The sequence below is a fragment of the Chryseobacterium cucumeris genome (genome assembly GCF_001593385.1).
Taxonomy (GTDB): Bacteria; Bacteroidota; Bacteroidia; order Flavobacteriales; family Weeksellaceae; genus Chryseobacterium; species Chryseobacterium cucumeris.
In genome coordinates this window covers 115343-208419 of sequence record NZ_LUVZ01000047.1, presented here as the reverse complement: position 1 = coordinate 208419, position 93077 = coordinate 115343, and the positions used below count along the sequence as shown (strand labels likewise).

The following is a 93077-nucleotide window of genomic DNA, read 5'->3' as shown; positions in this document are numbered from 1 at the left end:
CGAACACAGAAGTTAAGCCCACCAGCGCCGATGGTACTGCTAACGCGGGAGAGTAGGCCGCCGCCAGTTTTTATTTTATTTTTAAAAAACCTTTATCTTTACGATAAAGGTTTTTTTGTTATATACCCAAGTTAAGCTTATAAGTAATGAGCAATGAATAATTGATAAACGATACATCAATCAACTATCACTTATCATTTATTACTTATGCTGGACAGCATACACTCCAATTGTCACTCCGTAGGAGTCTCAACAAAGTATTAGCACATAACTCAAATATTACTTTTACCTTTTTAATCCTTTAAAGACTATAATAAAGGAGGCTGGATTCCTGCGGAATGACACAGTAGGAAAGAAGTAGGCCAAATAAAAAGAAAGACACGATTGCAACCAATAACTCCATTGGAAAAGATAACCACAGAATCCGTATCCCGAACTTCGTTACATCATTTTATAATTTATCATTGATGATTCATTCACCATCCTAGCCCCGATAGGAATGGTTACCCCGCAGCAGGCATGGAGACGTGCGGCTTTACTCAGGTCGGGAGCGCAGGCTCGAGGAGTATGAATGGATAGCGGGAAACAGCTCCTGATATCTCAAATGGTGTTAAGTAAACTATTTCCTTCTATAACCCATTTTCCTCGAATAAATTCAATAAGTTTGTACTAGTTTTCCAAAAATAATTACAATGTCAGGAAATATTCTGATCATCGATGATGAGATCAAACTCCTTAAATTACTAGGAATGATCCTTTCCCAAGAAAATTTTAATGTAAAAGAAGCTTCTACGGCGCGTTCGGCAATGACGATGCTGGAGCAATATGAATTTGATGTTGTTCTGAGCGATGTTCGTCTGCCTGATGCTTTTGGGGTAGAGCTGGTAAAGGCTATCAAAACCAAATATCCACAGCTTGAAATTATCCTGATGACGGCATTCGGTAATATTACGGATGCTGTACAGGCTATGAAGAATGGTGCTTATGATTATCTGGTGAAAGGAGATGATAATGAGAAAATAATCCCATTGGTGTATAAGGCTCTTGATAAGGTAAAAGACAATAAATCGAGGGTTGTTCAGCAGGCTGTGACGAAAGGATTTAATCAGATAATAGGTAAATCACCACTTATTTTGCAGGCTAAGAAACTGGCTGAAAAAGTAGCTTTAACGGATGCTGCTGTTCTTCTTACAGGGGAAACCGGAACGGGTAAGGAAGTTTTTGCGAGTGCCATTCACGAAGGAAGTGAAAGGAAGAAAAACAGTTTTGTAGCGATTAATTGTTCAGCATTCAGTAAAGAAATTCTGGAAAGCGAGCTTTTTGGTCATAAACAGGGTGCTTTTACTGGAGCTTTGAAAGATAAGAAAGGATTGATTGAAGAAGCTAACGGAGGAACTCTGTTTTTGGATGAAATCGGTGAGATGCCAATAGAACTTCAGGCAAAACTGCTCAGAGTTTTAGAAACCAGGGAATTTATCAAAATGGGTGAAACCAAAGTTTCTAAATCTGACTTCAGGTTAATTGCTGCTACCAACAGAGACCTGATAGATGAAATAAAGCAGGGAAATTTCAGAGAAGACCTTTATTTCAGGCTGAATGTCTTTGAGATCACGCTTCCGCCATTAAGAGAACGAAAAGAAGACCTGAAAGCTATTGCCAAGCATTTTATAGATATTTTTTCTCATAAACTTCATCTGACAGGGGTTCAGGTAAATCCTGATTACTATAAAGTACTGGAACGAAACGACTGGAAAGGAAATATCCGTGAACTGAGAAATGCCGTGGAACGCAGCTTGATTTTGATGGATAACAATATCCTTGACGCAGAAAGTCTTCCCCATTATTCGGAAAAAGCTGTTCCTGAAAGTGATTCTTTAAGTATCAGATCACTGGAAAAAATACACATACAGAAGGTTCTACAGTATACAAAAGGTAACAAGGCAGAAGCTGCCCGTTTACTGGAAATCGGTATTGCCACATTGTACCGTAAACTTGAAGAATACGGATTAAAATAAACCTTTTATCATTTTAATAAAGAGCCTATCATTTTGATAGGCTTTTCTGTTTTTATATAGTTTAGCATTTAGTTTTAATATATTGTTATTCAATTGTTTGGGTGCTTGTTTTTCAGAATGGACTTTCTTTTGGCATATAGTCTTCGAATAAAATATTTAAAAATGACAATTTCAAGAAAAACGTTTAAAAAACGGGAGCACTCGACTTTTAGTCTGCTGATTGTATCGTACGTATTGTTGACCCTTTTAACCCTAATGATTAAAATATGATGCTCATAAGTTTAATTCTGCTTTTTGCAGTATTGTTTTGGCTTTTGTATAAATCAGTTGAATTTTTTGATAGAATATAAATTATGTGGAGTTTATTTTTCCTCTCAATACTTGCCTTTGTGTATATCTGTTATGTTTTAATGAAACCTGAAAAATTTTAATTAGTCATGAATACAGAGATTTTAGGCATTATAGCAATGTTTGCTATCACATTAGTTATCGGAATATTTTTAGGGAAATATATAGCTAATGTCTACGGATACAAAAAGACTTTTCTGGATCCGGTTTTTGAACCCATTGAAAAGTTAATTTATAAAGTTTCGGGAATTAATCCTGCCCGCCATATGAACTGGAAACAGAATATGTATGCCATGCTGGCGATCAATCTGGTTTGGTTCATCATAGGTTTCCTTCTTTTGCTGAATCAGGCATGGCTTCCTTTGAACCCTGATGGGAATCCAAATATGTCACCCGATCTGGCTTTTAATACAACCATTTCATTCTTAGTGAACTGTAATTTACAGCATTATTCAGGAGAAACAGGAGTAAGTTATCTGAGCCAGCTTTATCTGATGTTTTTACAGTTTGTTACGGCTGCAACGGGAATGGCAGCAATGGCTGTCCTTTTCAAGGCTTTTAAAGAAAAAACAAGTACCGAACTTGGGAACTTCTACGATTTTTTCACCAAATCAATGGTCAGAATCCTGGTTCCGGTAAGTGTAATTGTTGCTTTAGTACTTTCTATTAACGGAAGTCCGATGACTTTCGAAGGAAAAGATCACATTATAACACTGGAAGGTCAGAAAGCTGATGTTTCCAGAGGGCCTGTATCTGCATTTGTTGCGATCAAACATTTGGGAACTAACGGAGGTGGATTTTTCGGAGCCAACTCTGCGCACCCGCTTGAAAATCCCAATTATATGACCAATATGACAGAGATGATCGCTCAGATGATCATTCCGTTTGCGTTGGTATTTGCACTGGGTTTTTATCTGAATAAAAGAAAACTTTCATGGGTGATTTTTACGGTAATGACGGTCGGTTTTCTGGCACTTACCATTCCGAATATCGTGAATGAAACAGGAGGAAATCCTTTGATCACAAAAATGGGAACAGATAACAGCCTGGGAGCTATGGAAGGTAAAGAAATCCGTTTCGGAAGTGCAGCGTCCGGCTACTGGAGTATTGCAACCACAGTTATATCAACAGGATCTGTGAACTCAATGCATGACAGTACAATGCCGCTTTCGGGAATGAATGAACTTCTTGCGATGATGATCAACTGCTTCTACGGAGGCTGTGGAGTCGGAATTCTGAACTATTTTATCTTTATCATTCTTGCTGTATTTATCAGTGGGCTGATGGTAGGACGAACCCCAGAATTTATGGGTAAAAAGATTGAAGCCAAAGAAATGAAAATCGCAATGATTGTGGCTTTATTCCATCCTTTCCTGATTCTTGCAGGAACCGCTTTAACGGCTTATCTACCAGAATTTGGAGCAAAGACATTGAATAATCCCGGCTTCCATGGTTTCAGTGAAATGCTGTATGAGTTTACTTCTTCCGCAGCGAATAACGGATCCGGATTTGAAGGGTTGGGAGACAATACACCCTGGTGGAATATCTCAACGGGAATTGTACTGTTACTCTCAAGATTTATCCCGATCATAGGACCGGTAGCCATTGCAGGTCTGTTGGCACAGAAGAAATATATCCCTGAAAGTTCAGGAACACTGAAAACAGATACGGCTACTTTCGGATTCATGACTCTGGCAGTGATTTTACTGATTGCAGCGTTGTCTTTCTTCCCTGCATTGACTTTAGGTCCTATTGCAGAGCAGATTCAATATTTCTCAAAATAAATTTGAACATTAAAAATTAAAATCAATATTCAACCATTAAGGAAGCTGAAAAGTGTAAGGAAACTAGTCTGACACTTACGAAACGTTCACTTAATATTATCCATATCTATCCTTATTATCCGGCAGACCTTGATGGTTACTATTGATTTACAATGATATAAATTCTTTCAAAAAAATGAAAAATCAGTCACAAACATTGTTTCAAAGAGATTTGGTCAACGAAGCGATAAAACAGTCCTTCGTAAAGCTGAATCCGAAAATTATGTTTAAAAATCCGGTAATGTTCCTGGTGGAAATCGGAACCATAGTCATGTTTATCGTAAGCATGTTCAGCCTTACCGGTGATAAAACCCAGGGAAGCTTTTCCTATAACTTTTTAGTATTTATAATTTTATTTTTCACCGTTTTGTTTGCCAATTTTGCAGAAGCTATTGCAGAGGCAAGGGGAAAAGCGCAGGCTGATACCCTTAGAAAAACAAGGGAAGAAACTCCGGCCAAACTGGTACTTGATAACAAGCCGGGATTTCAGGTAGAAACAAGGCTGAAGATGTCTGCTGAAATGACCTTAGGTGATATTTTCCTTTGTGAAGCCGGAGATCAGATTCCGATGGATGGTGAGATTATTGAAGGTCTTGCTACCATTGATGAGTCTGCTATTACCGGAGAAAGTGCACCTGTCATCCGTGAAGCGGGTGGAGACAAAAGTTCTGTAACGGGAGGAACGAAAGTATTGTCAGACAGAATTAAAGTAAGAGTAACCACAAAACCCGGAGAATCCTTCTTAGATAAAATGATTGCTCTTGTAGAAGGAGCGTCAAGACAGAAAACACCCAACGAAATCGCATTAACCATACTTTTAGCAGGATTCACGCTTACATTTATTATTGTTACCCTCACTTTAAAACCTTTTGCAGACTATGCGCAGACTCCGATTACCATAGCGGCATTTATATCTCTTTTCGTTTGTCTTATTCCGACAACCATCGGAGGTCTGCTTTCTGCAATCGGGATAGCGGGGATGGACAGAGCGCTGAGAGCGAATGTGATTACTAAAAGTGGAAAAGCAGTGGAAACAGCAGGAGATATTGATGTATTGCTTTTGGATAAAACCGGAACAATTACCATCGGAAACAGAAAAGCAACTCAATTTCACCCCGCCAATGGAATTCAGCTTGAAGAATTTATTAAAGCATCAGCATTAAGTTCTGTAGCGGATGAAACACCGGAAGGGAAATCTATTATTGAACTAAGTGCTTTAAAACCTGAAGATTTATTAGTTGCTAATCCCACTTATATTGATTTTACCGCAGAAACAAGAACTTCCGGAATTGATTTTGAAGAAACAAGAATCCGTAAAGGAGCTTACGATACAATAAAAAAACTGACTGAAAAAGCCGGGAATATCTTCCCGCAGGAAACCCAGGATGCGGTAACCAAAATTTCTGAAAACGGAGGAACTCCTTTAGTAGTAGCTGTTAATGAAAAAGTTTGGGGCGTTATTGAACTTCAGGATATTATTAAAACCGGAATTCAGGAACGTTTCCAGAGACTGAGAAAAATGGGAGTGAAAACGGTAATGGTAACAGGAGATAATCCTCTGACTGCAAAATTCATTGCTGAAAAAGCAGGGGTAGACGACTTTATTGCCGAAGCTAAACCTGAAGACAAAATGAATTACATCAAAAAGGAACAGCAGGAAGGTAAGCTGGTAGCGATGATGGGAGACGGAACCAATGATGCTCCGGCACTAGCCCAGGCAGATGTAGGTGTTGCGATGAACAGCGGAACGCAGGCTGCTAAAGAAGCCGGCAACATGGTAGACCTGGATAATGACCCTACAAAGCTGATCGAAATTGTAGAAATCGGTAAACAGCTATTGATGACCAGAGGAACGTTGACCACTTTCAGTATTGCAAACGACGTAGCAAAGTATTTTGCCATTATTCCGGCGCTCTTTATCACTTTTATTCCTTCTCTTCAGAAGCTGAACATTATGAACCTTCACAGTCCTGAAACAGCCATATTATCAGCGGTTATTTTCAATGCGGTGATTATTCCGTTCTTGATTCCGCTGGCGTTGAAAGGAGTTGCTTATAAGCCCATCGGTGCAAGTGCATTATTAAGAAGAAACCTTTTGATCTATGGGTTAGGCGGAGTAATCGTTCCGTTCATCGGAATCAAAATCATTGATCTGGTAATCAGTTTATTCTATTAAAATTAAAAAAATGAAAAATCATATTGTTTCAGCATTCAGATTAACTCTTGTCATGTTGCTAGTTACTGGTATTTATCTGGCAGTGGTTTATGGAGGTTCTAAAATACTTCCTAACAAAGGAAACGGAGAAATTGTTTACAATAAAGGGCAGAAGTTTTATGCCAATATCGGTCAGGAATTTAAGTCTGAAAAATATTTCCACGGCCGTCCTTCTTCAGTCAATTATAACGCAGCAGGAAGTGGAGGAAGCAATAAAGGTCCAAGCAATAAAGAATATCTGGAAATTGTACAGAAAAGAATTGATACTTTAAAAATGGATAACCCTGAAATGGGTAATGCTAAAGTTCCTGTAGAGCTTGTTACTGCAAGTGGAAGCGGACTGGATCCGGATATTTCTGAAGAAGGAGCTTTATATCAGGCAAAAAGAATTGCAAAAGTGAGAAATATTTCAGAAGAGCAAGTTAAAAGCTTAATTAATAATCAAACTGAAAAGCCGTTGTTAGGACTTTTCGGACCCACAAAAATAAATGTTCTGAAGCTTAACATTGCTTTGGATCAATTAAAATAATACATTTAATAACCGATAATCATGTCGAGGTTGAAAACCTTGACATGATTAACATACCTTAATAAAAGTGAAAAAATATTTAGTTATAGGAGCCGTATTGGGAATGTTTTTCTCAAAAGCCCAGTCATCAGATTCATTAAAAACAAGTAATAAAGTGACATTTTCCGCTTATGCAGAACTTTTTTATACCTATGATTTTAATGAGCCTGGAAATCATATTCGTCAAAACTTTTTGTATTCCTATAACAGGCACAATGAAATGAACCTTAACCTGGGATTGGTTAAAGCCAATTACCAGAGTGAAAATATCCGTGCCAATGTAGCGTTAATGGCCGGAACCTATGCCCAGGATAATATGGCAGCAGAACAAAATGCACTACGTTATGTAAACGAAGCCAATGTTGGAATCAGATTATCAAAAAATAAAAACTTATGGATTGATGCAGGGATCATGCCTTCCCATATTGGATGGGAAAGTGCCATAGGAAAAGACAATGTTAATCTGACAAGAAGTCTGGCCGCTGAAAACTCACCTTATTTCGAAACTGGAGCCAAAATTTCTTATACCTCAGATAATGGGAAATGGTTTGTAAGCGGACTGGTATTGAACGGATGGCAGAGAATTGCCAAACCTGAAGGAAACCAGAGTATTTCTTTCGGGCATCAGATAACGTATAAACCTAATGATAAGATTACTTTGAACAGCAGTTCATTCATAGGGAATGATAAAGCAAAAGAGGACAAAAGAATGCGTTACTTCCATGATTTGTACGGAAGCTTTCAGATAACAGATCAGTTTTCGGCTGTATTGGGATTTGATATTGGCGCTGAGCAGAAATCAAAAGGAAGCGAGCAGTATAATATCTGGTACAGTCCGAATGTTCAGATGAAATATCAATTGGACAACAAATGGGCATTAGCGGGAAGACTGGAATATTATAATGATAAAAACGGCGTGATTATCAGTACAGAAACTCCCACTGGATTTCAGACCTTCGGATATTCTCTCAATGTAGACTATGCCATATTCAAAAATGTAGTTTTCCGTACAGAAGCGAGAGGTTTTACTTCAAAAGATGCCATTTTTGCTAAAAATGATGAATTTAAAAAAGGAAATTTCTTTATAACATCGAGTTTAGCGGTCTGGTTTTAATATCGGTTTAGTCACAGAGAATAGTGCTTAAAGTAAAATTAAAAAGAATAAAATCAATGTCATCAGCAAAAGATTTTTTAGAACTGATTCAGAAGTCTCGTAAAGGAAAATTCAAAATTTATATAGGGATGAGTGCAGGTGTAGGAAAGACCTTCCGTATGCTCCAGGAAGCGCATTCCCTTTTGCGAAATGGCATTGATGTAAAGATTGGCTATATTGAAACGCATGGCCGTGAAGAAACTGAAGATCTTGTAGAAGGAATTCCTCAAATTGAAAGGAAATCAGTTTTTTATAAAGGAAAGAATCTTGAGGAGATGGATCTTCAGGCTATCATCAACGAACATCCTGAAGTGGTTCTGGTAGATGAACTTGCCCATACCAACGTAGAAGGTTCTAAAAATAAAAAAAGATGGCAGGATGTGCTGGAAATTCTTGATAACGGGATCAATGTCATCAGTGCCATGAATATCCAGCATATTGAAAGCCTGAATGAAGAGGTTAAGAAAATTACCGGAGTCGAAGTAACAGAGCGGGTTCCGGATAAAATACTAGCGCTAGCAGATGAAGTAGTCAATATTGACCTTACCGCAGATGAATTGCTGACCCGATTAAAAGAAGGAAAAATCTATAAAAAGGAAAAAATTCAGACCGCTCTGAGCAATTTCTTTCAAAGCGGACATATTCTTCAGCTTCGTGAACTGGCTTTAAAAGAAGTAGCCACCCACGTGGAGAGAAAGGTGGAAACAGAGATCAAAACCGAAAATTTTAAGCCCATAAAATTCCTGGCCTGTATCAGCAGTAATGAGAAGATTGCTAAAACAATTATCCGTAAAACCGCCAGATTAGCCAGCTACTATAACAGTCCATGGACTGTTTTGTACGTTCAGAAGCCTTCTGAAAATCCGGAAAAAATTGCATTGGACAAACAACGGTATTTAATTAATAATTTTAATTTAGCACAGGAATTAGGGGCCAAAGTAGTCCGCATCAAAGAAAGCAGTGTCCACAACGGGATTCTGGAATATGTGATTGCTCATAACATCACGACGGTCTGTATTGGAAAACCTCACGCCAGTTTCTGGCAGCGAATGTTGGGATACAGCTGGATCTATACCCTTATGAACAGGCTGAATGAAAGACAGATAGATATTATTATTTTATCTTAAAAGTAATGAAACTTAAAACGAAACTTACCTTAGGCGTGGGCCTTTTATTTTTACTGATCGTTCTGCTTTCAGTGATAGGTTCTGTATACATCAATAAATTAAAATCCGATACTGAAAAGATCCTTACGGCCAATTACAACAGCCTGGAATTTTCCAAAAATATGCTTTTGGCGTTGGATAATATCAGTACAGACAGTACCGTTGCCATAGCAGATTTTCGAAAAAATAATAAGCTTCAGGAAAAGAACCTTACAGAATTTGGAGAAAAAGAAGCCACTCAGAATCTGAATCTGCATTTCAACAGCTACCTTAAAGCTCCCGATATCAATAAAGAAAAGCTTATCCGTGAAGATCTTTCGAAGATCATGTCCTTGAATATGAAGGGGATAGAACGAAAAAGTGACATTGCGATTATAACAGCAGAAAATGCTACTTTTTGGATCGTAAGTTTAGGTACTGTATGCTTTCTGATTGCTTTTATCCTGCTTTTCAATTTGCCGCAAACCATTGCAGAGCCTATCAATCAATTGACCTTCAGTATCAAACAGATTGCCGATAAAAACTATAGCGAGAGGGTTCATTTTAAAGGAAGTGAAGAATTCAACAGTCTGGCAGATTCCTTCAATACCATGGCGGAGAAACTTCAGGAGTACGAAAGTAGTACGCTTTCCAAGCAGCTTATGGATAAAAAACGTATCGAAACATTGGTTAACAATATGCATGATGCGGTAATTGGTTTGGATGAGAATCATTTTATCTACATGATCAATGATGAAGCTTTAAAGATCACGAATCTCCATAAGGAAGATATTATTGGAAAAACGGCTCATGAAGTAGCCATCAATAATGATCTGATGCGTGAACTGCTGAAAAATATCGATCATCCGGTAAAAGATCCGATTAAAATTGTCCGCGATAATAAGGAAAACTATTTTGAACAGGATATTATTCCCATCAATATTGTAAAAACAGGAGAAAAGGAGAAAAAAAATATAGGAAAGGTAATATTGTTGAGAAACATTACGCCTTTTAAAGAGCTTGATTTTGCCAAAACCAACTTCATTGCAACCATTTCCCATGAACTGAAAACTCCGATTTCAGCTATCAAAATGGGTGTTCAGCTTCTTGGAAACCAAAAGTTCGGAGAACTGAATGAGCAGCAGCAGGAATTGTTGAAAAGTATCAATGAAGACGGACAGCGTTTATTGGATATCACTGGAGAATTGCTGAATCTTTCTCAGGTAGAATCCGGAAATATCAGACTGACCGTAGAAAAATGTTCTCCGAAAGAAATTGTGCGGACTGCTGTAAAAAATGTAGAGAAACTGGCCGAACAGAAAAATATCTCCATCAGCACAGAATATCTTCTGGAAGACAATGATGCGGTGACCGCAGATTTTGATAAAACCGTCTGGGTAATGAATAACTTTCTTACCAATGCGGTAAAGCACTCTTTTCAGGATGAAAATATTAAGATTGTGGTAGAAAAACAGAACTTATTCATTCAGTTCAGTATTATTGATACCGGAAGCGGAATAGATGAAAAATACCACCGCCAGATCTTTGACCGCTATTTCCAGGTTCCCGGCGAACACCAAAATGGAACAGGTTTGGGCTTGGCTATTTCAAAAAATTTCATTGAAAAGCAACATGGAGAAATAGGAGTGAAGAGTTCTCTGAATAACGGAAGTACGTTTTATTTCAGACTACCGGCTTCATAAGGATTATTGTTATACCTTTGACTCAGAAAATATCTGATTTTCTTAAAAATTTGTAATTCTATTCCTTTATATTCATGGACCCTTTTTTCTATTTGCCATTGGCAGGTATAGCAGTTTTTATCATCTCAAGAATTTTCTTTTATGTGCAGAAAAATAAAATTATTGAAAAATATCAGCAGCCGGATGCGGTAGTTTTTAAAAATATCCATGGCACTATTGTTTCAGTAACTAAAGGAGGTCTTAGCTATAGTAAAAAATTTCGATGGTGTAGTTTTGAAATTTTCATGAATCAGAATTCTATATTTTTGTTTCCTAAAGATTTTTACATTGTTCCTGGTAAGTGTATTAATCTGAGATTTGGATCAGATAGAAGAAATACAAAAAATCCGGAAGTTCTGAGAGAATTTCATGTACATGACAATTATGTTGAACTGATTCTCTATCCTGACTGGATGCCCAATACAAAACGCACAATTTCTTTGGAAGGACTAAATAAGGACGAAATTTTACTTTTCAGGAAAGTTTTGATTAAGGAATAGTAGTTTAAGCAGTTATTTCAGATGGCTGCCTTCATAAGGATTAAATTGCGTATTTAAACACCTTATAGGTTTTATAAACCTATAAAAGGTGTATTCATCTATTAGAATAAGAAAATATCAAATCCTTACAATTAAAAAATGTAATCCTATTCTTTATATTTGCTATAAAAATAACAATGAGAAAAAGTTTAGGACTCCTATTATTCTCAGTTGTACTGAGTATTCAGGTCTCTGCACAAACATTCACAGTAGAACAGCTTAACAGTTTCAACAAACTTACGATGGATGAGTTTAAAAAAGAAATGAAACAGCTTCAGTTCAAGTTTTATGACAGAACAGAAGGCGTAAGTTTCCTTTTAACCGAATACGAAGCTCCAGACTATGGCTCGAAAATCGGAAAGTTTGAATACAAAGAAGAAAAATATGAAGATCGGATTGAGTTTGAGTTTAATGACAAAAAAGACTATGAGCAGTATCTTAAACTGATATTGGCTGCCGGGTATAAAGAAACCGAGAAAGGAAAGATTATCACCAAAGAGCTTTATATAGATTACTACAGGAATAAAGAACATATCAGGATGATATTACCTAAATCTGGACAAAATACTCCATATACTATTATTGTTTTCAAGTAATATTTAATAAGAACTCAATGCGTACTAAAGAGGTTCACTTTTACTCGAATAAGATAAAAAGGCTTATAGTATTGATTATTTCATTCATTTTTATTTTAGCTTTTTTAAATAAAAAATTAGGAAATGCAGGTCTGGGTCTTATAGTCATGTTTTATCTTGGATTTTTACTTTGTTCATTAGGAGTTGTCTATTCAATTTTGTTATTATTTCGAACAAAACCTTTATTAACAGTTACTGATAAGCAGATCATCATTTATAACCTATTGAGAAAACCAACAACAATTAATTTTGAAGATATTTCTTCATTTTATATTTCAAATACAACATTCCGGGGAATAAAAACAAGTGAGTCTCTTTATATTAATATAAAGAGTAATCCAGATCCTTTTGGCAGAAAAGGGAGTGTTATAAACACAGACCTGTTGAATGTGAAAGCAAGTGCTTTAATGGAGATATTAAATAGTAGAAAAACTATTATTTGTAAGAATTAAGATTTGTCTATTAATTAATGTAATACTTAAATTTTCTAAGTTTGATCTTAAATCACATAAGATGAATACATCAGATTTAAAAATTGATTCAATTAACAGGATTACCCAATTAAAAGAAGCCAGAATTATTGAAGAAATTCAAAAGATTCTGGATTTTGAATTGGATCAGAATGAATATATTCTTACTGCTGAACAAAAGGAAAGAACTGCTGAAGCGAGAGAAGAATATAAGAACAAAGCATACCTTACGGAAGATCAATCAGGCCAATCAGGATATTGAAGAATGGCTAAAAGAAAAAAGACTGTGATAAATTCACAGTCTTTTTGTTTTAAAATGATTACTCTTACTGTTTCTCAATCAGATCCAGAAACTGCTGCTCATCCAGAATCGTAATTGTTCCGATATCCTGAGCTTTTTTCAGCTTACTTCCTGCTTTTTCACCTACTACAAGAAAATTGAGGTTTTTTGAAACTGCAGAAATATTTTTTCCGCCATGCTTTTCTACCATTTCCTCAGCAGATTCTCTGGTAAATAATGACAATTTTCCGGTGAACAGGAAAGTTTTTCCTTCCAGAACATTGGATAGAACCTCATTGGTACTTTCTCCTTTTTCAAGCTGTACTCCGTAAGATTTCAATCGTTCGATCATCAATACGTTTTCAGAATTCTGGAAGAAATCGACAATGCTTACTGCAATTTTAGCTCCGATGTCTTCTACCTGGCAGAGCTCTTCTACGGTTGCATTTTTCAATTCTTCAATCGTTGGGAAGTTTTTAACCAGTTTCTTGGCAACTGTTTCCCCCACGTGTTTGATCCCGATTCCGTATAAAACTTTTTCAAAAGGAATTTCTTTGGATTTTTCAATTCCTGTGATGATATTCTGAGCCGATTTCTCAGCCATTCTTTCGAGTGGAAGAAGTTGTTCTTTTGTTAAAACATAGAAGTCGGCAGGATTTTCAATCAGTCTTTCTCTGTACAGCTGTTCAATCGTTTCACTTCCAAGATTATCAATATTCAAAGCTTTTCTGGAAACATAGTGGATCATTCTTCCTACAACCTGTGGCGGGCAGTGAAGCTCGTTCGGACAGAAATGGATGGCCTGATCCTCAATTTTTACCAGCTCGGTACCACATTCAGGACAATGTTTGATATATTCAATTTCTTTGCTTTCTTCAGTTCTTTTATCTGTGTTTACGCCTACGATTTTCGGAATAATTTCACCTCCTTTTTCTACATACACGAAATCATGTTCATGAAGATCCAGCTTTTTGATGATATCTTCATTGTGCAGAGAAGCTCTTTTCACAATGGTTCCGGCCAGTAAAACAGGTTTAAGATTAGCAACAGGAGTAATAGCTCCGGTTCTTCCCACCTGATAAGAAACGCTTTGAAGTTCTGTTTCTACTTTTTCCGCTTTAAATTTATAAGCCATAGCCCAACGCGGAGATTTGGCCGTATAGCCAAGTTGTCTCTGCTGCTGTAGTGAATTCACTTTTAAAACAATACCATCAATTTCAAAAGGAAGATTATGACGTTCTGTGTCCCAGAAAGTAATAAATTCCTGTACCTCAGCCATTGTTTTACATAATTTGGCCTGCTGGGAGGTTTTGAAGCCCCAGCTCTGAGCTTTCTGAAGCAGTTCCCAATGGGTTTCCGCAGGAACTTCATCAGAAATAAACTGGTATAATACGGAAGAAAGTCCACGCTTTCTTACCTCAGCGCTGTCCTGCATTTTCAAACTTCCGCTGGCAGTATTTCTTGGATTCATGAAAGGATCAAGCCCTTCTTCCTCACGAAGTTTATTGATTTTGTCAAAGTTTTTTCTGGTCAGATAAATTTCACCACGCATAAAAAAATGAGCAGGGAAATCACCTTTTAAAGTCAGAGGAATATCTGAAATGGTACGTACATTCGGGGTAATCTCATCACCCTGGAAACCGTCACCACGGGTCACAGCCTGTGAAAGCTTACCGTTTTCATAAAGAATAGAAATGGAAGCACCGTCGTATTTCAGCTCAGCAACGAATTCTACCGGATCGTCAATCGTTTTGATGATTCTCTTTTCCCAGTCTTCAAGATCGTCAAAATCATAGGAATTGTCCAGAGAATACATCCTGAACTTATGCTGAATCGTAGGGAAAACTTTGGTAACACCGCCACCTACACGAACGGTAGGAGAATTTTCATCATAGAATTCGGGATACCTGGCTTCCAGATCCTGTAGCTCCTCCAGAAGCATATCAAATTCATAATCTGTAATGGTGGGAGTATCCAGTTGGTAGTAATTTTCGTTATGCTGGTGAAGTTCCTTACGAAGCTGTTCTATCTTTTGTTGAATGTTTTCAGACATTGCTTTTCTATCTTTTGAGCAAAAATAACTAAAGTAATTGCATTTAAAAAATAACAGAATAAAATAGTATAGGAAAATTAAAAATGCTTAATATGTCTTAACCTACTGGTTTTACAGAAAATAAAACACGTGTTTAAAGTAATTTAACATAAAGTTCTGATTTAATTAAAAGAATGTTAAAACTTTCTTAAACACCCCGCTCTTAAAGTCAAAATACCTTTGCACATCTGATTGAAAGAAACCTCATAATGATCTATCATCGTGAAAATCAAAGAGGTTTCCGGGCTAACATGAAAAAATTAATAATATAGATCTTCGGAAGAAATGAAAAAAGTAAAGATTGTACTGGGATTATTGTTTTTAGGGCTTGGGACAATGGCTTATGCACAGACCACGCAGGCTTCTATTGTAGGGAAAGTTACCGGACCGGGAAGTACGGCTCAGGAAAAAGTGAAAGTAACGATCGTGAATGAGTCTACAGGATTCAGAACGGAAACGGAAACCAACTCAAAAGGGGAATATATTTTTAAAGAAATTCCTCTTGGAGGGCCTTATACGGTCATTGTCAATGATGATAAAAAAGAAGGCTATAATGTCAACTTCGGAGATCAGGTGACCGTGAATATGGATCTGGGGAACGAAAAGGCTATTGAGGAAGTAAAAATTACAGGAAACCTTAAAAACAAGATCGGAAACCTGGGAGCAGCTACCGCAATTTCTGCGAAAAACATCAGCATGCTTCCGGTGAACGGACGAAACTTCACCAATCTTACGGAACTATCTCCGTTAAGCGGAAAAGGAGGAAACCTTTCCGGTCAGCTTGGATCTTCCACCAACTTTACGATTGACGGGATGACAGCAAAAAATCCTACTTCTGCAGGATCAACAACGAGCCGAAGCGGTGCACCATTCTCCATCTCCATTGAAGCGGTTCGTGAATTCAAAATCACTACCAACCAATATGATGTTACATTGGGAAGAAGTGGAGGAGGAACAGTAAGTGCTGTTACCAAATCAGGAACCAATAAATTTTCCGGAAGTGCCTGGGAATATTTAAGAACAAACTGGCTTTCCAGCCCTTATGATATCAGAGGAAACAAAAGAAATAATGACTTCTCTACTTCGCAGTTCGGATTTTCATTGGGAGGTCCGATCATTAAAAATAAATTACACTTCTTCGTAGCATGGGATCATCAGCTGGATTCAAGACCTTTAGTGATTGCTGATATCAAATCTCCGGATGATGAGAAGAGATTCAACACAACTACGCAGACGCTTAATCAGTTCCTGGATATTGCAAGAGCAAAATATGGAGTAGGAAGCAGCCCCCAGTTCGGAACTTTTGATAAAGTGAGAAACTCTGATGCCGGTTTCTTACGTCTAGACTGGCAGATCAATGAAAAGCATTTATTAACGCTTAGAAATAACTTCACTTACGATCTTAACAAAAACGGATTAGGTGATAATACCAATATCAACTTTTTTGAGTCGTACGGAAATGATAAGAACCTTGATAACAGTTTATTGTTAACTTTAAGATCAAATCTGAGACCTAACTTAACCAACGAATTAAAGGCGCAGTATCTCTATACTTTCCAGGACAGTTACCAGAACAATCAATTAGGAAAACCCGTACCGAGAGCTATTGTTGAAGGAGTTTCTTCCAGTGCGGGATCTACGAATATTCAGATCGGAGGACACCGCTTTGCTCAGGAAAGCTTCAGAAATAATGTGTTCCAGATTGTAGATAATTTATATTACAATACAGATAAGGTAAAATATACGTTTGGGGCAGACCTTATGTATACAACAGCAAAATCGGTATACGGAAGTGAGGTGAACGGAAGGTTCCATTTCCAGGGAATGAGCAATTTTGAGACCATGACACCTTACAGATTCTATAGAGAAGTTCCTTTGGTGGCCGATCCGTCTGTCAGATCAAATATCTGGAACATCGGTCTTTATGGGCAATTCCAGACCAAAGTAGCTAAAGGACTTGATTTAATGGCTGGTTTGAGATTAGATTACGGTGGTTACCCGAAAGCAGAATTCAACCAGAAACTGTTTGATGAAATGGGAATCAGAACGGATAACCAGATCAAATCATTTGTCATCCAGCCAAGATTCCAGTTTGACTGGAACATCAATGAAGGAAATAAAGACTTCCTGAAGTTCGGTGCCGGAATTTTCTCTTCCGATATCAACAATTATATGATCATCAACAACCTTGTATTTGATGGAAAACATCTGGCTACTGTGGATGTAACGGGTAAAGATGTTCCGTTCCCGGATTTCAACAGCTATAGAGATGATTATAATACGGTTCCGTCACTTTCCCAGAAGCAGATTCCGACGATCAACTATACCGGTAAGGATGCAAAGATCCCGATCGTTTATAAAGCCAATATCTCTTATACCCATTTCTTCAATGAAAGGTTCAGAGCAGGAATTGCAGGATATATGGCTTTAGGTAGAAACAATTACTATTATTACGACAGAAACATGGTGGCCAATCCTTTCTTTACACTGGCTAACGAAGGTGGAAGGGGAGTATTTATTCCTACAGGAGCTATTACCAATAATGCCAATAACAGTGTAAGTTTCGACTGGAAACAGGGAAGAATCAATAATAATTTCGGAAGAGTACTGGAATTGGTGAGCGATGGTAAAGTAAACCAGTTCTCATTCGTAATCGATACAAGTTACCGCTACTGGAAAGATGGAGAAATCACCGCAAGTTATACATGGTCTGATATCAAAGACAATACTTCATACAACGGAAACGTAGCCAACTCTGCAACATTGTCTACCATGATTCAGAGTGATCCTAGAGATTTGAGAATGACCTATTCTGACAACCAGTTCAGAAACAAAGTCGTGATCTATGGAAACTCTCCTACCATTGCAGGATTTACATTGGGGATCAGGTATTCAGGAATCGGAGGAACGCGTTTCTCAGCAACCACAGGAGGAAACATCAACGGAGACTTCGTAGATTCCAACGATCTTGCTTTTATCTTCCCGAATCTTACCAAATCCATACTGGATGATCCGCAGGTAGGGCAGGCCCTGAAAGATTATATCAATGAATATAACGGAAGAATCGCAGAGCGTAACGGAGGTAAAAACGGTTTCTACGGTGTTTGGGACGTACGTGTTGCCAAGAAAATTAAATTCGATAAAGTGGGAGCTTTTGAACTTTCTGTTGATATTTTCAACGTAGCCAACCTTCTTAACAAAGAATGGGGGGTAAACAAATCATACTCAAATACTTCTTTGTATAAGGTAACCAAGTTCAATAAAGATACGATGCAGTACGAATACACCAAAAACGTAAGTGGAGGCGGTTTGGTTCCTCTGACAGGAAATCCTTACCAGATCCAGATCGGTGCGAAATACAGTTTCTAACTTTTACCTTTTTTAACCACTGAAGACATAAAAGAAATTGAGCAGGCTATGGTAAATCTCACCTAGCTTTAATCAGTAAATCTTTTATGTCTTTTGGTTTTTATTTTGTAATAACTACCTTTATCAGGAAGTTTCACGACTTTATTTTAATAATTTAAAATTATATTATGAAAAATTTTATCTTAGGGTTAGCAGTTTTAAGTACAGTTATGATGAAAGCACAAACCCAGATTATTGCCCATAGAGGATATTTCCAGGCTCAGCCTCCAACAACAGAGAATTCAATTCAATCATTGGAAAATGCCCAGAAATTAAAAATATATGGGGCGGAATTTGATGTAAGAATGACAAAAGATGGTGTATTGGTGATCAATCATGATGAACACCATGGTAAAATGGAAATCTCAGAAACTCTTTTCAAAGAACTGGAAGCATTGAAATTATCCAACGGAGAAAAATTCCCGACCTTAAAAGATTATTTAAAACAGGGGAAAAAAGACAAATCTCTGAAGCTGATCGTTGAGATCAAGCCAGCGAAAACTCCGGAAATAGAAAATGAGATCACGCAAAAAACGATCAAAATGATTAAAGATATGAAGCTGGAATCTCAAAGTGAGTTTATTTCTTTCAGCCTTAATATCTGTAAAGAGATCAAAAAACTGGCTCCTGCCTTTAAAGTACAATATCTGAATGGCGAGTTGTCTCCTGAGCAGATCAAACAAGAAGGACTAGACGGAATGGATTACCATTACAGTGTTTTCCAGAAAAACCCTACCTGGATTGCGGATGCAAAAGCATTAGGATTAATTACCAATGCCTGGACAGTAAATGATGCTGCTGTATATGATGAACTGAAGAAGCAGGGAATCGGATTTGTAACAACCAATATTCCGGATCAGTTAAAGAATAAATAACGATTGAATATCCTTCACCAATAGTACAACCGAAGGACGAAATATTCCCCTTCTCCGGAGGGGTGGCGAAAATTCAAAGAATTTTTGGCGGGGTGGTCAAACGAAATTTTTTAACCATCTCAACAAATAACCAATAATTTATACAGTCTGCCTCTTATATGGAAGCAGGCTGCTTTTTTTAGAAGCTAAGCCCTTCTTTTTAAGAGTTAATGAAAGAATCAAGTGCTTAGATTTTGTTTTAATATATTGTTATTCAGTGTGTTGATTGTTTCGTGTGGTATTATCTCAAAGAAAGACAATAAAGATACATAAATACAGCCTTACCACAGTATTAAAAACACTTAATTGCCTAAGTGTTTATTATTGAGGTGTTTACTCAATGTTATTAAGGCTTGATTAATATTTGGTTTAATAAATTTTTAAGAAACGTTAAAATTGTGTTAAGACGTTCCTTGTAATGTCGTTCTAATTTTGCGCAAACAAAAAGGAAATGCGTAAAGAGACACAAAAACTGTTGGTTTTGTCGCTGTTAGGATTGGTCAGCGTTAATCTGGCAGCTCAGCAGAAAGCTAAAAAAGATACCATTAAAGGACTTGATGAAGTAGTAGTGACTGCTTTGGGAATCAAGAGGCATGACAGAGCCTTAGGGTATGTTGCTGAGAAAGTAGATGCCAAAACATTTGAAGAAACCCAGAATAATAACTGGGCACAGTCGATGGAAGGAAAAGTCGCTGGTCTTAAAATCCAGACGGCCGGAGCAGGGCCGTTGGGAACTTCCAGAATTACTTTGAGAGGGGAAAAATCCATTATGATGGATCACAACTACGCTCTGATTGTAGTGGATGGAGTGCCATTGGGGAATTCTACCACAGGTTCCGGTACGGCTGCGTATGGAGCAGGTTCCGGAGGTGATGTTCCCATCGATCTTGGAAATGGATTGAACAGCATCAACCCGGATGATATTGAATCCGTAACGGTATTGAAAGGAGCTTCTGCAGCCGCATTATACGGATCACGCGCTGCCAACGGAGCTTTAATGATCACCACAAAATCCGGAAAAACTAAAAACGGAAAACTGAGGGTTACTTTTAACTCTTCCTCAAGCTTTGATTCTGTATTGAAATGGCCGGACTGGCAATACGAATACGGGCAGGGAACACTGGCAACCAATACAGCAGGAAACTTCTACTATTCTTATGGCCTTTCTCCGGATGGACCAAATACCGGAGGAACCAGTAGTGCTTTTGGTCCTAAATTCGCCGGACAGTATTATTTCCAATACGATCCTAACGTAATGGGGCAGAGCAAGGAAAGACAATTGTGGAGACCTTATGAAAATAACATTAAAGGTTTCTGGAGAACAGGTTCTACCTACTCGAACAGTATTTCCGTAGAAAGCTCCAACGAGAAAACCAGCTTCAGATCTTCACTTACTTACCTTAATAATGAGTGGATGATGCCAAATACAGGCTTCGACAGGTTCAATTTTGCTTTGTCATTTGCCCATCAGCTTACCCAAAAATTAAAAATATCAACAAAATTTGCCTATAACACTACTACCAGTGATAATCTTCCTGCAACAGGATACAACAACCAGTCGATTTCCTATTTCATGATCTTCCAGAATCCCAATGTAGATCTGGAGTGGTATAAGCCTATCTGGAAGCCGGGGCAGGAGCAGGTTGACCAAATCCATCCGTTCAGCTCCTATATTGACAATCCATATATGATTGCTTATGAAATGCTGAATGGAGTTAGAAAGAAGACTATTACAGGAAATATCACAGCGGATTATCAGTTTAATAAGAATTTCAGTGTAATGCTGAGGTCAGGAATTGAAATCCTGAACGAAAAAAGAACGACCAAAAGACCCTGGAGCTCTGCCAATTACCTGAAAGGTCTCTACAGAGAACAGTTTATCAAAAACCAGGAATATAATAACGACCTTTTATTTTCTTATAAAGCAGACTGGAATAAATTCAGCATTTCAGCGTCAGCAGGGGGAAGCATTCGTTATAATGAATACCTGCTTAATGATTATCAGGCCATCGGACTGAAAACAGCAGGAGAATACAGCCTTACCAACGCACTTTCTATTCCGGTTAAATATCCGGCACCCAGAGATAAACATGTAGACAGTGTGTACGGATTGCTTACTCTGGGATATGACAATAAAATATTTGTGGATATTACCGGAAGAAACGACTGGAGCTCTACGCTTCCGAAGCAAAACAGATCATTCTTTTATCCTTCGGTGAGTACCAGTTTCATTTTATCAGATATTTTTAATCTGAAAAGCAATAATCTGAACCTATGGAAACTGAGAGCTTCATGGGCAAAAGTAGGGATAGACAGTGATCCTTATCTTTTGGATAACTATTATACAGCAAGTAATATTACAGGGAGTGTAGTGGCGCCTACCACTTTTAATAATCCATCTCTTAAACCTGAAAAAAATACCAATATTGAAGCCGGTATGGATTTTAGCCTTTTCAAAAACAGATTGAACCTTAATCTTACTGCCTATCAAAATTTCAGTGAAAACCAGATTATTCCGGTATCGATGCCTACAGAAAGCGGATATTCCAAAAGGATCATCAATGCCGGAAAAATCCGAAACAGAGGCCTTGAACTTTCAGCGGATATCTTAGCCATAAAAGGTAAAGACTTCTCATGGAAAGTTGGTGGAAACTGGTCTACCAACGAAAACAGAGTGATGACCTTACCGGAAGGATTCGATGGTATTGTTTCCAACGTAGGAGATGTAGTATTCTATAAAATGGAAGTAGGAGGTTCATTGGGCGATATGTATGGCTTTAAACTACTAAGGACTCCGGATGGAAAAGTAATTTATGGCGATAACGGACTTCCTGCAAGACCAGCAGATATTGAAAAAGTAGGAAATGCGTTCCCAAAATGGAGAGCCGGTCTTCAGAATGATTTCCGAATCAAGAACTTTACGATCAGTTTCTCATTTGACGGTCAGTACGGTGGTATTGCTTATTCTCAGTCACATCATAAAATGTCTGAACAGGGTAAGCTGAAATCTACCCTTCCGGGAAGAGATAATCCTGGCGGAATGATTGTAGGAGACGGTGTTGTCCAAAATCCTGACGGATCGTTCAGTACGAATACAAAAGGAGTACTGGTATCTTCTTATTACGGAGATTATTATAGAAGGGCCAATGTGGAAACCAACAGCTTCAGCACAGACTTTATTAAGCTGAGAGACGCAAGAATTGCCTATTCATTCCCGAAAGAAACCATACAATCAATAGGTCTGGATGATCTTACCATTGCCATTTTCGGAAAGAACCTGTGGATGTGGACCAAATTTCCAATGTTTGACCCCGAAGTGGCTACGTTGGATAATGCAACCATTACTCCCGGAGTGGAAATGGGACAACTCCCGGCAGCAAGAACAGTTGGTTTTCAGTTAAATCTTAAATTCTAAATTTTAAAAATGAAAAAAATAATTATAAATCTGACATTGGCAGTTTCGGTTTTCATGCTTCAATCCTGTGACAGAACTTTCGAGGAGTTCAATACAGATACCAGCAGGATTAAAGACCCTTCCGTTGGAAGCCTTCTTGCTCCCATTCAGTATGAAATGGCGAGTTACGGCTATAACAGAGCAGATGATTTCACTTTTGATATGATGCAGATTGCTTTAGACTTTCCCAATGAAGGAAATTCCTACAGCAGATATTATATGGATGAAAAAAGTGGTAACGGATACTGGAATACTTCTTACAGATGGCTTAAGCAGGTAAATGATCTCAGAAAATATGCAGACAAAGAACAGAATAATAATTACCTTGCTATTTCAATGGTCCTGAATGCATGGATTGCCTCCAACCTTACTGATGCTTTCGGAGATATACCTTTTTCTGAAGCGCTTAAAGTTGAAGAAAATATTTTAAGACCAAAATATGATAAGCAGAAAGATATCTACATTCAGCTGTTAAATGATCTGAAAACAGCCAACTCGTTATTCAATACCAATCAGGTATTAACGGAAACCGATCTGTTTTATAATGCCAATACCAACAGCCAGACCGGAATTTTAGGATGGAAAAAATTCTGTAATTCTCTTTCATTAAGATTATTAACCAGAATTCTAAGCCGAAACGGAGAAGTAAATGTCTATGAAAGAATTCAGGAAATTATCAATAATCCGGCTCAATATCCCATTTTTCAGAATAATACAGACAGTGCAGTGCTGCCGCTTTCCGGAATATCTCCCTACCTGCCGCCAATAGCCCGCCCACAGGATTTTACCGCTTCCAGGGCTGCAGGTGAATTCTTTGTGAATGCCATGAAAGATAATAATGACCCAAGACTGAGCCTATTTTTCACAAAAGCGAAAGCAGGAACAGGAGAAGATCTTGGTTATAAAGGAGCTCCTTCAGGATACGCTTTGGGAACATCTTTCAACTATCAGCCTTCCAACCTTAATCAGAATCTGGCGAAAGCACCTTTAAAGATTTTAATCATGACTTATTCTGAAGTTCAGTTTATCCTTGCAGAATTAGTCAATAAAGGAATCATCGCGGGAAACCAGCAAACCTATTACGAAACCGGGGTGAAATCTATTATTGAACAGTGGGGAGCAACAGTTCCTGCCAATTACTTTAGTAATCCTAAAGTGGCGTATGACGGCTCTCTGGAAAAAATTATGCTTCAGAAATACATATCCCTGTTTTTTATTGACCATCAGCAATGGTATGAATACAGACGTACAAAACTTCCTGTACTCCCTAATAACGGAGGGCTTCAGAACGGAGGGCAAATGCCTGTGAGATTCATGTATCCTACGGCTACAAAAGTGATGAATACAGATAATTATAACGCAGCTGTACAATCGATGGGAGGAGACAATATCAACGTGAAAATGTGGTGGAATAAATAAAAAGTGTCAATTGAAAGATTAAAAAATAATTTAAAGATTTAAAAAATTATGACTATCAATATAAAATATATCATGCCTTGTATGCTGGTTTCAGCAATGGCACTCGCACAGACTTCTGTCTCAGGATATGTATTCGAAGACCTCAACAAAAATCAAAAGAAAGAAAACCGTGAAAAAGGAATTGAAGGCGTAGCTGTCTCTAATGGAGTGCAGGTAGTTCTTACGGATAAAAACGGTAGATACAGTCTTCCGGTTCACGAAGATCAAACTATTTTTGTGATCAAGCCTTCAGGGTATCATACTGCTTTAAATGCAAACAATCTTCCACAGTTCTATTATCATCATAAACCTAATGGATCTCCTACAGATTTTAAATACAAAGGAGTAGCTCCCACAGGTGATCTTCCAAAAGAAATGAATTTCCCGCTTTATCAACAAAACGAAAATAAAAATTTTGATATCCTTGTTTTTGGTGATCCACAGCCTTACACAGAAAAAGAACTGGATTACTTCAAAAGAGGAATCGTAAACGAAGTAAAGAATACAAAGAAAAATGCAGTATTGGGTATCAGTCTGGGAGATCTGGTAGGAGACAACCTAAGTCTTCAGAAACCTTACGCAGATGTGATGAAAGAAGTCGGACTACCCTGGTATAATGTGATGGGAAATCATGACATGAACTATGATGCAAAGGAAGACAGGCTTTCCGATGAAACATTTGAATCTAATTTTGGTCCTGCCAATTACTCGTTCAACTACGGTAATGTACACTTCATCATTTTAGATGATATTCTTTATCCGGACCCGAGAGACGGCAAAGGGTATTGGGGCGGATTCCGTGATGACCAGCTTCAGTTTATCGAAAATGATCTGAAACTGGTTGATAAAAATAAACTGATCGTCATTTCTTTCCATATTCCATTGGAACATAATAACGAAGACAACTTCAGAAATGCGGACCGTCAGAAATTATTTGATTTTCTGAATCCTTTCCAGAATGTATTGCTTTTGTCAGCACATACCCATATCCAGCAACAGATTTTCTATGGCAAAAAAGCAGGCTGGAACGGAATCAAAGAATTACACGAATATAACGTAGGAACTACTTGTGGCGACTGGTATTCAGGAACACCGGATGAAGCCGGACTTCCTACCTCAACCATGAGAGACGGGACTGCAAAAGGTTACTCTTTCATCAGTTTTACAGACAATCAGTATAAAGTTAAGTACAGAACAGCCGGAAAACCGGAAGACTATCAGATCAAATTATATGTTCCGAAAGTGATTTCTTCGTCAAGAACCTCTGCCAAAGTACTGGCTAACTTCTTCATGGGAAGCAAAAAAGACAAGGTAGAATACAGAATAGACGGTGGAAAATGGGAAGAAATGAAGTACGATGAAACCATCGACCCGAATTTTGCTCTTTCTGTTTTCAAATGGGATTCTACAGAGAAAATTCTTCCGGGCAGAAGACCTTCTAATCCTGAAATGTCAAAGCATATCTGGGAAGCGGATTTTCCTAAGAAATTAGCATTAGGAAAACACAAAGTTGAGGTGAAAGCTGTAGACATGTATGGAAATGAATTCTCAGCTTCAGAAGAATTTGAAGTTCAGAACGCCATCCAGATTCCTTAAGCTTTTTATTTTTTTACTATACCTTTTTTAGATTTTGAAACCGGTTCTTATGAGCCGGTTTTAATTGTTATCGAGGTTTAGATAAACGACAAAAGTCACAAAAGTTTTTAAGCTATACTTTGGATATAAGAAGCGCACTTAAGTTTTATAAAAATCTAAGTTTTCATCTTATGTTAACTTTTATACGGGATGATTGTAACTTTTAAATATTATCTGTAGTAATCATCTTTTGTGATTTTTGTGGTTGTATAAAATATAAGTTAAATCTGTGTTTTCGCGGCCTCATAAAAATGTTCTTTCGTAACTTTGTATCAAGAAAAGTATCATTACTATGAATATAAACGGAAAAAATGCCATTGTAACAGGTGGTGGAAGAGGACTAGGAAAAGCTGTAGCGTTAGCTTTAGCCAATGAAGGAGTAAACGTTGCCATTACAGGAAGAAACGAAGAGAACCTTAAAATGACGGTTGAAGAAATCAAAAAATTAGGAGTACACTCAGCCTACGCAGTATTTTCTGTAGACAATGAAATTCAGGTAAAAGCTGGAATAGAATCTTTAGCAGAACAATTGGGAGGAATTGATATTCTGATCAATAATGCAGGAATCGGAGACTTTGGTTCTATCGAAGAAATGCCTTCTGAAACTTGGGAGCAGGTTATTAAAACCAATCTTTTCGGAGTATACTATGCAGCCAAAGCAGCTTATCCCTTCATGAAAGCAAAAGGAGAAGGTGATATCGTCAACGTAGCCTCTACTGCAGGTCTGAAAGGAGGTCCTAATATGTCTGCATACGCCGCTTCAAAAGCAGCCGTAGTATCTCTTTCTCAATCTATGATGGCAGAATGGAGAAAACAAAATATCCGTGTCATTACGCTGACTCCAAGTACTATTGCTTCTGATATGAGCATCCAGGGCGGTCTTACAGATGGAAATCCTGATAAAGTATTACAGCCGGAAGATTTTGCAGAATGGGTAAGAGATATCCTGAAAATGAACAGAAGAGCGCTGATTGCAAACGGTTCTATATTCTCTACAAATCCTTAATAAGGTTTTAAAATTTAAAGTTCAAGGTTGAGAGTTTAATGTTTAAAGCTTTCGGCAAAGGACATTTTAATCTAACTTGAACAATAAAATTCAATAGGAGCGGGCTTTAGTCCGCTTTTCTTTTAATCAGTATTATATGACTTTAGTGAAAATTTGTAATCTTTCGCTTTTCAAAAAAATCTACATTGTCTTTAGGATAGAAAAAATAAGTTTTGGCTGAAGCCAATGGAAATTTGTCATGATTTGAAGACGGGCTAAAACCTGCCTCTATTGAAAATACGATGCAATCATCTATGTCATCCGTATAATTTGTGGGAGAAAAAATTAACAAATAAACTTTTTTACCACATCCACAATTTAAAAAAACATAAAACTCCACGGTTTCAGCCAAAAATGACTCCATCATTTTTTTTACCGTAATAACATTAGTATTTTTGCAGAAATTATTCACATGCAAAATTATTTAGAATTCAATTTCAAAATTTCTCCATTACAACCCTGGAATGAGATATTAATGGCAGAGCTTATAGAAATAGGTTTTGACAGCTTTACAGAAGAAATTGACGGAATTTTAGGATATATTCAGACAGATTTGTTTCACGAAGATCAGTTGAAAGGACTTCCGATCTTTGAAAACGAAAACGTAAAAATCGAATATTCTTTCGAAGAAATGCCGAACATCAACTGGAATGAAGAATGGGAAAAGAATTTTTCTCCAATTAATATCGATGATAAAGTACTGATCAGAGCAGAGTTCCATGAATCTGTACCGGGAATGCATGAAATTATCATTCAACCTAAAATGTCTTTCGGAACAGGTCATCACCCTACAACCCATTTAATGATCCAGCAAATGATGGATATTGATTTCAAGGGTAAAAAAGTATTGGATATGGGATGCGGAACTTCTGTATTAGCTATTTATGCAAAACAGCAGGGCGCAGGAGATACCAAAGCTATCGATATTGATGAATGGTCAGTAGAAAATTCAAAAGAAAATGCAGTAAGAAATAATGTAGAACTGGATATTGAACAGGGAACTGCAGAAAACTTAGGGAAAGAGAATTACGATATCATTTTAGCCAATATCAACAGAAATATCCTGATTTCAGATATCCCAACCTATGTTTCAGTACTGAATGACGGTGGAAAATTATTACTTTCAGGCCTTTGCTTCTTTGATGTAGATGATATTCTGGAAGTATGCAAAGAAAGTGGTCTGGAGCTTAAAAAGAAATTACAGCGTGAAGAGTGGGTAAGCCTTCTGCTTGAATAATAACACACCAAAAACAAAATACGAATATGAAAACTTTATGGACAGCTTTATTTTTACTGATGCTGCAGTTTTTTACAGCACAGGAAAATGAAGTGTATGCAGATGGTATCTTTAGCTTTGAAGAAAATAAAACTCAAAAAATCTTTACAGATTGGACGCGTGTGAGATTAGATCCCGGAGTGAATGCTCAGATTGTAGATTCATTGCAGGTGAACCAACAGGTAATGATTCTTAAAAAAGAAAATGCAGTCCTGAAACTGGGAGAAAGAAATGCTAACTGGTATAAAATCTCTTATCAGAAAGGAGAGAATACATTGGAAGGATATATCTGGGGTGGCAATCTTTGTGTAGGCTACCGTAATAAGAATGGGTATGACTTCCTCTTTGGGCTTTCCAAAACAATTGACCGGAAGAATAAAGAAATCAATGAGATTGAAAAGCAGAATATTGCAGGAATAAAAGTACTGGAAGGAAATACACTTATTGATGAGGTGTATTTTGATACCGGAAGAGCAGAGGAGTTGAGTTCAGCAGCATTCAATATAGAAAGCAATCATAAACTGCAAAATGTTGAATTCACCTTAAAAGCAATGGTTTCGGGAGAAGCTTGTGGAATAGCAAGTTATGATCAGTATGTTCTTTTTAAAGGTAAAAAGTTAATTGCCCTTCCGCAATTGACAAACGTAGGGGATGCCGGTGTTTTTTATCATAGCGAAGAATTTATTTTTCCCAATGATAAAGGAGGAATTCCCAATGCATTTATCTTAAAAGTGGAAGATATGGAAGTAGATGAAAGAGATAGAGAGAAGAAAAAACATTCTTTCAGAACTTACCTTTGGAATGGAAATACCTACAAACTGAAATAAAATCAGTATTGACGAAAATTAAAAATCCCTCACTTAAGAATGAGGGATTTTATATATAGTGTCAGGGGTAAACTCTTATTACTTTTGAGGAAAATAACCATCATATTCATTATGTTTTATGCTCGTGAAGATTATTTAACCTCAGATATTGATCTTATAAATTGATAGAGATCAGTCTGTGCTTCAAGGTGTAGTTTTTTGCGTAATCGGTATTTCTTCGTTTGTACAGATCTGTGCTCCATAGAAGAATACTGTGCCATTTCTTTTGAAGAGAACCCCAGCCATATCATAGCACAGAAAGATAAGTCAGAGGGGGAAAGATTAGCGTTGATTTTTAAAAGTTGCTGGCAGACCTCAGGATATGTTTCCTGAAATAATGCTAAAAAGCCAACATCGTTTTTTTTTGCCAGTTGAATGATCTGCTCATGATTTTCATTGAGCTTTCTTTTTAGAATTTTTGCTTCTTCTTCCTGCCGAAGAATAATTGTTTTACTTTCAATAAGCCTTTTTTTCTTTCTTTTAAACTGTAGATAAAAATAAAGAGATAGTAAAAAAATAAGTACAAACAGAACCCCTCCATACCAGAAAAATGACAGGAATTTGTTTTTTTGTTTTTCTTCTTCTTTCTTTGAAATTTTATTAAAAGCTAATGTGATAGCTTTGCTTTGGTCATTGTCTAAGCTGTCTTTCAGTGAGGTGGCCTTGCTTAAATATTCAGATTCTTTCTCAGATTCTTTAAGGTCTTTATAAACTGTGGCCAGCCATCTGTAATTATCTAAGACCAGATAAGGTCTGTTTACTTCCTTTGCCAGTTCAAGGGATTGTTGATAGATATCAATAGCCTCATCATTTTTTTTCTGAACATACAGAAAAAAGCCATAATTATATAAAATAACCGCTCTCTGGTATTTATTATGTTTAAACCTTTTGGTTTCTATCAGGTTAAGGCTTTTTTTAAAATAATAATTGGCTGAATCTAAATTTCGATCATACTTTGTATAATGATATGCTATAAGTGCTATATCTAAAGGATTCAGATCTATTTTCATTGCTTTATGAAGGTAGACGAGTGATGAATCAGACTGTTCAACTCCGTCGAAATACGATGCCCGGGTTGAATAAACATACCGTAAAAAAAATCGGCAGTCCTGATTATCTTTTTTCAATCTTAAAGCAAATTTCATGGCCTTTGAATTATAACCTAAAGCCATTTTAGGGAGATTCATCCTGTTGTAGACCTGTGAATATTCCTGATTGATTTTACCGGCAAGAAAATCATCATTGATATCTTTTGATTTTTCCTCAGCATCATTCAGATATTCTATGGCCTTTTTAAATTCTCCTGTAAGCCATAGACGATTCGCAATATTGGCATATCCCCAAGCTTCTCCTTTAGGGTAATTATTTTGCTGCGCTTCTTTTATAATTTTTTGATTCCAAATGATCAGATCCTTGTTAGATATTTGGGTTCTGAGTTCTTCATTTGTTTTTATGAGTAAAGTATCTATTTGCTGTATACTATAGTGTTGTGGAAATAGTTTTGAACAACCGCATGTAAAAACAAGACAATAGATTATTCTATTAAAATTTTTCAAAGATTTCATCATCATAGAATAAATACTATATTGAGAATAATACAAAAATTAAATATAATGCAAGATAAAAGTGAATTCATTATAATATAAACTACTGTTTATTAACTCTTGTAATTATGACTAATATCCACAAAAAACAGGTGGGATTATTAACCCCACCCGTTAGGCATCATAAAGGTTTTTTGATCAATTTTGTGTTTTAGAATCGATAATTTGCTGCAATTTCAAGAAAAGAAAGGAAATAAGAAAATTATAGAATACATCATAGGTACATCATGTTGTTTTACTTTATCTGTAAGGGTTGTTATTAGGTTGTATGTATGGTGTAGGTTCATTGCGTGCATACATTGTATAGTGGTTTTGTAATGGATGTTGTGTTTATGCTTACTTTGCATGAAGTTTAAAAAAAGAAAAGAAAAAATAATTTTAATGTTCGGTATGTCTTTTTCTTTACCAATGTTTTTCCAATCTATTAGATGTAAATCGGCATACGAATGAAAATAAAAGCTTCAGTATCTTATCGTATTTTATACTGTTAAATGGGAGTTTCTTAATTATGATGTAGAAATATCTAAGTAGCAGATACGGGTTTTCCTAGTGATATTTAATACTAAGAATAATAACTTCTTCAGCAGGATGCCAGAATGAGTGACTACGAGTATGAGTTTCAAAGATTCTGAATATAACAAAAAAGACTCACTGTTTCCAGTAAGTCTTTAAGTGAGCGCGAAAGGATTCGAACCTTTGACCGTCTGCTTAGAAGGCAGATGCTCTATCCAGCTGAGCTACGCACCCTAAATTTATAAGTCGGGGCGGCAGGATTCGAACCTGCGACCTCCTGGTCCCAAACCAGGCGCGATGACCGGACTACGCTACGCCCCGAGGTGTCATCAGTAACGATTTTTACTTTGTTTTTGCGGTTGCAAAGGTACAATACTTTTTGGAATAAAAAAATAAAATTAGAGATAATTTTTAATTATTTTTTCGTGAACGCTCTTTGATTCGTTGTACCTGTTTAATAATCATATTCTTATATTATTTTTATTATTCCTCACTAAAATGGAGAACTTTTATCAGGATCTGAGCAAAAACAAAAAAGACTCACTGTTTCCAGTAAGTCTTTAAGTGAGCGCGAAAGGATTCGAACCTTTGACCGTCTGCTTAGAAGGCAGATGCTCTATCCAGCTGAGCTACGCACCCTAAATTTATAAGTCGGGGCGGCAGGATTCGAACCTGCGACCTCCTGGTCCCAAACCAGGCGCGATGACCGGACTACGCTACGCCCCGAAGGATCATCGATAACGAATTTTACATCGTTTTTAGGGCTGCAAAGTTGCAATTCTTTTTGGAATAAAAAAAGAAAATGAGGTATAATTTTTAATTAATTTTTTATGAACTCTTTTTTATTACCTTTACCCTATTAATAACCATTGATTTAGCCCTCTTAAAAATGATGAAAGAATTTTCTTTTTTTTTGTTCACATTAAACATTCTTACCCCAAAATATAGAAAAATAACCTTGAAAACAGAAGTTCGTTTTCTTCTGTTCTGTTTTTTGATGATGCTGTATTCTTGCTGTAAGGATCATGAATTTGTTAATTACACTATTGCTAATGCATCACTGAGTTTACCCAAATCAATGAGCATTAAAAAAGAAAGGGCCGAAGATTCTCAGATATACAGCATTAATGCTGGAAATAGGCATGTTGGCTATATTTACTATGGTGATTATAAACCTTTTGAGGAAAATTCTTTTTTCATTACAGATGATAAAGAATTATATGGAAAATATAAAAACAGAGAGTTAAAAGCTTATTTTTCTGATAATTCTGATAGAGATTACAGAAACGGAATTTATAATGTTAATTATTATTACTATGATACAATCAATAAGCACAGAACTCAGATTATGATGCCGAAAAAAACGGATAAAGGACTTATTGGGATTTATTTTGACAGTGTAGATATTCATCAAAATAAAATGGCAATAATTATCAATGATTTAAGTGAAGAGAATAAAGAATTATTTTTAAAAGTTTTTAAAACTATTAAATTCAATCCGTAAATACCCAATATGCAAAGTTTACTATCGTGATGAATTTTTTTATCAATTATATTACCCACCAGAGATAGTACATGAAGGTTGGATTTGATAAAATCATGAAAATTGATCAGCCCGGTTTACCATTAATTTTGACGAAAAATAAATAAAATAGAAGTGACCATTATTCAATTACATATACTTGACTGGTATGATGATATTATAACATCATGGGTTTCACTGGAAAATGATTCCTATATTTTTACTTGTGTTCAGAAGGATTTTACAGATGGAGAGAAAACATATTATGGTGTAAAAACAGATGAAAAATCATCTAAAGAGATGCAGAATATCATAGGGAAAAAGACTTTTACTAAAAGGGATTGGAGTACCATAAATCGTATTTTTGAAGGGAATAACAAAAGTGATAATGTATTTTTATTGAGAACATTATCATTATCCGTGGGTTTGGATATTACTTTTAGTAAAGTGAGAAATTCAGATATCAGAACGATTATGCTTCCTGTTGATATTTCAACACTATATACATGTCAGGATAGAGATTTGTAGAAAGCAGGCAGTTACTGACTAAAACAAGAATTAATGAAAGATATATTTGAATTTAAAATTGTAATTCATGAAGATATGCCGGAGAATCTGGTAGACCGTTTCATTGCTTTTATTGAAGGTTGTTTAGTATATTGGGGTGGTGGCTGTTCTGATAATCAGATCAATGGAGGATTATATACTGATGAGAATATAATAATTAATATCAATGATTTTGTGAAAGAATTTGTTGAATTTTTTTTACACCTGGAAATTACGATCCAGAAAATTGAGATTGATATAGAAGATTTTTATTTTTATCGTTTTGATCATGATTTTTTTATTGAAAATTATTCTTCTCTACCTGTCAATATTGGCTGTTGGAATTTATAATTATTCCGGCGAAAACTGAAATATCTCCAAAAAAGCATTAGTGTTTTATGAAGAAATATAGAGATACCCATCATTATTACCTTTCCAATTTTTTTAAACACAGTGAATTGAACTATGATAGCTTGTGGTTGTTTTATAACTATGAAGACGGAATCCAAATGGAAACTTTTTTTCCTGATCAGAAGGTTTATTCTTTTTTGTGGGAGTATGCGGATACAGATATTTTAATAAAAATTGATGAGTGGAAAAGAGCTTTCAGAAGAAATGCTATTGAGATAGTGCAAGAAGCTAAGTTGCATATCCGAAACTATTTGTCACAAGAGCGAAAAGTATATCTGGATTGCCTGGAAACCAGTCTTGTAACGGCAGATGGAAAATTTAAAGACCTGACTGCATATGATATCGGACAACGCTTTGTTCAGATTGTAGCCGATGAAAATATCTCCTTTACTGATATTGATTTAAGTTTTCTGGAAGTAACAGATACAGCAGATAAATTTCGAGCGTTGATCAGGATTCTGGATACTGATGGTATTCAGGCGCTCATCTTAAATGGTTACCATCATCGGGGAGAATTACTTAAAGTTTGCATTGTGAAGAAGGGAGAAACCGGCTTAAAAACAAAGGAAGTTTTGTCCTTACCTATTTTTGAAAACACCTATGTGGCGATGCCATTTAATTGGTAAAACTACAATTCTGCTGATGATGGTATTTTTGATATTGCTTTTAACCTTATGATTGGTTTTTTGAATATTAATTGTTTTTTTAATTAGGAAAAATGAATAGAAATAAGAGCTTTGTAATCCTGTTGGTTATTATTGCTATAGTATTCCTATACAAACTGATATTTTCTTCAAAAAATGAAGGCAGTTTTATTGATGAAATTAGAGAAAAGGATATAAAATCAATAGTTAGAAAAAAGTATATGAATCATGATAATCACAATATACCATTTCTGGTGTATGGCCATCAAGATAGTATTGTAGTTTACAGAGATTGGTGGGATAAAGTTGTGGTTGGAGACTCGATAATAAAACCAAAAGGATCTTTAGAAGTGATTATAAAAAATTCTGATAAAATTGAAAAACTGGATTATGAAAATCAATTTGGTTTAGAGGGGCAATAACTTAATATATTTGGTTTTTCCCTAATATCAACAAACTTATACAAACTTACAGACTTTGCCGGATAAGATCATAGAAGTAAAGTCCGTTTATGAATAGAATAATTTAGTAAATAAAAATGGAGATATTCTTAAATAATATTAAAATAGATTATCTAGATCTTACTAGAGATGAGAAAATTGTTAATGATAAATTATTACTGAAAGTTAAGCCTGAAGCTAAATCCATTATTTTAGATGAATTAGAAAAGCCTGAAATCAAACTAACTGTAAAAATTTACAATAAAGCAGGTAAAAAAGGAATATTATATAAAACCCGATTTATCATAGACTATGTTTTAACTGAAGAAGACTATAATGAGCCAGATGGAATTGTTCTTTATGGAACTATGATTAATAAAATGAGTATTACGGGAAGTGGATATGATCAATATCTCATGAAATTTTTTTACGATTGGTTCAATCATTCAGAATTTAACTGGCGGAAAACTGAGAACAGTGAACTTAAAAACTCTTATCTCCAGGCTTGTTTTATTTGGAATAACGGTCTTTATACAATGAGTAAAGAGAATAATATCATGAAAATGGAGGGAGATCTTGTTAAAGACAACAAAGATTTTTTCTGTTATTTAGGTGAATTGTTCTTTGGAAAAAAAGGTTTTATGGGAAGTGGGTTGGATTCACTTCATGATCATACTATAGACGTAAGTAAGAATAATAATATGAAAGATTTTCATCTATATATCAATTCTGCACAAGCAATAGAAGATGCCTTAGGAGTTAATTATTTTGCAACATCTCTGGAGCTCTTAAAAAGAACAGGTCTTAATATTTACATAGATCATTTAGTCTTTCAGGATTAATTGCTTCACTTATGGTAGTTTTCCCTCTTTGAGAAAAACAATAAGGGAAACAACCATGTGTATCTAAAGTATGCTCAAGCAGTTTACTTGTACGTTGCAGATAAAAATAATAAACAAAGTAAGTGATGAAAAAAATATTCATTGTTATAGTTTTTTTGCTATTTAATGTGATCATTTGGGGACAAACTCCTGTCGGAAATACCAAATACGAAAAGTTAAAGATATTTTTAAAAAAAGATAGTTTGGCATTTCAACAGTTTTTAATGGCTAAAAAATGTTTTTGCAGAGAGAATTTTTTGACTCTTAATGAGCGTAGGGCTGTAAAAAAAACTAATCATTCTACTAAAGACTTAAATGAATTATTTCAAGTTTTAAAAAATGGAGGATATTTATTCTTCGTAGCAATTGATGCTCAAAAAATAGCCTCTTTTTTTAGTAATAAACTGATTGATGAATATGTTTCAAGTAGTGGACGTATCAGCGATGATGGTAATAGAATTGATAATAAAGATATACTATGCGAAACCATTTCTTCACAAACTAAATATAATTACAGTCAATACATTAGTTTCATTAACAATTTAGACAATTATATATTACCGCTAAATAAAGGGACTACCTTTCTTAAAGAAGATACATACTTGGATGAATTGTACTACTATTATCCCGGTAAAAAAGAACGCTGGTATAATTTTAACGATGTTCATAAAGTATTGGATGTTGAATAGTTTGCTCCGCAAAGTCTCCCGACTTTGAGGCTAAAAAAATGAAATAACTTAATTCAATATAAAAAACCTCGCAAAACGCGAGGTTTTTGTAATTAAACAAGTCTTTCTAATCCCTATATTTGCTCCATGAAACGACTAATGCTGCTGTATGTACTTTTCCCTTTATTTCTATTCTCACAGACTACCGGAAAAGTGATCAAAATTTCAGACGGAGATACCATTACTTTACTCTTAAAAGGAAATCAGCAAAAGAAAATTAGACTTGCCGAAGTTGATTGTCCGGAAAGCGGGCAGGCATTTGGTAAAAATGCGAAACAGTTTACTTCTGCTCAGGTATTCGGGAAAACGGTAAACTTTTTTGAAACAACTACAGATCGTTATGGAAGATCCATTGCGAAAGTATATTATGATGACGGGAAATATCTTTCCAAAGAGCTTATCAAAGCAGGATTAGGATGGTGGTATTTTTCCTACTCAAAAGATGCGTCTCTGGGCAAAATTCAGGAAACTGCAAAGCTTAAAAAAATGGGACTTTGGCAGGATAGTAATGCTCTTGCTCCCTGGGACTACCGTAAAATGAAACGCGAGCTTAGAAATAATAAGAAAATCGAAGCGGCAAAGAACGGTACAAAAATAAAAGGAGCTGCATAATATTCTGACGGAAGCTTGAAGATAGGAGAGGGTGTTAATAATTAAACGCCAGTATATATCTAAGGATAGAAGAAAAACAGAAACTGTCTCATTTTTTTGAGACAGTTTCTTTAAACAAAAAGTATTACAATCCTGATTAGGCTTTGTATTTGAATTAATTCCTATTTTTGACCATGATCCATCCGGTATAGGAAATGAGCTTTTGGGTATCCGGATCTGTCCACTTTATTTCATACCAATAAGTACCACTGCTCACTGGAGTACCACCGATGGTGCCATCCCATTTTAAGTTATTATTTTTATCGGATGAATGAATAAGCTGTCCGTATCGGTTGAAAATACCAAACTTCAGATCTTTCAAAAATCCAAGCTCTGAATAATCCAGACTATCATTGATGCCGTCACTGTTTGGTGTAATTGCATTGATGAGATTTGGAACCAGGATCTGAGTCTCCACAGGACGGCAATTATTGGAATCTTTTACGTAGAAAATATTTTTACCTCTCGGAAGACCTGTAAATATATTAGAATCCTGCCATATCATTCCATCCCTTGAATATTGATAAGGCGGTGTACCGCCTTCCACAGTAAGGGTAACTGTATTTCCTCTAGTTTCTATCTTTTTAATTTTTGGAACAGGAACAGATAGTACTTTTACAAACTGTTTCGTTTCACATCCATTGGAAGTCAGGATTACCCAATAATTACCTATGGTAGCGGTGATAGATGGAGTAGTTGCTCCTGTGTTCCATAAATAAGAGGTATAGCCCGGCCCGGCATCCAATGTAACGCGTGCATCCGGACATATGTACTGATCCACCAGAAGAGCAGAAGGCTTGGGAGGAATCACAGTTAAAGTAATTTGGGCAAAATCAAAACAACCATTGCCAGTAATTACCTTTACATATACTGTTGTATTTGAAGAAATATAAGCGGTAGGAGTAGTTATTTCATTCGTCCCGTTTGTGGCATCCGTTAAAGTAGGATAATACTTTTTTGTCACAGGAGCAGTGCTTGTAACAAGGGCTGTGGTTAAATCGAAAGTTCCAGTATTAGGATTGTCTGGAACAAAGCATCCGTTGAGGGTTGCATTCTGCACATTAGGAGCAGGATAAAACTGAAGGGTAATTTTAGCATTGGCCGTACAGCCTTCCACTGTAGTTACTTTTACGAATACTGTCGCAGGAGCAACTGATGAATATGCATTGGCAGGAATAATTTCATTGGTTCCTGCATTTAAGTCAGCCATGGTAGGATAATATTTTCGGATGGCATTGGTTGGTCCTCCTACAGCAGCTGTAGTAAGATTGAAAATACCTGTTCCGTTGGTCTCGCAGGTTTTTACAGTCGTATCCGTTAAAATCAGAGGCTGTACTGTTATATTGACTTTTACCTGTTCACAATCTATAAAATCCGGGTCGTTTCCACAGAATTTATAAATGAAAGTATCGGTGCTTGTTCCAGTATTGGCTGTATAAGTAAGAATTCCTGTTGCAGGATTTACTGTTAAAGTCCCGTTCACCGGAGCAGCAATGATCTGTACTGTTCCCGGGACCGGAGTCTGTGTAGAGTTGGAGAATGCAGGAGTGATGGCGGTAGGAGTACCGGCGCTGCAGACATTCATTGATTTTACAGTATTGACAAGGCAGGTGTATACTTTGTAGGGATATGTTGTGAGAGGATTACAGGTGCTTTTAGTAATTGATACGGTATAATTTCCTGCCTGGGTAGGAGTATAGGTATTATTGTTCGCACCCTGAATAGGAGTGCCGTTAAGATTCCATTGATAATGGTCAAAACCGCTTTCCACTTCTAACACAATTCCCGGAATACATTCTCCGGCGGATTTGCTGATTACCGGAATGGAATTGAAACCTGCAAAATATCCTCCGTAGCCAAGATTTCCACTACCTCCGATAATCCCGGCTGTAACGGCTTTGGTAGAAGTTACTGTTATATTTCCAGTGATATTGGGAATTGAGTATGAAACCCAGTTTGGAGTTCCGGTGACAGGAAATGGCCCTTCTGCTGCGGTGGGAGCTACGCCGTTTACTGCGACTCCGGCCCCGGTTTGGGTAAGAATATTAAGCTTTACAGAAAGAGGCGGATTGAACGTGGTATAATAAGGAAGTTCTCCTATTTTTCCTATTTCATCAATAACAGTAGGCAGAAAACAGTTAAGAGGCGGTATATAATTGAAACCTTCCGTAGCATCATTGTCTGCAATACCTGATAATAATTGATAGACATAAACATTCTTTGATGCTTTGATATACATATTATGATGAGAAGGCCCATTGAGTACATAATTCATTGCACTTACTCTGTAATATTGCCCTTCATTGAGTGTTATTACAGGTGCAGGGTTGTTGTTAAGCCTGATTTCTGTATTGTTCTCTGTCGCAACAATAATGGCTCCTTCAATTTCAGGAAGGAGATTTCCCATTCCTTTAATGAGAACAAACTCTTGTCCTAAACGTTCAACGGGAACAGACTGATCCATGATAATATCCTCCCCGTTATAAGGAGGTGTCATTCCAAACTGACCATGATAATTTCCATTGGTAACAGATACAGGTTTTGTAGATTCTATTTTAGCTCCGATAAAACCATCTTTATTTCCGGGCTTATTGGCGTAGCCTGCAAAAATATAAGACTGTCCTTTATTCAGAGTGATTGTAATACTGGGATGGGTAAGTCCGTTAAAATTATTGTAGAACCACGTTGTCATACCATATCCTGAAACTTTGACCTGGGTATTGTCTTCAGTTGCCAGGATACCACAGGAAAAATTTTGTGAAGACTGGTTATTCATCAATGGAGCATATACTGCATAGAATTTATTACCAATACCGGCTTTTCCCTTGGACGTCAGAATTTCTCCATGATTAACTTCCGAAAACCTGTAGGTGGCAAAAAAAGGAAGGTCTCCATGAAGATAAAGCCCTCTTGTTTTTACACTCATTGCATCGGTTGTATTTTGTCCTATCATCAGATTCATCGGGACATCAAATGTCTGCGGATTTCCTTTGCTGATAGTCACTGTTCCTATTACAGTGTTATTATTATAAATACTGACAGGAAACGGTGTTGTATTGTCTGTAGAAAGATACAATGCCTGTTTGGGTGAACCATTCGAAGAACTCGCCACCATAGGAGCAAACCAATGCTCTGTATCCCTTTGTGCAAAAACAGATGATGATACAAATAGTAATATAAAGATAAATAAGATCCTTTTCATAAGCTTTAAGGAAGATTAGATTAAATGAGGCAGACAGCTTTTCATGAAAGCCAGCTTTGTTACAGTTGATTGGTTGTTTTTAGATTAATCTTTAATTTTTCAGTAAGATCCATCCTGTGTATTTGATGATGGTGTCTTTCAGGGTGGGTTCTTTCCAGGTGATTACATACCAGTAAGTTCCGGTGAACAGTTTTTTATTATTGAACATGCCATCCCAAGTATAATTGTTAAAACGTGTACCTGTAAAAACATTGTTTCCATATCTGTCATGTACCGTAAAGGATAACTCTTTCTTGTAAGCAAATTCTGCGTAAGAAATGCTATCATTAACATTATCCCCATTAGGTGTAATGGCATTGATGATGTTCATCACTGTCAGTTCTACCTGTATGGGCTCGCAGTTGTAAGAATCCTTTACATAAAACTTATTCTGACCATTAGGCAGGCCTGTAAACACATTTGAATTTTGCCATTTAATCCCATCAATGGAATATAAGTAGGGTGGATTTCCTCCTATTACAGTAAGTGTTGCTTTATTATTGTCGAAATCAATTTGCCTGATAACAGCGTCAGGTGCTTTTTTTACAGAAACATGCTGCTTTGTAAAGCAGTTGTCATGTCCTAAAATCACCCAGTAATTTCCTACTCCTACATTAGAAATAGAAGATGTTGTATCTCCTGTGCTCCATTCATAAGACTCATAGCCGGATCCTGCATCCAGTGTTGTTGTAGCATTAAAACATATGAATTGATCTTTAAGCAATGGAGAAGGATGAGGCAGTGTGACGGTAAGAGTTACTGTCGCAATAGTGTAACATCCTGTAGCATTGATGATTTTAATGTATACCGTTCCGCCGGAGGAAATGTAAACACTGGGATTCAGGATAGCATTGATACCTGCTCCAGCATCCTGTAGTGTTTTATAATATTCTTTTGTAATACCTGTTTCGCTGGTAACAGATGCCTGGGTGAGATCAAAGCTTCCTTTATCCGGAGCGGAAGCAATATAACATGACGTTAAAGATGTATTCCGAACCTGCGGGGAAGGATTAAACAGGAGACTGATCTTTGCCTGGGCAGAACACCCTTCAAGGGTTGTTACTTTTACATAAATGTCTTTAGGAACAGATGATACATAAGCATTGGCTGGAATAATTTCATTAGTACCGGCAGCTAGATCTGCGGCGGTGGGATAATATTTCTTACTACTTCCCGATGGTCCTCCCACATTGGCAGAAGTGAGATCAAAAAGTCCGCTTCCGTTATTGCTGCATGCTTTAATGGAGGTATTCGTTACTGTGACTGTTTGGACAGTGATATTGACTTTTACTTCTTCGCAATCTGTAAATTCAGGAACATTGCCGCAGAATTTGTAGGTGAAAGTATCTGCAGCTCCGGTAGTGGCTGTATAAGTAAGTATTCCTGTTGTAGGGTTTACTGTGAGTGTACCATTGGCAGGCGGACTGATGATTTGTACCGTTCCCGGAACCGGAGTTTGGGATGAATTCGTAAATGAAGGCGTTATGTTTACCGGGGTTCCTGTTGAACACACCGTTAATGCTTTTGTGGTATGAGCTAGACATGAAAATGCCTTATAAACCGGTGTTGTGACAGAGGGACAGCTTCCACCCACAGATACGGTAACGGTGTAATTTCCCGGTTGAGTAGGAGTATATGTGTTGGTATTCGCTCCCGGAATAGCATTTCCGTTAAAATTCCATTGATAAGTTGTATAGCTATCATCTACTTCCAGTGACATTCCCGGAATACAGGTTCCGTTTTTCTTGGCAATAACAGGGATAGAAGAAAATCCGGCAAAATAACCACCGTAGCCTACATTTCCTTCACCGGCAGCAATACCAGCCGTCACAGCTTTAGTAGATTCTACGGTAATATTACCTGTAACATTCGGTACAGAATAAGTAACCCAATTAGTATTTCCGGTTACGGGGAACGGTCCTTGTGCAGGAGGTAAAGGTATTCCGTTAACAGTTACTGTAGCTCCTGTCTCAGTGATGATATTGAGTTTTACTGCAGGAGTGATAGCAGTATAATAAGGTAATACATTGATCATACCTATTTCATCAATCTTCTTAGGAAGAAAACAGTTGAGAGGAGGAATATAATTAGCCCCGATGGTAATTTCAACAAATGATGTTGCTGTTCCAGCCATCAATTGATAAACATAGGCTTTTTTGGTAGTCCGGATGTGCATGTTATAATGTCCGGTACTATTTTGATTCATATAAGAAGAAGAGCCGATCCGATAGAACTGCCCTTCATTAAGAGTGGCAATCGGGTTCACATCATCATTGAGATATACCTGTGTATTATTCTCTGTAGCGGTTACTACAGCACCCTCTACATTTGATGCGATCGGAGCCATGCCTTTGACAAGGACAAAATCATCCCCTAAACGTTCTACCGGTATCGACTGGTCCATTAAAATATCACCGCCATTATTGGAGTTAACAATCTGACCGTTGAAATTTCCGTTAGTAACAGTTACAGGTTTATTAGACTCAATTTTAGCTCCAATAAAACCGCTTTGGTTTCCTGTCTGGTTTCCTGTACCTTCTATAATATACGACTGCCCTTTTTGTAAGGTAAAAGTCATTGAAGGCGTATTGGTACCAGTAGTCCCATTGGAGAATTGAACGGAAGCTCCATAATTAGATACTGTTACCATTGTATTATCTTCAGTAGCAAGTACTCCACAGGTGAAATTGTTATTGGAAGAAGCTGTAGCAATAGGCCCATAAGCAACATAAAATTTGTTTCCAATACCAGCTTTTCCTTTGGATGTAAGGATTTCTCCATGATTTTTTGTAGAGAATCTGAAAGTACAGAAAAAAGGTTTTTCTCCTTTAACATAAATGCCTCGTCCGGTTACCTTAAAAACTTCTGATTGTGACCCCGTAATCATTTTATCCATAGGAATGTCAAAAGATTGGGGATTGCCTTTGCTGATTGTTACATTTCCAATGGCTGTATTATTGTTATAGATCGTGACGGGAAATGGAGTTGTAGAATCTGTCGATAAAAATAAAGCCTGTTTATTGGAATCATTAAGTCTGGACATCATCGGGGCAAACCAATGTTCCGTATCTCTCTGGGAAAAAAGCATATTGCTTCCAAATGATAAAATGAACACTGCAAAAAGAAGCTTTCTGAGCAATAAAAGCCAGTGCTTTCCTGTTTCGGAAGCAGGCTTATAAACGAAGTAAAAATCTTTCATTGAATAAGTTTAAGGAGGATAAAACTGTCATAAAAGCGATGAACAAGTTTCCACCGCTTTTGATGACAGAGACAACATTTATTTCTTTATGGCTTTTACGGTGTGAGAAGTACCGTCTTTCATGATCATTTTTATTAAATATATTCCTGATGCCAGATCTTTTAATGAAATTGTATGGTCAGGATTCCTGATCTCAGTGACGGATTTACCCGAAGTATCATATATCATAACGGATTGCATGTTTTTATGGTCAGTCATCATAATTACATCAGTGAAAGGATTAGGGGAAATGCTTGCTTTTGATTTCACTGCGTTGTCCTGTACATTCATTGTTTGTGTGGGAGCCCATGAAACATTATCCCAGTAATACAATGCATTCCCTGAGGTTGCATATGTATCCCGGATAGCCAGTCTTGCCCCTGCCGGAACGGTATTAGGAATGACAATAGTGTACTCACTTCCTGTAGCTGGAGTATACGAGGTATTGGTAATATTCAATTGCTGGATCAATGTGAAAGTAGAAGCATCAGTAGGATTGGTCATATATCCCACCTCTAATTTTCCTGTATTCACACTGCAATAAGCATTCAGCTTCAGAGAATGAGTTCCTGCATTGATGTTGGTAAACTCAGGTAATACAGCAATGGATATATCTCCTGCAGAAATACTGCGTTGTAAAATATGTTTCGTTCCGGATAGAGCACCATTTCCATTAATATTTAAGCTTGCTATTCCTGTCACAATTCTTCCCCAGCATGGAGCATTGGTTAATAATCCCGTAGCATAAGAATCAAAATTTTCTAAAAGTGTTGCAACTGGTGCACAAAGAGTCTGTACCGATGCAATATTGCTCCATAGACTCTGATCTGAAGCACTACATCTTGATCTTATCCATATATAATAGGTTGTTGCAGAGTTTAATCCCTGGATAGTATAAGGATTAGCTGTTACCCCTGTTATATTAGGTACGGTAGATGAGGTTGGCGCGGTGTTGTTGGTACTGTAATAAATGTCGTACCCCATTGCTGGTGCTGGTGAAGGAGCTGTCCATGCTATATTCGCTGTTGCGCTGGTTACATTGGATAAAACGATATTTGTTGGAGTAAAGCACGTTGGTTTAGGCTCCCAATATACATTATCCCAGTAAATATTTACAGAAGGAACACCTCCATGTCTTATGGCCAGCCTTGCATTGGCAGGAATGGTATTGGGAATTACAACACTATATTCAAATCCATCGAAAACAGTATTACTGATATTCACAGATTGGATATTCACAAAAGAAGAAGCATCCGTATCATTGGTTACGTAACCAATATCTAATACACCGGCAGTACTGCTTACTTTTGCTTTAAATCTTAACCAGTGGGTTCCCGCATTTACATTACTGAACATCGGAAGTACAGCAATTACTGTGTTAGCTGCACCATTGGCACTCTGATACATCGCTTTGCTACTGTTCACACCACTACCGGAACCAATTGTCTGGTATCCTGATCCTAAAATAATTCTATCCCAGCAGTCAGCATTATTAGGCCCGTTTACTGCACTTTCGAAGTCTTCAAACATTGAAGTTTTAGCATCGCACTTGGTTTTAAATATCCCCCTTAAAGACCATGCACTTTTATTAGATGTACCGCAAACTGATCTTACATAATAATAGTAAGTTGTAAAAGGTGAAAGTCCGCTGATGGGTGCTGAGATTGTATTACTTGTCCCTGATATTGGCGTAGAGGTATCCGGAATAGTGGTGGAAGAAGTATAATAATATTCATAGCTTCCCGGTGCTGTTGCAGGAGCAGTCCAGGAAATCATTGCAGAATTGTTGGTTATATTGGAAGAAGTAAGTGTTGAAGGAACAAAACAGGTTGGTGAAGCATCGATCTTCAAACTGAAATCTACAAAATTTCCATAATTGTTAGGCCCGCATGGGGTTACAGGGTTCGGGAATGAAGTGCCGCTCTGTACCCTGATTCTATATATTCCAGCGGCCTGAGAAGGTGGAATAAAAAACAGATCATCCACAACTGAATAGCTTGAAGGTCCTAGTGGATTTTCATAAAAATCATCAAAATCTCCATCATTATTCCAGTCGATCCAGACATAAGACTTTACTCCCGATCCTGCAAAATCCAGATGAACGTTCACTGTCCCTCCAGGATATGAAGATACTGTTTGGCTGGAAGAATTGTCAACATAAGCCTGATATGAAGATGCTGTATAGTATAAAGCTCCCTGATCAGAAAATATGGCATTCTTTAAATAGTTAGACTGGCTGGAAGTGCCGGCTGTAGGAACACAGTAGGTCTGTGCATTCAGTTGAAGAACTGAAAATAGGAAAATCATCCATAATAAGTAGTGTTTTCTCATTTTATTTCTATTTTTAAGGGTTAGATGTACCGGCTTTATCATCAGATTTTGGGCGGTAGACTTAATTGCGCAGTGTATTTTTTTTTACTTCTTTTTTCTACATCAGTAAATATTGATTCATTGAATTATATCTTAAAAATCATATCTTAGATGATTAGAAGATTATCTTTAATTTTTTATAATGATAATGCTTAATAAGTATGATGGCTTCATTGAAATTTGAGAATAAGTCTAATATTTTGAATCAACTTAAAGGTTTGAACAATATTAGCGTTATATTTGCCCTTCGTCAAGGAATACGCTTGCATAATTCGTTGAATTTACAAGAATTTGAAAAATAAAATACTGTAAATCAGTAATTTGTATTTGAGTGTTTTAAAAGGAGTAATGATAGAAATATCAGATAAAAACAGTGGGGAAATGATCCTTATGTTCAAAAAAATACTGAAAAGTAATATAGCAATATTGTTTTTCATTCTGTGGTGCCCGGTTTTTATAAAGGGGCAGGCGATTCCGGATTTCAGTATTTTAACCGACAAAGCTTTTCAGAAATTATATCAGAATCCCGAAGAGTGTATCAGCTACTCACAGAGCCTTCTGATCAGTGATAAAAATGTGGAGCATAAAGTCATTCTGCGGAACATTATTTCCCAGGCTTATGCCCTTCAGGGAAACTATGTGCAGTCTGTGAGTATTTCCAATCAGAAAGAGGATGATGATAAAAAAGGAAGTCTTTCCCATTTTATTCAGTTGTTTGATGATTATAATCTGGCTGATCAGTATCAGAATTTAGGGTTGTACGGACAGTCGAAGAAAATCATTGCAGATATTTTAAAGGATTCAGAATTGTTAAAAACCAATAATCCCAAAGAACGGATGGTGCTTGCAAAACTATTCCAGCTTCAGGCTATAAATGCAGGGATTGTGAGGAACTATAATTCTGCTTTACAGAATATAGATAAAAGTAACTCCTACCTGAACAGTCATAACGCAGAAAACATGATTATCAAATGGGAAAATATCATTTTCCGGTCTACATTTCTGATGCGGCAGAACAGGCTGGGAGAATCAAAGAAATTACTTGATGATGTTATTCAGGACGTTGAAAAATATGAAAATAATGCCTTTATCTCTGCATTTGCCTATGAAAGTATGTCACGATATTACTTTTTAAAAGGAGATTACAACGAAGCTGTAAAACAATTGGAAAAAGGATTTGCTCAAATTGAAAATCTTCCTTATAATGATCTGAAAATCATATTTTATGAATTGTTTGCACGGAGCTATCTGGCCCTTAATAATGATGAGAAATACTATTATTACAATAATTTATACACCGGTTTAAAAGCAAAACTGGATTCCAATAAAAAGGAAGGAATACAATATGTTGTGAAATTGCTTGAAACCTACCATCACAAAAACCTTGAATTCCAGGAACAGAAGAAAGAAAAGCAGCTTAAAACTGCCGGTATTGCTATCTTGATTCTTATTGCGGGAATGGTTGCTTATCTCCTGAGCGAATCATCAAGAAGTAGACACCTCAAAAAACAGCTTGATTTCTTTGAAAAACTGAAAATAAAAGAAGAGCCTTCAGCTGTAGAGGTTGGCGGGCCGAGAGAAGATCCTGTAAAAGAAAATAAAAATCAGGAAAAGGATCCTTCTAAAATCTCAAAAGAAAAAGAAGATGAAATTTTACAGAAGCTTAAAGACTGGGAAAAATCTGACGGCTATCTGAATAAAAACATGTCACTGGCTATTCTTTCCGCACAGACGGGGATAAATACTAAATATCTATCTGAAGTCATCAATAACAATAAAGGAAAGAACTTTAACGGCTACATTAATGAGCTGAGAATTGATCATATTGCGCGTCTTTTGAAAACAGATCCTGCTTATCTTAATTATAAAGTAAGCTATCTGGCAGAATATGCAGGATTTTCATCTCATGGTGCATTTACGAACGTATTCAAATCTATTACAGGAATGTCTCCCAATACCTACATCCAGGAAATTATAAAAAATAAAAACTGATGAAATTCTTGATCCATATTGTTTTGATGAGTCTTCTGCTTTTTCAGACAACTCTTGCCGGACAGAAAATTTCTGATGATTCTCTGATGAAGATTGCCAATCTGGAAATTTATAATAATCCGGACAATGCTATAAACATTGGAAAGAAACTGCTCCGAAAAGAAAGAGACCTCAATAAATCCATTAAAATATATCTGATTCTATCTACTGCAGGAATTGCCAAGAGAAACTTTGACGAATCTCTGCAATATATTCTGAAAGCAAGAGAAATGGTTCAGAAAACCAATGATCCCAAGATCCAAACCAGTTTTTTAATTGCAGCAGCTGTGCAGTACCAACAGATGGAACTTTTCAGCAAAAGCCTTGAAACATTGGACGAAGCTGACGAATATTTGGTAAAACTGCCTGAAGATTCCTATCTGAAAAATTTTGAAACAGCCAGAAGCTTTGCCCTGCGCGGAATGATCTATAAAAGTCAGTCGAATCCGGAAATCGCTCTTCAGGAGTTTTTAATCGCGATCAGAAACTTTGAAAGAATAAAAGAGAAAAAAGAGAAAACCTATTTCAACCAGAGTATCATTTATTACAATATTGGTCATTGTTATCTCAATCTTAACCAGCCGGACAATGCCGGAACGGCTTTTATGAAATCTATGAATCTTGCAGGTATGATCAAGGCAAAAAGTCTTGAAGCGTTTGCTTTAAAAGGCCTTGCAGAGATGAACAAGCAAAAACATCAGAATCAGGAAGCTCTGAAACTGTTAATAAAAGCTGAAAACTTAGGTAAGGAAGCAGGTGATCTGTCCCTCGATGAAGGGATTTATAAAGAAATGGCGGAAAATTATCTGGCGATGGGAAATCCTAATCTTTATCAGGTCTACAGCAGAAAATACTTTGAAACAAAATTTAAGAGAGAGCAGAGCGAACTAAGCTCCATCAATCACGCTATTGATGTCCACAATATGGAAACTCAAAAGAAAAGTAAAAAGCTAGCCACCCGATATAATTATTTTATGGCTGGCATGATAATTCTTGGACTTTTTGTACTGAGTATCTTTTTCTATTTTGTTATGAAAATCAGAAAGCAGAATAAGAAATATCATGACGAAATTAAACAGCTTATCAGGGATTAAATAGAAGTTTTTCAGTTTTAAATTAAGAGTACGATTTCTCTGTGATATTGTTTGATTATAAAATAAGATCTGTAGCCTTCTAAAAACAAAAGACCTCACAATAAAAATTGTGAGGTCTTTGTGAGCGCGAAAGGATTCGAACCTTTGACCGTCTGCTTAGAAGGCAGATGCTCTATCCAGCTGAGCTACGCACCCTTAGAAGTTGATTCTCGCTTAGTAAATAAGCACATTAAAAAGTCGGGGCGGCAGGATTCGAACCTGCGACCTCCTGGTCCCAAACCAGGCGCGATGACCGGACTACGCTACGCCCCGAATATATAAGAAGAGCGGAGGGTAAGGGATTCGAACCCTTGCGACACTTTCGCGTCGACAGTTTAGCAAACTGCTCCGTTAACCACTCCGGCAACCCTCCTTTTTGTTTATTTTTTAATGATCGTTGTTCCGTTATTGCGAGTGCAAATATAGAACAGATTTCTTTATTTACCAAATAAAATTCAAGAAATTTTTGTGTATTTTTGAGGTAATAAATCATTCAAAAACCAAACTGATGCGTAAAACATTATATATCATCGGATTAAGCACTTTTGTTTTTTCATGTACTTCCCAACAAAATGTGAAAAAAAATACTTACAAACCGAAAACCCCAATAACACAGGCGAAACCGACGGTTCAAACAACTCCTCCGGTGGCTTCAAAACCAAAAGTTGTATCTGATCATGGAGTAGACTTTTTTACTACTAATATAGCAGACCCAACAAAAAATGATAATACGGCAAGTTATGGTTCTATTGTATCTGCGAAACCAGCCGGATATAAAGTGGTGAAAACTTATTTCCCTGCGGTAGCCCAGAATTTCAGACAACGTTATCTTATATTACATTATACAGCCCTTCCAGACGATAAATCTCTTACCGTCCTTACCCAACAGGCGGTGAGTGCCCATTATCTGGTAAATAATACAGGAGATAACGAGATCTATCAATTGGTGGATGAAAATAAGCGAGCCTATCATGCAGGAGTAAGCGCGTGGAGAAATGACAAAAATCTCAACGATAATTCTATCGGTATTGAAATTGTAAATACAGGGTATACCACGGATGCTACCGGGAAAAGAACCTTTGCTCCTTTTAGCGATGACCAGGTGAAAAAAGTAGCGGCTTTGGTTAAAGATATTGTGACGAGATATCAGATCCAGCCTACGAATGTATTGGCACATGCCGATATTGCACCTACAAGAAAACAGGATCCCGGGCCAATGTTTCCATGGAAAAAGCTTTATGATGAGTACCAGATTGGAATGTGGTATGATGAAGCGGCTAAACAGACTTATCTTGAGGCAGCACAGGCTGATATTACAGCAAGATATAATGATTCCAGCTTTATTTTCCTTATTCAGACGTCATTGCAGAAATTCGGATATGCACTTGATCTTAGCGGAAAATGGGATGATGCTACGAAGAAAACAATTGAAGCATTCCAATATCATTTCCGTCCACAGAATTATGACGGAATTATGGATGGAGAAACATGGGCAATACTCCAGGCTTTAAATCAAAAATATCCAGTAAAATAATTCAAATTAAAACGCATCGGTTAGATGCGTTTTTGCTATCTTTAAACGATCAAAAACAGTAAAATATCTGTAATGGAAAATTTCAGAAAAGAAAGTGATTTATTAGGCGAACTGAATGTGCCTTTAGATGCTTATTATGGGGTTCAGACACAAAGAGCTATTAACAATTTCAAAATTTCAGGGCAGCTTTTGTCTTCATATCCGGACTTCATAAAAGGATTGGCTTTTGTAAAAAAAGCAGCAGCTAAAACCAATTATGAACTTGGACTTCTAGACGAAAACCTGTATTTTAAAATAGCAGAAGCATGTGATGAAATTGTAGAAGGGAAATATCATGAGCAGTTTCCGGTAGATATGATTCAGGGAGGTGCAGGAACTTCCATCAACATGAATGCGAATGAGGTGATCGCCAATATCGTGTTGGAAAAATTAGGAAAAAATAAAGGAGAATACGAATTCTGTTCACCCAATGACCATATCAACCTTTCTCAGTCTACTAACGATGCTTATCCTACAGCAATCAAAATGGGATTGCTTCAGATGAACATTGGGCTGGTAGAAAAACTGGAAAGAATTATCACGGCTTTCCGTGCAAAAGGACAGGAGTTCCATGATGTTATTAAAATGGGACGTACACAACTTCAGGATGCTGTTCCAATGACTTTGGGACAGGAATTTGAAGCATATGCTGCCACTTTAGAAGAGGATATTTCCAAACTGAATAACAACGCCAACCTATTTGTAGAAGTAAATATGGGAGCTACAGCTATCGGAACAGGCTTGAATGCTCCGGTAGGATATGCCACGCTTTGTGCTAAAAACTTAGCTCAGATTACAGGATTCCCTATTGTTTCAGCACCGGATTTAGTAGAAGCTACTCCTGACACGGGATCGTATGTAATTTATTCTTCAGCTACAAAGCGTCTTGCGGTGAAGTTATCCAAAATCTGTAACGACTTAAGATTACTTTCATCAGGTCCAAGAGCTGGTCTTTTTGAAATCAATCTTCCGCCAATGCAGCCAGGATCTTCTATAATGCCAGGGAAAGTAAATCCTGTAATTCCGGAAGTAGTCAACCAGGTTTGTTTCAAAGTATTTGGAAATGATCTTACCGTAACTTTTGCCGCAGAAGCAGGACAATTACAGCTGAATGTAATGGAACCGGTACTTTCACATGCCATCATGGAAAACATCAACTTCCTTTGCAATGCTTTGGATACGCTTCGTGACAAATGTGTGGTTGGAATTACTGCCAATAAAGAAGTTTGTCTGAATATGGTGAAACACAGCATCGGTATTGTTACAGCATTGAACCCTTACATCGGATACAAACAATCAACACAGATTGCAAAAGAAGCATTGGAAACAGGAAAGAGCGTATACAACCTTGTTTTGGAGAAGGGAATTCTTTCTCAGGAAAAACTGGATGAAATTCTTGATCCGAAAAACATGCTGAAACCGCATAACAAATAAAATTATCAACGATAAATGATCAATGATAATTGATGCCCTCAAAAGCTTCTCATCATTGATCATTTATTCATCATCATTTATACTATAATTTGTGAGGTTTTTAATCATAATTCCTGCCCATAACGAAGAAGACAACCTCCCATTTACTCTTAACTCTCTGCAACAGCAAAGCAGCAAAGATTTTAAAGTAGTGGTAGTGAATGACGGTTCTACAGACAGCACAGCTGAGGTCATCAGAAACTATACAGAAACTGATTTCCGTTTTGAAACAACCAACCTACAGAAATCTGAACATCAGCCAGGATCTAAAGTCGTTCACGCTTTTAAAAACGGACTTCAGACTCAAGCTATGGATGAATTTGATATCATCTGTAAATTTGATGCCGATATTATTCTTCCGGAAAATTATCTGGCGGAAGTAGCAACAGCTTTTATCAATCATCCTGAATATGGGCTTGTGGGAGGACTTTTGTATATCGAAAAGGATGGGAACTGGGTGTATGAAGGAAATTCCAATAAACATCACGTGAGGGGGCCTATGAAGGCTTATCGTAAAGAATGCTTTGTAGAGATTGGTGGTTTAAGGGAAACATTGGGCTGGGATAATATTGATTCCATACTGTTGGAAAATCATGGATGGAAAGAAGTTGTACTTCCGGAGCTCCATGTAAAGCTGATTAAAGTAAAAGGAGCCGATTACACGATACGCCCTGCTGATTATTACGGAAGATATTTTTATTTCTTGGGACTGAACAGGTTTCTGGCTTATATTGCCTCTTCAAAAGAAGCTATGAAAAGTAAATCTGTTTCATTTTTCTTTGATATTATTACATCTTATGAAAACTGCAGATCAAATAAATTAGAACTGAAAATTACCAAAGAAGAACAGAAGGCCGTTAATGATCAACGTTGGAGAATGTTGAAAAAGAAATGGCTGAAAATGTAGAAGGTGATTTTTATACGTTGTAAATGTCCATCAATAGAAATGGGTTTTAACCGTTTAATCAAAAAAGTAAAGATTCCATTGGCTTTAGCCAAAATTTAAGATATAACTCCCGTTAACCTGTGAAAAAAATAGCTTACATAGAAATAGATACCCACGCAGAAATCGCCCAGGCTTTCATGGATATTATGGAAGGTTCTCAGGATTTTACGGTAGACTATTATTTTTCAAAAAGAATCAAAGATCAGGTAAGCCACCGCCATGAAGCTGTGTTTTTATCAGATAGTTCTATGATTCTGGATCAGTTAAAGGGAAAAGGATATGATCTTGTGATCATAGGTACTGTACACCGTTATTTTAATACATTTTTAGCAGTCACAAAAAGGTACAATACGGCAGTTATTTCCCATAATCTTAATTTCATAAAAGCATCCAAGTTGGATCTGATGAAAAGTGTTTTCAAGGGAGACGTTATCTTCAGACTAAAATTGTGGTTGAAAGAAGGTTTGTTCTACAAAACCAAAGTGTATAATACTTCAAGAACTCTTTTCGTGCTGGATGAAGCTCTGATATCAGGGAGATATCATTATTTGCCACTATTTTACACAAGAGATTTTGATAAAGTAAAAAATGAAGAGCTTATGGTGGTGATTCCCGGTGGTGTTTCACAGAAAAGAAGAGATTATCATTCTATTTTCGAAACCATTCGGAAACTTAATCCGGATAAATCTTGCCAATTTGTTTTCCTTGGAAAAGCAACCGGACACGAGTTAAAACAACTTGAAAATCTGTCTGGAAAATTACCTGAAAATATTAAAATCACCTATTTTTCTGAAAGAGTTTCTTCAGAAGAATTTGAACAATGGATGCAAAAAGCAGATGTTCTATGGTGTCCGATTCAACAGGATACAGAATTTTTTGGTATGAAAGAAACGTATGGACTTACTAAAATGACAGGAAACATTGGCGATGCCATAGCTTATGGAAAACTGGCTGTTTTTCCGGGAAAGTATCCTTCAAAACTGAATTTTATTATTCCTGAAAAAGAAAATATTCTCGAACAGTTAAAAACCGTTTCTGAAAATCCATTTGATTTTTATACAACATACAGCAGGAAAAAAGTTCAGAAAAAACTGGAGCAATTTCTCAAAGGCTTGCTATAAAAAGCTTTAGATTATTCTATTTTCTGTCTTAAAAGCAATTATTTTATCTTAAATACACTCTTAATAAATCTCATATTCAGGTAATCCTCAACAGGGAAAATCCTGGTGAAGTAATTTCCGACATAGATCAGTATTAAGACCACTGCAGGTTTGTATATCAGATTGAGCAGATTGCTGTTGAAGTTGGGAAGAACAATGGCTACTGTAATGGCTAAAGTACAGATAATAGAGACGAAAATCATTTCAATACTCAACGGCGAAACCTTAAATACAATATAATTGAAAACAATTTTCACAACATTGTAAATAGTAAGTGAAATAGCCGTAGATAAAGCAATTCCGATCAGCTTCAGATCCGTGTTTTTAATGAAATAATAATTCAGTCCGATAGTCAGTCCGGCCAGCAAAAGCATCACCAGAATATTGAATCTGTAATATTTTGAGAGTGAAATAATATTCCCGTTGAATCCGGTAGCAAGATCTATTAATACTGCAGAACCCCAGATCCAGACTACGGGTTCATATTCTCTGAGCATGGTTCCGTTTTTTGGCATAAATTGCGTCAGATAAGGAAATCCTACCATAATACAGGAGAATAAAACGGCTCCAAGGAAATATAAGGTTAAGGATGTCTTCTTATGGAACCTGTCCAGTTCCACCATATCTCCGTCTGCCAGAGTTTTGTTGATGATAGGTGCTGAAATATTAAATAATCCAAGCTGGGGAATAGAAATTAACGAGATCAGAGCATACAGAACAGAATAAATTCCAACCTCTTCCATTCCCATAAATTCTCCGATCATAAAGCTGTTGATCGCCAGATAATTTCCAAAAGTTCCCAGGAATCCAAAGAAACTGTAATTGAAAAACTCTTTCCAGAAATTATTCTTTTTGAAATAATCGGTATTAAAATCCAGCTGAATTTTTTCCAGTTTGTTGGTGTAATAAATATATCCCAAAAGCATTAAAAAGAAAATTCCAAAAAAGAAAGCATATGCAATGATCTGTGACGTAGAAGCTGTAACATTCTGTGATAAAGCAAAGAAAAAAAGACAGAATGCTCCCAGGTTCGCTATTTTCGGAAACAGATTGTCGAAGATATTGGAAACTACAATTCTTTTGTAATTGGATGTGTATTTATTGAAAATAGCACAGAATGAAAGGATTAAAATCAATGGCAGAATCATTTCCTTGATCTTCCATGCTTCTGAATGTCTGAATTTCGGATAAAAATAGGGAAGTATAAAAAATACAGCCGTGAAAATAATAAAGTTGATAAAAACCGTCAGTAGTGACAGTGACAGCATATTCTGTTTTTTACCATCTTTTTCTACTTTGTGAAAAAATTTCACATTCGAATAAGAAATACCCAAAACAACAAAAGGAACCAGCATTTCAGCTGTGGGAAGAATGTAGCGTAGCTTTCCGTAAAATTCAAAATCATTCGGAAATATAAATATTGCGGAAACGGTGCCCAGCAAAAAACCAATATAACCGATAATGGAATATTTGAAGCCTTGTCTCGCTACTACACTCATAAGTTGTTTTAAATGTTTTTAGGTATAAAAATAATATTGTTGATGTACTGAGTTTTATTTTTTTCGTCGTTTGTATTTTGTGTTATAATATCTTCTGTAAGATTTTCCAGCGTAAAGCTGTTTCTGTTTAGATATCTGGCATCATATCCCCAGCTCATCACTTCGGATATTTCATTCCATATAGGAGTTTCATGGTGTCTTTGCTCCATTTCAACCATTAAGGTCGGCTTAAATTGTCTAATGGTTTCTCTCGCTCCGGAAAGAGTTTTTATTTCGTTTCCTTCAACATCTATTTTGATAAAATCAAGTCTGTTGAAATGTTCCAGTGCTGCCCATTCGTCAAGTTTAATAACTTTTACTTGTTCCGTATAGCTTTTCTCTTCTCCTTTTTCTTTGTAAGAAGTGTTTAAAGTACCACGGGAAGCAATAGTTTTACCATTAATGATGGGTACTTTGAATTCTGCAATCCTGTTTTCATCCGAAAGAGCAAGAGGGAGAATATGCATGTCAGAAAACAGTCTTTTCAGTCTTCTGTAAAGCTTTTTATTAGGTTCAAAACCATAAATATGCTCATGCTTCAATGTATTTTCCAGCTGATAAAGGAAAGTTCCCACATTGGCACCAATATCCAGTATCACAGCATTTTTAGGAAGGTATTCTTTGATCCATACCAATTCCGGTTCTACATTACGTTCCGAAAAGTTATTTTTATTAAGATTATTTAGAGCTTTAAAATATCTTTTTTTGTAGAAATTCGGGCTTATGTATTGTAGTTTCTCTGCAATTTTTTGGTATAAAGACATCTTTGGCTTTTTGGCGAACAGCAAAGATACGTAAAAATGTAAAACTTTTCTTAAAAAATGTTAATTATAATGGCTTGATTTTCAGGATGGATTTCTGAAATTTGTTTTTGTAACCTGGGGAGTTTTACTATAATTTTGATTTGTCACAGAGACACCTGTATCCCCCTGAACATCTGATTATGACATTCTGTAGAAATAGAACTTCAACCAGAATGCACCCAATGATCTGTGAAAAACGAGTGATCGGTAGTTGAAAAAGTAAAACTATCTAGAGAAAAGGTGTATTTAGAAAATCATTGAAAGGTTTCATCAGTTTGAAAACTTTGGTCATGTTTTTTACAGCATTTTTGTCCAGCACTTCCTCATCTTTCAGAGAATATACTACAATAAAATTTTTAAGTTTGAGATATTCTCCCATAGGATCTTCTTTTTCAAAACCCTGAGGTATTTTCTTTAGTTTATCGTCCTGGTCAAGCTCCGGAAAATGTTTTTTGAAATCTTTATTATTGAGAATTTTTAGAAAATCGTCTCCATACAAAGAAATCTCTTTGCGGACTTCTTTCAGGACAGAAGATTCCGGCATGTAGATTCCTCCTGCTAAAAAGGACTTTCCAGGTTCCATGTGAAGATAATAACCTCCTTTCTGATTTCCTTTTCCCATCCCCAGAGAAGCTCCGAAATTGGTTTTATAAGGCGATTTGTCCTTTGAAAAGCGGGTATCTCTGTAAATTCTGAATAAGGCCTTTTTACTGTCTATTTTAGCAAGTTCTTCATCAAAACCAGACATCTCCTTAATCAGTTCATCAAGAAATGACACAACATTTTGCTGAGATTCTGTGTACAGGTTTTTATTTTCAGTAAACCATTCGCGGTTATTGTTTTTATTTAATTTGTTTAAAAAATCAAATGTTTTAGAAGAAATGCTTGCAGACATATTATGTGAGGTATTTTTAGTGTTGTTGCTAAGTCAGATTTGGGTAGGCTATTCAATCCCGAAATTTAGAATTGGAAATTCATACCACAATTCAAATGTACAAAATCTATTTAGGTTTTAAACTTTCAGTAGGGATAATAGACGGATATTAGATGATAAAGGAATTTGCAGTGGCAGATTGGGAATCAAAACAGGTTGATAAGTAAGGTGCTGCCAGGTACCGGATGCCTGAAGCTCTCATTATTCTTTTGAAGAAATTTTTATGTTATTTTAAGTGGTCTTTTGTGATAGATTTAATGTTTTGCATAATAATATAAAAAGAGAAAAATATATGTTCTATGGTTTTATTTTTGAAAATTCATTAATATCACAGAAAAAATCAATCCAATTTAATAAAAAAAAATAATGTTTAACAAGTCCTTAGTTTAAGGCTGTTTTTTTTACATTTAATTTTCAAAAAATCAAAGAAATATTAAAAGATTCTGAATTTAAGATTGTATATTTAAAACTTTATTCAAAAACAAATCAAATATTTATTGTATCTTTGCAAAAATTTTAAAATAGTTAATGAATTTATTTACGGAAACCAATTTAAGTCCTGATATCCTTAAGGCAATTGGCGAACTGGGTTACGAAAGCCCAACAGAAATCCAAAAACAGACTATCCCTTTTATTCTTTCAGATATTCGCGACTTGATCGCACTTGCGCAGACAGGGACAGGCAAAACAGCAGCGTTTTCGCTTCCGATTTTGGATATGATTGACGATACGAGTCGCAAAATCCAATTATTGGTGCTTTGTCCGACACGGGAATTATGTCTTCAGATTTCGAAGGACATAAAGAATTACTCTAAGTATATGAAAGACATCAAGACAACTGCGGTTTATGGTGGAAGTAGTATTGTAGAGCAGATGAGATCTTTGAAGGACAAACCACAGATTATTGTGGGAACTCCGGGAAGAGTAATTGATCTTATCAACAGAAAAGCATTAGACTTTTCTGCGATTCATTGGTTAGTATTAGACGAAGCTGATGAAATGCTTTCTATGGGCTTCAAAGACGAATTGGAAACCATTCTAAGCGAAACTCCGGAAACTAAACAAACTTTCTTATTCTCTGCAACGATGAATAAAGAGGTGGAAAGAATTTCCAAAAATTATCTTACAAAGCCGCATCGTATTTCAGTAGGTTCTATCAACGAAGTGAAGAAGAACATTACTCACGAATACTATGTTGTAGGATACCGTCAGAAAAAAGAAGCATTAAAAAGATTAATTGATGCTAACCCTAACCAGTACTCCATTATCTTCTGTAGAACGAGAATGGAAACTCAGGAGGTTGCTGATTTCTTAATGCAGAACGGATATGCAGCTGATGCTCTTCATGGTGATCTTTCTCAGGCACAGAGAGATACGGTAATGAAGAAATTCAGATTGAAAAATATTGATATTCTTGTAGCGACAGACGTTGCAGCAAGAGGATTGGATGTAAACTCTTTAACTCACGTTATTCACTTCTCTTTACCAGATGATCCTGAAGTATTCGTTCACAGAAGCGGTAGAACAGGTAGAGCTGGAAAAGATGGTATTTCTATGGCTTTAATAAAGCCTGAAGAAAGCAGAAAACTGAAACAGATCAAATCTGCAACGAAAATTGAAATTAACGAAAAATTCATTCCTACAGGTGAAGATATTATCAAAGCTCAGGTAGGTGGTGTATTCGAGAAATTATTAACGGAACACGAAGATCTTTTTGAATTTGATGATAGCTTAATCCCGGATCTGAGCAACTTTACAAAAGAAGAACTGGTACACCAGCTTCTACAGTTTCAGTTGAAAGATCTTGCTTTATACTACAAAGACAAGCATGACCTTGTTGAGCAGAAATTAAGCAGCAGAGACGATGACTATTCTAGAAGAGATCGCGGACGTGACAGAGACAGAGATAGAGGTCGCGACAGAGATCGTGGAGACCGTGGAAGAGACAGAGATCGTGGTGGAAAGCCAAGAAGAAGAGATGAAAACATGGTAAGATTTTTCTTCAACCTTGGTAAAAAAGACCATTTGAAGAAACTTGATGTTTTAGATATTATCAACAAAGCTACTGCTGGCGGAAAAACCAAAAAAAGAGCTGAAATCGGTGATATTGAAATCTTAGAGAAATTCTCTTTCTTCGAAGTTGAAAAATCGTTCAAAGACAATGTATTGAGCAATATTCAATCGATGAAGTTCAAAGGAAAAGATATGAGAGCTGAAGTAGCAAACTAATCTCTTCTTATACCATACAAAACCGGCATTGATGCCGGTTTTTTTGTTTGATAATCAGTAGTTAAGCGAATGTTAACAAAACTTAATGTTATATAGTTTCACGTACAATCCTTTTTTAAGAAATTTGCACACGAATTATAAATACTAAAAAATGGGAATTGGTAATATTTTCCACGCTTTTCAACCAAAAGATAAAATCTTCTTTGTACTTTTCGAAAAAGTAACTGAAAATCTAGTTGCAATGTCAGAAGAATTCAACACAGGAATCAAGGATTTCGATCTTAATGACGATTCAATGTTGAAGAAAATGAGCGACTTTGAACACAAGAATGATGAACTTACTCACGAAATTTTCGTAGAATTAGGGAAGAACTTCATTACACCTTTTGACCGTGAAGACATTCACACACTGGCAACAGGACTTGATGATATCGCTGATTATATCTACGCATCCACAAAATATATTTTCCTTTACAAATCACCGGAGATGAAGGCTTATTCAGACTTCTCTTTATTAATCCACAAAGCATGTCTTGAAATTCAGAATGCAATGAAAAACCTTAAAGGGTTCAAAAATATGGAACAGGTGAAAGAAGCTTGTATTAAGGTGAACTCTATTGAGAATATTGCTGACGATTTGCTTTCCAACTCAATGGTAGAATTATTTGAAACTAATGATGCCATCAACATTATTAAAGTTTCATCTGTATTAAACTACCTTGAAATTGTAACAGACAAAGCAGAAGATGTTGCCAATACGATTGAGAACATCATGATTAAATACGCCTAATACATAGCAAAAAATGGAATTTCCGATTTTACTTGTAGTTATTATTGCGCTGGCCCTGATCTTCGATTATATCAATGGTTTCCATGATGCAGCCAACTCAATTGCAACTATAGTTTCTACAAAAGTTTTAACTCCATTCCAGGCTGTACTTTGGGCGGCACTTTGGAACTTTGCAGCGTTCTTTATTGCTGCTTATATTATTGGAGAATTCAAAATTGGTAATACAATTGCCAAAACAGTTAATGAGAATTTTATCACTCTTGAGGTTATATTTTCCGGCCTTATCGCCGCAATTGCCTGGAACCTTTTGACATGGTGGTTCGGGATCCCTTCATCATCTTCACACACGCTGATCGGAGGTTTCTTAGGAGCGGCTCTTATGCATGCCTTCATGATGGATTATCATGATGTAGCTGCAGCACAACCCGGGCTTGGGATGTGGGATACCATTAAAGAAGCTTTCAGCCAGGTAACACAACAGGGTGTCGTAAAGTTTGATAAAGTAATTCCTATCTTCCTGTTCATTTTCATGGCACCAATCATAGGGATGATTATCTCGATCATTATAACTCTGATTATTGTACATCTTTATAAAAGATCAAACCCCCACAAAGCAGACCAGTCTTTCAAAAGATTACAGCTGGCTTCTTCAGCTTTATTCAGCTTGGGACACGGTTTGAATGATGCTCAGAAAGTAATGGGGATCATTGGTGCAGCAGTAATCTATTATCACGTAAATATGCTTCAGGATGCGCAGTATTTGAATATTCCTTCTGCAGAACGTTTTGATTATTTTGCACAGCATTATATCTGGGTTCCTTTGGTTTCCTTCCTTGCTATTGGTTTAGGTACAATGAGTGGTGGTTGGAAGATCATCAAAACAATGGGAACAAAGATTACGAAGGTAACTTCATTAGAAGGAGTAAGTGCAGAAACGGCAGGTGCTATTACCTTATTCATCACAGACCACTTCGGTATTCCTGTATCTACTACACACACGATTACAGGTTCTATCATCGGGGTAGGATTAACGAAAAGAATTTCAGCGGTAAGATGGGGAATCACTGTAAGCTTACTTTGGGCTTGGGTTCTTACCATTCCAATCTCTGCAATAGTAGCAGCAATTACTTATCTTGCAGTAACCTTCCTTTTCTAAAAAAACAAATCATACAATTATATAAACTTTGTCCATTTGGGCAAAGTTTTTTTATTGTGCAATGTTGAAATTTAAATTATTAATCAACGAACAGATATTTATTGTTGTGATCCATGTTTTTGTGTTTTGTTTAAAATAAGTTTCTTATTTTGTTGATTTCTATTGTTTTATAGTTTATTTGTTTTATACATTAGATAAACACTTTGCAATACTTTTGAACAAAAAAGTTTATTAATACAAATTACAATGAAAAAACTATTACTTCTTTCAGCATTTATGTTGGCAGCACTTATTAAAGCCAATAATTTTAATTTTAAGAATGAAAAAACAGCCCAAGCCGTTTTATTTACACGTTATTTAATAACACTAAAGACTGTTTGTGGAACTACTTATCAAACTGTTCTAGATACTGATTTCGATACGTATAATTGTGTAAATAATGAATGGGAAATGTATAATCAACAGGATTGTGGCCATGCCAGCTATGAGAATCCGCCTGTTTAATGTTGTCTGAAGCTGTTTGACCTACCTTGTATTTATTTTTTTATGAAAAAAAAATTAGGTATATTTTTTTATTTTCTTTTAATCTTTATTAAAAGTCAATCTCCTAAATTAGAAAGAGATATTTCTATACTGGAAGTCAGATACAACTTTTCATATATAACGGATACTTTGAATATAGAAAGCGTTGTTTCAGAACCAATGATACTCCTGGCTAATAGTAACAAATCTGTTTATTATAGTGAGAATTATAAAGCATTTTCTGATGGTTTTAAGAAACAGCTGGAAACTGCAATAAAGACTGGCAGTATTGTAGAACCAGGTAAATTACTACAATCGAAAGTAAGACATTGTGTTTATAAGGATAATGATTCTATCTACATATCAAATCACTTAGGTAATGACTTTTATACCTTTCGTACAGAAAACATTCATTGGAAGATTGATAACTTGATAACTAAAGTTATTCAAGGATATAAATGTACAAAAGCTGTTGCTAAAGTTGGAAAGAGAATATATATAGCATGGTTTACTCATGAAATACCTGTTAATGATGGTCCTTATAAGTTTAAAGGTCTTCCCGGATTGATTTTAGAGGTCAGCGATGAAAAAAATATTTTAATTTTGAGTTTCTTTCTATAACTAAAACGAATTTACCTATAGAATATAAAAAAGGATTGTTGATTACTCAAGCTCAATACATAGAAAAGCGTAAAGAATACATTAATGACCCTTCCCAGGGTAAAATTAATACTCCAGAGTACAGAAAAAGAATTGAAGAAAATAAGAAGAAATTTAATAATTTTTTAGAATAGCGAATAATCATAAAAATCCTCATCAAAACGATGTTTTTTTGTTTTATAAAGCCTTGAAAAATCGTATTTTTGTTCAAATTATAAGATTTTATGGAATTTTTAGACAGATACCAGCAGATTGTTGCAGATGCCATCACTAAATATACTTTTAAAGATAAACCTTCGGAGCTCTATGATCCGATGAACTATATTATTTCCCATGGTGGAAAACGCCTTCGTCCTATTATGGTGTTAATGGCATGTGATATGTTCGGTGGAGATCTTAAGCAGGCAATCAAGCCGGCATTGGCTATCGAGTTTTTCCATAACTTCACCCTGATCCATGATGATATTATGGATGAGGCTCCTTTAAGAAGGAACAAGCCTACTATTCATACTTTACACGGGCTTAATGTAGGAATTCTTTCCGGAGACGGACTGATGTTGAAAGCGTATAAGTTTTTTGAGGATCTGGAACCTGAAATATTCAAGGCATGTATCAGAATATTTACCCATACAGGACTTCTGTTATGCGAAGGTCAACAGTACGATATTAATTTTGAAACTCAGGAAAATGTTACTTTTGATGACTATATCAGAATGATTACTTATAAAACCGGGGTATTAAGTGCTTCTTCATTTGAAATCGGAGCTTTGATTGCAAGAGCAGATTTTAAAGATGCCAAAGCTATTTTCAATTTCGGAAAACATATCGGAATTGCCTTCCAGATTATGGATGATTATCTTGATGTATTTGGAGATCAGGCGCAGTTTGGTAAAAAACATGCCGGAGACATCTACGAAAACAAGAAAACTGTTCTGTATCTGCTAGCAAGAGAACACGCTACAGACGAAGAAAGAAAAGAATTGGACTACTGGTATTCTAAGAAGACTGAAAATGTTGATAAAGTATATGGAGTAGAAAAGATCTTCAGAAGAACAAAAGTAGATGAAAAAGCATTACGTCTGATTGAAAAACATAATGAGATTGGACAAAGTTATCTTCAGAAAATTGATGTGCCGGAAGAAAAGAAAAAACCTTTTATTGAACTGGCCAATTATTTGTTGAGAAGAGAAAGTTAATATAGGCAGCAGATGATAGGTAGCAGGTAACAGTAATTTGCCCGCTACTTATTTCCTGCAGCCTAACCCTTATACAATGAAATTCAGAACAGAAGTTGATATTCCCGCATCAGAAAAGAAGATTGAAATTGAAGATAGAATATTTTCAATAGGCTCATGTTTTGCCTCTGAAATGACGGATTTACTCCAGGACGGACAACTTCAGACCCTTAATAATCCTTTTGGGACTATTTTTAACCCTTTTTCTATCAATAATGCAGTCAACAGATTACATGACTCTGCATTTTACGCAGAAGAGGAACTAATCACTTACAATGAAGAATATATCTCTCTGGATCATCATACCAGTTTTGATACCCGTTATATTCATCAGACCCTAGATAAAATTAATGGAGCTATTGAAGCAGGAAATGCCTTTCTTCAGGAAGCCGACTGGATTATTATTACCTACGGGTCCTCATTTATTTATGAATTCCTTCCCAAGAAAAAGCTGGTAGCCAACTGTCATAAAATTCCGCAAAAGTTTTTTGAGAAAAGACTGCTATCTCATCAGGAACTCACCACTTCAATTTACCAGACGATTCTGGATCTTAAAGATATTTGTAAAGAAGGAGTACAAATCTTATTTACTGTTTCACCTGTAAGGCATACCAAAGATGGAATGGTAGAAAATCAGTTAAGTAAGTCCAAATTAATCACTGCTATCCACGAGTCTATTTCTCTCTTTGAAGACTGTCATTATCTGCCTGTCTATGAGATTTTGATGGATGACCTCCGGGACTATCGTTTCTATAAAGAAGATATGATTCATCCTAGTACACAGGCGGTAAATTATATTTTTGAGAAGTTTGGAAAATCTTATTTTTCAGAAGAAACTCAGAATTTTATCAAAGAAAACTTTAAGATTATGAGAGCCTTGGAACATAAAACCAGTGATAAGAAAGATCCTAAGTTTATCGAGTTCAGAGAAAAACTGGATCAGAGAATTGAAGTACAGCGTAAAAAAGTAAAACATAAAATATTTTAAATGCTTGATTTCACCAGAATTGACTATCTGAAAGATGGAAATGAAAGACAGAAAAAAGCTTACGAAATTCTTACAAAACATCGTGTTTTTGATAAATTGAAGGACTATTCTCCTATTTTAGCAGGAACTGTTCCTATAGAGATTGATATCAAAGGAAGTGATCTGGATCTTATTTTCGAGGTGGATTTAAAATATGAACAGGATTTTCTGGATGATTTACTATTTTGTCAGCTTATTCCTCACGATGTAGAAGTGGAATATCCTATTGTAAACGGGGAAAAATGCATGACTTTAAATTTTATGCTGGAAGGGTTTCCCATTGAGATCTTTGGACAGAATAAGCCTACAAAACAGCAGAACGCTTATCTTCATATGATGGCCGAATACAAAATATTAAAAGAAAAAGGAGAAGAATTTAAACAAAGAATAATAGAACTTAAAAAACAGGGAATAAAAACGGAGCCCGCTTTCGGAATATTGCTGGGACTTGAAAATCCTTACGAAGATCTATTGAAATTTTAAATAAAATGATTGATACACATACACACTTATACGCAGAAGAATTTGATGAAGACAGAAAAGAAGCTATTCAAAGAGCAGTAGATAAAGGAATTACAGAATTTTATCTTCCTGCTATTGATTCTGAATCACATGAAAAAATGCTGAAGCTGGAAACAGAATATCCGGGACAGATTTTTTCAATGATGGGATTACATCCTTGCTATGTAAAACCGGAATCCTGGGAAAAAGAACTTGAAATTGTAAAAAAATATCTTGATCAAAGACATTTTCCAGCAATTGGAGAGATCGGAATTGACTTGTACTGGGATAAGACCACATTGGATATTCAGGTAAAAGCTTTTGAACAGCAGATTGACTGGGCAATAGAAAGAGACCTTCCGATTGTGATCCACACCAGAGAAAGCTTTGATGAGACCTTTGAAGTTTTAGAACGAAAAAAGCATCCGAAACTAAGAGGAATTTTCCATTGTTTTTCAGGGAATCTCGAACAGGCGCAGCATGCTATTGACCTTAACTTCATTTTAGGAATCGGTGGAGTAGTGACCTTTAAAAACGGAAAAATAGACCAGTTTCTGAATGAAGTTCCGTTGGATAAAATTGTTTTAGAAACAGATTCTCCATACCTGGCACCGGTTCCCCACAGAGGAAAAAGGAATGAAAGCTCTTATCTGGACCTGGTTGCCGGAAAGCTGGTGAATATCTATGGAAAAGATTTTTCTGAGATAGACCGCATCACGACAGAAAATGCTAAAAACATTTTTCAAATACCATAATTAATGAGTGCCCTGTTAAATTTTATTAGGAGCAACAAATTGAATGGCATATTGCTGTTTGCCATTTATTTCATAGTTAATCTTTTATTTCTGACGAAATATGGAATCAGACAGTCTTTTGTTCCTCTTACGATTTTAATTATTTTTTTTTCAGGGGGAAATTTATTGTTATTTTCTTTAGGAAAGTGGTCCTGGTTGGAAAAAGTATGGACCAGGAAATCCGTATATCTTCTTATCGTTTTTATCACGATTGCTTACATTGCGATGTGCCATGTGATGAAAGATCCTTATAAAATGAATATTGACAGATGGGCAACGTTAGAATTTTCTGTGCAACATTGGGCAAAAGGAGAATACATCTATGATACTCCAAATTTCATGGGAAATTTATCATCATATCTTCCTGGGCAATTACTTTTGTCAAGTGTTTTTTATTTTTTAGGGAATGTTGGCTACCTACAGGTTGTTGCCTTTTTACTATTTTCCTATGTTGTTTTTTTAGAATTTAAGAGCAATTTTCATAGATTTCTTGCAATAGGAATGTTAGGTATTTCCCTGGCTTATATTTATGAAGTGGTCTGTAAGAGTGATTTTATCTCTTCCTTTATTGCAGTGGCAGCCTTTATTGTCTTTTGGAACAGAATGTTTAAAGATGATTATTTTAAAAGATCCTTTCTGTTAGGAATATGCATAGGAATTCTATGTCTTACAAGAAGCGTAGTGATCATTCCTTTGATCATCTTTTTATTAAATCCCTTTTTAAAAACCAGCTGGAATAATAAAATAAAATTTGGATTAAGCTTTTTATTAACGGTAGCAATCTTATTGGCATCCGTTCTGCTGCCTGCCAAAAGTATTGAGCATGTGCTGCAATATAATCCTCTTAATCTTCAGGGACAAAGCAATAAATTTGTTATGCTGTTCTTTATGATACTGTCGGTTATCCTTTCCTTCTATGTTAAAAAAATAGAAACAGTATTTTACTTTTCAGCCTATATTCTTTTTTTTGTGATGTTGAGTTTTGTAAGTGAGCAGTATGTAACTTTAGGATTTTCTTACCAGAATAATTTCTTTTCTACTACCTATCTGGCAGCCTGTTTACCATTTTGTATTATAGGTTACTGCTATACAAAGCAAAGAATGGAATAATAAACGATCAATAAAAAAAGTCCTTTTCTTTGAAAAGGACTTTTTTTTATTTTTTTCTGGTGAAATTCTTATTCTTAGGTTTTTTAAACCCTACTGAAGCTCCCGCTGCAGGCTTTTTACGGTTATTATTTGGCCTTGAATTATTACCATTACCTGTTTTAGGTTTTCCGCCCCCTGCAGCTACAGGTTTGTTATTAGAATCCCTTTTCTGTGCTACCAGGTCATCAGTATGGAACGGATGATCCTTGATTACAGGAATTTTCTTTCCAATTAGTTTTTCAGTATTCTTTAAGTTCAAAAGATCAAGTCCGTCTACAAAAGATATAGAATTACCTTCGGCTCCTGCTCTTCCTGTTCTTCCGATTCTGTGTACATAGGTTTCAGAAACATCAGAAAGCTCAAAATTGATCACGAATTTCAGCTCATCAATATCAATCCCTCTGGCAGCAATATCAGTCGCTACAAGAACTCTTGTTTTTCCGGATTTAAAATTATTCAACGCATTTTGTCTCGCATTCTGAGATTTATTACCATGAATCGCTTCTGCGGAGATATTGTCCTTCTGAAGCTTTCTGGAAATCTTATCTGCACCGTGTTTTGTTCTTGCAAAAACCAATACAGAGTCTGAAATATCATTTTGAAGAATATGAGAAAGCAAATTCAGTTTGTTGTCTTTTTCTACGAAATACACAGATTGTTTGATAGTATCTGCAGTAGAAGAAACCGGAGTTACCTCTACCTTTACCGGATTATTCAGGATCGAATTAGCCAGTTTCTGAATTTCAGTCGGCATTGTTGCTGAAAAGAATAAAGTCTGTCTTCTCTGAGGTAAAAGTTTAATGATTCTTTTTACATCATGTACAAAACCCATATCCAGCATTCTGTCTGCCTCATCAAGAACAAAAATCTCAAGATTTTTCAGGCTGATGATTCCTTGTGCAATAAAATCCAGAAGTCTTCCCGGAGTTGCTACCAGAATATCAACACCCTTTCTCAAAGCTGCTTCCTGATTTCCTTGTTTTACTCCTCCGAAAATAACAAGTTGCTTTAAGGGAAGATATTTACCGTAAGCATTAATATTTTCCTCAATCTGAATCGCCAGTTCTCTGGTGGGAGTAAGGATTAACGCTTTTATATGTTTATTGGGAATTTTATTTTTAGATAAATTCTGTAAAATAGGGATAGAAAAAGCTGCTGTCTTTCCTGTTCCTGTTTGCGCACAACCTAAAAAGTCTCTGCCTTCCAGGATATCAGGAATAGATCTTTCCTGGATAGGAGTAGGAGTCGTGTATCCCTGTTCCTGAATTGCTTTTGCAATAGGTTCTATTAAGTTTAAGTCTGTAAAATTCAAATGAATTATTTTAAAATTTAAATAAAAATTCCTTCAGTCTGAAAGAATTACATTCTGCAAAGGTAGTCTAAATATTTTTAAGTATCTTATTCCACTTTTTTTAGACTTATTGCTTATTGAAAAATAGAAATGGCAACCCGAATGTGAGCCGCCATTTTTTTCTGTTACATATCCGCAGTTTATTTAAATCTATATCCTACACCAGCCTGAAGAAATCCAATTTTAGTAGGAACAGCATTGCTTCTATTCATTTCTATAAAATTGAAATTGTATCTGGCGTCAACAAAAAACTTTTGATTAATCTTATATTCTGCACCCAGAAAAGGAAATAAGTTCAAGGTTTTTAAAGATTCGTAATTGTGGGTTTCAGCCTCATCAAAAACAGTATTCATTTTTACTTTGGATGATATATTAAATCCTAAGTTCATCCCTACAGAAGCAGAAAGCTCTGGAACAATATAATATTTTACTGAAATGGGAACCTGTATCTGGTTGAACTTGTAATCAAAGTGCATATCACCCACGTCTACTACTTCATTGCCTACCAACTCATACCAGGGATAAGCGTCTTTACCACCCAATTGAGTATATAGTAATTCAGCCTGTAAGCCAAATTTAGAAGATAAAGGCTGCTCTGCTGCAATACCTAAATAAAAATAGGATTTTGAATCCAGCCCGGTTCCAAAAAACTTCATATTGGATAATGAATATCCTCCCTTGACGCCAAAGCTCATAGATGCCTGATCTTTTGTGTTTTCTTGTGCATTAAATATTGCTGAGAAAGCAAATACTGTGATAAAGAAAATGTTCTTCTTCATATTTATTTTTAAATGATTAAAAGTTTTTATAAAAAAATAATTCCTCCAAAGGAAGGAATTACTTTTACAAATATAATTTAAATATTTTAGTGAAGCTATTTCACTTTATCCCATTGTTGATTCTTTCTTAAGTTTTCAAAAAACTGATACACTTCCGAAAGCTTTTCACTTCCACGTTTTCCATAATCTTCCACATTTTTTGAAGTTCCGTCAGCAAATTTGATTCTTAAATAAGACGTTGGAAGATCGGTAATATTGTGTTCACCGTATTTATCATTCAAACTTTTTACATGTAAGTCATCAAGTAAACTGATTAATTTATTGTAATCTTCTTCTTTAATGGTTCCTTTAAAAGTACCTTCACGGGGCTTTGAAAACTCATCTTTTGAAGGCTTATCATTAAAATTAAAATGTTCCGCTTCAAAAACTGCAGTTCTGTCCGGATTGATTGTCATTGTAAAAACAGGGCAGAATCCAAAACATGGAGTAGCCTCATATTCAATTTTAGTATATTTTGAATTTACTTTTTGAGACGTTATACACGATGTCAACAACACAAATGCACAAATGGCTAACAAATATTTCATAGTTTTTTCAATTTGAAAAGGTCTCCCAATAATTGTTCCAAAAGTATTCATCTTACTATGTTTTTATGTTAAATATAGAAAAGGAAAGTTGTTTAAGCCTTTGCTTTTTTGAACCATTAAGATTGTATTAAGGTGTTAAGAATATAAAGATAAGCTTTGCCGTATGCTTAAGAAATCAGGATGATTCATCTTAACTTTACTTCATTTCTTATATCCATTCTTAATGGTTTAAAATATTGAATGGAAGAAATTGTATAAATGAAAACAGCCTCAGGTTTTCCTAAGGCTGTTGTTTTATGATGCAGTTCTATTTTCAAAATAAAACTGATAAATCAATGTATTTCTATCCGTGCAATTGTTTCCAGATAGCATCTTTCAGCTCCATAAGACCTTCTCCGGTAACACCTGAGAAGAACAGAGGCTGTTTGTTTTCCGGGAACTCTGCTGCAATTTCCTTCTTCAGTTCTTCATCCAAAAGATCAGATTTTGAAACAGAAACAATGAAATCTTTATCCAGTAATTCTGGGTTATATTCTTTCAATTCATTTTCAAGAATTTTAAACTCCTGGAAATGATTTTCAGAGTCAGCCGGAATTAAGAATAAAAGGATAGAGTTTCTTTCAATATGTCTGAGGAATCTGTGTCCTAAGCCTTTTCCTTCTGCTGCTCCTTCAATAATCCCGGGAATATCAGCCATTACAAATGATTTGTAATTTCTGTAATCTACAATCCCAAGGTTAGGAGTTAAAGTGGTAAAAGCATAATTGGCAATTTTTGGTTTTGCCGCAGAAACAGATGCTAAAAGTGTAGATTTTCCAGCGTTTGGAAATCCAACAAGTCCTACATCGGCCAAAATTTTAAGTTCGAAAACCACATAGCCTTCTTCACCATCCATTCCGGGTTGAGCATATCTTGGAGTTTGGTTGGTAGAGGATTTGAAATGTTCGTTTCCTTTTCCTCCTTTTCCTCCCTGCATCAAAATGATTTCCTGCTTATCTTCAAGGATTTCTCCGATAATTTCACCTTCTTCATTTTTAGCGATAGTCCCAATTGGAACATCAATATAAATATCAGAACCGTCAGCTCCTGTCAGCTGGTTTTTCGCTCCGTTTTCACCTCGTTCAGCTTTTATGTGACGAGTGTATCGGAGTGGAAGCAAAGTCCATTCATTAGCATTTCCTCTCATGATGACGTGTCCGCCACGACCTCCGTCGCCACCGTCAGGACCACCTTTAGGAATATACTTTTCACGGCGAAGGTGGGCAGAACCAGCACCTCCGTGTCCGCTTTTACAATGGATCTTTACGTAATCTACAAAGTTAGACATATAGTTTGTGTTGCGGGTTGAAGGGATGAAACTTCTTATCCCTTGCCATATCCCGATTATTTAATTTTCTCTACCTCAGCGAAAAGTTTTTGGGAAATCTCATCAATTTCTCCAACACCGTTTACCTCTACATATTTACCCTGCTGCTTATAAAGCTCGGCAACTTCTGCTGTTTTGGTATAATATTCTTTAATTCTGTTTTCGATGATCTCTACATTGCTGTCGTCTGATCTTCCGCTGGTTTCACCTCTTTTCAGAAGTCTTTCAACCAAAATTTTGTCCTCTACTACCAATGAAAGACAGATGTCAATCTCATCATTCAGTACTTCTTTAACGATGGTTTCCAAAGCTTCTGTCTGAGCAGTTGTTCTTGGATATCCGTCAAAAATAAAACCGTTGGTATCAGTAGGTTTTTTGATCTCGTCGATCAGCATATCTGTTGTTACCTGATCCGGAACCAATTCTCCCTTATCGATGTATGACTTAGCCAGTTTTCCAAGTTCAGTGTCATTTTTCATATTGTATCTGAAAAGATCACCTGTTGAAACCTGTTTTAAATTGAATTTCTCGATTAGATTCTGAGCTTGTGTTCCTTTTCCACTTCCTGGAGGGCCGAACAGAACAATGTTTATCATAATGTTGATACGCTTCCAGCAATGGGCATTTTGCTTCGGGCTTGTGGCTTTTGGCGGCTTGCTTTTTTGCTTTCAGCTTTTTTAAGTTATTATTAAATTTATTTCTTTATATAATTTTAAGCTAAAAGCTATCAGCTAATAGCCAACAGCATTTAATGGTTGATTTGTCCGTCTTCCAACTGATATAGATTCGGAAGGTTTCTTCCTAATTCATCATAATCCAGCCCGTATCCAAGTACAAATTTGTTCGGGATTTCTTTTCCGATATAATCCAGTTTGAAATCTTTCTTGTAAATCTCAGGTTTCAATAAGAAACTAGCCAGTTTTACAGATTTTGGACGTTGTGTTTCTTTGAAATATTTGAAAAGACTTTCAACGGTATTTCCTGTATCTACAATGTCTTCCACAAGAATAATATGACGGTCTCTTACGTCTTTAGTAAGCTCCATTTTCTGATAAACGATCCCTGTAGATTCTGTTCCTACATAAGAACTCATTTGAATGAAGGCAATTTCGCATTCTCCCGGGTAATATTTTAAAAGATCAGAGAAGAACATCACCACTCCATTTAACACCCCTATGAAAACAGGAACTTCATCCTTGTAATCTTCATAAATTCTTAACGCTGTCTCTTTTACAATTTCCTGAATTTCGGCATCCTTTAAATAAGGAACGAAAGTTTTGTCGTGAACTTTAATGCTTTCCATAAAATTTTTAGTAGTTGGCAAAGTTACGGATTTTTGATTAAAATACTTTCCTGTTTTTATCAGTTTGAAAGTTTGATGTTTTCCGGATCACAAAATTCAATATCCTGATGAAGTCTGTTTAAACATTCATAACAACAAGCTTTTTAATGAGATAGAATGGTATAGCCTCAAAAAATAGATTTAAAAATACTTTTGAAAAGCAGGTGTTTGAAATAAGGAAGAAAAGGATAATGATAAATGTCCTGATTATTGATGAAAACAAATATTCAGAAAAATGAGTATCTTTGTTCTTTCAAAACCCAAAAAAACAGACATGTAGGATATCATTTCTTTCAGACTCAATAAAACGGTAACAAGAATGTTGCTGGTGTTCAACCTTTATTAAGAAAGAAATCATGATTTTACTGCAAAATATATCCTTTGGGTTTCCGGGAGGAAATCTTCTATTTAATCATATCAATTTAACAATACAGTCTCATACCAAATCTGCTCTGGTAGGGAGTAATGGAGTGGGAAAATCAACCCTGCTGAAAATAATCGCGGGAGAAATACAGCCTCTAAACGGCAATACTAATATCCGGGGTAATATCTTTTATGTACCGCAGATGTTTGGAAATTTAAATGATCTTACCATTGCAGAATGCCTGAGGATAGATCAGAAACTCCATGCTCTTCAAAAAATTACCAATGGAGAGGTGGACGAAATATATTTTGAAACGCTCAATGACGACTGGGATATTGAAGAAAGATGCCAGAATGCTTTGGAGCATTGGAGGCTCGAAAATTTTGAATTAACTCAAAAACTGGAAGACCTGAGCGGAGGACAGAAGACTAAAGTTTTTCTCGCTGGAATTCAGATCAACCAACCTGATATTATCGTATTGGATGAACCGACCAATCACCTGGACAGGGAAGGAAGAAAACTCTTGTATGATCTTATTGACAAAACAGATGCAACAGTGGTTATCGTAAGCCACGACCGTATTTTGCTCAATCTTGTGGATACCATATTCGAATTAAGCAATCAGGGAATTGCAACTTATGGTGGAAACTATGACTTTTATGCCAAACAGAAAGAAGTGGAGGAGGAAGCATTGCAAAATGATATCCATTCCAAAGAACGTGCTCTGAAAAAAGCAAAAGAAAAGGAGCGGGAAACTCTGGAACGAAAGCAAAAACTGGATGCAAGAGGTAAAGGGAAGCAGGAAAAATCCGGAGTAGCCAGAATTATGATGAATACGCTTCGGAATAATGCTGAAAAAAACAGTTCAAAACTTAAAAGTGTACACGCAGAGAAAATTAGTGGGATTTCCGGTGACTTAAGAGATCTGCGTTCCTCCTTAAAGAATTCTGATCAGATGAAAGTTAATTTTAATGATTCCAATCTACATTCAGGAAAGATCCTTGTTACCGTTGAAGATATTAATTTCACTTACGGAAAAGAAAAACTCTGGAAAGAAAACATCAGTATGGAGGTGCGAAGCGGAGACCGAATATCAGTGAAAGGCTCAAACGGTTCCGGAAAAACTACCCTGATAAAGCTTCTGTTGGAAAATATTAAACCTTCGGAAGGAAAAATAAATAAGACAGAATTCAACAGTATCTATATTGACCAGGAATATTCCCTTATTGATAATGATTCAACGCTTTACGATTTTGTACAGACTTTCAATGACTGTGCCATGCAGGAATCAGAAGTCAAAACATTACTGTCCAGATTTTTGTTTGGAAAAGATACCTGGGATAAAAAATGCGGTATGCTGAGTGGAGGAGAGCGTTTACGGTTACTTCTCTGCGGGCTTTCCATCAGAAATAAAGCACCCGATATGATTATCCTTGATGAACCTACGAATAATTTAGATCTCCAGAATGTGGAAATTCTCACCAATTCTATAAAAGATTATCATGGAACTCTACTGGTGATTTCCCATGATGAAGTTTTTCTTCAGGAGATTGGAATTGACAGAGAATTGATGCTGGGGTAATTATTATATTTCTTACAAATCAGACAAAATCCTTTAGATATTCAATAGGGGTGGGCTTTAGCCCGCCTTCAACATCAAAACAACTCCATCGGCTTTAGCCGAAACTTATACAGAAATTCCAGATCAATGCTATCTGGAATTTTTATTTTGTTCTTATTATTTTAAGATCCAGTTATGGATTTCCTTCAGAACCTGTTCTCTTATGGATTCGTTTAAAATCTCATGACGCATATCAGGATAGATTTTTAAGTCCACATTTTGAAAACCATCAATTTTTAAGTTGTTGACGGTTTGCATGACACCTTTTCCAAAATCACCGATCGGATCCTTCTGCCCGCTTACGAATAAAAAAGGAAATGATTTAGAAATAGGTGCAGCCCAGTTTCTCGCTGTCGCTTTTTTATAAATGGTAAATAAAGTATAAAAAGCATTATGGGTAAACGGAATTCCACAAAGTTCATCCTTTTCAAAAGCTTGTCGGTTTTTAGGATTTACACTGAGCCAGCTGGTATCACTGAAATCTTGATCCTTTTTAAAATGTTTGTTATTGACGCTCGTAAAAACAGAATTCAAAAAAGTACGGTGACGAGGAGCGATAGCTGTGGCTAATGACAAATAACCTCTCAATATATCGATTCCCGGTAAAGGTCCGCCGGTTCCTGTAATGATAGCTCCGGAAAATTTACTGCTTTCTTTTTGAAGAAGACATCGTGTAATAAAAGATCCCATAGAATGTCCCAGAATAAAATGAGGAACATCCGGATATTGTTCTGCAAGATAATCTGCCATCATTTCTGCGTCTGCTACAAGCCTTTCATCCGGTTTTTCAAGCTGAAAGAAACCAATGTCTTTTTTGTCCTTTACCGATTTTCCATGTCCCAGGTGATCATAGGTCAATACAGCAATTCCATGAGACGTAAAATATTCTGCAATCTCTGCATATCTTCCGCTGTGTTCCTGCATACCATGAACAATGAGAAGGGTGGCTTTTGCTGTTTTCGGAGAAAACAAGGTATAGAAAAGTTGTGAGCTGCTGTTTATTTTTGATGGTAAAAAGGTAGACTTTTGTGATGGGTTCATAGTAATTGGAATATTATTTTATTTCAATATCTGGAAGTTTATAATTTCCAACCGTTTCAATTAATTTTGAAGAATTGGTTTTTAAATTATTAAAAAAAGAATCAATATTTTCCGGATACCCTCTTTCACTCAGTGCAAAAAGAAGAACGCCTTTATTCTTTCCATTACTAATGATTTTGTAGCGATAAATATTTCTTTCTGCAATAAGTATTTCCTTGCCGTCCTTTGAATTTTCACTGATAAGAAAATCTAAAATATATTCTTCCTTATTTTCAAAAATCTGGTAATTGACGACTGGGTTGGTCTTTTTCATTTCCTGCAGTTCAGCTACTTTTTGATCCACAACATCCTTGATATTAAAATCACCTTTTATAAAATCGACCAATACCATACTGTTGTATTTATGGATGTTATCATGTGAGCTTACATATTCCTGTTTAAAATAATTTTCATTAGGATGCGAACTCCATACGAGATTATATTCCTTTTGATTTAGCTTAATGGGACCACGTATATTTAGATAATCATTTACTTTATTTTGAGCGTTCACATAAATAAGAGGGATTATTAAAAGTAGAATCAGAATTTTAATTTTCATTTGTATAAATTTATAGTAAATATAATCCATTTTATATAGGTGTGAAAGTAAAAAGGTAGAAATGAAGTAATATTCAACCTCATGATTTTCACCCCAACTCAAAATAAATATCCTCTATAATTTGGTCGTCATTTTTTTTCAGAGTAATTTTGCACGAATCTAAAAACAAAAGTAAAATATGTCAACTTATGTAGTTGTAGGTCTTCAGTACGGAGATGAAGGCAAAGGAAAAATCACGGATGTTTTATCAGCAAAATCGGACTATGTAGTACGTTTCCAGGGTGGAGACAACGCTGGTCACACGGTTTATGTGGGTGATGAGAAATTCGTTCTACACCTTCTTCCTTCAGGAGTTCTTCAATGCAAAGGGAAATGTATCATTGCGAACGGAGTAGTGGTAAACCCTAAGTCTTTCATTAAAGAAGTTGGTCAGATCGAGAGCAAAGGCTTGAGAACAGATCACATCTTTATCAGCAGAAGAGCGCATGTCATCATGCCTTACCACATCCTTTTGGATACTTATCGTGAAGAGGAACACGGAGGAACTCAGATCGGAACTACCAAAAAAGGAATCGGACCTTGTTATGAAGATAAAATTGCAAGAGTCGGGATCAGAATGGTAGACCTTTTAAATCCTGAGATTTTAAGAGATAAAATTGAGAAAAACTTAAAGGTTAAGAACTCTCTTTTTGAAAAATATTACGGAAAACCAACGTTAGACGTTGAAGAAATCTACAACGAATATTTAGCAATCGGAAAACAGCTTCAGGACAGAATTGTTGATACTGAACTGGAACTGAACGAAGCAATCAGAGACGGTAAAAACGTTTTATTCGAAGGAGCACAGGCATTAATGCTTGATATTGACTTCGGTACTTATCCATACGTAACTTCATCTTCTCCATCTACAGGAGGTGTTTGTTCAGGAGCAGGTGTTCCGCCAACTTCACTTCAGAACCTTATCGGGGTAGCAAAAGCTTACTGTACAAGAGTAGGAAACGGACCTTTCCCTTCTGAACTGGATAACGAACTGGGTGAAAAAATCAGACAGATCGGGGGTGAATTCGGAGCAACTACAGGTAGACCAAGAAGAACAGGTTGGTTAGACCTTGTTTCCTTAAAGCATGCTTGTATGATCAACGGAATCAACAACCTTGTGATCACTAAGCTTGACGTTCTTACAGGAATTGAGAACCTGAAAGTTGTAACCCATTACAAAACTGAAGACGGAAAAATCATCGATTATTTCACTTCGTCAACAGAAAAGCTATACAACTACGAGCCAATTTACCAGGATTTACCAGGCTGGAGCGAAGATATTACCAAAGCAAGAAGCTATGATGAACTTCCTGATACTGCGCAAAAATACATCGAGTTTATTGAGAAATACTTAGGAATCAACGTATACTTAGTTTCTGTAGGTCCTGAAAGAAGTCAGAACATCATCAGAAAAGAATTATTCTAATATTTCTTAGAACATACAATAAAAAGAGATCATCATTGATGGTCTCTTTTTTTGTTTTTATGAGCCTTGTCAAGTTTTTAAACCTTGATGTGGGTAAGAGGTCATTAAGTTTATTCCTCATTTACTTGAGAAGAAATAACTCCTTTTTCTTCTATAAACTTTTTACTTGTAAATGTTAAAATTTAAACTTTATCATAAAATTTTCTAATATTATGTTGTTTTGATAAAATTTTGGCAGATGTTTTGATATTGAAACACTACTTATCGATAAGAATAATAAAACTAATAATCAAAATTTTTAACAGTTTAAATAGTAGTAGTGATGAAACAACATAACCAAAACCAGGAATTTCGGTTCAACGAGGTCCTGTTCGAGCACCGCAATAAAGACTATGGTGCCTATGTATTAAGAAACGAATCAGATAGAATATTAACCAAAGCGCTTTTTATCGGAGCAAGTTTAATGGCTGCAGTATCCATTACACCGTTTGTGATTTCTGCAATGAAACCTGTGGACGAGCCTGTAGGAACGGTATATGAACTTCCGAGAGTTGTTGAAATTCAGGAGATAGAAAAACCGAAAGATCCGCCGGTACAAATTGTAAAACCAACGCCGCCAGCTCCCGCAGTAAAAACATACGATGAAAGATTGCCAGAGCCTAAAGCAATTGTTACCAATGAAAAACAAGTTGTAGATAAAACGAATGCAGTAGCAAGCACAGAAACATCGGAAGGCAAAGAAGTACCAAATACAACCTATATTCCAATTGTTCCACGTGTTATCGGAGGAGATGGGCCACCCGCTGTAAAGGCTGATCCGGTAGTGGAAAAGACAGATCCTACAATTATTGATAAGGATCCTAGTGTAGAAGCTAGTTTTGCAGGAGGAATAGACTCCTTCAGAAATAAAGTAATGAACAGCTTCGATGGTTCAGGATTTGAATCAGAAGATGTTGTAAAGACGACAGTTACCTTTATTGTAGAAATGGACGGAACGATCTCAGGGGTAAAAGCTAACGGAACCAACGCCGATTTTAATAATGAGGCAATGAGAACAATTAAAATGATTTCCAATAAAGGAAAATGGATCCCTGCCAAAAACAAAAAAGGAGAATACGTAAGAAGTTATTTCAAATTTCCTATCTCCATGAAATTTGAGAATTAATACGGAAAAGTAAATTTCAAATAGTTATCCACAAAGATTTTTTTTTGTGGATAATTTTTTTTATCGTTAAATTGCTTATTAACAATATTTTAACTCAATTTTGATTTTCCCCACTCACCGAGAGCAAAGAAAAAAGTGTATTTTTGAAACTTAAAGTTCTAATAATGGCAAAAATCATAGGTATTGCTAATCAAAAAGGAGGTGTTGGTAAAACTACCACCGCTGTAAATTTGGCAGCAGCATTAGGAGTATTGGAAAAAAGAATATTAATCATTGATGCTGACCCTCAGGCGAATGCAACATCCGGTCTGGGTGTTGAGGATGTTCAGTATTCTACCTATAATCTTCTGGAGCACAGTGCAGATACAAGAGTTTGTATCAAGAGAACTGCAACTCCGAACCTGGATATTATTCCGTCACATATCGATCTGGTAGCAGCGGAAATTGAATTGGTAGACAAGGAAGATCGTGAGTATATGCTGAAAAAAGCGCTGGCAAGTGTAAGAGATGATTATGATTATATTATCATCGACTGTGCACCGAGTTTAGGTCTTATTACCGTCAATGCGCTTACAGCTGCAGACTCTGTAATCATTCCAATCCAGTGTGAGTATTTTGCATTAGAAGGGCTTGGTAAATTGTTGAATACCGTTAAAAATGTTCAGAAAATTCACAATAAAGATCTTGGAATAGAAGGTCTTCTTTTAACCATGTATGACAGCCGATTGAGATTATCCAATCAGGTTGTGGAAGAAGTAAATTTACATTTCCCTGAAATGGTTTTTGAAACCATTATCAGTAGAAACGTAAGATTGAGTGAAGCACCAAGTTTTGGAGAAAGTATCCTGAATTATGATGCAGAAAGTAAGGGAGCTGTTCAGTATATTCAGTTAGCTGAAGAAGTTCTTTTGAAGAATGAAAACTTAATAAAGAATTAAATTAATAATAAATGGCCAACAAGTGAGTGCTAGACATCACTTTTCAAACATCATTTATCAATTATATCTATGAAGGACAAAAAAAGAGCTATGGGACGCGGCTTGGGCGCCATTTTAAGTGCAGAATCCAAAGCAACTATCAATTCCGCTACTGATGAAGGAGCAGATAAGTTTGTGGGAAATATTGTGGAAGTTGCGCTTGAAGATATCTATCCGAACCCAACGCAGCCGAGAACTTATTTTGATGAAAAAGCATTAAACGAACTTGCACAGTCCATTAAAAACTTAGGCGTAATCCAGCCGATTACCCTTAGAAAAGACGGTGAAAAGTTTGAAATCATTTCCGGGGAAAGACGTTACAGGGCAACTAAAATTGCAGGGTTAACAACTATTCCTGCCTATATCCGTTTAGTAAATGACCAGGAGCTTCTTGAGATGGCTCTTGTTGAAAATATCCAGAGAGAAGACCTGGATGCTATCGAAATTGCCCTGACTTATCACAGGCTTCTTGAAGAAATCGGTCTTACTCAGGAAAACCTGAGCCAGAGAATAGGAAAGGACAGAAGTACGATTACCAATTCTATCAGACTGTTAAGATTAAATCCGGATATTCAGAATGCTATCAGAAGCGGTGAGATTTCTGCAGGACACGGAAGAGCAATTATCAGTCTTGAGAGTGAAGAAGATCAGCAGGTTTTATTTGATCTTATTATCAAAGAAAAATTAAACGTTCGTCAGGCTGAACAGGCTGCTGCTGCATTGAAGAACCCGAAGTCTCCTGCTGCCAAAAAAGCAAAAGTGGAGCTTTCCAATAACTATAAAAAAGCCCAGAAGACCATAGCAGATATCTTAGACGTAAAAGTAGAGATCAAATCTTCTGGAAATGGTAAAAAAGGTAAAATTGTTCTGGACTTCAAAAATGAAGAAGAGCTGGAATATATTTTATCCCATATTAAATAAATGAAGAAAATATTTTTCACATTTTTCTTGTGTATCGCTGCAATGGCTTACTCACAAGTAAAACCTATAGATACCGTTCGGATGCAGACTCTTCCGAAAGAAGAACCTCGTGTGGTAAAACCAAGCAAAACAGAAGCAAAGATTATTGAAGATCTTGAAAAAGCGAACGGTCCCACAGCAAAAACCATAAAGCTAAACCCTACCAGAGCGGGATTATATTCCGCAGTTTTACCTGGATTAGGACAGTTTTATAACAAAAAGTACTGGAAAATTCCCATTGTCTGGGGAGCCGTAGGTGCTGGGGTTGGTATTGCCGTATGGAATGATAATCAATACAAAAAATACCGTGAGTATTACGTGGCAAAACTGAATGGAACTCCTAATGAATTTGTAGACAGTCACCCGTGGCTGGACAAAAAAGCTTTAGGTAACGCACAGGACAGAGCCAAAAGACAAAGGGATTATGCCATCGCCATTACAGGGTTGATCTATATCCTGAATATTGTAGATGCTGTAGTAGATGCACACCTTTACGAAAGCCGCCATGATCCGGATTTGGTTTTTAAACCATCGGTTATTCAGGATCAGTATGGCTACAGCGCACCAAAAACAGGATTCAGTTTAAGTTACAGATTTTAAAAGACAATACACCTGCAGAAGTTCTGAGGATCAGATGCAGATTAAAAAATAAAAAGATTATATGAAAATAGCATTAGTCGGTTACGGTAAAATGGGTAAGATCATTGATGAGATCGCACAGAAGAGAGGTCATGAAGTAGTTGCCCGTCTGAAGGAAACCCCAACTGCTGAGAATCTTAATAATCCGGATGTTGTGATTGAATTTTCACTGCCGGAAGTAGCATTTGAAAACATCAAAGCTTGTCTTGAAAATAAAATTCCGGTGATCTGCGGAACAACAGGATGGCTTGACCAAAAAGCTGAAATTGAAAAATTAGCGATAGATAATGATACTGCTTTCCTATATGGTTCTAACTTTAGTTTAGGCGTGAATTTATTCTTTGCTCTCAACGAAAAGCTTGCGGACCTGATGAAGAACGTAGATGAATACTCTTGCCAGCTGGAAGAAATTCACCACATCCACAAGAAAGATGCTCCAAGTGGAACAGCCATTTCCATAGCAGAAGGAATCATTCAAAACAACCCGAAATTCGATGCATGGAAACTGGAAGAAACAGAAGGCAAGCAGCTGGGAATTTTTGCGGTACGCGAAGACGAAGTTCCTGGAACACACAGCGTATATTATAGAAGCGAAGTAGACGAAATCGAGATCAAGCATACCGCTTTCAACAGAAACGGTTTTGCGCTGGGAGCGGTAGTCGCTGCCGAGTGGATTAAAGATAAAAAAGGAAACTTCGCAATGAAAGACGTTTTGGGGCTTTAATTTGTAACAAATTCTGTAAATTGCAGACCAATAAGCAGAAAATGATGAATAGTGAATTGTAACAGCGGACTGCTTTTATCATTTATTACTCATCATTTATCTTTATATCATAAGAATAGGCACAAAAATTTATGAATTATTTTTTAACTTATACAGTATATGTCATCATACTATCCGTGTTGATGGGGATTTCATCTTGGAAACTGTTCAAAAAAATGGGATATAGCCCTTTATTTGCTTTTATCCCTTTCTACAACTATTTCATTATTCTTAAAGAAACAAAACATCCGAAATGGTGGGCAATCCTTTCTTATCTTCCGATAGTAGGACCAATCATGATGTCGGTTTTCCACCTTTACTTAGTGAAGAAGTTCGGCAAAACACTTTTCAAAGATCAGATTCTTACCGTGATTCTGCCGTTTATTTATATGGCGGTCATCAACTATTCTAAAGATGTAGAGTTAGAAGATGAAAATGCAAACGATCTGTTTCTTACGGATGAAGAGAAAAATGATAAGAAGAAAGATACATTCATTGGTTCTATTACCTTTGCCGTAGTCTTTGCTACCATTATTCACGTTTTTGTAACACAGCCTTTCGGGATTCCTACAGGATCTATGGAAAGAACTTTATTGGTAGGTGACTTCCTTTTCGTAAACAAATGGAGTTATGGTTACAGGCTTCCAATGCGTCCGGTAGCAATACCTTTCCTTCAGGGAACTATTATGGATACAGGCCAGAAAGGAAATCCTAAAGATGATCCTAAATCTTATGTAGATGGAGTAAAGCTTCCTTATACAAGAATTTTACAATTCAATAAACCACAGAAAAATGATGTAGTTGTTTTCAACTATCCTCAGGATTCAGTACATACTGCTATTGACAGAAAAGACCCTTACGTAAAAAGATGTGTGGCTACAGCAGGAGATACTTTTGAAATGAGAGCCGGAAGACTTTTCGTTAACGGAAAACCGGAAACTGTTTTAGGAGATCAGGAAGTACAGCACAGATACCTTGTAACGACGGATGCTCAATTAGACATCCCTACTTTATATAAAGCTTATGGATTCTTACCGGTTCAGGAAGTGCAGCAGAATAACGGAGGTTTCCTTTATGGATTTCAGGGTTTAACGGATAAAACGGCTAAAGAAATTAAAGAACTTCCTCACGTTATTGATATGAAGGAAGAAGTTTCACCAAAAGGAGAAGCAGCAGTATATTACAGAGACGAAGCTAAAACTAAAATCGATACGACACAATCTATTTTCCCAATCAATAAACCTTGGAATCAGGATTGGTACGGCCCGGTTAGAATTCCTAAAAAAGGAGATGTAGTAGTGATCAATCAGGAAACACTGCCAATGTACCAGTGGATTATTTCTGAATATGAACACAACAGCTTGGAGAAAAAGAACGGAAAGATCTTCATTAATGGTAAGGAAGCGAATCAGTATACTATTCAGCAGGATTATTATATGATGATTGGTGACAACCGTGATGCTTCATTAGATGCAAGATTCTTTGGTTTCGTTCCGGAAGAAAATATTGTTGGAAAACCAATGTTTACATGGATGAGTCTTCAGGGTGCATTCTCGGACAGCAGCTCTACTTATCAGGCACCATTTAAAATCCGTTGGGAAAGAATGTTCAAAGCTACCAATACAGGAGAAGCCAATAAAACTTCTTACTGGTGGATTGCAGCGATGATCCTGATTTTATTCTTCGGATGGGATTATTTCATGAAATTATTCAGAAAGAAAAAAACTGAAGAATAGTGTTTAAAAGTAAAATATTTAATAGAGTCCTTTTAACAGGCAGCTTTATTGTAACTCTTTTTATTATTGCAAAACTCTCTGGGGTTTTGCAATATGCTTTTGTACCCTTGGCAGGTAATGAACCTACGATCAAAAGAAAGTCATTTATTTTTATGACCAATATCCTTCCTTATGAAAAGTTTAAAATGATTGCTTACAATCAAAATAATTTAGATTATCCCCAAGGTGCCTATGTACAAAGATTAATAGGAACTGAAAATGATGTGATTTTAATTGAGAATGGTGATTTATATGTTAATGGTATATTGATAGATGAATTTAATGTGAAACATTCTTACAAAATAGACAGAGGGTATGTAAATGATCTTCTATCCAAAGGTACTGAAGAAAGTGAAATCTTTCAGATTGATGACAATTATTTCATCACTCAATTAAGCGATAAAGAGCTTAATGATAATTTTTTTCATGAAAGGTTTATAAACCCGAATACCAATCAGGACATTCGTAAAATTTATCATAAAGACTGGAGTGCCGATAATTTTGGTCCGGTAAGAGTTCCAAGTGGAAAATTATTCTTTTTAGGAGATAATCGTAACGCAAGCTTAGATTCCCGTTATTTAGGCTTTGTTGACGAGAAAGATGCTGTAGGAAGAGTGTTTTATCCTAAAAACTAGATTATATTATTATGCAAAATATTTTATTACCGGCATTTTATATGCCTCCAATCTCTTGGTTCTCAGTGTTTTTGAATCCTGAGAATGAAATTGTATTTGAACAGTTTGAAAATTTCCCAAAACAGACGTATAGAAACAGAGCCAATATTTATGGTGCCAACGGAAAATTGTCATTAATAATTCCTATTAACCATAACGGAAAAAGAGAATTCAAAGATGTTGAAATCTCTTACCGTGAAGACTGGAGAACCCTGCACTGGAAATCAATCAAAACAGCATACCAGAGCTCTCCTTATTTCGAATACTATGAAGATAAGTTCAGAAAAATATTTGACCTTAAAGAAAAATTCCTTTTGGATTTTAACCTTAAAGGGATAGAAGTGATCCAACAGATACTGAAAACAGAAAAGGCACACTCTTTGAATGAAGAATATATCAAAAATCCGGAGAGTATTAATTTCAGAGAAAAGTTTTCGGCAAAGCTTCCTTCAGAGTTTCAGATGGAAGAATATTACCAGACATTTTCTGATAAATTAGGATTTTTGGAAGATCTTTCGGTTCTTGACCTTATTTGTAATAAAGGCCCGGAATCATTGGTGTATATAAAAAATATAAAACAATCATATTAGCATACAATCGCTTTTGATGAAATTTTCAGGATAGAAAACATGAAGGTGGCGATTGGAATATGTCTTTAAAAAATTAAATATCAACATATGAAAAAGGTATTATTAGCTGCAGTTTTTTTAGCAGGTTTTAGTTTCTCTTTTGCACAGGAATCTAAAGCTAAAAGTATTGATCCCAACGAAGATAAAGATCTGATGACATGGTATCATAAAGATTTTGCAACTTCGAAAGTATATGGAGTAAATACAGCAAATGCTTATAAATACTTGGAATCTAAAGGACTGAAGCCGAAAACCGTAGTGGTGGGAGTGTTAGACAGTGGAGTACAGGTAGATCATCCCGGATTGGTAAAGAACCTATGGTCAAACCCTAATGAAGTTCCCGGAAATGGTAAAGATGATGATGGAAACGGATATATTGATGATGTACACGGATGGAATTTCATAGGAGGTAAAAACGGTGATATTGATATCGATAATATGGAAGTAACAAGAGTTGTTGCCAAATATAAGCCTATTTTCGAAGGAGATGATTCCACAAAAAATAAAGCCAACCAGGCTAAAATGAAGGATGAGTTTGAGATGTACATGAAAGCCAAAGATATGTTCAATAAAAAAAGTGTTGAGGCAAAACAAAACTTCCAGACCTATTCAATGTTGAACGAGCTGATTCCTAATATGGTAAAGCTGTTAGGAGGTAAGCCTGTAACCGCTGAAACTATTGCTGCAATCAAAGCTCCAACGGATCAGAGAGACGCGATTGCCCTGGATTTTTTAGGCCAGATTTCACAAAGCCCGGAATTCAAAGGAAAATCAGCAGCTGAATTTGAAAAAAAGATGAAGGACGAAATGAAAGAAGCTATCGATCATTTTGCTCCTGCGGCAAAACAATATGACCTTTCATACGATCCGAGAAAAGAAATTGTAGGGGACAACTATGATGACTATTCTGAAAAAATCTACGGAAATAATCATTATGAAGGACCGGATGCAGAACATGGAACCCACGTAGCAGGTATTATTGCAGGGCTTCCACAAGGAAAAGAAGTTCAGTACGGAGTCGCTTCCAAAGTAGCGAAGATCATGTCTGTAAGAACAGTTCCTAATGGTGATGAAAGAGATAAAGACGTTGCGAATGCTATCAGATATGCAGTAGATAACGGTGCGAAAGTATTAAATATGAGCTTTGGAAAACCTGTTTCTCCTGGTAAAAATGTAGTTTGGGATGCTTTTAAATATGCTGAAGATAAAGGAGTTCTTTTAGTAAAGGCTGCAGGTAACGAAAATGAAGATGTAGCAGAACATCTGGCATATCCTACTAACTTTAAAAATGTTACAGACGAAAAACCGTTTGTAAGCAACGTTCTTGTAGTGGGAGCAAGTACCAATAAAAACAATGCCCTGAGAGCGGATTTTTCTAATTACAATAAAAAGATGGTAAACGTTTTTGCCCCGGGAGAAGAAATCTATTCTACCGTTCCTAAAAACGAATATAAATACCTTCAGGGGACTTCTATGGCATCGCCTGTCGTTGCCGGAGGAGCAGCCGTTTTACTGGCTTATATGCCTGATCTGAAACCTTACCAGATTATCGAAGCCCTTGTGAAAAGCAGCAATCCAAGTACAGCAGATGGGTTTGGAGACCAATCTCAGGCTGGTGGAGTTATCGACCTTAAAAAAGCAGCAGAATATGCATATACGAATTTCTACAAAGGGAAACCTTCAGGCACTGCCAAGCCTTCGAAATCCGTAAAAAAGGCTGTTAAAAAATAATTTATCTCCCTCTGTTTAAGGAGAAACCATAAAGAGTCCGAATTTTTTCGGACTTTTTATTTTTTATTTTAAATTTTGGCACGGTTTTTTGTAACTTTATAGTAACAAAATAATAAACAACAAAATGAAAAAGTTACTACTTGCAGGGATGTTGGGAACATCACTTTTTGCAGTTTCGTGTTCCTCTGTTAACAAAGCAGCTACATCTCAAAATCAAAGAGCCGACTTCCTTAAAATGAAAGGAGACTGGCAGATTGTGAGCATAGATTATGATAAAGGTTATAAAATTAAACCTTTTGACGAAGGTGCAGACGCACAGTGCTTCGTAGGAAGTCACTGGAGATTGATTCCTAATAACTGGACAGGAGCGTATACTTTAAACGGTGGTGGAGATTGCCCGGCAATTACACAGCCTATCAAATTTGAAGTAAAAGGCGGTAATACGTTTATGTTTAAAAAAATTGCTTCAGGTACAAAAGCAAAACAGAATACAGCTGGTTACAGCCTTACCATGATCAATCAGAGTACAGATCAGTTTTCACTGGAGCAGGATGTTCCTTTTGAAGGAGGTAATGTAAAAGTAGTTTACAACTTCCAGAGAACAGGAATGAAATAATTTATCAACATAAAAGATCAAAAAAAATGAAATTTACAAAAACATACGTAGGAGCCCTTTTCTTGTCATCAGCATTATTATTGACAAGCTGTGAAGCGGTTCAGAATTCAAATCATCAACAAAGAGGTACAGCAGTAGGTGTTGCTTCAGGAGCAGTACTTGGAGGTATCCTTGGTAACAATGTAGGTAAAGGTGGAAATGGAGCTATCGGAGCTGTATTAGGAGGTATTATCGGTGGTGTTGCAGGTAACGTTATCGGTAACAAAATGGATAAGCAGGCTAAAGATATTAAAGAAACTTTACCAGGAGCTCAGGTAGAAAGGGTAGGAGATGGTATTAAAGTAACCATGAATGAAAGTATTGTTAACTTTGCATTTGATTCTTCAAACCTTACTTCTGTAGCACAGACAAACCTTGATAAATTAGCAGAAGTATTGGCTAATAACCCAGATACCAATATCAATATCTATGGTCACACAGACAGCAAAGGTTCTGATGATTATAACCTTAAACTTTCTCAAAGAAGAGCAGACGCTGTGAAAGCATATTTATCCGGAAAAGGAATTGCATCAAGCAGAATGTTTACAAAAGGTGAAGGTGAAGCAATGCCTGTAGCAAGTAATGATACCGATGAAGGAAGAGCTAAAAACAGAAGAGTGGAGTTTGCTATTACTGCCAATGAAAAAATGATTAACGATGCCAAGCAAGGACAATAGTTAATTTAATATATAAATATTTTCGTAAAAGACCGCCCCGGCGGTTTTTTTTGTATTTTTATGCTAGAAATTTTGAATTTATTATTTTTGTATTTGAAATAACATAAATGAAGAAATATTTAAAACTGCTCCGTGTGGAGCAATGGGTGAAAAACCTTTTTGTATTTGTCCCTCTGTTCTTTTCAGGTAATATTACCAATATAGATCTGCTTCTCAAAAGCATTTTTGCATTTGTTATATTTTCACTTGCAGCAAGTGTTGTCTATATCCTGAATGATTACAATGATATTGAAGCAGACAGAAAGCACCCGGAAAAAAGAAGAAGACCATTAGCGAGTGGAGCTATTTCAAAATCAAAAGCGATAGGAATTCTTATAGGCTTGGTCATTACAGATATTGCTCTTGTATTTTTTACACAGATCTATTTCCACGAGTATCTTTGGAAATTTGCGACCATTGTAGGATTCTATGTGATGATGAATCTTGCCTATACTTTCAGGTTGAAGCATGTTCCTATTATTGATATCTTTATTATTGCCATAGGGTTTGTACTGCGTGTACTGGCTGGAGGTTATATCACCGGAATCAGTATATCACAATGGGCGATTCTCCTGACGTTTGTATTGGCTTTGGTACTGGCTATTGGAAAAAGAAGGGGTGAGCTTATCAATGCCCAGGTTTCAGGAAAAACAAGAAAAGCACTGGATGGCTATAACGTGCAGTTTGCAGATATTGCTTTATCCATTTCTATTACTCTGGCTATTGTCTGCTATCTGATGTTTACACTCTCTCCGGAAGTTCAGGCAAGGTTTCACGAAAGAGTTTTTTATACTGTGATTTTTGTGGTATTCGCGTTGCTAAGATATCTTCAGCAGACACTGGTTTATAACAGAACGGAATCTCCTACAAAAATTGTTTACAGAGACCGCTATATACAGGTTACTTTATTACTTTGGGTAGTGGCATTTTTAATTCAAATTTATTTTAAGAAATGAAACCGAATTTCATACAGAAAGTTACAAACTGGGGAAATTTCCCAATAGTGGAGAAGGAGATGAGATCTGAGGACAGTTTCGGAAGAATAAAAGAATTTGTACTCAGTCACAACGAGGTTATTGCGAGAGGAAACGGGAGATGCTATGGCGATGCTTCGTTGGGAGAATCTATATTTTCAACTAAAAAATTAAATAAATTCATCAATTTTGACCGTTTGAACGGGATCATAGAATGTGAATCCGGAGTGTTGCTTTCAGATGTACTGGAAATAGCAGTTCCACAGGGATACTTTTTATACGTTACTCCAGGGACAAAATTTGTATCAGTAGGAGGAGCTATCGCTTCCGATGTTCATGGAAAAAACCATCATGCAGAAGGATGTTTTTCCGAATATGTGATCGAGTTTAAGCTAATGACTGAGAAAGGTGAAATTATTACCTGTTCCAGAGAAGAGAACTCAGAGAAGTTCTGGGCTACCATCGGTGGAATGGGACTTACAGGAATTATTCTTACCGCGAAATTTAAACTTAAAAATATAGAGTCCGCATACATCCGTCAGGAAAGTATAAAAGCAGACAATCTTGATGAGATATTTAAGCTGTTCGATGAAAGTGAAAACTGGACCTACACTGTTGCATGGATTGATTGTCTTCAGAAAGGAAAAAATATCGGAAGAAGTATTCTCATGAGAGGAGAGCATGCATTTCAGCATGAGCTTCCCCAAAGTTTTTCTAAAACGCCTTTACGGTTAAAGAAAAAACTGCAGCCTACAGTTCCTTTTTATTTTCCGGGATTTGTACTGAATGCCCTTACCGTAAAAATATTCAACTGGTTGTACTATAAAAAACAGTCTAAAAAAGAAGTGAAAAATTTTATCGACTATGAGACGTTTTTCTATCCTTTGGATGCGATCACAGATTGGAATAAGATTTATGGAAAGTCCGGTTTTATACAGTATCAGATGGTCATTCCTAAAGAGACTGGAAAAGAAGGAATGAAAAGAATCCTTGAAACGATTGCCAAAAGCGGAAACGGATCATTCCTGGCAGTTTTAAAACTTTTTGGAAAGAACAATCCGCAGGCTTACAACTCATTCCCTGTGGAAGGGTATACATTGGCTCTTGATTTTAAAGTTAATTCAAAACTGAAAAAACTTGTAGATCAGCTGGATGCGATTGTTCAGGAGTTTGGGGGAAGAATCTATCTTACCAAAGACAGCATGAGCAGATCGTCACTTACCAGTTACCTGAAAAATATTCAAAATCCTAAATTTGTGTCTTTACAGCACAAAAGAATCATAAATAACAATTCATAATGATAGTTCTGGGAAGTACATCTGAAGTGGCACAGGCTTTTGTGGAAAAAGCACTTCAGGAAGGAGAAAAGTTTGAAAAAATCTATCTTTTCACCTCAAATAAAGAAACTACAGAGCGTTTTGCGAGACACATTGATGTAAAGTTTCTGCAGCAGGCGGAAGTTATTGAACTGGATCTTACAAAAGAAATTGATTACAATAGATTTGATTATATCAATTCAAATGTATTATTTTGTGCCGTAGGATATTTAGGGGAAGGAACCGAGGAAGGACTATATGATAACAGAAATACAGAACGTATCATTGATATCAATTATTCAAAACTGGTTCCTGTGATGAATTATTTTGCCCATAAGTTTGAAAGCAGAAGATCAGGAACGATTATCGGGCTTTCATCTGTGGCAGGAGACCGGGGAAGGCAGAGTAATTTTATCTATGGAAGTGCAAAAGCAGCTTTTACTGCTTATCTGAGTGGTTTGAGAAACTATCTTTTTGATAAAAAAGTACACGTTCTTACTATAAAACCAGGGTTTATGGAAACTAAGATGACAGAAGGTCTGCCTTTAAATCCGAAACTGACAGCCACTCCCAAACAGGCTGCTTCCTGTATTTACAAAGCCTTCAAAAAGCAGAGGAATGTGGCATATGTTTTGCCGGTTTGGAGTATTATTATGATGATTATCAGGAATATCCCTGAGTTTATATTCAAGAAATTAAAGCTTTAAAAAATGAAAAAATTGTATTGTTTTGATTTTGACGGAACCCTTACGTATAAAGATACTATGTTTATGTATCTTAAATTTTACGATTCTACAAAATATCGTATACAATTTTTAAGACATGTACCTCTTTTTATCCTGCTGAAGCTGAAACTGGCTGAAACAGAAAAAGTGAAAAAAAGCTTTATAGGTTCTATTTTAAAAGGACAGACCCAAGATAAAATAGAGCAAAAGTCTAAACAATTTTTTGAACAGCATTATCCTAAAATAGTGAGGGAAAATGCATTAGACTTTATAAAAAATATCGATAGGAATAATACACAGAGTTTATTGGTAACCGCTTCATTAGATATCTGGGTGAAACCTTTCGCTGATGAACTGAAAATGGAGCTTGTTTCTACGCGGGCAGAGTTTAAGAACGGAGTTTTCACAGGAAATTTTGTCGGAAAAAACTGTAACGGGAAAGAAAAACTGGTAAGAATTAAAGAGGAAATCAACGATTCTAAATACGATAAAATTATTGCATTTGGTGATACTTCAGGAGATCGGCCAATGTTGAAATGGGCAAATGAGGGACATTACCAATTTTTTCACTAATTTTGGGAGATAAAATTGTAAAAAATGAAAAGCCTGTTAATCGCATGTACAGCAATTTTCATGAGCTGTGCAAGCACTTCATCTCAGAAGTCTTCTCCTGGACAGGGAAATGCTGAACTTATTGTCTCTGAATCCCAGGGAGGGGCAGATACTCCTGGCTTTAGAATTATTAAGGAAGAAAAGGATTTCCGCAATATTATCAGTGGAAGTTTTGGTATCTCAGAAATAGGAAAAGAATCTTATATCAAATATCCGCAGTTTCCGAAAAATAAAAAAGTTGTTTTATACAATTTGGGAACCTTCAGATCTGGTAGCCACAAAATTGAGGAGATTAAAAGTATATCTGTGAAAAATCAGATTCTGTATATAGAAGTTCCGGCTGGTGAACCTTCCGGTGGAATGGAAATTCAGGTGATCTCAAGCCCTTGGTTTATATTTACTGTTCCCACAGATTACAAATTTACCTCTGTAGAATTAAAATATTCAAAATAATAATGGATAAAGTATATTTAGATAATGCCGCAACCACTCCGCTTGCAGAAGAAGTTATAGATGCAATGGTGGGCACAATGAAAATGAATTTCGGAAACCCGTCTTCCACACACAGTTTTGGTCAGGAAGCAAAAATCCTTATTGAAAATGTAAGACGACAGGTTGCAGACTATCTTCATGTAACTCCTGCTGAAATCATTTTCACTTCCTGTGGTACCGAATCAAACAATATGATCATTAAATCCTCGGTAGAACACCTTGGAGTAGAAAGGATC

The 93077-nt window shown here is 36.2% G+C and carries 79 protein-coding genes and 7 tRNA genes (1 of these 86 cut by a window edge); 62 read left to right on the top strand and 24 right to left on the bottom strand.

The genetic code is table 11. The features are described from left to right. Positions 1-692 precede the first annotated feature (692 nt). From A1704_RS23860 to A1704_RS23810, 11 genes are all read left to right on the top strand, one after another. Complete coding sequence (locus tag A1704_RS23860) at positions 693-2015, top strand: sigma-54-dependent transcriptional regulator (protein WP_062676470.1); 1323 nt, start codon at positions 693-695, stop codon at positions 2013-2015. A 437-nt stretch (positions 2016-2452) separates the two neighbouring features. Further along, positions 2453-4147, top strand: coding sequence for a potassium-transporting ATPase subunit KdpA (gene kdpA, locus A1704_RS23855; RefSeq protein ID WP_062676469.1), 1695 nt, complete (start codon positions 2453-2455; stop codon positions 4145-4147). 175 nt (positions 4148-4322) lie between these two features. After that, positions 4323-6362, top strand: a complete 2040-nt coding sequence (kdpB, locus tag A1704_RS23850) for a potassium-transporting ATPase subunit KdpB (protein ID WP_062676468.1) — start codon at positions 4323-4325, stop codon at positions 6360-6362. A 10-nt stretch (positions 6363-6372) separates the two neighbouring features. Continuing rightward, the gene (gene kdpC / locus A1704_RS23845; RefSeq protein WP_062676467.1) at positions 6373-6930 is read left to right on the top strand and encodes a potassium-transporting ATPase subunit KdpC; all 558 of its coding nucleotides are present in this window, start codon (positions 6373-6375) and stop codon (positions 6928-6930) included. A gap of 103 nt (positions 6931-7033) precedes the next feature. After that, positions 7034-8083 (top strand): porin, encoded by a 1050-nt coding sequence (locus A1704_RS23840; protein ID WP_062676466.1) that lies wholly within the window; start codon positions 7034-7036, stop codon positions 8081-8083. A gap of 56 nt (positions 8084-8139) precedes the next feature. Continuing rightward, on the top strand, positions 8140-9249 hold the full coding sequence (locus A1704_RS23835; protein ID WP_062676478.1) for a histidine kinase: 1110 nt from the start codon (positions 8140-8142) through the stop codon (positions 9247-9249). Positions 9250-9254: 5 nt separating this feature from the next. Next, positions 9255-10970, top strand: a complete 1716-nt coding sequence (locus tag A1704_RS23830) for an ATP-binding protein (RefSeq protein WP_062676465.1) — start codon at positions 9255-9257, stop codon at positions 10968-10970. Between the two features lie 74 nt (positions 10971-11044). Then, positions 11045-11509: a hypothetical protein gene (locus A1704_RS23825; RefSeq protein WP_062676464.1), complete on the top strand. Its 465-nt coding sequence runs from the start codon at positions 11045-11047 to the stop codon at positions 11507-11509. Positions 11510-11685: 176 nt separating this feature from the next. Continuing rightward, positions 11686-12144, top strand: a complete 459-nt coding sequence (locus A1704_RS23820) for a hypothetical protein (RefSeq protein WP_062676463.1) — start codon at positions 11686-11688, stop codon at positions 12142-12144. Between the two features lie 17 nt (positions 12145-12161). Further along, positions 12162-12635, top strand: a complete 474-nt coding sequence (locus A1704_RS23815) for a hypothetical protein (RefSeq protein ID WP_062676462.1) — start codon at positions 12162-12164, stop codon at positions 12633-12635. A gap of 61 nt (positions 12636-12696) precedes the next feature. Further along, positions 12697-12915, top strand: a complete 219-nt coding sequence (locus A1704_RS23810) for a hypothetical protein (RefSeq protein WP_228432274.1) — start codon at positions 12697-12699, stop codon at positions 12913-12915. Positions 12916-12979: 64 nt separating this feature from the next. On the opposite strand, the gene ligA is transcribed toward A1704_RS23810, so the two are convergent. Further along, a complete protein-coding gene (ligA, locus tag A1704_RS23805; RefSeq protein ID WP_062676461.1) occupies positions 12980-14986 on the bottom strand; it encodes an NAD-dependent DNA ligase LigA in 2007 nt (668 codons plus the stop codon). A 324-nt stretch (positions 14987-15310) separates the two neighbouring features. Between ligA and A1704_RS23800 the strand changes: the two genes are divergently transcribed. The 6 genes from A1704_RS23800 to A1704_RS23775 all read left to right on the top strand — a co-directional run bounded on the left by A1704_RS23800 (position 15311) and on the right by A1704_RS23775 (position 26900). After that, entirely contained in the window at positions 15311-18394 is a 3084-nt protein-coding gene (locus A1704_RS23800) for a TonB-dependent receptor (protein WP_062676460.1), read from the top strand. A gap of 167 nt (positions 18395-18561) precedes the next feature. Next, the gene (locus A1704_RS23795) at positions 18562-19308 is read left to right on the top strand and encodes a glycerophosphodiester phosphodiesterase family protein (RefSeq protein ID WP_062676459.1); all 747 of its coding nucleotides are present in this window, start codon (positions 18562-18564) and stop codon (positions 19306-19308) included. 490 nt (positions 19309-19798) lie between these two features. Next, positions 19799-22762, top strand: a complete 2964-nt coding sequence (locus A1704_RS23790; protein WP_062676458.1) for a SusC/RagA family TonB-linked outer membrane protein — start codon at positions 19799-19801, stop codon at positions 22760-22762. A gap of 9 nt (positions 22763-22771) precedes the next feature. After that, positions 22772-24220, top strand: a complete 1449-nt coding sequence (locus tag A1704_RS23785; protein ID WP_062676457.1) for a SusD/RagB family nutrient-binding outer membrane lipoprotein — start codon at positions 22772-22774, stop codon at positions 24218-24220. Positions 24221-24292: 72 nt separating this feature from the next. Next, a complete protein-coding gene (locus tag A1704_RS23780; protein ID WP_082798863.1) occupies positions 24293-25855 on the top strand; it encodes a calcineurin-like phosphoesterase C-terminal domain-containing protein in 1563 nt (520 codons plus the stop codon). A gap of 331 nt (positions 25856-26186) precedes the next feature. Beyond that, on the top strand, positions 26187-26900 hold the full coding sequence (locus tag A1704_RS23775) for a 3-ketoacyl-ACP reductase (protein ID WP_062676455.1): 714 nt from the start codon (positions 26187-26189) through the stop codon (positions 26898-26900). 142 nt (positions 26901-27042) lie between these two features. Here A1704_RS23775 and A1704_RS23770 read toward each other — a convergent pair whose 3' ends face one another. Further along, positions 27043-27306: a hypothetical protein gene (locus A1704_RS23770; protein ID WP_131797568.1), complete on the bottom strand. Its 264-nt coding sequence runs from the start codon at positions 27304-27306 to the stop codon at positions 27043-27045. A gap of 45 nt (positions 27307-27351) precedes the next feature. On the opposite strand from A1704_RS23770, the gene prmA reads away from it, so the two are divergent. After that, the gene (prmA, locus tag A1704_RS23765) at positions 27352-28176 is read left to right on the top strand and encodes a 50S ribosomal protein L11 methyltransferase (RefSeq protein WP_062676453.1); all 825 of its coding nucleotides are present in this window, start codon (positions 27352-27354) and stop codon (positions 28174-28176) included. A gap of 26 nt (positions 28177-28202) precedes the next feature. Continuing rightward, positions 28203-29042, top strand: a complete 840-nt coding sequence (locus A1704_RS23760; protein WP_062676452.1) for an SH3 domain-containing protein — start codon at positions 28203-28205, stop codon at positions 29040-29042. A gap of 131 nt (positions 29043-29173) precedes the next feature. Here A1704_RS23760 and A1704_RS23755 read toward each other — a convergent pair whose 3' ends face one another. From A1704_RS23755 to A1704_RS23735, 5 genes are all read right to left on the bottom strand, one after another. Continuing rightward, positions 29174-30637, bottom strand: coding sequence for a tetratricopeptide repeat protein (locus A1704_RS23755; RefSeq protein ID WP_157885801.1), 1464 nt, complete (start codon positions 30635-30637; stop codon positions 29174-29176). A gap of 721 nt (positions 30638-31358) precedes the next feature. After that, positions 31359-31432, bottom strand: a tRNA-Arg gene (locus A1704_RS23750). 12 nt (positions 31433-31444) lie between these two features. Next, positions 31445-31519 (bottom strand) — tRNA-Pro (locus tag A1704_RS23745). Between the two features lie 244 nt (positions 31520-31763). Further along, a tRNA-Arg gene (locus tag A1704_RS23740) sits at positions 31764-31837 on the bottom strand. Between the two features lie 12 nt (positions 31838-31849). Next, positions 31850-31924 (bottom strand) — tRNA-Pro (locus tag A1704_RS23735). A 352-nt stretch (positions 31925-32276) separates the two neighbouring features. Here A1704_RS23735 and A1704_RS23730 point away from each other — a divergent pair. From A1704_RS23730 to A1704_RS23695, 8 genes are all read left to right on the top strand, one after another. Then, positions 32277-32702, top strand: coding sequence for a hypothetical protein (locus tag A1704_RS23730; protein WP_162268233.1), 426 nt, complete (start codon positions 32277-32279; stop codon positions 32700-32702). Between the two features lie 153 nt (positions 32703-32855). Next, the gene (locus tag A1704_RS23725; protein ID WP_062676449.1) at positions 32856-33248 is read left to right on the top strand and encodes a hypothetical protein; all 393 of its coding nucleotides are present in this window, start codon (positions 32856-32858) and stop codon (positions 33246-33248) included. Positions 33249-33281: 33 nt separating this feature from the next. Beyond that, the gene (locus A1704_RS23720) at positions 33282-33617 is read left to right on the top strand and encodes a hypothetical protein (protein WP_062676448.1); all 336 of its coding nucleotides are present in this window, start codon (positions 33282-33284) and stop codon (positions 33615-33617) included. 47 nt (positions 33618-33664) lie between these two features. Then, positions 33665-34303, top strand: a complete 639-nt coding sequence (locus A1704_RS23715; RefSeq protein WP_062676447.1) for a hypothetical protein — start codon at positions 33665-33667, stop codon at positions 34301-34303. 92 nt (positions 34304-34395) lie between these two features. Next, positions 34396-34743: a hypothetical protein gene (locus A1704_RS23710; protein ID WP_062676446.1), complete on the top strand. Its 348-nt coding sequence runs from the start codon at positions 34396-34398 to the stop codon at positions 34741-34743. 116 nt (positions 34744-34859) lie between these two features. After that, a complete protein-coding gene (locus A1704_RS23705; protein WP_062676445.1) occupies positions 34860-35603 on the top strand; it encodes a hypothetical protein in 744 nt (247 codons plus the stop codon). Between the two features lie 125 nt (positions 35604-35728). Continuing rightward, entirely contained in the window at positions 35729-36331 is a 603-nt protein-coding gene (locus A1704_RS23700; RefSeq protein WP_062676444.1) for a hypothetical protein, read from the top strand. A 126-nt stretch (positions 36332-36457) separates the two neighbouring features. Beyond that, entirely contained in the window at positions 36458-36982 is a 525-nt protein-coding gene (locus tag A1704_RS23695; RefSeq protein ID WP_062676443.1) for a thermonuclease family protein, read from the top strand. Between the two features lie 154 nt (positions 36983-37136). Here the strand turns inward: A1704_RS23695 and A1704_RS23690 are convergent, their stop codons facing one another. The 3 genes from A1704_RS23690 to A1704_RS23680 all read right to left on the bottom strand — a co-directional run bounded on the left by A1704_RS23690 (position 37137) and on the right by A1704_RS23680 (position 45831). Next, positions 37137-40223, bottom strand: a complete 3087-nt coding sequence (locus A1704_RS23690) for a T9SS type B sorting domain-containing protein (protein ID WP_062676442.1) — start codon at positions 40221-40223, stop codon at positions 37137-37139. A gap of 91 nt (positions 40224-40314) precedes the next feature. Further along, positions 40315-43461, bottom strand: coding sequence for a T9SS type B sorting domain-containing protein (locus A1704_RS23685; RefSeq protein ID WP_238590679.1), 3147 nt, complete (start codon positions 43459-43461; stop codon positions 40315-40317). A 78-nt stretch (positions 43462-43539) separates the two neighbouring features. After that, entirely contained in the window at positions 43540-45831 is a 2292-nt protein-coding gene (locus A1704_RS23680) for a fibronectin type III domain-containing protein (protein ID WP_162268232.1), read from the bottom strand. Positions 45832-46218: 387 nt separating this feature from the next. Here A1704_RS23680 and A1704_RS23675 point away from each other — a divergent pair, with 387 nt between their 5' ends. Next, positions 46219-47862, top strand: coding sequence for a helix-turn-helix domain-containing protein (locus tag A1704_RS23675; protein ID WP_062676440.1), 1644 nt, complete (start codon positions 46219-46221; stop codon positions 47860-47862). Continuing rightward, positions 47862-48995 (top strand): tetratricopeptide repeat protein, encoded by a 1134-nt coding sequence (locus A1704_RS23670; RefSeq protein WP_062676439.1) that lies wholly within the window; start codon positions 47862-47864, stop codon positions 48993-48995. Before A1704_RS23675 ends, A1704_RS23670 begins: the two co-directional genes overlap by 1 nt. A 121-nt stretch (positions 48996-49116) precedes the next feature. Here the strand turns inward: A1704_RS23670 and A1704_RS23665 are convergent. The 3 genes from A1704_RS23665 to A1704_RS23655 all read right to left on the bottom strand — a co-directional run bounded on the left by A1704_RS23665 (position 49117) and on the right by A1704_RS23655 (position 49407). Next, positions 49117-49190 (bottom strand) — tRNA-Arg (locus A1704_RS23665). 42 nt (positions 49191-49232) lie between these two features. After that, positions 49233-49307 (bottom strand) — tRNA-Pro (locus A1704_RS23660). A gap of 15 nt (positions 49308-49322) precedes the next feature. Beyond that, a tRNA-Ser gene (locus tag A1704_RS23655) sits at positions 49323-49407 on the bottom strand. Between the two features lie 135 nt (positions 49408-49542). Between A1704_RS23655 and A1704_RS23650 the strand changes: the two genes are divergently transcribed. From A1704_RS23650 to A1704_RS23635, 4 genes are all read left to right on the top strand, one after another. Continuing rightward, positions 49543-50568 carry an N-acetylmuramoyl-L-alanine amidase gene (locus A1704_RS23650; protein ID WP_062676438.1) on the top strand — a complete coding sequence of 342 codons (1026 nt, stop codon included), beginning with the start codon at positions 49543-49545 and terminating at the stop codon, positions 50566-50568. Between the two features lie 72 nt (positions 50569-50640). Continuing rightward, positions 50641-52041: an aspartate ammonia-lyase gene (aspA, locus tag A1704_RS23645; RefSeq protein WP_062676437.1), complete on the top strand. Its 1401-nt coding sequence runs from the start codon at positions 50641-50643 to the stop codon at positions 52039-52041. 91 nt (positions 52042-52132) lie between these two features. Further along, on the top strand, positions 52133-52987 hold the full coding sequence (locus tag A1704_RS23640; protein ID WP_062676436.1) for a glycosyltransferase family 2 protein: 855 nt from the start codon (positions 52133-52135) through the stop codon (positions 52985-52987). Between the two features lie 119 nt (positions 52988-53106). Beyond that, positions 53107-54147, top strand: a complete 1041-nt coding sequence (locus A1704_RS23635; RefSeq protein ID WP_062676435.1) for a hypothetical protein — start codon at positions 53107-53109, stop codon at positions 54145-54147. A 38-nt stretch (positions 54148-54185) separates the two neighbouring features. Here A1704_RS23635 and A1704_RS23630 read toward each other — a convergent pair whose 3' ends face one another. From A1704_RS23630 to A1704_RS23620, 3 genes are all read right to left on the bottom strand, one after another. After that, complete coding sequence (locus tag A1704_RS23630; protein ID WP_062676434.1) at positions 54186-55685, bottom strand: lipopolysaccharide biosynthesis protein; 1500 nt, start codon at positions 55683-55685, stop codon at positions 54186-54188. 8 nt (positions 55686-55693) lie between these two features. Continuing rightward, entirely contained in the window at positions 55694-56488 is a 795-nt protein-coding gene (locus tag A1704_RS23625; RefSeq protein WP_062676433.1) for an FkbM family methyltransferase, read from the bottom strand. A 268-nt stretch (positions 56489-56756) separates the two neighbouring features. Then, positions 56757-57422 carry a DUF2461 domain-containing protein gene (locus tag A1704_RS23620; protein WP_062676432.1) on the bottom strand — a complete coding sequence of 222 codons (666 nt, stop codon included), beginning with the start codon at positions 57420-57422 and terminating at the stop codon, positions 56757-56759. A gap of 567 nt (positions 57423-57989) precedes the next feature. Here A1704_RS23620 and A1704_RS23615 point away from each other — a divergent pair. From A1704_RS23615 to A1704_RS23570, 10 genes are all read left to right on the top strand, one after another. Next, complete coding sequence (locus tag A1704_RS23615; protein WP_062676431.1) at positions 57990-59690, top strand: DEAD/DEAH box helicase; 1701 nt, start codon at positions 57990-57992, stop codon at positions 59688-59690. Positions 59691-59841: 151 nt separating this feature from the next. Continuing rightward, positions 59842-60480: a DUF47 domain-containing protein gene (locus A1704_RS23610; RefSeq protein WP_027374906.1), complete on the top strand. Its 639-nt coding sequence runs from the start codon at positions 59842-59844 to the stop codon at positions 60478-60480. Positions 60481-60493: 13 nt separating this feature from the next. Further along, the gene (locus A1704_RS23605; RefSeq protein ID WP_034700227.1) at positions 60494-61636 is read left to right on the top strand and encodes an inorganic phosphate transporter; all 1143 of its coding nucleotides are present in this window, start codon (positions 60494-60496) and stop codon (positions 61634-61636) included. Positions 61637-61882: 246 nt separating this feature from the next. Continuing rightward, on the top strand, positions 61883-62140 hold the full coding sequence (locus tag A1704_RS23600) for a hypothetical protein (RefSeq protein WP_062676430.1): 258 nt from the start codon (positions 61883-61885) through the stop codon (positions 62138-62140). A 42-nt stretch (positions 62141-62182) separates the two neighbouring features. Continuing rightward, positions 62183-62779, top strand: a complete 597-nt coding sequence (locus A1704_RS23595; RefSeq protein WP_062676429.1) for a GLPGLI family protein — start codon at positions 62183-62185, stop codon at positions 62777-62779. 263 nt (positions 62780-63042) lie between these two features. Then, positions 63043-64014: a polyprenyl synthetase family protein gene (locus A1704_RS23590; protein ID WP_062676428.1), complete on the top strand. Its 972-nt coding sequence runs from the start codon at positions 63043-63045 to the stop codon at positions 64012-64014. Positions 64015-64090: 76 nt separating this feature from the next. Further along, on the top strand, positions 64091-65041 hold the full coding sequence (locus A1704_RS23585) for a GSCFA domain-containing protein (RefSeq protein WP_062676427.1): 951 nt from the start codon (positions 64091-64093) through the stop codon (positions 65039-65041). Further along, the gene (locus tag A1704_RS23580) at positions 65042-65563 is read left to right on the top strand and encodes a DUF4269 domain-containing protein (protein ID WP_062676426.1); all 522 of its coding nucleotides are present in this window, start codon (positions 65042-65044) and stop codon (positions 65561-65563) included. It abuts the gene before it with no gap. 5 nt (positions 65564-65568) lie between these two features. After that, positions 65569-66336, top strand: coding sequence for a TatD family hydrolase (locus A1704_RS23575; RefSeq protein WP_062676425.1), 768 nt, complete (start codon positions 65569-65571; stop codon positions 66334-66336). Between the two features lie 3 nt (positions 66337-66339). Beyond that, on the top strand, positions 66340-67485 hold the full coding sequence (locus A1704_RS23570) for a hypothetical protein (protein ID WP_062676424.1): 1146 nt from the start codon (positions 66340-66342) through the stop codon (positions 67483-67485). Positions 67486-67531: 46 nt separating this feature from the next. On the opposite strand, the gene A1704_RS23565 is transcribed toward A1704_RS23570, so the two are convergent. The 6 genes from A1704_RS23565 to A1704_RS23540 form a co-directional block, all read right to left on the bottom strand. Continuing rightward, on the bottom strand, positions 67532-68836 hold the full coding sequence (locus A1704_RS23565) for a DEAD/DEAH box helicase (RefSeq protein ID WP_062676423.1): 1305 nt from the start codon (positions 68834-68836) through the stop codon (positions 67532-67534). 179 nt (positions 68837-69015) lie between these two features. Then, positions 69016-69654: a porin family protein gene (locus A1704_RS23560; protein ID WP_062676422.1), complete on the bottom strand. Its 639-nt coding sequence runs from the start codon at positions 69652-69654 to the stop codon at positions 69016-69018. A 95-nt stretch (positions 69655-69749) separates the two neighbouring features. Beyond that, the gene (locus A1704_RS23555; protein WP_062676476.1) at positions 69750-70241 is read right to left on the bottom strand and encodes a DUF6438 domain-containing protein; all 492 of its coding nucleotides are present in this window, start codon (positions 70239-70241) and stop codon (positions 69750-69752) included. 343 nt (positions 70242-70584) lie between these two features. After that, complete coding sequence (obgE, locus tag A1704_RS23550) at positions 70585-71568, bottom strand: GTPase ObgE (protein ID WP_062676421.1); 984 nt, start codon at positions 71566-71568, stop codon at positions 70585-70587. A gap of 56 nt (positions 71569-71624) precedes the next feature. Continuing rightward, entirely contained in the window at positions 71625-72203 is a 579-nt protein-coding gene (locus A1704_RS23545; protein WP_034697446.1) for an adenylate kinase, read from the bottom strand. Positions 72204-72355: 152 nt separating this feature from the next. Continuing rightward, positions 72356-72910, bottom strand: a complete 555-nt coding sequence (locus tag A1704_RS23540) for a phosphoribosyltransferase (protein ID WP_047374145.1) — start codon at positions 72908-72910, stop codon at positions 72356-72358. Between the two features lie 395 nt (positions 72911-73305). On the opposite strand from A1704_RS23540, the gene A1704_RS23535 reads away from it, so the two are divergent. Beyond that, on the top strand, positions 73306-74895 hold the full coding sequence (locus A1704_RS23535; RefSeq protein ID WP_062676420.1) for an ABC-F family ATP-binding cassette domain-containing protein: 1590 nt from the start codon (positions 73306-73308) through the stop codon (positions 74893-74895). A gap of 156 nt (positions 74896-75051) precedes the next feature. On the opposite strand, the gene A1704_RS23530 is transcribed toward A1704_RS23535, so the two are convergent. Both A1704_RS23530 and A1704_RS23525 read right to left on the bottom strand, forming a co-directional pair. Next, the gene (locus A1704_RS23530; protein WP_062676419.1) at positions 75052-75975 is read right to left on the bottom strand and encodes an alpha/beta fold hydrolase; all 924 of its coding nucleotides are present in this window, start codon (positions 75973-75975) and stop codon (positions 75052-75054) included. A 13-nt stretch (positions 75976-75988) separates the two neighbouring features. Beyond that, entirely contained in the window at positions 75989-76573 is a 585-nt protein-coding gene (locus A1704_RS23525) for a hypothetical protein (protein WP_065119740.1), read from the bottom strand. Positions 76574-76751: 178 nt separating this feature from the next. Between A1704_RS23525 and A1704_RS23520 the strand changes: the two genes are divergently transcribed. The 18 genes from A1704_RS23520 to A1704_RS23435 all read left to right on the top strand — a co-directional run. Then, a complete protein-coding gene (locus tag A1704_RS23520; protein WP_062676417.1) occupies positions 76752-78038 on the top strand; it encodes an adenylosuccinate synthase in 1287 nt (428 codons plus the stop codon). A 322-nt stretch (positions 78039-78360) separates the two neighbouring features. Further along, the gene (locus A1704_RS23515; protein WP_062676416.1) at positions 78361-79203 is read left to right on the top strand and encodes a hypothetical protein; all 843 of its coding nucleotides are present in this window, start codon (positions 78361-78363) and stop codon (positions 79201-79203) included. 164 nt (positions 79204-79367) lie between these two features. Next, the gene (locus tag A1704_RS23510; RefSeq protein ID WP_002981269.1) at positions 79368-80141 is read left to right on the top strand and encodes a ParA family protein; all 774 of its coding nucleotides are present in this window, start codon (positions 79368-79370) and stop codon (positions 80139-80141) included. 69 nt (positions 80142-80210) lie between these two features. After that, positions 80211-81101: a ParB/RepB/Spo0J family partition protein gene (locus tag A1704_RS23505; protein WP_034697457.1), complete on the top strand. Its 891-nt coding sequence runs from the start codon at positions 80211-80213 to the stop codon at positions 81099-81101. Beyond that, entirely contained in the window at positions 81102-81740 is a 639-nt protein-coding gene (locus A1704_RS23500) for a DUF5683 domain-containing protein (RefSeq protein WP_034697458.1), read from the top strand. A gap of 61 nt (positions 81741-81801) precedes the next feature. Further along, complete coding sequence (gene dapB / locus A1704_RS23495) at positions 81802-82503, top strand: 4-hydroxy-tetrahydrodipicolinate reductase (RefSeq protein WP_062676415.1); 702 nt, start codon at positions 81802-81804, stop codon at positions 82501-82503. A 131-nt stretch (positions 82504-82634) separates the two neighbouring features. Beyond that, positions 82635-84278 carry a signal peptidase I gene (lepB, locus tag A1704_RS23490; protein WP_062676414.1) on the top strand — a complete coding sequence of 548 codons (1644 nt, stop codon included), beginning with the start codon at positions 82635-82637 and terminating at the stop codon, positions 84276-84278. Beyond that, positions 84278-84952 carry a signal peptidase I gene (gene lepB, locus A1704_RS23485; RefSeq protein WP_202967952.1) on the top strand — a complete coding sequence of 225 codons (675 nt, stop codon included), beginning with the start codon at positions 84278-84280 and terminating at the stop codon, positions 84950-84952. The genes lepB (A1704_RS23490) and lepB (A1704_RS23485) overlap by 1 nt, the downstream gene beginning before the upstream one ends. A gap of 11 nt (positions 84953-84963) precedes the next feature. Continuing rightward, positions 84964-85581, top strand: coding sequence for a WbqC family protein (locus A1704_RS23480; protein WP_062676412.1), 618 nt, complete (start codon positions 84964-84966; stop codon positions 85579-85581). Positions 85582-85668: 87 nt separating this feature from the next. Beyond that, complete coding sequence (locus A1704_RS23475) at positions 85669-87351, top strand: S8 family serine peptidase (protein WP_062676411.1); 1683 nt, start codon at positions 85669-85671, stop codon at positions 87349-87351. Between the two features lie 124 nt (positions 87352-87475). Next, positions 87476-87967: a lipocalin family protein gene (locus A1704_RS23470; protein ID WP_047433063.1), complete on the top strand. Its 492-nt coding sequence runs from the start codon at positions 87476-87478 to the stop codon at positions 87965-87967. Positions 87968-87993: 26 nt separating this feature from the next. Next, entirely contained in the window at positions 87994-88683 is a 690-nt protein-coding gene (locus tag A1704_RS23465) for an OmpA family protein (RefSeq protein ID WP_062676410.1), read from the top strand. 107 nt (positions 88684-88790) lie between these two features. Beyond that, the gene (locus A1704_RS23460; protein ID WP_062676409.1) at positions 88791-89678 is read left to right on the top strand and encodes a decaprenyl-phosphate phosphoribosyltransferase; all 888 of its coding nucleotides are present in this window, start codon (positions 88791-88793) and stop codon (positions 89676-89678) included. Beyond that, positions 89675-90994, top strand: a complete 1320-nt coding sequence (locus A1704_RS23455; protein WP_062676408.1) for an FAD-binding oxidoreductase — start codon at positions 89675-89677, stop codon at positions 90992-90994. Before A1704_RS23460 ends, A1704_RS23455 begins: the two co-directional genes overlap by 4 nt. Continuing rightward, the gene (locus tag A1704_RS23450) at positions 90994-91719 is read left to right on the top strand and encodes an SDR family NAD(P)-dependent oxidoreductase (RefSeq protein ID WP_062676407.1); all 726 of its coding nucleotides are present in this window, start codon (positions 90994-90996) and stop codon (positions 91717-91719) included. The genes A1704_RS23455 and A1704_RS23450 overlap by 1 nt, the downstream gene beginning before the upstream one ends. A 3-nt stretch (positions 91720-91722) precedes the next feature. Next, complete coding sequence (locus A1704_RS23445; RefSeq protein ID WP_062676406.1) at positions 91723-92310, top strand: HAD-IB family hydrolase; 588 nt, start codon at positions 91723-91725, stop codon at positions 92308-92310. A gap of 24 nt (positions 92311-92334) precedes the next feature. After that, positions 92335-92802 (top strand): hypothetical protein, encoded by a 468-nt coding sequence (locus A1704_RS23440; protein ID WP_062676405.1) that lies wholly within the window; start codon positions 92335-92337, stop codon positions 92800-92802. Positions 92803-92804: 2 nt separating this feature from the next. Then, positions 92805-93077: the 5' portion of a cysteine desulfurase family protein gene (locus A1704_RS23435; protein ID WP_062676404.1), read on the top strand. It continues 903 nt past the right edge of the window; only the first 273 of its 1176 coding nucleotides appear in the window; the start codon lies at positions 92805-92807; its stop codon lies off the right edge, out of view.

Bases quoted from the DNA above. Each gene is read 5' to 3' on its own strand.
- A1704_RS23860 (WP_062676470.1), top strand. From the start codon at position 693: ATGTCAGGAAATATTCTGATCATCGATGATGAGATCAAACTCCTTAAA.
- kdpA (WP_062676469.1), top strand. From the start codon at position 2,453: ATGAATACAGAGATTTTAGGCATTATAGCAATGTTTGCTATCACATTA.
- kdpB (WP_062676468.1), top strand. From the start codon at position 4,323: ATGAAAAATCAGTCACAAACATTGTTTCAAAGAGATTTGGTCAACGAA.
- kdpC (WP_062676467.1), top strand. From the start codon at position 6,373: ATGAAAAATCATATTGTTTCAGCATTCAGATTAACTCTTGTCATGTTG.
- A1704_RS23840 (WP_062676466.1), top strand. From the start codon at position 7,034: ATGTTTTTCTCAAAAGCCCAGTCATCAGATTCATTAAAAACAAGTAAT.
- A1704_RS23835 (WP_062676478.1), top strand. From the start codon at position 8,140: ATGTCATCAGCAAAAGATTTTTTAGAACTGATTCAGAAGTCTCGTAAA.
- A1704_RS23830 (WP_062676465.1), top strand. From the start codon at position 9,255: ATGAAACTTAAAACGAAACTTACCTTAGGCGTGGGCCTTTTATTTTTA.
- A1704_RS23825 (WP_062676464.1), top strand. From the start codon at position 11,045: ATGGACCCTTTTTTCTATTTGCCATTGGCAGGTATAGCAGTTTTTATC.
- A1704_RS23820 (WP_062676463.1), top strand. From the start codon at position 11,686: ATGAGAAAAAGTTTAGGACTCCTATTATTCTCAGTTGTACTGAGTATT.
- A1704_RS23815 (WP_062676462.1), top strand. From the start codon at position 12,162: ATGCGTACTAAAGAGGTTCACTTTTACTCGAATAAGATAAAAAGGCTT.
- A1704_RS23810 (WP_228432274.1), top strand. From the start codon at position 12,697: ATGAATACATCAGATTTAAAAATTGATTCAATTAACAGGATTACCCAA.
- ligA (WP_062676461.1), bottom strand. From the start codon at position 14,986: ATGTCTGAAAACATTCAACAAAAGATAGAACAGCTTCGTAAGGAACTT.
- A1704_RS23800 (WP_062676460.1), top strand. From the start codon at position 15,311: ATGAAAAAAGTAAAGATTGTACTGGGATTATTGTTTTTAGGGCTTGGG.
- A1704_RS23795 (WP_062676459.1), top strand. From the start codon at position 18,562: ATGAAAAATTTTATCTTAGGGTTAGCAGTTTTAAGTACAGTTATGATG.
- A1704_RS23790 (WP_062676458.1), top strand. From the start codon at position 19,799: ATGCGTAAAGAGACACAAAAACTGTTGGTTTTGTCGCTGTTAGGATTG.
- A1704_RS23785 (WP_062676457.1), top strand. From the start codon at position 22,772: ATGAAAAAAATAATTATAAATCTGACATTGGCAGTTTCGGTTTTCATG.
- A1704_RS23780 (WP_082798863.1), top strand. From the start codon at position 24,293: ATGCCTTGTATGCTGGTTTCAGCAATGGCACTCGCACAGACTTCTGTC.
- A1704_RS23775 (WP_062676455.1), top strand. From the start codon at position 26,187: ATGAATATAAACGGAAAAAATGCCATTGTAACAGGTGGTGGAAGAGGA.
- A1704_RS23770 (WP_131797568.1), bottom strand. From the start codon at position 27,306: ATGATGGAGTCATTTTTGGCTGAAACCGTGGAGTTTTATGTTTTTTTA.
- prmA (WP_062676453.1), top strand. From the start codon at position 27,352: ATGCAAAATTATTTAGAATTCAATTTCAAAATTTCTCCATTACAACCC.
- A1704_RS23760 (WP_062676452.1), top strand. From the start codon at position 28,203: ATGAAAACTTTATGGACAGCTTTATTTTTACTGATGCTGCAGTTTTTT.
- A1704_RS23730 (WP_162268233.1), top strand. From the start codon at position 32,277: ATGAGCATTAAAAAAGAAAGGGCCGAAGATTCTCAGATATACAGCATT.
- A1704_RS23720 (WP_062676448.1), top strand. From the start codon at position 33,282: ATGAAAGATATATTTGAATTTAAAATTGTAATTCATGAAGATATGCCG.
- A1704_RS23715 (WP_062676447.1), top strand. From the start codon at position 33,665: ATGAAGAAATATAGAGATACCCATCATTATTACCTTTCCAATTTTTTT.
- A1704_RS23710 (WP_062676446.1), top strand. From the start codon at position 34,396: ATGAATAGAAATAAGAGCTTTGTAATCCTGTTGGTTATTATTGCTATA.
- A1704_RS23705 (WP_062676445.1), top strand. From the start codon at position 34,860: ATGGAGATATTCTTAAATAATATTAAAATAGATTATCTAGATCTTACT.
- A1704_RS23700 (WP_062676444.1), top strand. From the start codon at position 35,729: ATGAAAAAAATATTCATTGTTATAGTTTTTTTGCTATTTAATGTGATC.
- A1704_RS23695 (WP_062676443.1), top strand. From the start codon at position 36,458: ATGAAACGACTAATGCTGCTGTATGTACTTTTCCCTTTATTTCTATTC.
- A1704_RS23690 (WP_062676442.1), bottom strand. From the start codon at position 40,223: ATGAAAAGGATCTTATTTATCTTTATATTACTATTTGTATCATCATCT.
- A1704_RS23685 (WP_238590679.1), bottom strand. From the start codon at position 43,461: ATGAAAGATTTTTACTTCGTTTATAAGCCTGCTTCCGAAACAGGAAAG.
- A1704_RS23680 (WP_162268232.1), bottom strand. From the start codon at position 45,831: ATGAGAAAACACTACTTATTATGGATGATTTTCCTATTTTCAGTTCTT.
- A1704_RS23675 (WP_062676440.1), top strand. From the start codon at position 46,219: ATGATAGAAATATCAGATAAAAACAGTGGGGAAATGATCCTTATGTTC.
- A1704_RS23670 (WP_062676439.1), top strand. From the start codon at position 47,862: ATGAAATTCTTGATCCATATTGTTTTGATGAGTCTTCTGCTTTTTCAG.
- A1704_RS23650 (WP_062676438.1), top strand. From the start codon at position 49,543: ATGCGTAAAACATTATATATCATCGGATTAAGCACTTTTGTTTTTTCA.
- aspA (WP_062676437.1), top strand. From the start codon at position 50,641: ATGGAAAATTTCAGAAAAGAAAGTGATTTATTAGGCGAACTGAATGTG.
- A1704_RS23630 (WP_062676434.1), bottom strand. From the start codon at position 55,685: ATGAGTGTAGTAGCGAGACAAGGCTTCAAATATTCCATTATCGGTTAT.
- A1704_RS23625 (WP_062676433.1), bottom strand. From the start codon at position 56,488: ATGTCTTTATACCAAAAAATTGCAGAGAAACTACAATACATAAGCCCG.
- A1704_RS23620 (WP_062676432.1), bottom strand. From the start codon at position 57,422: ATGTCTGCAAGCATTTCTTCTAAAACATTTGATTTTTTAAACAAATTA.
- A1704_RS23615 (WP_062676431.1), top strand. From the start codon at position 57,990: ATGAATTTATTTACGGAAACCAATTTAAGTCCTGATATCCTTAAGGCA.
- A1704_RS23610 (WP_027374906.1), top strand. From the start codon at position 59,842: ATGGGAATTGGTAATATTTTCCACGCTTTTCAACCAAAAGATAAAATC.
- A1704_RS23605 (WP_034700227.1), top strand. From the start codon at position 60,494: ATGGAATTTCCGATTTTACTTGTAGTTATTATTGCGCTGGCCCTGATC.
- A1704_RS23600 (WP_062676430.1), top strand. From the start codon at position 61,883: ATGAAAAAACTATTACTTCTTTCAGCATTTATGTTGGCAGCACTTATT.
- A1704_RS23595 (WP_062676429.1), top strand. From the start codon at position 62,183: ATGAAAAAAAAATTAGGTATATTTTTTTATTTTCTTTTAATCTTTATT.
- A1704_RS23590 (WP_062676428.1), top strand. From the start codon at position 63,043: ATGGAATTTTTAGACAGATACCAGCAGATTGTTGCAGATGCCATCACT.
- A1704_RS23585 (WP_062676427.1), top strand. From the start codon at position 64,091: ATGAAATTCAGAACAGAAGTTGATATTCCCGCATCAGAAAAGAAGATT.
- A1704_RS23580 (WP_062676426.1), top strand. From the start codon at position 65,042: ATGCTTGATTTCACCAGAATTGACTATCTGAAAGATGGAAATGAAAGA.
- A1704_RS23575 (WP_062676425.1), top strand. From the start codon at position 65,569: ATGATTGATACACATACACACTTATACGCAGAAGAATTTGATGAAGAC.
- A1704_RS23570 (WP_062676424.1), top strand. From the start codon at position 66,340: ATGAGTGCCCTGTTAAATTTTATTAGGAGCAACAAATTGAATGGCATA.
- A1704_RS23560 (WP_062676422.1), bottom strand. From the start codon at position 69,654: ATGAAGAAGAACATTTTCTTTATCACAGTATTTGCTTTCTCAGCAATA.
- A1704_RS23555 (WP_062676476.1), bottom strand. From the start codon at position 70,241: ATGAAATATTTGTTAGCCATTTGTGCATTTGTGTTGTTGACATCGTGT.
- obgE (WP_062676421.1), bottom strand. From the start codon at position 71,568: ATGTCTAACTTTGTAGATTACGTAAAGATCCATTGTAAAAGCGGACAC.
- A1704_RS23545 (WP_034697446.1), bottom strand. From the start codon at position 72,203: ATGATAAACATTGTTCTGTTCGGCCCTCCAGGAAGTGGAAAAGGAACA.
- A1704_RS23540 (WP_047374145.1), bottom strand. From the start codon at position 72,910: ATGGAAAGCATTAAAGTTCACGACAAAACTTTCGTTCCTTATTTAAAG.
- A1704_RS23535 (WP_062676420.1), top strand. From the start codon at position 73,306: ATGATTTTACTGCAAAATATATCCTTTGGGTTTCCGGGAGGAAATCTT.
- A1704_RS23530 (WP_062676419.1), bottom strand. From the start codon at position 75,975: ATGAACCCATCACAAAAGTCTACCTTTTTACCATCAAAAATAAACAGC.
- A1704_RS23525 (WP_065119740.1), bottom strand. From the start codon at position 76,573: ATGAAAATTAAAATTCTGATTCTACTTTTAATAATCCCTCTTATTTAT.
- A1704_RS23520 (WP_062676417.1), top strand. From the start codon at position 76,752: ATGTCAACTTATGTAGTTGTAGGTCTTCAGTACGGAGATGAAGGCAAA.
- A1704_RS23515 (WP_062676416.1), top strand. From the start codon at position 78,361: ATGAAACAACATAACCAAAACCAGGAATTTCGGTTCAACGAGGTCCTG.
- A1704_RS23510 (WP_002981269.1), top strand. From the start codon at position 79,368: ATGGCAAAAATCATAGGTATTGCTAATCAAAAAGGAGGTGTTGGTAAA.
- A1704_RS23505 (WP_034697457.1), top strand. From the start codon at position 80,211: ATGAAGGACAAAAAAAGAGCTATGGGACGCGGCTTGGGCGCCATTTTA.
- A1704_RS23500 (WP_034697458.1), top strand. From the start codon at position 81,102: ATGAAGAAAATATTTTTCACATTTTTCTTGTGTATCGCTGCAATGGCT.
- dapB (WP_062676415.1), top strand. From the start codon at position 81,802: ATGAAAATAGCATTAGTCGGTTACGGTAAAATGGGTAAGATCATTGAT.
- lepB (WP_062676414.1), top strand. From the start codon at position 82,635: ATGAATTATTTTTTAACTTATACAGTATATGTCATCATACTATCCGTG.
- A1704_RS23480 (WP_062676412.1), top strand. From the start codon at position 84,964: ATGCAAAATATTTTATTACCGGCATTTTATATGCCTCCAATCTCTTGG.
- A1704_RS23475 (WP_062676411.1), top strand. From the start codon at position 85,669: ATGAAAAAGGTATTATTAGCTGCAGTTTTTTTAGCAGGTTTTAGTTTC.
- A1704_RS23470 (WP_047433063.1), top strand. From the start codon at position 87,476: ATGAAAAAGTTACTACTTGCAGGGATGTTGGGAACATCACTTTTTGCA.
- A1704_RS23465 (WP_062676410.1), top strand. From the start codon at position 87,994: ATGAAATTTACAAAAACATACGTAGGAGCCCTTTTCTTGTCATCAGCA.
- A1704_RS23460 (WP_062676409.1), top strand. From the start codon at position 88,791: ATGAAGAAATATTTAAAACTGCTCCGTGTGGAGCAATGGGTGAAAAAC.
- A1704_RS23455 (WP_062676408.1), top strand. From the start codon at position 89,675: ATGAAACCGAATTTCATACAGAAAGTTACAAACTGGGGAAATTTCCCA.
- A1704_RS23450 (WP_062676407.1), top strand. From the start codon at position 90,994: ATGATAGTTCTGGGAAGTACATCTGAAGTGGCACAGGCTTTTGTGGAA.
- A1704_RS23445 (WP_062676406.1), top strand. From the start codon at position 91,723: ATGAAAAAATTGTATTGTTTTGATTTTGACGGAACCCTTACGTATAAA.
- A1704_RS23440 (WP_062676405.1), top strand. From the start codon at position 92,335: ATGAAAAGCCTGTTAATCGCATGTACAGCAATTTTCATGAGCTGTGCA.